The organism is Acinetobacter sp. BD54, assembly GCF_044778325.1.
Classification (GTDB): domain Bacteria; phylum Pseudomonadota; class Gammaproteobacteria; order Pseudomonadales; family Moraxellaceae; genus Acinetobacter; species Acinetobacter baumannii.
On sequence record NZ_JANJEP010000001.1, the window covers coordinates 403,485 to 518,827 of the forward strand.

Annotated in this window: 115 protein-coding genes, 1 other RNA gene, 2 pseudogenes and 1 riboswitch (2 of these 119 cut by a window edge); of the genes and pseudogenes, 67 read left to right on the forward strand and 51 right to left on the reverse strand. The window is 37.6% G+C overall.

From position 1 onward, the window contains the following. Window positions 1-1,313 carry the 3' portion of a class II fumarate hydratase gene (fumC, locus tag NQ782_RS01965; RefSeq protein WP_001194768.1) on the forward strand. It extends 82 nt beyond the left edge of the window, so the window shows 1,313 of its 1,395 coding nt (coding positions 83-1,395); its start codon lies off the left edge, out of view; the stop codon is at window positions 1,311-1,313. A gap of 133 nt (window positions 1,314-1,446) precedes the next feature. On the opposite strand, the gene NQ782_RS01970 is transcribed toward fumC, so the two are convergent. Further along, window positions 1,447-1,743: a hypothetical protein gene (locus NQ782_RS01970; RefSeq protein WP_000701849.1), complete on the reverse strand. Its 297-nt coding sequence runs from the start codon at window positions 1,741-1,743 to the stop codon at window positions 1,447-1,449. A gap of 181 nt (window positions 1,744-1,924) precedes the next feature. Further along, window positions 1,925-2,386 carry a hypothetical protein gene (locus NQ782_RS01975; protein WP_001081037.1) on the reverse strand — a complete coding sequence of 154 codons (462 nt, stop codon included), beginning with the start codon at window positions 2,384-2,386 and terminating at the stop codon, window positions 1,925-1,927. A 311-nt stretch (window positions 2,387-2,697) separates the two neighbouring features. Here NQ782_RS01975 and NQ782_RS01980 point away from each other — a divergent pair, with 311 nt between their 5' ends. Further along, window positions 2,698-3,189 carry a hypothetical protein gene (locus NQ782_RS01980; RefSeq protein WP_000949167.1) on the forward strand — a complete coding sequence of 164 codons (492 nt, stop codon included), beginning with the start codon at window positions 2,698-2,700 and terminating at the stop codon, window positions 3,187-3,189. A 145-nt stretch (window positions 3,190-3,334) separates the two neighbouring features. Further along, window positions 3,335-3,422, forward strand: a riboswitch (glycine riboswitch). A 177-nt stretch (window positions 3,423-3,599) separates the two neighbouring features. Continuing rightward, window positions 3,600-4,844, forward strand: coding sequence for a D-amino acid dehydrogenase (locus NQ782_RS01985; protein ID WP_001120919.1), 1,245 nt, complete (start codon window positions 3,600-3,602; stop codon window positions 4,842-4,844). Between the two features lie 46 nt (window positions 4,845-4,890). Here NQ782_RS01985 and NQ782_RS01990 read toward each other — a convergent pair whose 3' ends face one another. Further along, the gene (locus tag NQ782_RS01990; RefSeq protein WP_001139838.1) at window positions 4,891-5,535 is read right to left on the reverse strand and encodes a hypothetical protein; all 645 of its coding nucleotides are present in this window, start codon (window positions 5,533-5,535) and stop codon (window positions 4,891-4,893) included. Window positions 5,536-5,638: 103 nt separating this feature from the next. On the opposite strand from NQ782_RS01990, the gene ispF reads away from it, so the two are divergent. Then, window positions 5,639-6,121, forward strand: coding sequence for a 2-C-methyl-D-erythritol 2,4-cyclodiphosphate synthase (ispF, locus tag NQ782_RS01995; protein ID WP_057093047.1), 483 nt, complete (start codon window positions 5,639-5,641; stop codon window positions 6,119-6,121). Here the strand turns inward: ispF and NQ782_RS02000 are convergent. The 5 genes from NQ782_RS02000 to glnL form a co-directional block, all read right to left on the reverse strand. After that, window positions 6,118-6,642: a protein tyrosine phosphatase family protein gene (locus NQ782_RS02000; RefSeq protein ID WP_057093045.1), complete on the reverse strand. Its 525-nt coding sequence runs from the start codon at window positions 6,640-6,642 to the stop codon at window positions 6,118-6,120. The two genes, ispF and NQ782_RS02000, sit on opposite strands and share 4 nt — an antisense overlap. Window positions 6,643-6,834: 192 nt before the next feature. Then, window positions 6,835-7,755: an ornithine carbamoyltransferase gene (argF, locus tag NQ782_RS02005; RefSeq protein ID WP_001207983.1), complete on the reverse strand. Its 921-nt coding sequence runs from the start codon at window positions 7,753-7,755 to the stop codon at window positions 6,835-6,837. A gap of 112 nt (window positions 7,756-7,867) precedes the next feature. Next, window positions 7,868-8,521, reverse strand: coding sequence for a multidrug efflux transcriptional repressor AdeN (gene adeN, locus NQ782_RS02010; RefSeq protein ID WP_000543879.1), 654 nt, complete (start codon window positions 8,519-8,521; stop codon window positions 7,868-7,870). A gap of 275 nt (window positions 8,522-8,796) precedes the next feature. Beyond that, window positions 8,797-10,290, reverse strand: a complete 1,494-nt coding sequence (gene glnG / locus NQ782_RS02015; protein ID WP_000089273.1) for a nitrogen regulation protein NR(I) — start codon at window positions 10,288-10,290, stop codon at window positions 8,797-8,799. Then, window positions 10,277-11,386, reverse strand: a complete 1,110-nt coding sequence (gene glnL / locus NQ782_RS02020; protein WP_000371970.1) for a nitrogen regulation protein NR(II) — start codon at window positions 11,384-11,386, stop codon at window positions 10,277-10,279. The genes glnG and glnL overlap by 14 nt, the downstream gene beginning before the upstream one ends. A 341-nt stretch (window positions 11,387-11,727) precedes the next feature. On the opposite strand from glnL, the gene rimO reads away from it, so the two are divergent. The 12 genes from rimO to lpxA all read left to right on the forward strand — a co-directional run bounded on the left by rimO (window position 11,728) and on the right by lpxA (window position 24,102). Beyond that, window positions 11,728-13,071, forward strand: a complete 1,344-nt coding sequence (gene rimO, locus NQ782_RS02025) for a 30S ribosomal protein S12 methylthiotransferase RimO (protein WP_000856681.1) — start codon at window positions 11,728-11,730, stop codon at window positions 13,069-13,071. 51 nt (window positions 13,072-13,122) lie between these two features. Continuing rightward, window positions 13,123-13,851, forward strand: a complete 729-nt coding sequence (pyrH, locus tag NQ782_RS02030) for a UMP kinase (protein WP_000852257.1) — start codon at window positions 13,123-13,125, stop codon at window positions 13,849-13,851. An 85-nt stretch (window positions 13,852-13,936) separates the two neighbouring features. Next, window positions 13,937-14,491, forward strand: coding sequence for a ribosome recycling factor (gene frr / locus NQ782_RS02035; protein WP_000606428.1), 555 nt, complete (start codon window positions 13,937-13,939; stop codon window positions 14,489-14,491). 5 nt (window positions 14,492-14,496) lie between these two features. Then, window positions 14,497-15,249 (forward strand): polyprenyl diphosphate synthase, encoded by a 753-nt coding sequence (gene uppS, locus NQ782_RS02040; RefSeq protein ID WP_000132222.1) that lies wholly within the window; start codon window positions 14,497-14,499, stop codon window positions 15,247-15,249. After that, the gene (locus tag NQ782_RS02045) at window positions 15,249-16,073 is read left to right on the forward strand and encodes a phosphatidate cytidylyltransferase (protein WP_000893489.1); all 825 of its coding nucleotides are present in this window, start codon (window positions 15,249-15,251) and stop codon (window positions 16,071-16,073) included. The genes uppS and NQ782_RS02045 overlap by 1 nt, the downstream gene beginning before the upstream one ends. After that, window positions 16,074-17,270, forward strand: a complete 1,197-nt coding sequence (gene ispC / locus NQ782_RS02050) for a 1-deoxy-D-xylulose-5-phosphate reductoisomerase (protein ID WP_057093043.1) — start codon at window positions 16,074-16,076, stop codon at window positions 17,268-17,270. 1 nt (window position 17,271) lies between these two features. Beyond that, the gene (rseP, locus tag NQ782_RS02055; RefSeq protein ID WP_000992586.1) at window positions 17,272-18,627 is read left to right on the forward strand and encodes an RIP metalloprotease RseP; all 1,356 of its coding nucleotides are present in this window, start codon (window positions 17,272-17,274) and stop codon (window positions 18,625-18,627) included. 37 nt (window positions 18,628-18,664) lie between these two features. Then, complete coding sequence (gene bamA, locus NQ782_RS02060; protein ID WP_404210406.1) at window positions 18,665-21,205, forward strand: outer membrane protein assembly factor BamA; 2,541 nt, start codon at window positions 18,665-18,667, stop codon at window positions 21,203-21,205. 41 nt (window positions 21,206-21,246) lie between these two features. Continuing rightward, a complete protein-coding gene (locus NQ782_RS02065) occupies window positions 21,247-21,750 on the forward strand; it encodes an OmpH family outer membrane protein (RefSeq protein WP_001037943.1) in 504 nt (167 codons plus the stop codon). A 4-nt stretch (window positions 21,751-21,754) separates the two neighbouring features. Then, a complete protein-coding gene (gene lpxD, locus NQ782_RS02070; RefSeq protein WP_047481017.1) occupies window positions 21,755-22,825 on the forward strand; it encodes a UDP-3-O-(3-hydroxymyristoyl)glucosamine N-acyltransferase in 1,071 nt (356 codons plus the stop codon). 6 nt (window positions 22,826-22,831) lie between these two features. Further along, window positions 22,832-23,317, forward strand: coding sequence for a 3-hydroxyacyl-ACP dehydratase FabZ (gene fabZ, locus NQ782_RS02075; RefSeq protein WP_000140523.1), 486 nt, complete (start codon window positions 22,832-22,834; stop codon window positions 23,315-23,317). After that, a complete protein-coding gene (gene lpxA / locus NQ782_RS02080; RefSeq protein ID WP_000064875.1) occupies window positions 23,314-24,102 on the forward strand; it encodes an acyl-ACP--UDP-N-acetylglucosamine O-acyltransferase in 789 nt (262 codons plus the stop codon). The genes fabZ and lpxA overlap by 4 nt, the downstream gene beginning before the upstream one ends. Window positions 24,103-24,157: 55 nt before the next feature. Here lpxA and NQ782_RS02085 read toward each other — a convergent pair whose 3' ends face one another. After that, entirely contained in the window at window positions 24,158-25,042 is an 885-nt protein-coding gene (locus NQ782_RS02085; protein WP_057093041.1) for a YbgF trimerization domain-containing protein, read from the reverse strand. Between the two features lie 316 nt (window positions 25,043-25,358). Between NQ782_RS02085 and ffs the strand changes: the two genes are divergently transcribed. Beyond that, window positions 25,359-25,455: signal recognition particle sRNA small type (gene ffs, locus NQ782_RS02090), an RNA gene on the forward strand. A gap of 14 nt (window positions 25,456-25,469) precedes the next feature. Here ffs and NQ782_RS02095 read toward each other — a convergent pair. The 4 genes from NQ782_RS02095 to NQ782_RS02110 form a co-directional block, all read right to left on the reverse strand. Next, window positions 25,470-25,952 carry a regulatory protein RecX gene (locus NQ782_RS02095; protein WP_000476756.1) on the reverse strand — a complete coding sequence of 161 codons (483 nt, stop codon included), beginning with the start codon at window positions 25,950-25,952 and terminating at the stop codon, window positions 25,470-25,472. Between the two features lie 53 nt (window positions 25,953-26,005). Next, a complete protein-coding gene (recA, locus tag NQ782_RS02100) occupies window positions 26,006-27,055 on the reverse strand; it encodes a recombinase RecA (protein WP_000344169.1) in 1,050 nt (349 codons plus the stop codon). A 145-nt stretch (window positions 27,056-27,200) separates the two neighbouring features. Then, window positions 27,201-27,641 (reverse strand): RNA-binding S4 domain-containing protein, encoded by a 441-nt coding sequence (locus NQ782_RS02105; protein WP_000040959.1) that lies wholly within the window; start codon window positions 27,639-27,641, stop codon window positions 27,201-27,203. Continuing rightward, window positions 27,625-28,311, reverse strand: coding sequence for an HAD-IA family hydrolase (locus NQ782_RS02110; RefSeq protein WP_057093039.1), 687 nt, complete (start codon window positions 28,309-28,311; stop codon window positions 27,625-27,627). The genes NQ782_RS02105 and NQ782_RS02110 overlap by 17 nt, the downstream gene beginning before the upstream one ends. 171 nt (window positions 28,312-28,482) lie before the next feature. On the opposite strand from NQ782_RS02110, the gene NQ782_RS02115 reads away from it, so the two are divergent. From NQ782_RS02115 to NQ782_RS02125, 3 genes are all read left to right on the forward strand, one after another. Further along, on the forward strand, window positions 28,483-28,842 hold the full coding sequence (locus tag NQ782_RS02115) for a YcgJ family protein (protein WP_000798357.1): 360 nt from the start codon (window positions 28,483-28,485) through the stop codon (window positions 28,840-28,842). Window positions 28,843-28,940: 98 nt separating this feature from the next. After that, window positions 28,941-29,177: a hypothetical protein gene (locus tag NQ782_RS02120; RefSeq protein WP_000525044.1), complete on the forward strand. Its 237-nt coding sequence runs from the start codon at window positions 28,941-28,943 to the stop codon at window positions 29,175-29,177. A gap of 114 nt (window positions 29,178-29,291) precedes the next feature. After that, window positions 29,292-29,585, forward strand: a complete 294-nt coding sequence (locus tag NQ782_RS02125; protein ID WP_000689660.1) for a hypothetical protein — start codon at window positions 29,292-29,294, stop codon at window positions 29,583-29,585. A gap of 49 nt (window positions 29,586-29,634) precedes the next feature. Here the strand turns inward: NQ782_RS02125 and NQ782_RS02130 are convergent, their stop codons facing one another. Continuing rightward, window positions 29,635-30,171, reverse strand: a complete 537-nt coding sequence (locus NQ782_RS02130) for a GNAT family N-acetyltransferase (RefSeq protein WP_086231107.1) — start codon at window positions 30,169-30,171, stop codon at window positions 29,635-29,637. 45 nt (window positions 30,172-30,216) lie between these two features. Next, window positions 30,217-30,666, reverse strand: a complete 450-nt coding sequence (gigD, locus tag NQ782_RS02135; RefSeq protein WP_032000106.1) for an Lrp/AsnC family transcriptional regulator GigD — start codon at window positions 30,664-30,666, stop codon at window positions 30,217-30,219. A 146-nt stretch (window positions 30,667-30,812) separates the two neighbouring features. On the opposite strand from gigD, the gene kynU reads away from it, so the two are divergent. The 5 genes from kynU (at window position 30,813) to NQ782_RS02160 (ending at window position 36,658) form a co-directional block, all read left to right on the forward strand. Further along, complete coding sequence (gene kynU / locus NQ782_RS02140) at window positions 30,813-32,063, forward strand: kynureninase (RefSeq protein ID WP_057093736.1); 1,251 nt, start codon at window positions 30,813-30,815, stop codon at window positions 32,061-32,063. 40 nt (window positions 32,064-32,103) lie between these two features. Continuing rightward, window positions 32,104-33,510, forward strand: coding sequence for an amino acid permease (locus NQ782_RS02145; RefSeq protein WP_057093739.1), 1,407 nt, complete (start codon window positions 32,104-32,106; stop codon window positions 33,508-33,510). A gap of 7 nt (window positions 33,511-33,517) precedes the next feature. Continuing rightward, window positions 33,518-34,264, forward strand: a complete 747-nt coding sequence (locus NQ782_RS02150; protein ID WP_001255467.1) for an alpha/beta hydrolase — start codon at window positions 33,518-33,520, stop codon at window positions 34,262-34,264. Window positions 34,265-35,134: 870 nt separating this feature from the next. After that, entirely contained in the window at window positions 35,135-35,248 is a 114-nt protein-coding gene (locus NQ782_RS02155) for a hypothetical protein (protein ID WP_085916944.1), read from the forward strand. A gap of 231 nt (window positions 35,249-35,479) precedes the next feature. Continuing rightward, window positions 35,480-36,658 (forward strand): S8 family peptidase, encoded by a 1,179-nt coding sequence (locus NQ782_RS02160; RefSeq protein WP_057093478.1) that lies wholly within the window; start codon window positions 35,480-35,482, stop codon window positions 36,656-36,658. Between the two features lie 47 nt (window positions 36,659-36,705). Here the strand turns inward: NQ782_RS02160 and NQ782_RS02165 are convergent, their stop codons facing one another. Then, window positions 36,706-38,160 carry a SulP family inorganic anion transporter gene (locus NQ782_RS02165; RefSeq protein WP_057093476.1) on the reverse strand — a complete coding sequence of 485 codons (1,455 nt, stop codon included), beginning with the start codon at window positions 38,158-38,160 and terminating at the stop codon, window positions 36,706-36,708. A 246-nt stretch (window positions 38,161-38,406) separates the two neighbouring features. Further along, entirely contained in the window at window positions 38,407-39,036 is a 630-nt protein-coding gene (locus NQ782_RS02170) for an SOS response-associated peptidase family protein (protein ID WP_057093474.1), read from the reverse strand. A gap of 355 nt (window positions 39,037-39,391) precedes the next feature. Here NQ782_RS02170 and NQ782_RS02175 point away from each other — a divergent pair, with 355 nt between their 5' ends. Then, window positions 39,392-40,834 carry a glucose/sorbosone family PQQ-dependent dehydrogenase gene (locus NQ782_RS02175; protein ID WP_057093441.1) on the forward strand — a complete coding sequence of 481 codons (1,443 nt, stop codon included), beginning with the start codon at window positions 39,392-39,394 and terminating at the stop codon, window positions 40,832-40,834. Window positions 40,835-40,888: 54 nt separating this feature from the next. Here the strand turns inward: NQ782_RS02175 and NQ782_RS02180 are convergent, their stop codons facing one another. From NQ782_RS02180 to NQ782_RS02195, 4 genes are all read right to left on the reverse strand, one after another. Beyond that, entirely contained in the window at window positions 40,889-41,332 is a 444-nt protein-coding gene (locus NQ782_RS02180) for a universal stress protein (RefSeq protein WP_000120225.1), read from the reverse strand. A gap of 125 nt (window positions 41,333-41,457) precedes the next feature. Continuing rightward, window positions 41,458-43,551: a GGDEF domain-containing protein gene (locus NQ782_RS02185; RefSeq protein ID WP_031993043.1), complete on the reverse strand. Its 2,094-nt coding sequence runs from the start codon at window positions 43,549-43,551 to the stop codon at window positions 41,458-41,460. A gap of 607 nt (window positions 43,552-44,158) precedes the next feature. Then, window positions 44,159-44,374, reverse strand: coding sequence for a hypothetical protein (locus tag NQ782_RS02190; RefSeq protein ID WP_001129188.1), 216 nt, complete (start codon window positions 44,372-44,374; stop codon window positions 44,159-44,161). 190 nt (window positions 44,375-44,564) lie between these two features. Further along, window positions 44,565-45,029, reverse strand: coding sequence for a MarR family winged helix-turn-helix transcriptional regulator (locus NQ782_RS02195; protein ID WP_000163427.1), 465 nt, complete (start codon window positions 45,027-45,029; stop codon window positions 44,565-44,567). A gap of 631 nt (window positions 45,030-45,660) precedes the next feature. Between NQ782_RS02195 and NQ782_RS02200 the strand changes: the two genes are divergently transcribed. Continuing rightward, complete coding sequence (locus NQ782_RS02200; protein ID WP_000734807.1) at window positions 45,661-46,167, forward strand: PEGA domain-containing protein; 507 nt, start codon at window positions 45,661-45,663, stop codon at window positions 46,165-46,167. A 45-nt stretch (window positions 46,168-46,212) separates the two neighbouring features. Here the strand turns inward: NQ782_RS02200 and NQ782_RS02205 are convergent, their stop codons facing one another. The 5 genes and pseudogenes from NQ782_RS02205 to NQ782_RS02225 form a co-directional block, all read right to left on the reverse strand. Next, on the reverse strand, window positions 46,213-47,931 hold the full coding sequence (locus tag NQ782_RS02205; protein ID WP_057093011.1) for a fructose-specific PTS transporter subunit EIIC: 1,719 nt from the start codon (window positions 47,929-47,931) through the stop codon (window positions 46,213-46,215). After that, a complete protein-coding gene (pfkB, locus tag NQ782_RS02210; protein WP_001062803.1) occupies window positions 47,918-48,865 on the reverse strand; it encodes a 1-phosphofructokinase in 948 nt (315 codons plus the stop codon). The genes NQ782_RS02205 and pfkB overlap by 14 nt, the downstream gene beginning before the upstream one ends. A 14-nt stretch (window positions 48,866-48,879) precedes the next feature. Then, window positions 48,880-50,553, reverse strand: a pseudogene (gene ptsP, locus NQ782_RS02215) (phosphoenolpyruvate--protein phosphotransferase); the annotation flags it as partial. A 62-nt stretch (window positions 50,554-50,615) separates the two neighbouring features. Next, a pseudogene (fruB, locus tag NQ782_RS02220) lies at window positions 50,616-51,738 on the reverse strand (fused PTS fructose transporter subunit IIA/HPr protein); the annotation flags it as partial. 224 nt (window positions 51,739-51,962) lie between these two features. Further along, complete coding sequence (locus NQ782_RS02225) at window positions 51,963-52,823, reverse strand: alpha/beta fold hydrolase (protein ID WP_057093013.1); 861 nt, start codon at window positions 52,821-52,823, stop codon at window positions 51,963-51,965. 137 nt (window positions 52,824-52,960) lie between these two features. Here NQ782_RS02225 and NQ782_RS02230 point away from each other — a divergent pair, with 137 nt between their 5' ends. Next, window positions 52,961-53,416, forward strand: coding sequence for a hypothetical protein (locus tag NQ782_RS02230; protein WP_000365978.1), 456 nt, complete (start codon window positions 52,961-52,963; stop codon window positions 53,414-53,416). 33 nt (window positions 53,417-53,449) lie between these two features. On the opposite strand, the gene NQ782_RS02235 is transcribed toward NQ782_RS02230, so the two are convergent. From NQ782_RS02235 to brnQ, 3 genes are all read right to left on the reverse strand, one after another. After that, entirely contained in the window at window positions 53,450-53,695 is a 246-nt protein-coding gene (locus tag NQ782_RS02235) for a hypothetical protein (protein WP_000949688.1), read from the reverse strand. A gap of 259 nt (window positions 53,696-53,954) precedes the next feature. Further along, complete coding sequence (locus NQ782_RS02240; RefSeq protein ID WP_000838063.1) at window positions 53,955-54,374, reverse strand: heme-binding protein; 420 nt, start codon at window positions 54,372-54,374, stop codon at window positions 53,955-53,957. A 191-nt stretch (window positions 54,375-54,565) separates the two neighbouring features. Beyond that, window positions 54,566-55,867 (reverse strand): branched-chain amino acid transport system II carrier protein, encoded by a 1,302-nt coding sequence (brnQ, locus tag NQ782_RS02245; RefSeq protein WP_001186685.1) that lies wholly within the window; start codon window positions 55,865-55,867, stop codon window positions 54,566-54,568. A 352-nt stretch (window positions 55,868-56,219) separates the two neighbouring features. On the opposite strand from brnQ, the gene map reads away from it, so the two are divergent. Beyond that, on the forward strand, window positions 56,220-57,014 hold the full coding sequence (gene map / locus NQ782_RS02250) for a type I methionyl aminopeptidase (protein ID WP_001202776.1): 795 nt from the start codon (window positions 56,220-56,222) through the stop codon (window positions 57,012-57,014). A 50-nt stretch (window positions 57,015-57,064) separates the two neighbouring features. On the opposite strand, the gene NQ782_RS02255 is transcribed toward map, so the two are convergent. Next, on the reverse strand, window positions 57,065-57,967 hold the full coding sequence (locus NQ782_RS02255; protein WP_000954523.1) for a LysR family transcriptional regulator: 903 nt from the start codon (window positions 57,965-57,967) through the stop codon (window positions 57,065-57,067). A gap of 243 nt (window positions 57,968-58,210) precedes the next feature. On the opposite strand from NQ782_RS02255, the gene NQ782_RS02260 reads away from it, so the two are divergent. Next, window positions 58,211-58,534: a hypothetical protein gene (locus NQ782_RS02260; protein WP_000121850.1), complete on the forward strand. Its 324-nt coding sequence runs from the start codon at window positions 58,211-58,213 to the stop codon at window positions 58,532-58,534. 46 nt (window positions 58,535-58,580) lie between these two features. On the opposite strand, the gene grxD is transcribed toward NQ782_RS02260, so the two are convergent. Continuing rightward, entirely contained in the window at window positions 58,581-58,922 is a 342-nt protein-coding gene (gene grxD / locus NQ782_RS02265; protein ID WP_000138830.1) for a Grx4 family monothiol glutaredoxin, read from the reverse strand. Between the two features lie 227 nt (window positions 58,923-59,149). Between grxD and NQ782_RS02270 the strand changes: the two genes are divergently transcribed. Further along, on the forward strand, window positions 59,150-60,358 hold the full coding sequence (locus NQ782_RS02270) for an aspartate aminotransferase family protein (RefSeq protein WP_057094337.1): 1,209 nt from the start codon (window positions 59,150-59,152) through the stop codon (window positions 60,356-60,358). A gap of 50 nt (window positions 60,359-60,408) precedes the next feature. Here NQ782_RS02270 and NQ782_RS02275 read toward each other — a convergent pair whose 3' ends face one another. From NQ782_RS02275 to NQ782_RS02285, 3 genes are all read right to left on the reverse strand, one after another. Beyond that, complete coding sequence (locus NQ782_RS02275) at window positions 60,409-60,840, reverse strand: CBS domain-containing protein (protein WP_000156920.1); 432 nt, start codon at window positions 60,838-60,840, stop codon at window positions 60,409-60,411. 140 nt (window positions 60,841-60,980) lie between these two features. Beyond that, entirely contained in the window at window positions 60,981-61,355 is a 375-nt protein-coding gene (locus NQ782_RS02280; protein WP_001087274.1) for a DUF2750 domain-containing protein, read from the reverse strand. Window positions 61,356-61,890: 535 nt separating this feature from the next. Then, window positions 61,891-62,124, reverse strand: a complete 234-nt coding sequence (locus NQ782_RS02285) for a hypothetical protein (protein ID WP_000616034.1) — start codon at window positions 62,122-62,124, stop codon at window positions 61,891-61,893. 215 nt (window positions 62,125-62,339) lie between these two features. On the opposite strand from NQ782_RS02285, the gene NQ782_RS02290 reads away from it, so the two are divergent. The 6 genes from NQ782_RS02290 (at window position 62,340) to NQ782_RS02315 (ending at window position 66,621) form a co-directional block, all read left to right on the forward strand. Then, entirely contained in the window at window positions 62,340-62,699 is a 360-nt protein-coding gene (locus NQ782_RS02290; RefSeq protein WP_000185571.1) for a hypothetical protein, read from the forward strand. Between the two features lie 100 nt (window positions 62,700-62,799). After that, on the forward strand, window positions 62,800-63,126 hold the full coding sequence (locus tag NQ782_RS02295; protein ID WP_000955082.1) for a hypothetical protein: 327 nt from the start codon (window positions 62,800-62,802) through the stop codon (window positions 63,124-63,126). 107 nt (window positions 63,127-63,233) lie between these two features. Beyond that, window positions 63,234-64,340 carry a signal recognition particle-docking protein FtsY gene (gene ftsY, locus NQ782_RS02300; protein ID WP_001187342.1) on the forward strand — a complete coding sequence of 369 codons (1,107 nt, stop codon included), beginning with the start codon at window positions 63,234-63,236 and terminating at the stop codon, window positions 64,338-64,340. A gap of 190 nt (window positions 64,341-64,530) precedes the next feature. Continuing rightward, the gene (locus NQ782_RS02305) at window positions 64,531-65,127 is read left to right on the forward strand and encodes a nitroreductase family protein (RefSeq protein ID WP_000102943.1); all 597 of its coding nucleotides are present in this window, start codon (window positions 64,531-64,533) and stop codon (window positions 65,125-65,127) included. 225 nt (window positions 65,128-65,352) lie between these two features. After that, window positions 65,353-66,024 (forward strand): DUF2057 family protein, encoded by a 672-nt coding sequence (locus tag NQ782_RS02310; protein WP_057092884.1) that lies wholly within the window; start codon window positions 65,353-65,355, stop codon window positions 66,022-66,024. A gap of 72 nt (window positions 66,025-66,096) precedes the next feature. Next, window positions 66,097-66,621, forward strand: a complete 525-nt coding sequence (locus NQ782_RS02315; RefSeq protein WP_267581173.1) for a GNAT family N-acetyltransferase — start codon at window positions 66,097-66,099, stop codon at window positions 66,619-66,621. Between the two features lie 12 nt (window positions 66,622-66,633). Here the strand turns inward: NQ782_RS02315 and NQ782_RS02320 are convergent, their stop codons facing one another. From NQ782_RS02320 to NQ782_RS02355, 8 genes are all read right to left on the reverse strand, one after another. Further along, window positions 66,634-66,933, reverse strand: coding sequence for a cyd operon YbgE family protein (locus tag NQ782_RS02320; protein ID WP_085916945.1), 300 nt, complete (start codon window positions 66,931-66,933; stop codon window positions 66,634-66,636). Then, window positions 66,934-67,035 carry a cytochrome bd-I oxidase subunit CydX gene (gene cydX / locus NQ782_RS02325; protein WP_000270276.1) on the reverse strand — a complete coding sequence of 34 codons (102 nt, stop codon included), beginning with the start codon at window positions 67,033-67,035 and terminating at the stop codon, window positions 66,934-66,936. A gap of 13 nt (window positions 67,036-67,048) precedes the next feature. Beyond that, a complete protein-coding gene (gene cydB / locus NQ782_RS02330; protein WP_057092879.1) occupies window positions 67,049-68,194 on the reverse strand; it encodes a cytochrome d ubiquinol oxidase subunit II in 1,146 nt (381 codons plus the stop codon). After that, the gene (locus NQ782_RS02335; RefSeq protein WP_004746958.1) at window positions 68,191-69,777 is read right to left on the reverse strand and encodes a cytochrome ubiquinol oxidase subunit I; all 1,587 of its coding nucleotides are present in this window, start codon (window positions 69,775-69,777) and stop codon (window positions 68,191-68,193) included. Before NQ782_RS02335 ends, cydB begins: the two co-directional genes overlap by 4 nt. Next, a complete protein-coding gene (cydP, locus tag NQ782_RS02340; RefSeq protein ID WP_000053889.1) occupies window positions 69,777-69,971 on the reverse strand; it encodes a cytochrome oxidase putative small subunit CydP in 195 nt (64 codons plus the stop codon). Before cydP ends, NQ782_RS02335 begins: the two co-directional genes overlap by 1 nt. 384 nt (window positions 69,972-70,355) lie before the next feature. Further along, entirely contained in the window at window positions 70,356-70,964 is a 609-nt protein-coding gene (locus NQ782_RS02345; protein WP_000753036.1) for an OB-fold-containig protein, read from the reverse strand. A gap of 25 nt (window positions 70,965-70,989) precedes the next feature. Continuing rightward, window positions 70,990-71,298 (reverse strand): Rieske (2Fe-2S) protein, encoded by a 309-nt coding sequence (locus NQ782_RS02350; RefSeq protein ID WP_000134203.1) that lies wholly within the window; start codon window positions 71,296-71,298, stop codon window positions 70,990-70,992. Window positions 71,299-71,314: 16 nt separating this feature from the next. Beyond that, complete coding sequence (locus NQ782_RS02355; RefSeq protein ID WP_000246666.1) at window positions 71,315-72,319, reverse strand: adenosine kinase; 1,005 nt, start codon at window positions 72,317-72,319, stop codon at window positions 71,315-71,317. A 237-nt stretch (window positions 72,320-72,556) separates the two neighbouring features. On the opposite strand from NQ782_RS02355, the gene NQ782_RS02360 reads away from it, so the two are divergent. From NQ782_RS02360 to NQ782_RS02370, 3 genes are all read left to right on the forward strand, one after another. Then, on the forward strand, window positions 72,557-74,653 hold the full coding sequence (locus NQ782_RS02360) for a TonB-dependent siderophore receptor (RefSeq protein WP_057094424.1): 2,097 nt from the start codon (window positions 72,557-72,559) through the stop codon (window positions 74,651-74,653). A 252-nt stretch (window positions 74,654-74,905) separates the two neighbouring features. Beyond that, window positions 74,906-77,845: an insulinase family protein gene (locus NQ782_RS02365; protein ID WP_024438764.1), complete on the forward strand. Its 2,940-nt coding sequence runs from the start codon at window positions 74,906-74,908 to the stop codon at window positions 77,843-77,845. Window positions 77,846-77,865: 20 nt separating this feature from the next. Then, entirely contained in the window at window positions 77,866-79,017 is a 1,152-nt protein-coding gene (locus NQ782_RS02370; RefSeq protein WP_000885655.1) for a phospholipase A, read from the forward strand. 41 nt (window positions 79,018-79,058) lie between these two features. On the opposite strand, the gene NQ782_RS02375 is transcribed toward NQ782_RS02370, so the two are convergent. The 3 genes from NQ782_RS02375 to ilvA form a co-directional block, all read right to left on the reverse strand. Beyond that, a complete protein-coding gene (locus NQ782_RS02375; RefSeq protein ID WP_000053917.1) occupies window positions 79,059-80,396 on the reverse strand; it encodes a TrkH family potassium uptake protein in 1,338 nt (445 codons plus the stop codon). An 18-nt stretch (window positions 80,397-80,414) separates the two neighbouring features. Next, window positions 80,415-81,065 carry a TrkA family potassium uptake protein gene (locus NQ782_RS02380; protein WP_001983728.1) on the reverse strand — a complete coding sequence of 217 codons (651 nt, stop codon included), beginning with the start codon at window positions 81,063-81,065 and terminating at the stop codon, window positions 80,415-80,417. Between the two features lie 144 nt (window positions 81,066-81,209). Further along, a complete protein-coding gene (gene ilvA, locus NQ782_RS02385) occupies window positions 81,210-82,757 on the reverse strand; it encodes a threonine ammonia-lyase, biosynthetic (RefSeq protein ID WP_001983729.1) in 1,548 nt (515 codons plus the stop codon). A gap of 101 nt (window positions 82,758-82,858) precedes the next feature. On the opposite strand from ilvA, the gene rpiA reads away from it, so the two are divergent. Continuing rightward, window positions 82,859-83,530 (forward strand): ribose-5-phosphate isomerase RpiA, encoded by a 672-nt coding sequence (gene rpiA / locus NQ782_RS02390; protein WP_000061059.1) that lies wholly within the window; start codon window positions 82,859-82,861, stop codon window positions 83,528-83,530. Further along, the gene (locus NQ782_RS02395) at window positions 83,530-84,210 is read left to right on the forward strand and encodes a SprT family zinc-dependent metalloprotease (RefSeq protein ID WP_057094422.1); all 681 of its coding nucleotides are present in this window, start codon (window positions 83,530-83,532) and stop codon (window positions 84,208-84,210) included. The genes rpiA and NQ782_RS02395 overlap by 1 nt, the downstream gene beginning before the upstream one ends. Here NQ782_RS02395 and NQ782_RS02400 read toward each other — a convergent pair. Beyond that, window positions 84,207-85,727, reverse strand: a complete 1,521-nt coding sequence (locus NQ782_RS02400; RefSeq protein ID WP_057094420.1) for a hypothetical protein — start codon at window positions 85,725-85,727, stop codon at window positions 84,207-84,209. The two genes, NQ782_RS02395 and NQ782_RS02400, sit on opposite strands and share 4 nt — an antisense overlap. A gap of 182 nt (window positions 85,728-85,909) precedes the next feature. Between NQ782_RS02400 and argC the strand changes: the two genes are divergently transcribed. The 6 genes from argC (at window position 85,910) to NQ782_RS02430 (ending at window position 92,356) form a co-directional block, all read left to right on the forward strand. Continuing rightward, window positions 85,910-86,965, forward strand: coding sequence for an N-acetyl-gamma-glutamyl-phosphate reductase (argC, locus tag NQ782_RS02405; protein WP_086231104.1), 1,056 nt, complete (start codon window positions 85,910-85,912; stop codon window positions 86,963-86,965). Window positions 86,966-87,040: 75 nt separating this feature from the next. Beyond that, entirely contained in the window at window positions 87,041-87,799 is a 759-nt protein-coding gene (locus tag NQ782_RS02410; RefSeq protein ID WP_085940527.1) for a DUF6776 family protein, read from the forward strand. A 9-nt stretch (window positions 87,800-87,808) separates the two neighbouring features. Next, window positions 87,809-88,222 carry an ATP-dependent Clp protease adapter ClpS gene (gene clpS / locus NQ782_RS02415; protein ID WP_001260033.1) on the forward strand — a complete coding sequence of 138 codons (414 nt, stop codon included), beginning with the start codon at window positions 87,809-87,811 and terminating at the stop codon, window positions 88,220-88,222. A gap of 9 nt (window positions 88,223-88,231) precedes the next feature. After that, the gene (gene clpA, locus NQ782_RS02420) at window positions 88,232-90,508 is read left to right on the forward strand and encodes an ATP-dependent Clp protease ATP-binding subunit ClpA (protein WP_000952702.1); all 2,277 of its coding nucleotides are present in this window, start codon (window positions 88,232-88,234) and stop codon (window positions 90,506-90,508) included. A gap of 3 nt (window positions 90,509-90,511) precedes the next feature. After that, window positions 90,512-90,874 carry a YnfA family protein gene (locus NQ782_RS02425; protein ID WP_001983733.1) on the forward strand — a complete coding sequence of 121 codons (363 nt, stop codon included), beginning with the start codon at window positions 90,512-90,514 and terminating at the stop codon, window positions 90,872-90,874. 426 nt (window positions 90,875-91,300) lie between these two features. Next, window positions 91,301-92,356, forward strand: coding sequence for a 3-deoxy-7-phosphoheptulonate synthase (locus NQ782_RS02430; protein ID WP_000993014.1), 1,056 nt, complete (start codon window positions 91,301-91,303; stop codon window positions 92,354-92,356). Window positions 92,357-92,403: 47 nt separating this feature from the next. On the opposite strand, the gene NQ782_RS02435 is transcribed toward NQ782_RS02430, so the two are convergent. Together NQ782_RS02435 and NQ782_RS02440 are read right to left on the reverse strand one after the other, a co-directional pair. After that, on the reverse strand, window positions 92,404-93,321 hold the full coding sequence (locus tag NQ782_RS02435; RefSeq protein WP_057094417.1) for an alpha/beta fold hydrolase: 918 nt from the start codon (window positions 93,319-93,321) through the stop codon (window positions 92,404-92,406). Window positions 93,322-93,323: 2 nt separating this feature from the next. Beyond that, window positions 93,324-93,884 (reverse strand): PadR family transcriptional regulator, encoded by a 561-nt coding sequence (locus tag NQ782_RS02440; protein ID WP_000056571.1) that lies wholly within the window; start codon window positions 93,882-93,884, stop codon window positions 93,324-93,326. 135 nt (window positions 93,885-94,019) lie between these two features. Here NQ782_RS02440 and NQ782_RS02445 point away from each other — a divergent pair, with 135 nt between their 5' ends. The 4 genes from NQ782_RS02445 to NQ782_RS02460 all read left to right on the forward strand — a co-directional run bounded on the left by NQ782_RS02445 (window position 94,020) and on the right by NQ782_RS02460 (window position 98,391). After that, window positions 94,020-96,044 (forward strand): NADPH-dependent 2,4-dienoyl-CoA reductase, encoded by a 2,025-nt coding sequence (locus NQ782_RS02445; protein WP_032051643.1) that lies wholly within the window; start codon window positions 94,020-94,022, stop codon window positions 96,042-96,044. A 70-nt stretch (window positions 96,045-96,114) separates the two neighbouring features. Then, a complete protein-coding gene (locus NQ782_RS02450; RefSeq protein WP_057094415.1) occupies window positions 96,115-96,522 on the forward strand; it encodes a nuclear transport factor 2 family protein in 408 nt (135 codons plus the stop codon). A gap of 38 nt (window positions 96,523-96,560) precedes the next feature. Next, window positions 96,561-97,277, forward strand: coding sequence for an SGNH/GDSL hydrolase family protein (locus NQ782_RS02455; protein ID WP_000266298.1), 717 nt, complete (start codon window positions 96,561-96,563; stop codon window positions 97,275-97,277). Window positions 97,278-97,296: 19 nt separating this feature from the next. Further along, a complete protein-coding gene (locus tag NQ782_RS02460) occupies window positions 97,297-98,391 on the forward strand; it encodes a YheT family hydrolase (RefSeq protein WP_000513050.1) in 1,095 nt (364 codons plus the stop codon). A gap of 53 nt (window positions 98,392-98,444) precedes the next feature. On the opposite strand, the gene NQ782_RS02465 is transcribed toward NQ782_RS02460, so the two are convergent. Together NQ782_RS02465 and NQ782_RS02470 are read right to left on the reverse strand one after the other, a co-directional pair. Further along, on the reverse strand, window positions 98,445-99,290 hold the full coding sequence (locus NQ782_RS02465; RefSeq protein ID WP_000844951.1) for a metal-dependent hydrolase: 846 nt from the start codon (window positions 99,288-99,290) through the stop codon (window positions 98,445-98,447). Between the two features lie 235 nt (window positions 99,291-99,525). Then, window positions 99,526-100,014: a hypothetical protein gene (locus NQ782_RS02470; RefSeq protein ID WP_057093054.1), complete on the reverse strand. Its 489-nt coding sequence runs from the start codon at window positions 100,012-100,014 to the stop codon at window positions 99,526-99,528. 223 nt (window positions 100,015-100,237) lie between these two features. On the opposite strand from NQ782_RS02470, the gene NQ782_RS02475 reads away from it, so the two are divergent. The 3 genes from NQ782_RS02475 to eno are packed head-to-tail and all read left to right on the forward strand — an operon-like array spanning window position 100,238 to window position 104,099. Further along, window positions 100,238-101,875, forward strand: coding sequence for a CTP synthase (locus NQ782_RS02475; RefSeq protein WP_000148658.1), 1,638 nt, complete (start codon window positions 100,238-100,240; stop codon window positions 101,873-101,875). Window positions 101,876-101,906: 31 nt separating this feature from the next. Beyond that, window positions 101,907-102,764, forward strand: a complete 858-nt coding sequence (gene kdsA, locus NQ782_RS02480; protein WP_000080538.1) for a 3-deoxy-8-phosphooctulonate synthase — start codon at window positions 101,907-101,909, stop codon at window positions 102,762-102,764. Between the two features lie 45 nt (window positions 102,765-102,809). After that, the gene (gene eno / locus NQ782_RS02485; protein ID WP_057093052.1) at window positions 102,810-104,099 is read left to right on the forward strand and encodes a phosphopyruvate hydratase; all 1,290 of its coding nucleotides are present in this window, start codon (window positions 102,810-102,812) and stop codon (window positions 104,097-104,099) included. Between the two features lie 96 nt (window positions 104,100-104,195). Here eno and NQ782_RS02490 read toward each other — a convergent pair whose 3' ends face one another. Further along, on the reverse strand, window positions 104,196-104,873 hold the full coding sequence (locus NQ782_RS02490) for a DUF421 domain-containing protein (protein ID WP_000366082.1): 678 nt from the start codon (window positions 104,871-104,873) through the stop codon (window positions 104,196-104,198). Between the two features lie 627 nt (window positions 104,874-105,500). Here NQ782_RS02490 and ftsB point away from each other — a divergent pair. From ftsB to aroD, 12 genes are all read left to right on the forward strand, one after another. Continuing rightward, window positions 105,501-105,890, forward strand: coding sequence for a cell division protein FtsB (gene ftsB / locus NQ782_RS02495; RefSeq protein WP_000895054.1), 390 nt, complete (start codon window positions 105,501-105,503; stop codon window positions 105,888-105,890). Beyond that, complete coding sequence (gene ispD, locus NQ782_RS02500; protein WP_001216217.1) at window positions 105,856-106,572, forward strand: 2-C-methyl-D-erythritol 4-phosphate cytidylyltransferase; 717 nt, start codon at window positions 105,856-105,858, stop codon at window positions 106,570-106,572. Before ftsB ends, ispD begins: the two co-directional genes overlap by 35 nt. A 348-nt stretch (window positions 106,573-106,920) precedes the next feature. Beyond that, entirely contained in the window at window positions 106,921-107,592 is a 672-nt protein-coding gene (locus NQ782_RS02505; protein ID WP_000566012.1) for a 3-oxoacid CoA-transferase subunit A, read from the forward strand. 18 nt (window positions 107,593-107,610) lie between these two features. Beyond that, a complete protein-coding gene (locus tag NQ782_RS02510) occupies window positions 107,611-108,264 on the forward strand; it encodes a 3-oxoacid CoA-transferase subunit B (RefSeq protein WP_000121752.1) in 654 nt (217 codons plus the stop codon). A 12-nt stretch (window positions 108,265-108,276) separates the two neighbouring features. Then, window positions 108,277-109,488 (forward strand): 3-oxoadipyl-CoA thiolase, encoded by a 1,212-nt coding sequence (pcaF, locus tag NQ782_RS02515; RefSeq protein WP_086231017.1) that lies wholly within the window; start codon window positions 108,277-108,279, stop codon window positions 109,486-109,488. A gap of 2 nt (window positions 109,489-109,490) precedes the next feature. Further along, complete coding sequence (locus tag NQ782_RS02520; protein WP_057093799.1) at window positions 109,491-110,846, forward strand: 3-carboxy-cis,cis-muconate cycloisomerase; 1,356 nt, start codon at window positions 109,491-109,493, stop codon at window positions 110,844-110,846. Beyond that, complete coding sequence (gene pcaD, locus NQ782_RS02525) at window positions 110,843-111,628, forward strand: 3-oxoadipate enol-lactonase (RefSeq protein ID WP_057093797.1); 786 nt, start codon at window positions 110,843-110,845, stop codon at window positions 111,626-111,628. Before NQ782_RS02520 ends, pcaD begins: the two co-directional genes overlap by 4 nt. Window positions 111,629-111,670: 42 nt before the next feature. After that, complete coding sequence (locus NQ782_RS02530) at window positions 111,671-113,026, forward strand: MFS transporter (protein WP_000168125.1); 1,356 nt, start codon at window positions 111,671-111,673, stop codon at window positions 113,024-113,026. 15 nt (window positions 113,027-113,041) lie between these two features. Further along, complete coding sequence (gene pcaC / locus NQ782_RS02535; RefSeq protein ID WP_000997505.1) at window positions 113,042-113,455, forward strand: 4-carboxymuconolactone decarboxylase; 414 nt, start codon at window positions 113,042-113,044, stop codon at window positions 113,453-113,455. Window positions 113,456-113,465: 10 nt separating this feature from the next. After that, on the forward strand, window positions 113,466-114,191 hold the full coding sequence (gene pcaH / locus NQ782_RS02540) for a protocatechuate 3,4-dioxygenase subunit beta (protein WP_000077912.1): 726 nt from the start codon (window positions 113,466-113,468) through the stop codon (window positions 114,189-114,191). A 14-nt stretch (window positions 114,192-114,205) separates the two neighbouring features. After that, window positions 114,206-114,835, forward strand: coding sequence for a protocatechuate 3,4-dioxygenase subunit alpha (gene pcaG, locus NQ782_RS02545; protein WP_001067206.1), 630 nt, complete (start codon window positions 114,206-114,208; stop codon window positions 114,833-114,835). A gap of 69 nt (window positions 114,836-114,904) precedes the next feature. Next, window positions 114,905-115,343, forward strand: partial view of a type I 3-dehydroquinate dehydratase gene (gene aroD, locus NQ782_RS02550; RefSeq protein ID WP_086231023.1) — the 5' portion only. Its footprint extends 389 nt past the window's final position; the window shows 439 of its 828 coding nt (coding positions 1-439); it begins with the start codon at window positions 114,905-114,907; the stop codon falls past the right edge of the window.

Below are 115,343 nucleotides of genomic sequence, written 5' to 3' on the forward strand. Positions count from 1 at the left end.
GCTTACAGAACTTTAAAATCGGGCAGGAGCGTTTACCCCGTGCCATGATTCGAGCGATGGGCTTGGTAAAAAAAGCAGCGGCAATAACCAATGCAGAGTTAGGCCAGTTACCACAAGATTTGAGCCAATATATTGTGGGGGCAGCTGAGGAAGTGATTGCAGGGAAATGGGACTCTCAGTTTCCACTTGTGGTTTGGCAAACAGGTTCTGGTACGCAAAGTAATATGAACTGTAATGAGGTGATTGCAAATATTGCAAATCAAAAGCTAGGCCAAGCGCTCGGAGCACAAAAGCCGGTACATCCAAACGACCATGTTAACCGCGCACAATCTACTAATGACTCATTCCCAACGGCTATTCATGTTGCGGCAAGTTTGCAAATTAATGAATTACTGATCCCTGCTGTAGAACAGCTTAAAGCGACTTTGCAAAAAAAGTCGGACGAATTTCAAGATATTGTTAAAATTGGCCGTACCCATTTACAAGACGCGACGCCACTGACACTTGGCCAAGAGTTTAGCGGTTATGTTTCTCAGCTCGAGCATGGTTTAGTACGTTTACAGCAAGCTTTAAGTGGTCTGTATGAGTTACCATTAGGTGGCACAGCGGTAGGAACTGGGTTAAATGCTCATCCTGACTATGCTGTTAAGGCAGCAGCTCAGCTTGCAGCTTTAACGGGTTTGCCATTTGTTACCGCTCCTAATAAATTTGAAGCACTTGCAGGACGTGATGCTGCTGTTTTTGCATCAGGCGCATTAAAAACTCTAGCGGTAAGCTTGAACAAGATTGCCAATGATATTCGTTGGTTAGCAAGTGGCCCACGTTGTGGCTTCGGCGAAATCCGTATTCCTGAAAATGAACCTGGTTCAAGTATCATGCCAGGTAAAGTGAACCCGACTCAAAGTGAAGCCATGACTATGGTTGTTGCCCAAGTGCTTGGCAACGATACCACTATTAATGTCGCTGGTGCTTCTGGTAACTTCGAGCTCAATGTATTTATGCCAGTAATTGCTTATAACTTACTGCAATCTATTCAGTTGCTTGGTGATGCATGTAATAGTTTTAATGATCACTGTGCAGTAGGGATTGAGCCAAATCGTGAGAAAATTGATCACTTCTTGCATAATTCTCTTATGTTAGTTACGGCATTAAATCCGGTTATTGGTTATGAAAACTCTGCAAAAGTGGCTAAAACTGCTTATAAAGAGAATAAAACTTTAAAACAAGTTGCTGTAGAGCTAGGACTTGTTACAGCAGAGCAATTTGATGAAGTAGTTAAACCTGAAAAAATGGTTTCGCCAAATAGTAAATAAGCGATTTAACAATAGCCATCAGCAGTATATTTTGTAGCAATTTTACAAACCCTTAACTACTGATGGCTATTATGCTTAAGATGTTAAAGTTAGGGCCATTCATTTACCCTAAGTTATTTATTAAAAATAAAAGCTATACCAATAGATCTTCTATATATTCCCAGCCATTAGCTTTCATCTCTTCAAACTTTCTTTTTAATTCTTCTTTTGTATATTCATGTGAGTCTTTAGCTAAAAGAATATGATAAGAATTAGATGCTGGATCTATAGTGACCTCATTAATTTCTACTGGCTGAATCACACCATTTTCGGTCAAACCAAGATCAGTAAAGCACATTCCTTTTACCGGAATAACACTGCATTCATACTCTTTAGAAATAAAATAATTATTTGAATAAGTTGAATAGGTACGTGAAGCGCGAATCTTCATTGCTATCTCCTTTATTCGTAGAGAAGATTTGAGTAGTGTGGCGCGTTTTAAAAGCTAAAACTGTTTACTTTTTATTGTTTGTTTACTATGAATCTTTGTTATTTAAAATATTTTTAACAATCTATATCAAAATTAACTGTAGAAGCCTCCTTTTTAAAAGAAGGCTTCAATATAGATAAGCTTATCTTGAGATTTTGTAAACTTTATTTTTATATTCATCACGAGAAATGACACCTTTATCATATTGTTGTTTTAATGATCTATATTGTTGATAACGAACATCTCTTTGAATGCCCATATTGTCATGATTTCTAATGTAATAGAGACTTCGTTCATGATCACTCATATTTACAGTATGGTCGGGAGAGTGAGAATAAGTGTTTTGTGGTTGCTCTTCTTGGTAGTGTTTTGCAATCTCAAAAAAATCTACGTTTTGTTTGTTTGAATCAGAGCGGAAAGGATTGTGTTGTGATTCGTTAATTTTATGATCTGAACTATTATTTACCTCAAGCATACTCTTATGGCGTTTTGACTCTTGTCCATAAAATTCATATTTGGTTGGGGAGATAGTTGTTTCAGAAAATACAAAAGGAGAAAAAGTAGCAGTACTTAAAACTAATAAAATTAATTGTAATCTATTCATTTCTATGGAAGCCCAGATGAAAGTGAGTAAATCACTGTATTATAACACTAAATTTAACATTGGACTAAAAAATAATATATTTAAAATATACATATTTTTAATTTTCAAAGTTGTATAAGATTTATTTGCAAGTTTCTAGGTTGTAATTATTCCCTATTAAGCTTTATCAAACCAACTTGGTGTTGAATAAGCTGCCATAATTGTTAAAATGCCCACCTTATCCTGTTTTTATATTATTTTTTAATTGCTTTCGTTCTTGCAATTTTTAAATTAATTATGAAAAACAGTCGTTTAGTTAAGGATTTTTTTGAATGCTCTCTATTTATTTAACAGATACTCAACAACATGTGCAATTTAATGATTACCCAAGTGATCAGCCTGTTAAATTTCTGTTAAATCTTAAAAAGATTTTTCCAAGTACTGGTGATTTATTATTACCTGTTTTACCTGAAGATAATGATCTGGAAAATGTAACTTGGGAATCAACCTCAAAAGACTTTGAAATCTTCAAAAAGTTATTGGCAGGTTGGGGTGTGATTGAGCTTCGTTTAAATGCCATTACCGCTTATAAAGATAAAAATTTTGCAAACGAGTTGATCAAACAAGCTCAAGCGAAACGTAAAAAAGTAGCACAAAAAAATCATCAACTTTCTCTAGTTGCATTGGATTATATTTTTATGCACGAAATTCATGCACTCATTGATGCTGAACTGTTCACAATAGGCGAGAAATTTTATTTGCCAACCTTGCGGGAGCAATGGAAAGGTACCGTTTCGGACCAAGTGCTTAATGGAAAGCTCTAATGAATATCAAAAGGTGAATTCTTATAATTCACCTTTTTTATAATTAAATCAAAAGTTTGTATTTTTTGTTGGTGGGTTATACAAAAGTTTACAAGAAAAGAATGCGTTTTTTTAAAAGTGGCAGATACATTGCTTATATAAATACAAAATTATTGCGGGAGAGAGGTTCTTAAGAACCCGCCGAAGGAGCAACAGGCCCGGAAACTCTCAGGCAAAAGGACTGTAATAATTAAAAAATCTGGAGAGCAGCTTAAGATTTATAAGCATGGAGAATAAAAACTTATAAGTCATAAACTCACCGAAGGGGAAGATCGAAATACTAAAAGGTAGTATTTAGGTCGAAACTCTCAGGTACAAATGACAGATGGGCTGTACTGATGAAATGTTCTTGCATTTCAGAGGAGTCTGTTATGCCACATGTTATTGTGATTGGTGCAGGAATCACAGGGGTTACTTCAGCCTATGAATTATCTCAATTAGGTTACCAAGTCACAGTGATTGATCGCCATCTTTATCCAGCCATGGAAACATCATTTGCAAATGGAGGGCAATTATCTGCTTGTAATGCAGAAGTCTGGAACCAGAAAGCGACCGTTATAAAAGGTTTTAAATGGATGAGGCAAAAAGATGCTCCTTTATTATTGAATCCTTCCTTTAGCCTACATAAATATAGTTGGTTGGTTGAGTTTTTGTCTCATATTAAAAATTATGAAGCCAATACAATAGAAACCGTTCGCTTGGCATTGCTTGCGCGTAAGCGCTTGTTTGATGTAGCTGAAAAAGAGCAGCTTCAATTTGATTTGGAGAAACGCGGTATTCTTCATATGTATCATACTAAGGATGATTATGACATCGCCAAGCGAGTTAATGATGTTTTAAATAAAGGGACTTTAGAACGTTACTCGGTTTCACCTGAGGAAATGAAATCAATCGAACCTTCTTTAACGGGTGAGTACTTTGGTGGCTATTACACACCAAGCGATGCAACCGGTGATATCCATAAATATTCAACCTCTTTAGCTGAAAAGACTAAACAATATGGCGTTCAGTACAAATTCGGTTTGGAAGTTACTGATATTAAGTGTCATGCAGATAAAGTGGTACTGAATTGTCAGCCAAGTGCTGAGCATCCGCATCTTTCCCAAACAGACAGCTTTCAATTAGAAGGTGATGTTTTGGTGGTGTGTGGTGGTGTAGGAAGTTATCAGCTGGCTGATATGATTGGTGAACGTGTAAATGTTTATCCGGTCAAAGGTTATTCAATTACCGTCCAATTAAAAGATGAAAAAAGTATAAAAAATGCACCGTGGGTGAGTTTGTTGGATGAGAGCGCTAAAATTGTAACGTCTCGTTTAGGACCAGATCGTTTACGTGTAGCAGGTACGGCCGAGTTTAATGGTTATAATCGAGATATTCGAGCCGACCGTATTCAACCTTTGGTAAATTGGGTAAACCGCAATTTTGACATTTCAACTGAGCATGTTGTGCCTTGGGCGGGTTTAAGACCAATGATGCCTAATATGTTGCCAGTTGTGAAACAGTCTAAACAGTCTAGAGTTTTCTATAATACGGGACATGGTCATCTAGGCTGGACTTTGTCAGCAGCTACAGCTGTTTTGGTGAGTCAGGATATTCAACAAAAGTATCCCGCATAAAAAGAAAAGCCAGTGTCTATGCACTGGCTTTTTTATTTTATATTCACTAGTCGTACAGGCGATAAATTCCTGTGAAGCGCTCACAACCTTTTTGCTGGGTTTTTACGATGAGCAGTGCTTTCTGAAAGTCAAATTTATATTTACAGTTATGTTCATTATCTAAAATTTCACTTTTCTGTTCAGGAGAGCTGTAAGCCATAAGTGAAACCGTTTGGGTTTCTTTTCGGTTATTCGGATTACGGTAAGCTAAACCTTCAATTTTGATTTTATCTTTAGCAAGTTGATGTATTTGTAAATGAACGGGCTGAGATGCAATATGTCCATTTTCAAATTTAAGATAATGCTGAGTTAGGGTTTGTTTAAGTGAAGCATAAAAATTTAAATCATCACCACGTACATCAAACTGTTGTTGAATACATGAATTAGTTTTGCATTGTTGTGTTTGTCTAAGCCACAATGTTTGAGTATCTTGTAGAAGCTGCAGTGGGGCATCTGTGACCAAGTATGCAGAAAGATATTTATTGTTGAGCTGCTTTCGTGCTTCGCTAAAGGTTTTTGAACAGATTTTTAGCTCTGCTTTTGAGTTGGAGCAGTCGATAGATTCTGCAAAAACAAGCGATGAGCATAAACAACTCAATGTCACGACAAAACTTAATCTTTTCAATTGATTCATATCAGTATTCGACGGCATGATCGCTTATACTTTCAGTCTACTTTGCTAAGTGTACTATAGCGAAACACGACGGTTGAATACAAGATTTCTTAAGCTTTTATAATAGAAGGGAAGAGTTTATATGGTTGCTCAAATTCGTATTGGACAAGGAATGGATGTGCATGCCTTTGAAGAGGGTAAATTCGTAACCTTAGCTGGCGTTCAAATTCCGCATACGCATGGCTTGAAAGCACATTCTGATGGCGATGTCGTGCTACATGCATTATGTGATGCCTTACTAGGTGCTCTAGCACTTGGTGATATTGGTCAGCATTTTCCGGATACAGATCCAGAATTTAAAGGAGCGGATAGCCGTGTTCTAATTAAACATGTTTATCAATTAATATTAGACCGAGGTTATCATTTAAATAATGCTGATATTACGGTAGCTTGTGAGCGTCCTAAATTAGCCAAATACAATTTGGAAATGCGTCAAAGCATTGCAGATGTTTTAAATGTAGATTTAAATCAAATTAGTATCAAAGCGACCACAACCGAAAAACTTGGATTTACTGGTCGCCAAGAAGGAATTTTAGCAACAGCGACGGTGTTAATATCTCATTAAACTAAATCATTGGTTTGTTGCAAAGACTGTTGAAGTTCTAAGGTAGCCTTACGGCCTTGAAGCTGTAAGGTAATACTATGAATGAGTCCTGTCCATGTTTCATTTGGCTCCCAAACTTCATGAAGCAAATCCTGACAGGTTGCCATATCCATATTCATATAAAATTGTCTGTAGACATACATAAGACAACTTACGCGTTTATTTTTGGCACAATGTATCCAAACAATTTCATTCTGCACTAAATGATCAATCAAATCTAAAACTAATAAGCATTGGTCAGAAGAGGGTGTTTCCCAGTCAATTGGAATATGAATATAATTTAAACCATATTCAAGACAGACCTGATCTTCATTTTTAATACTATCTGGTGAATTCGATAAAGCTAAATTTATAACAGTGCTACAACCATACTCTTTAATGAGCTTAAGTTGTTCGATAGAAGGTTGCGCTGAACTAAATAAATGTTCATGAATGATCGAAAATGCAGGGATTTCAGATAATGATTGTTCAAGGGTTGTCATAATCGCACTCTACACGAGTAGGCTTGGCTTATTGTGTAGAATGTTATACACGATTATGTATGACAGTTGAAATATAGACTGTTTATATATTGGGCAACATCATAAAAATTTTTAAAATAATAAATGAGGATAATAGGGATCTTATAAAAATAAAAAACAGCACCTTAATGATGCTGTTTTTTGAATTAGAAATTAAGCTTTTTTCAAATTTTCGTTGAGTAAAAATTCCATTAAAGCTTTTTGTGCATGCAGACGGTTTTCTGCTTCGTCCCATACTACGGCATTTTTATGGTCGAGCATGGTTTCAGAAATTTCTTCACCACGATGAGCAGGTAAGCAGTGCATGAATAAACAGTCCGGGTGTGCAAGTCCCATTAATTTCTCGTTAACCTGAAAATCAGCAAAGGCTTTTTCACGAAGCTTCTGTTCTTCTTCTTGTCCCATGCTTGCCCATACATCTGTAACGATAAGATCAGCATTTACAGCCGCATCTTCCGCATTATCAAAAAGTTCAACACAATGCCCAAACTCTGCTAAAAACTCAGGTTTAGGTTCATAACCTTTTGGTGATGCAATCTTGAGTTTGAAACCCATCATGTGTGCAGCTTCAATGTATGAATTACACATATTATTGCCATCACCAATCCAGGCTACGGTTTTGCCTTCAATACTGCCGCGATGTTCAATATAAGTTTGTAAATCTGCAAGTAACTGACAAGGATGATGATCATCAGTTAAGCCATTGATAACAGGAACTTTTGAATAAGATGCAAAACGTTCAACAATATCGTGACCAAAAGTACGAATCATTACGATATCAAGCATGCTTGAAATAACACGTGCTGAATCTTCAATCGGTTCACCACGGCCTAATTGCGTATCACGAGGTGATAAGAAAATGGCACTGCCACCGAATTGATTAATACCGGCTTCAAAAGAAATACGAGTGCGTGTGCTCGATTTTTCAAAAATCATTCCCAATACTTTACCAACAAAAGGTTGATATACCTTATTGCTTTGCTGCATTTTCTTAAGTTCGCTTGCGCGTTCTAAAATGCGATTAAGTTCTAGAGTGGATAGATCACGTAAAGTCAGGAAATGTCTTAGAGCCATGTAGCTACTCCATAATAATTGTTTTGAATTACAACAATTATCTGTTGTTGGCTGGGTGGAAGTGGGAAAAAAGAAGTCTACTATACTATAAGCATTTCAAAATGCAAAAGAATTAGACTTTATGATGGCCCTTTAAGAAAATATCAACACAATAGTTAATATAATCAATAACTTCTGTCTCATTGGGTGGAAGAGGCATTCCCATAATCATTCGCCATTCAATATCACGTAAAATTCCAAAATACATAAGAGAGGAATGATCAGGAGATGTACAGGTAATTTCACCTGATTGATGAGATATGAGTAAGGCTTGAGCAATTGTATTTTGGACATCCAGAGCACATTTTTCATATAAGTATTGGCTCAAAGTTGCATTACATTGAGTTTGTTCAATAACCAAACGTAAAAAGGCAATGTGTTCAGGTTGAATAATGTGCTTATAAAAACGGATGAGAGTTTGGATTAAATAATCTTTTAAAGAAGTTTGCTCTGGTTGAAATGCAATACAGATATCTTTAAAAAACATTTCACGGCGATAATCGCAGATTGCAGTAAATAAGCCATCTTTATTACCAAAGTATTTATAAATAGAGGTTTTTGAACCACCAGCATGATTAACGATGTCGTCAAGAGAGACAGCATCATATCCTTTTTCCAAAAACAGCTCGGTTGCGCTTAGCAATAGAGCTAAACGACGTTCTATACCGCGGCGTGTTTGGGGTTTTTCACATACGAGATGATGTGACTCAAGGACTGGATCATGCATAAAATTTAATAACGACGGCTAACACTGCTTATCTAGTATAGCAAATCTATCTTTAACGATGGTCATTGGTATGTTTTTAGGTCATCTGGTAAACAATAAGTAGAGTGTAGGTTTGTGGAAAATTTATAAAATATAATAAGTTATATGGGTTTTTAGAATTTTTTGATCATGTAACTGTATGTTCACATTTTAGTTTGGCAGTTAATTCCGATTTAAATAGTCATAAAGAAAAGCGGCTAAATTAAATTAGCCGCTTTTTGATTTTTGCTTCGGTTTTAAGCTTCTGACAAAGTTGCTTTATGTTCGTCCTCATCATCGTCATCAGCAGAATCCATGCCTAGCTCTTTTAACTTTCTGGTTAGGGTGTTACGACCCCAACCTAACAGTTCGGCTGCATGACGTTTGCGCCCACGAGTTTGCTGTAGTGCTGCATTAATTAAGGTGCGCTCAAACATTGGAGTAGCAATGTCTAAAATCTTCATTTCACCATTTTTAAGTTTTTGAATTGCCCATTGGCTTAGTAGTTCATCCCAATGGTGCAAAGAAATACGTTCAAAAGATGGCGCTGGCTGACTAGTCTCACTACTTTTTTGGAGTGGAACCTGTTTAAGCTCAGAAGGTAAATCTTCCGGATAAACCTCACGACCAGTAATCATGACGGTTAACCAACGGCAGGTATTCTCAAGCTGACGAACATTACCAGGCCATGGTAATTGTTGCATATAGTCCGTTGTTTCAGTGCGTAAAATTTTTGGACTTACGCCTAGCTCTTTACCCGCGCGAGCCAAGAAATGTTGAGCCAGCATCGGGATGTCTTCACTGCGATGTGCAAGCTTAGGAATATGAATGCGAATTACATTTAAGCGATGATATAAGTCTTCACGAAAACGACCTTCATTCACCAGTTTTTCTAGGTCTTGATGGGTTGCCGCGACAATTCTGACATCAACTTTAACTGGAATGTGTCCACCTACACGATAGAACTCACCATCAGCGAGTACGCGCAGTAGTCGAGTTTGCGTTTCAAAGGGCATGTCACCAATTTCATCCAGGAATAGTGTTCCGCCATTTGCTTGTTCAAAGCGGCCTTGATGTTGGGTGTTTGCACCCGTGAAAGCACCTTTTTCATGACCAAATAATTCCGTTTCGATTAAATCTTTAGGAATTGCTGCCATGTTTAAAGCAATAAAAGGCTTAGCGCGTCGTGGAGAATGTTTATGTAAAGCATGCGCAACCAGTTCTTTGCCTGTGCCTGATTCACCATTAATTAAAACGGTAATATGCGACTGAGATAAACGACCAATCGCTCGGAAAACCTCTTGCATAGCAGGAGATTCGCCAATAATTTCTGTTGATTGTAGTGGTGAAGCTGTTTTTGTCGCTTCTTGCTGCTGCAATTTATTGATATGCAAAATCGCTCGATTGACTAGAGCTAAAGCTTCATCAATATCGAATGGTTTTGGTAAATACTCAAATGCACCAGTCTGATAGCTTGATACAGCAGACTCTAAGTCCGAATGCGCTGTCATAATGATAACAGGCAAGTCGGGGTGAGAGTTTTTCACTTTAGATAAGAAAGTTAACCCATCAATACCTGGCATACGAATGTCAGTTAAGATGACATCGGGCGCATCATGATGTAAACGTTCAAGTGCTGTTTGAGCTTCTTCAAAATTGGTGACGTCAAATCCTTCTTCTTTAAAGGTCTTTTCAAGTACCCATCGCATGGCGCGATCGTCATCAATAACCCATATTTTATTTCGCGACACGGTCTGACTCCCAAGGTAAATATAAGCTAAACATTGTTTTTCCAGGAACTGATTGGCATTCAATCATTCCGTTATGTTGATGCATGATGTTCTGTGCAATACTCAGGCCAAGCCCTGTGCCTTTTGCTCGTCCTGTAACCAAAGGGTAAAACACAGACTCTAAAATGCTTTCGGGAATACCCGGTCCATTGTCTTCAATATCGACTCGTACAGCAGAGCGGTTGAGTACTCCATTAATGGTGACTAGACGTTGAATACGGGTACGTAAAATTAATTCAGGCTCTTGATCTGTAAAAAATGATTTATTTTCTGTAATAGCTTGAATCGCATTAACGCTAATATTGAGCATGACTTGAATGAGTTGGTCGCGATCGGCTTTTACATCGGGTAAAGACAAATCATAATCACGCGTAATTTTGATTTTTTTCTTGGTCTGATTTGCGATTAAAGAGCGTACCCGTTCTAGAGGTTCATGCACATTTACATTTTCATAACTTGGCAGTTGTCTTGAGCCCAACATGGTGTCGGCCAAATTGGTGAGACGATCTACTTCATTAATAATGATATCTGTAAATTCAGCATAGCTCTCGTCATTTAAACTACGAGCAAGTAACTGAGTTGCCCCCCGAATACCAGCCAGAGGGTTTTTAATTTCGTGAGCAACGCCTCGAACCAGTTGTCTAGCCACTTGATGTTGTTGAATTAGGTTTTCTTCCTTAGAAATTTTCAACATACGATCAATAGGATTTAACTCAATAAGTAACAGCGGGTGGTAGCTTTTACCTGCATTTAATTGCGAGACCGTATAATCCACATGTAAATCTTTAAAATTGACATTAATAATGGCTTCACGACGTGTATAAGGTTGTCCCGTTTTTAATGTGTTCAATAAGGCTTCATGTGTATTAAAGGTATCATCAGGTGCATGAAGTAAATTTAAAACCGGTTGTCCAGAAGCGCGAAGCAAACTAATGTCAAAAAGTGCTTCACAAGCGGAATTTAAATAAAAAATATTAAAGTTACTATCGATTAATAAAATCGCAGTAGTTAAATTGTCTACCAATAGGCGATAGTCGATAGGTGTGTGTTGATCCATTAGCGAATCGTTCCTGTCTTAAAATGGCGCAATGGCATCTTCATTGGTTATCGGTTTTCACCGTTATAGAACATGATTGATGCAAAATATACGCCAACTTTGTTTATGGTTTATTTTAAGGTTTTAAGCGTATTTAAAGCGCTCTAAAATCGTTCTTAATATCTTTTGGTCAAAAATATGGATGTATACACCAATAATATCATGATCCAACTTGGTGCAATATTGAGTTTTGGTGCAAATATTGGTTGTATTTTGGTGCATTACACAAAGAGTGGGGTTTCCACCTATGCTTGAGACGAGAAAAGACATACAATACGCGCATTCAAGTGGAGCGCAGATTCATGAAGACCCCCAAAGTCGGTTTTGTTTCTTTAGGTTGTCCTAAGGCATTGGTAGATTCTGAACGAATTTTAACTCAGTTAAAGACTGAAGGTTATCAAGTTGCATCAGATTATGATGGTGCTGATTTAGTTGTTGTTAATACCTGTGGTTTTATTGAATCTGCAGTACAAGAATCTTTAGATGCAATTGGCGAAGCCATGAGTGAAAATGGCCGAGTTATTGTGACAGGCTGTTTAGGTAAAGACGAAGATAAAATTCGTCAAATGCACCCTAATGTTCTAAAAGTTACTGGTGCAGCAGCTTATCAAGACGTTATGGAAGCTGTACATGAATATGTCCCAGCACCGCCTAAACATAATCCGTTTATTGACCTTGTTCCTGAGCAAGGTATCCGTTTAACACCGAAACATTATGCTTATTTAAAAATATCTGAAGGCTGTAACCACCGTTGTACCTTCTGTATTATCCCGAGCATGCGCGGTGATTTAGTATCACGTCCGGTTGGAAGCGTATTAGAAGAAGCTGCTGCGTTAAAACGTGCAGGTGTAAAAGAAATCTTGGTCATTTCCCAAGATACCTCAGCTTATGGCGTAGACACCAAATATAAGCTCGATTTCTGGAATGGACAGCCCGTAAAAACCAAATTCTTTGACATGTGTGAAGCACTTGGTCAGCTTGGAATTTGGGTTCGCTTACATTATGTATATCCATATCCACATGTTGATGCAGTAATCGATTTAATGGCTCAAGGTAAAATCTTGCCATACCTCGATATTCCATTCCAGCATGCAAGCCCACGCGTTCTTAAATTAATGAAACGTCCGGCGCATAGTGAGAATACATTAGAAAAAATTAAATTATGGCGCGAAAAATGCCCGAATCTTGTGATCCGTTCTACTTTCGTGGTTGGCTTTCCAGGCGAAACTGAAGAAGACTTCCAGATTTTGCTCGATTGGTTGGTTGAAGCTCAACTTGATCGTGTAGGCTGCTTTACCTATTCACCAGTAGAAGGCGCTACGGCAAATGATTTACCAGATCATGTGCCAGAAGAAATTAAGCAAGAGCGTTACGAGCGCTTTATGCAAGTGCAGCAACAAATCTCTGCTGCCAAATTACAAAAACGTATTGGTCAAACGATGACTGTATTGGTCGATAGTTTGGAAGATGAATATCCTGTTGCTGTTGCACGTTCTTATGCCGATGCTCCGGAAATTGACGGTAATGTCTTTGTAGAAGATATCGATAAGAGCACTATTCAACCAGGCGATATGTTGGAAGTCGAAATTACCGATGCGGATGAATACGACTTATTTGCAAAGTTAATTAAAATTAAATCGGTCTAATCGAATCACGATTCAAAAAGCATTCAGTTTAAGAGGTCTTGGAGCAAAATCATGGCGGAAACAATCAGCCCCCGTTATTCACGAATTTTATTAAAATTATCTGGTGAAGCTTTATCAGGTAATAAAGATATGGGTATTGATGCTCAAGTTTTAGATCAGATGTCACTTTCTATTGCACATTTGGTTGGCTTGGGTGTGCAAGTAGGTATCGTTGTGGGTGGCGGTAACTTATATCGTGGTAGCCAGTTACAAAAAGACGGTTTGGTTGGCCGTGTAACAGGTGATCAGATGGGGATGCTTGCAACTGTTATGAATGGTTTGGCAATGCGTGATGCATTGGTGCGCCGTAATATCAGAACTCGTCTTATGTCAGCGCTACCAATCGGTACTGTTGTAGAGTCTTACTCAAGTCGTGATGCGATTCGTCATTTAAGCCAAGGCGAAGTGTGTGTTTTTGTAGCAGGGACAGGAAATCCATTCTTTACAACTGATACAGCAGCATGTTTACGTGGTATTGAAATTGAAGCAAATTTAATTTTGAAAGCGACCAAAGTAGACGGTGTTTATAATAAAGATCCGAGCAAATACGAAGATGCAGTGAAATATGACCATTTAACATTTGACCAAGTGTTAGATGAAAAACTGGGTGTTATGGATTTAACGGCAATTTGCTTATGCCGTGACCATAATGTTCCATTGCAAGTATTTGATATGAATAAATCTGGTGCGCTATTGTCAGTGGTAATGGGTGAAAAAGAGGGTACACGCGTTACTAAATAATGTACGTGTGCCGTAAAGCTCTTTATACTAGCGCTAAATTAAATTTGTTATATACATCCTTGAATAAATAAGTAAGGAAGATCATATGATTAACGATCTGAAAAAAGACAGCGAACAGCGTATGTTAAAAACTCTTGAGTCTTTGGAACAAGGGTTTGCTAAAGTTCGTACCGGCCGTGCACACCCATCAATTTTAAATGGGGTAATGGTTCCTTACTATGGTTCTGATGTGCCTTTAAACCAAGTAGCGAACGTTGGTGTTGAAGATTCTCGTACGCTTATCGTTCAACCATTTGAACGTACGATGGTTGCTGCAATTGATAAAGCAATTCGTGAAAGTGATTTAGGTTTAAATCCTATTACTGCTGATTCAATCCGTGTACCTTTACCAGCTTTAACTGAAGAAACACGTCGTGATATGCAGAAAATCGCTCGCAGTGAAGCTGAAAATGCGAAAGTTGCTATCCGTAATATTCGTCGTGATGTATTAGGTGATATCAAGGCATTGTTAAAAGAGAAAGAAATTTCTGAAGATGATGAGCGTCGTGCAGGCGATGATATCCAAAAAATCACTGATAAATATGTTGCAGAAGTAGACAAACGTCTAGCAGCGAAAGAAGCAGAATTGATGAAGGTCTAATTTTTATGACCGATTCAGAAGAGTATCATCTTCCTCAGCATGTTGCCATCATCATGGATGGCAACAATCGCTTTGCAAAGAAAAATCAAATGCAAAAAGGCGATGGGCACAGAGAGGGTAAAAATGTTCTTGACCCTATTGTTGAACATTGTGTTAAAACTGGCGTTCGTGCTTTAACTGTTTTTGCATTTTCGAGTGAAAATTGGAATCGACCACAATATGAAGTCGATCTGCTTATGAAACTTCTTGAAGAAACGATTCATGAGCAAATACCTCGCATGAAGAAATTCAATATTGCTTTGCGCTTTATAGGGGATCGTTCCCGATTACCTTCACATTTAGTTGCCTTAATGGAAGATGCAGAGCAACAAACAGCACATCATGAGGCCATGACATTAACTATTGCAGTAAGCTATGGTGGTATGTGGGATATTGCAAATGCAGCTAAGCAGGTTGCTCAAGCAGTTTCCCGTGGCGAAATTGACGCTGATCAAATAAATGTTGATTTGTTCGCAAAATATGTCAGTCTAAACGATCTGCCAGCTGTGGACTTGTTGATCCGTACAGGTGGCGATTTCCGTATATCTAACTTCTTGTTATGGCAAGCGGCTTATGCGGAGCTGTATTTTACGGATACTTTGTGGCCGGAATTTACAGTGGAAGAATTCGACCATGCATTGAATGTTTTTTCAGGGCGTGAACGTCGTTTCGGTAAAACATCTGAACAAATTCAGCAAGAGAAAATCGAGAAATTATAATGTTAGAGCGGATTGTTACCGCATTGGTACTTGTTGCAGTTGTTTTGGGCTGTATGTTTGCTACGCAATCACATTATCCAATGTTGGTACTTATGATTGTAGCAGCAGGAGTTGCGGGGTATGAATGGTATAAGTTAATGCCTAGGGAAGTTGGTGCAGTAGTAAAACCTAAAGCTTGGGGTTATGGTCTACTTGTTGCCTTTGTTTCTGGCGTTGCCTTGTTCTTTCATGACATTGCTTTACTGTTATGGTCTGCTTCAATTTTAACTTGGCTCGTTAGTGTTTATTGGGTTAAGTCTTTTCCTGAATTCGATGGGTGGTATAACGCGACCCTATATGTCATTGGTTTGATTCTTATCTGTGCAGCAGTGACTGCAATCTTTGTAGTATGGCAAAGCTCACCATGGTGGTTGATGTATTTGTTCTTGCTTGTGTGGGGTGCAGATAGTGGAGCTTACTTTGTAGGCCGTAAATTCGGTAAAAGAAAATTGGCGCCTACAGTAAGTCCTAATAAATCAGTAGAAGGTTTATATGGCGGTATTCTCACTACAATTATTGTAATGCTTGTGGTGCAATATCAATATTTAAACCTAACTTGGGTTCAACAACTTCTATTCTTGATTTTGTCTTTAATTACAGTGTTCGGTTCAGTATTAGGTGATTTATTTGAATCAATGATCAAACGCCGTGCTGGTATTAAAGACTCTGGCCGTGTTTTGCCAGGTCATGGTGGTGTATTGGACCGTATTGATTCTTTACTCGCAGCAGCCCCGATTTTTGCAACGGGAATGTATATATTAAAGCTTATTGGTGTAGATTTATAGATGACACAATCTGTTTGCATATTGGGTGTAACCGGTTCTATTGGACGAAGTACCTTAAAAATTTTAGGTCAACATCCAGATAAGTATTCAGTCTTTGCAGTTTCGGCGCATAGTCGAATTTCTGAACTTGTTGAAATCTGCAAACAGTTTCAACCTAAAGTTGTTGTTGTTCCTGAACAGAAAATAGCTGAATTAAAAACACTATTTGCTCAGCAAAATATATCGGATATTGATGTTTTAGCTGGGCAAGAGGGTTTAGTCGATATCGCATCTCATACAGATGTGGATATTGTTATGGCTGCAATTGTAGGGGCAGCTGGGCTGTTGCCAACTTTAGCGGCTGTTAAGGCAGGTAAACGAGTACTACTTGCCAATAAAGAAGCATTAGTTATGTCTGGTGAAATCATGATGCAAGCTGCTCGTGATCATCAGGCATTGTTATTGCCAGTTGATTCTGAACATAATGCAATTTTCCAATCATTACCTCATAATTATTTACAAGCAGATAGAACAGGGCAACCACAGCTAGGTGTATCTAAAATATTGCTTACAGCATCTGGTGGTCCCTTTTTAAATCACTCCTTAGAACAATTGACTCATGTAACGCCGCAACAAGCATGTAAACATCCAAACTGGTCAATGGGACAAAAAATTTCGGTTGACTCAGCTACTCTTATGAATAAAGGGTTAGAGTTAATAGAGGCTTGTCATTTATTTTCAATATCTGAACATTTTGTTACAGTTGTTGTTCATCCACAAAGTATCATTCACTCTATGGTGCAGTATGTTGATGGTTCAACATTAGCACAAATGGGTAACCCGGATATGTGTACTCCGATTGCACATGCATTGGCATGGCCTGAGCGTTTACAAACTAATGTTCCTGCTTTAGATTTATTTGAGTATTCTCAACTTAATTTTCAGGCACCGGATACCCAAAAATTTCCTGCATTAAATTTGGCTAGACAAGCAATGCGTGCGGGAGGTTTGGCACCAACCATTTTGAATGCAGCTAATGAAATTGCAGTTGAAGCATTCTTAATGGAAAGGATTGGATTTACAAGTATTCCGCAAGTGGTAGAGCATACTTTGGAAAAATTAGAGAATGCAGCGGCTGAAAGCATCGAGTGCATTTTAGATAAAGATAAAGTGGCCCGATCTGTAGCTCAGCAATATATATCAAGTATTGGAGGCTGAAATGAATGCACTGTTTATGATTGCAGCGGCAGCTCTTTTACTTGGGCCTCTAATTGCAATCCATGAGTTTGGCCATTATTGGGTTGCGCGAAAACTTGGTGTTAAAGTTTTAGTTTACTCAATTGGGTTTGGACCAACTTTACTGAAATGGACGTCTAAGAAGTCTGGTATTAAATATCAGCTTTCTGCCTTACCTTTAGGCGGCTATGTCAAAATGTTGGACGAGCGAGAAGGTAATGTGGCAGAACAAGATCTACCATATGCTTTTAACCGGCAAAAACCGTGGAAACGTATAGCGATTGTTGCTGCTGGACCATTAATTAACTTGATTTTTGCCGTACTCCTCTTTTGGATTTTGTTTTTACCAGCCCAAGAACAATTAAATACTAAAATTGGCAAAATTATTCCAAACTCTCCAGCTGCAGCAGCCCAGTTACATGTAGGTGACAAAATTATTGCTGTTGATGGGAAAGAGACAACAACATGGGAAAAGCTAAACTTTGCTTTGATTGATCGAGTTGGGGAAACAGGTACTGTAAATATTGATGTGGACCGTGCTGGTTCCGAAAAAAATTTTGTATTACCAATTAAAGATTTTTTAAAAAATCAAAATGAATCTGCACTGGACGTATTAGGTTTCTTACCTTATCGACCTGTGATTCCTGCTGTTGTAACAGAGTTAACGGAAGATGGTGCGGCGATTCGTCAAGGGATGAAAGTGGGCGATCGTATTGTTGCGATTGATGGCCAGCCTATGAAAGATTGGTTCGACGTGGTAGAAGTTGTCCAGCGTTCCCCAGAAAAGTTACTTAAGATTGATGTCTTACGTCATGAACAACTAGTACATTTACAAGTTATGCCACAAGGTAAGCGTGATAGCATGGGGCAGGTAAATGGAGTACTTGGTGTAAAAAGTGATGCTGGAAAAATTACAATTCCTGACGAATATAAGCAAACAATTCAATATACTCCAATACAAGCTTTTGAAATGGCACTTGATAAAACTGGCCAAATCTCTAGCATGATTTTGAATTCAATAGTAAAAATGGTTAAGGGACTAATTGGATTAGAAAATCTTTCTGGGCCAATTACCATTGCAAAAGTAGCTGGCCAAAGTGCAGAAATGGGTTGGGAAACCTTTATCTCTTTTATGGCTTTAATGAGTGTAAGTCTTGGAATTTTAAACTTATTACCAATTCCAATGTTAGATGGTGGTCATCTAGTGTATTACATTATTGAAGCTATTCGTGGGAAGCCTGTTTCTGAACAAATACAAATGTTTGGTCTAAAAATTGGTATGGTACTGCTCGGTAGTATGATGCTTTTAGCTTTATTTAATGACTTTATGCGTTTGTAAACGTATATGGATTTATAACTTACTGGAAAAAACTGGCATGCGGCACACACATTTTTTAATGCCTTTGGCACTTGTTAGCGCTATGGCAGCGGTACAACAAGCATATGCAGCTGATGATTTCGTTGTTAGAGCTATTCGTGTAAACGGGTTGGTCCGTCTTACCCCTGCAAATGTTTATACCATGTTGCCAATCAACAGTGGCGATCGCGTTAATGAACCGATGATCGCCGAAGCAATTCGAACATTGTATGCCACTGGACTTTTTGATGATATTAAAGCATCAAAAGAAAATGATACTTTGGTTTTTAATGTTATTGAGCGCCCAATTATTTCAAAGCTTGAATTTAAGGGTAATAAACTTATTCCTAAAGAGGCTTTAGAACAAGGCCTTAAAAAAATGGGTATTGCTGAGGGTGAGGTTTTTAAGAAATCTGCTTTGCAAACCATTGAGACAGAATTAGAGCAACAATATACTCAACAAGGCCGTTACGATGCTGATGTTACAGTTGATACAGTTGCTCGTCCAAATAACCGCGTTGAATTAAAAATTAATTTTAATGAAGGAACGCCGGCAAAAGTCTTTGATATTAATGTAATTGGTAATACTGTTTTTAAAGACAGTGAAATTAAACAAGCATTTGCAGTTAAAGAAAGTGGTTGGGCTTCTGTAGTCACACGTAATGACCGTTATGCACGTGAAAAAATGGCTGCAAGCCTTGAAGCTTTACGTGCCATGTACCTTAACAAAGGCTATATTAATTTTAATATTAATAATTCCCAACTCAATATTAGTGAAGATAAAAAGCATATCTTTATTGAGGTTGCTGTTGATGAAGGTAGCCAATTTAAATTTGGTCAAACTAAATTCTTAGGTGATGCACTTTATAAGCCTGAAGAATTACAAGCATTAAAAATTTATAAAGATGGTGATACCTATTCACAAGAAAAAGTAAATGCAGTTAAGCAATTACTTTTACGTAAGTATGGTAATGCAGGTTATTACTTTGCAGATGTAAATATTGTGCCGCAGATTAATAATGAAACTGGCGTTGTTGACTTAAATTATTATGTGAATCCAGGTCAACAAGTTACCGTACGTCGTATTAATTTTACTGGTAATAGCAAAACTTCTGATGAAGTATTACGTCGTGAAATGCGTCAGATGGAAGGTGCATTAGCGAGCAATGAAAAAATTGACTTATCTAAAGTTCGTTTAGAGCGTACAGGTTTCTTTAAAACCGTTGATATTAAACCTGCTCGTATTCCAAACTCTCCAGACCAAGTTGATTTAAACGTAAATGTTGAAGAACAACATTCAGGTACTACTACATTAGCGGTTGGTTATTCGCAAAGTGGTGGTATTACGTTCCAAGCAGGACTTAGTCAAACTAACTTTATGGGTACAGGTAACCGAGTTGCAATTGACTTATCTCGTTCTGAAACTCAAGACTATTACAACTTAAGTGTTACTGACCCTTACTTTACCATTGATGGGGTAAGCCGCGGTTATAACGTCTATTATCGTAAAACGAAGCTGAATGATGACTATAACGTTAACAACTATGTAACGGATAGTTTCGGTGGAAGTTTAAGTTTTGGTTACCCAATTGACGAAAATCAAAGTTTAAGTGCTTCGGTGGGCGTTGATAACACTAAAGTAACCACAGGTCCTTATGTTTCTACATATGTACGTGATTATTTATTGGCAAATGGTGGTAAGGCAACTGGTCAGGATACTTACTGCCCAGAAGATCAGTTAGAAAAAAATGTTGATCCAACTACAGGAGTAGTTACATATACAGGTAAGTGCCTTGTTGATCCAATCCCATATAATAATGCTTTTGAAGGTGAGTTCTTCACTTATAGTCTGAACTTAGGTTGGTCATATAACACTTTGAATAGACCAATTTTCCCAACATCAGGTATGTCTCATCGTGTAGGTCTTGAAATTGGTCTACCGGGTAGCGATGTTGATTATCAGAAAGTAACTTATGATACTCAAGCATTCTTCCCTATTGGTAGTACAGGCTTTGTGCTACGTGGTTATGGTAAGTTAGGTTATGGTAATGATTTACCATTCTATAAAAACTTCTATGCAGGCGGTTACGGTTCTGTACGTGGCTATGACAACAGTACCCTAGGACCTAAATATGCGAGTGTAAATCTACAAGAAACTCAGAAGAATGATGGTTCTCCTGAAGAAGTAGGTGGTAATGCTCTTCTCCAATTTGGTACAGAGTTGGTTCTACCAATGCCATTTAAAGGTGACTGGACTCGCCAAGTACGTCCTGTTCTTTTTGCTGAAGGTGGTCAGGTTTTTGATACAAAATGTGATATCAATAATTCAGCTTATGGTAATAAAGGCATGATCATTAATGGCCAAACTATTACGGATGTCAGAAAATACTGTGAAGATAATTACGGGTTTGACTTAAGTAACTTACGTTATAGTGTGGGTGTTGGTGTAACCTGGATTACGATGATTGGTCCATTGTCACTTAGCTATGCATTCCCGTTAAATGATAAACCGGGTGATGAAACGAAAGAAATTCAGTTTGAAATTGGTCGTACTTTCTAAGTACGATCTTTTTGTATAACGAAATAAGGAAAGAGATTTACATGAATAAATTAAATAAATTAATGTTAGGGTTAGGCCTGACAGTGGCTTCTGTAGCAGCTAATGCAGCTGGTTATGGGGTAATTGATCTAGCTAAAGTTGTTGAAAGTAGTACTTATTTGAAACAGCAAAATGCAAGCTTAAACCAGTCAGTGAAACCAACTACAACTAAGCTTGAGCAATTAGGTAAAGAGTTAGAAGGGCTTCAACGTCAAGCGCAGACTCAAGGCCAAAAAATGAAAGAAGATGAGATTAAAAAATTACAATCTCAGTATCAATCGAAATTAAATGAGTTTAATTCAACACAGCAAGGCTTACAGTCAAGAGTTCAAACGAGCTTACAAAGTATGAATACAACTTTTGAGACTAGAGTTAAGCAAGCTGCTGAGCAATTACGAAAAGAAAATAATCTTGACTTTATTTTGAATAAAAATTCGACTGTTGCCTATGACGCTAAGTATGATTTAACTGATAAAATGATACAAAAGGTTAATTCAATGAAATAAATTAATGAAAGTGCAACAATATCGTTTAGATGAATTAGCTCACCTTGTTAAAGGTGAGCTAATTGGTGAAGGTAGTCTTCAATTTTCAAACTTGGCGAGTTTGGAAAATGCAGAGGTTAACCATCTTACTTTTGTGAATGGTGAGAAACATCTCGATCAAGCTAAAGTAAGTTGTGCGGGCGCTTACATTGTTACCGCAGCTTTAAAAGAACATCTTCCTGAAAAAGATAATTTTATTATTGTTGATAATCCCTATCTTGCGTTTGCAATCCTTACCCATGTATTTGATAAAAAGATTAGCTCAACAGGCATAGAAAGCACTGCCCAAATTCATCCATCTGCTGTTATCTCCGAAACTGCTTATATTGGTCACTATGTGGTTATTGGTGAGAATTGTGTAGTTGGCGATAATACCGTCATTCAGTCACATACCAAACTTGATGATAATGTAGAAGTTGGAAAAGACTGTTTTATTGATTCTCATGTCACTATTACAGGTGGTTCTAAATTACGAGATCGGGTGCGTATTCATTCAAGTACTGTCATTGGTGGAGAAGGTTTTGGTTTTGCTCCATATCAAGGAAAGTGGCATCGTATTGCTCAATTAGGTTCAGTTTTAATTGGAAATGATGTCCGAATTGGATCAAATTGTAGTATTGATAGAGGCGCACTTGATAATACAATTTTGGAAGATGGGGTTATTATTGATAACCTTGTGCAAATTGCACATAACGTCCATATTGGTTCAAATACTGCTATTGCAGCGAAGTGCGGTATTGCCGGAAGTACAAAAATTGGCAAAAACTGTATTCTAGCTGGGGCGTGTGGAGTGGCAGGACACCTTTCAATTGCTGATAATGTGACTTTGACTGGAATGTCAATGGTCACAAAAAATATTTCTGAAGCTGGAACTTACTCTTCGGGAACCGGATTATTTGAAAATAATCATTGGAAAAAGACGATTGTACGCTTGCGACAATTAGCAGATGTGCCATTGACCCAAATCACTAAACGACTTGATCATATACAAGCTCAAATAGAGTCTCTTGAATCAACTTTTAATTTGCGTAAATAGAATATTATGACCGAGTCTACTACACCTAAATTTGCCATCCCTGAATTACCAATGCAGATTCAAACGATTCGTCAATATTTGCCGCATCGTTACCCATTCTTATTGGTTGATCGTGTGACTGAAGTTACTGACAATAGTATTGTTGGTTATAAAAATGTTTCTATCAATGAAGAGTTCCTACAAGGGCATTTCCCAGAATATCCAATTATGCCTGGTGTTCTCATTGTTGAAGCATTAGCTCAAGTTTCAGGCGTTCTTGGTTTTATTATGAACAATGAAACGCCAAAACCAGGTTCATTATTCCTGTTTGCTGGTGCAGAAAGAGTTAGATTTAAAAAACAAGTAGTTGCAGGTGATCAACTTGTATTAAAATCTGAGTTGGTAATGCAGAAGCGCGGTATCTACAAATACAATTGTACAGCTAGCGTTGACGGCATTGTAGCAGCAACCGCTGAGATTATGATTTCACACCAAAAAACAGAGCAGGCATGAGCAATCACGATTTAATCCATTCTACCGCCATTATTGATCCATCTGCAGTGATTGCTTCAGATGTTCAAATAGGACCTTATTGTATTATTGGTCCTCAAGTGACTATTGGTGCTGGTACTAAATTACATTCTCATGTGGTTGTAGGTGGTTTTACCAGAATTGGCCAAAATAACGAAATCTTTCAATTTGCAAGTGTTGGCGAAGTTTGCCAAGACCTCAAATATAAAGGTGAAGAAACGTGGCTTGAAATTGGTAACAATAATCTAATTCGCGAACATTGCAGCTTACATAGAGGTACGGTGCAAGATAATGCATTAACCAAGATAGGTAGTCATAACCTATTAATGGTAAATACACATATTGCACATGATTGTATCGTAGGTGACCATAATATCTTTGCTAATAATGTAGGTGTCGCTGGACATGTACATATTGGTGATCACGTTATTGTGGGTGGTAATTCTGGAATTCATCAATTCTGTAAGATCGATTCTTATAGCATGATTGGTGGGGCTTCTTTGATCCTTAAAGATGTTCCAGCCTATGTGATGGCGTCTGGTAACCCTGCACATGCGTTTGGTATAAATATTGAAGGTATGCGAAGAAAAGGTTGGTCTAAAAATACAATTCAAGGCTTAAGAGAAGCTTATAAATTGATATTTAAATCTGGATTAACTTCTGTTCAAGCTATTGACCAAATTAAAAGTGAAATTTTACCTTCAGTTCCAGAAGCTCAACTCTTGATTGATTCTCTTGAACAATCAGAGCGTGGAATTGTGCGCTAATCAAGAAGACATAAAAAAAGACACTGTTTTAACAGTGTCTTTTTTTATAACTAAATTATTTGTTAAAGAATTTTGCTTCTTCAGACTTTGGATATTGGCTAAGTAACTTGTTCTTGTATTGATTTGCTGACACAGTATTCTTATCAACATCTTTAGCGATACTATAAAGTTGGTACAATGCTCGAGGTGCCTTACTTGAATTTGGGTATTGGTTAGCTACGACATTATAGTTTTTCTTTGCTTCATTATAATTTACTGGATCTGTCGCTAAATGAAACTCGGCTAACCAAAAATAAGCATTACCTGTATAGATACTATTAGGATGGTTTTTTATAAAGTTTTGCATTGGAGCAATTGCTTTTTTAGCACCGCCTTGTTTATACGCATCTAAAGCTACAGTATAAGCAGCTTTTTCTAATTCGAGGGAATTTGACTGGTTTTGCGCAGCAGCTGGTGCTGGTTGAGTAGTGGTTGTTGGTGCGCTAGGCTGCTGCTCAGAAGTTTGTGTGGCTGGTACTGCAGCTACTTTATTACTCTCTGTGGTTTGAGGGGCTGGTGCACTAGCAGGAGTAGTGTTATCGGATGTTGCATTCGAACTATCATCTTGTGTAGCACTGTCAGAGTCAACTTTTTGGTGTAATAATTCTAAACGTTGATCTAAGTCGGTATATCGGTTTGCTAGATCTTTCTTTAATTGCTCAATATCATTAGCTTGTTCTTCAAGCTGACCTCTTAATGTACGAATATCATTTTCTAATTGTTGGTTTTTTTGCATGAGTTCCCAGTTTAAATTTGTAGGAACTGAAATATTGCTTGAAGAAGTATTGGATGCACTACCATCATTTTGACTTAAACCACGAGACTCGATAGGGATATTTGCGTATAGAGAAGTGGTGCTCATTAAGGCAATAAATAATAAAGAATGCTTCTTCATTTGCATATGTATAAATCCATAATTTTATATAAAAGCCACCTTGACACAGGAATATAAAAAACAATTCTCTAAATATCTAAGGTTTTTCATTGATCAATGCAATTAAAGCAGTTAACAGTTTAAATGCAAGGATAGTTTACAATCTTCAAGCATATTTTATGCAAAATAAGAAAAGAGCATAAGCTCAAGAAATTACATTTTTGGGGTTTAAAGCTATTTTTGCTGAGGAATTAATCAATCGAAACAAAAACTTGCCGAAAAAGGCAGAGAAGGGTTGCAACTCTTTTAAAAATCTCTATACTTTGTTTTGCAATGGTAGCCCCGCTGGTGGCTTCGCAATTGTACTCTGTGAACCCCGCCAGGACCGGAAGGTAGCAACGGTAGCAGATCTATGATGTGCCGAAGTTTTGCTAGTGGGGTTGCCACCATTCTTTTAATCCAATTTTCTTTGGATTGCTTTTAAAATTACATCTAAATCAAATCCTCTATATTGTAAGAATCTGATCTGTTTTGCTTTAAGTTTTGGATCTTTCTCTACAGCTTCTCCAAATTTTTTAACTTTAAGTTGATAAGCCTGTTCTACCCAATCAATTTCTTGAATTTCATCTGCAATTAAATCATTTTCAATTTGTTTAGTTTTTAAAGCTTGTTGAATTCGTTTCGGTCCTTTACCTTTACGAATTTGGCTTGCTAGCATTTGCTCAGCAACACGTTGATCACTCTGGTAATTTTGTTCAGATAACTCCTCAACCAGTTGTTTTACTTCTTCTATATTTTGTGCATAACGAGCTAATTTCTCGATAAGCTCTGCTTTAGAGTAATCTCGGCGAGTGAGTAAAGCAAAAGCATATGAGCGTAAACGTTGGCCAGTAAGAGGAGGGCGCTGCTGAGATTGCTCATCGTTTCTTTTGAACATATAAAATTCCTTGTAAAAAACGCCCCGAAGGGCGTTTTATGACTCATGTATAATTACGATTCTAATAAAAGATCTGGCTCTTCTTCATCTTCAATTTGAACTGCACCATTTGTGCCTGTAGTCAGCAATTGTTCACGGATATTACGTTCAATTTCTTCAGCTATTTGAGTATTTTCTTCAAAATAGCGAATTACATTGTTTTTACCTTGGCCAATTTTATTGCCTTGATATGAATACCATGCACCAGCTTTTTGTACGATATCCTGTTGTACAGCTAAATCTACAAGTTCACCTAGTTGGTTAGTACCTTTACCGTATAGAATTTGGAAAATAGCTTCTTTAAACGGAGGAGCCATTTTGTTCTTAACGACTTTAACTTTAGTTTCTGAACCAACAATTTCATCGCCTTCTTTTACTTGACCGATACGACGAATATCTAAACGAACTGAAGCGTAGAATTTAAGAGCGTTACCACCAGTGGTAGTTTCTGGGCTACCAAACATAACACCAATTTTCATACGAATCTGGTTAATGAAGATAACCATACAGTTTGAACGTTTAGCATTACCCGTAATTTTACGAAGTGCCTGGCTCATAAGACGTGCTTGTAGACCCATATGAGAGTCACCCATCTCACCTTCGATTTCTGCTTTAGGGGTAAGTGCAGCTACCGAGTCCACAACGATTAAATCAATTGCGCCTGAACGGACAAGCATGTCAGCAATTTCAAGTGCTTGCTCACCATTGTCGGGTTGTGAAACAAGTAGGTTATCAATATCTACACCAAGCTTGCGTGCATATTGAGGGTCTAGGGCGTGCTCAGCATCAATGAAGGCACATGTACCACCAGATTTTTGACATTGAGCAATTGCTTGCAATGTCATTGTGGTTTTACCAGAAGATTCAGGACCATAAATTTCGATAATACGGCCTTTTGGTAAACCACCAATCCCCAATGCGATGTCTAAAGTTAAAGAACCTGTAGATACGGCTTCAACTGCTTGAACAGTGTTATCACCAAGACGCATAACCGTATTTTTACCAAATTGCTTCTCAATTTGGCTCAAAGCGGCTTGTAATGCTTTGCTTTTATTCTCATCCATCTCAAAAACCTCAATACTCTATGTTCATCACGTTTAACCCAAGTGGATGCATTGAATCTCAACTTGTTTCACAGGGCTAATAGTGACAGATTTTTTCTCTAGCTTCTATATATTGTATATGTGAGTGCGACACAACTCGACGTTTTTATTCATCATTATAAGACCAGTGATCTTCATAATGTTGATCATTATCCTGTTTAAACCGATTGATTTGTCGCCGATCTTTCTTGCTTGGTCTATGGTCAGGTCGTGCTAGATTATGCAATTTTCGTTGGGAAGCAATCAACTCCCGTCTTGCAATACTTACTTCTGTTTCTTCATAAAGTTGTTGTGCAACAGGGGCCGGTCCTCGGGTATTGGAGAGCGCTTTAACAACAACTGTTTTTTTATCGAAACCTTGTTGAACAACGAGCTCCATACCGACACGAATTTCTTTAGAAACTTTTACACGTTCATTATTGTGATGTACTTTACCCCCTTCAATTGCAGCTTTAGCAATAGAACGGGTTTTAAAAAAACGTGCTGCCCACAACCATTTGTCGACACGCATGGTTTCTACAGCATCGTCTTCACGCAATTTTGACATCATTATCCTTTCTATCAATTTGATTCAAAATAGACAGTAGCTCTGTAAGCTGACCTAGAGCTTTATACTCTAAATCTTGTGGCTGTCTTATACTCTTAAGACTTGAGGGCTGTAAGATAGTAAACAAGTGTCTTATACCAAATTTTTCTGCAGTTTTTAAAACAGGAAGAGTGTCATCTAAAAAAATAGTGCTTTCTGGCGCAAAATAATGCAAGCGTTGCAACTCTTGCCAGAATCGGATGTTTTCTTTTGCGTAACCAATTTGTTCGCTAGATACGATGACTTCAAAAAAATCTTGGATAGGAACGTTATCAAGTTTTAATTTTAGGCTTGCACAGTCAGCATTGGTGACTAGCCAACATTGATAATCCTGTGCTTTTAAAGCGCTGAGCAGCTCCATGCATCCTGGTCTCGCTTTAATTTTATGCTGAAATTCTTGCTGGAGCTTTAAAACATCCACGCCAGTTGTTTGTGTCCAGTAATTTGATGAGTACCAAGCAAGCGTATGTTTATGGCTGCGATAAAACTGGTTTAATATTTCTTGACTCTCAGTTAAAGATAGATGATGTGTTTCAGAATGTCTTTTAGGTAAGCATTCGTTCCAGATAAAGTCATCAAAAGCCAAATCTAGTAAAGTTCCATCCATGTCAAACAGGACTACCTTATTCATGTTGCGAACGCTCCAGCTTTAAATATACATGGAAGAAATTAGCTTAAGATTATAAACATTAAAGCCTCAAAAACAGATTGATTTGTTGTTATCTCATCATTTTAAAGTTCTAAAGATATTTTACTTTTGATATATTATTTCAATAATTAATGATAACGAGTGAATTAAAAAATGAAAAATTCTAATTTTTTTGTTGTTTTTATCGGTTCTATTTGTTTTGCGTTTAGTGCAAATACATTGGCACAAAATACAGCTGCAGTTTTTTCACCTAAAAGAGGTGTAGTCTGTGATAAATATATTTGTGCAGATAAAAAGGGCGTTTCCAAATCCTTAACTAATCAATATTTAGGTGCAAAAAAAGCAAAACAAGCTTTTTCACAAGGTGACTTTGATACATCTGCTTTTACTTTTTCTAATGGTGTATTTTGTGATACCACTACTAAATTGTGCCATGTGAATAAATTTTTTGAAAATGGTCATAGAAGTAGAGTAGATAAAAAAATGACTGATAAAATTTTTAAAAATAGGTAGTTATATGAATTGTAAATTAGTTTTTTGATACTTTTTTGCGTTTCTATACTTTATATGAAATTATCATTATTTAAATATTATTAAAAGTTGGAATAAAAGTGGGATTATATACAATTAGATATGGTTATCGTAACAACAGTTTTTTTATTGCTTCAAACACGGCTGGGCAGTTTATTGTGATTGATGCATTAGGAGCAGATTTCCAGATTGGTCATCAAATTTCTTATGAAGGGAGCAAAATAATAAACGAAACATTAAATGATGAAACGGAAGCAAAAGTTCATCTTGAGAGCAACGAAAAAGAAGCTTATGAGTATTTACGGACAATGAAATAATCATCTCGTTATTTTGATTTACATAGGATACGTATTGGCAAACATTTTATAAATTGAACTCTACTTATTTAAAGTTATATTAAAAATCATTTGAATAACAATTTAGAGTAGGCGATGAAAATTGGATTTATTGGAGGAGCCAATGATGGCATTGTAATCAATGCTGCCAATGGTATTGATACTTATAAACTTGAATGGCATTACAAGGCTGAGAAGCATTGTGAAGAACAGCCATCATTAGGGCTAAATGGCCCTGAATATGACTATTACAATTTATTAATTTTGAGAAAAAATAAAGAGGCAAAACTCTTCTACGTTTTAACTACCATGGACAAAGAAGATATTGCGGATAAGATTAATGAGTATTGGGAGTATTCCACCTCTGTAGGTTATGACTTTGATGAGTAGTAACCGTTTAAATTTATTGAAATATTTTTTATATTAGTATTTAACTGAATCATAACTCAAGCTTAGGATGATATATTTCATAAAGAACATGCTTTTGTAAGGCATGTTCATCTGGAAGCTTGTGATGATTAAAGTATTTAACTTTGCGCATTCCTAGTCTTTCCATCACGGCTTGAGATGGCCTATTTACTGTTGCTGTGAAAGAAACCACTTTATCTTTATTGAGAATATTAAAGGCATAGTCCAATGCTGCTTTTGCTCCTTCAGTGGCATAACCTTTTTTCCAGTGTTCTGTAGCAATTCTCCATCCAATTTCAATGCAGGGAGAAAAATCAAATTGTTCTGGTTGGTTGTGTAAGCCAATAAAGCCTATAAATTCTTGAGTTTCTTTTAATTCTACCGCCCAAAATCCCCAGCCATTTTCATCAATAAGAGCTGATATTCTTTGAATTAAACTTATACTTTCAGTAGTAGATAAAAGCTTTGGGAAAAAACGCATAACATCTTCGTCTAAACCCATTTTGATAAATGGCTCTGAATCAGACTCTTTCCATTGTCTTAAGATTAAACGTTCAGTTTCGATCATAGTAAAAATTCTTTAACGAGAGTTTTTTAATTTTAGCTAAATATTCTACAGCGGCTTTTGTATAATTTTCTGTAAGATAATTTTTGAGTTAATGCTTACCACACCTTTAATTTTATTGAGTGTATTAATAACAAAATGAGAAAAAGAGTTTAGATCTTTAGTGGCAACGTGCAGTACATAATTAGATTCACCTGTAATGATATAGGCATTGATGACTTCATCAAAATTCTTGATTTGGCTTAAAAAAAAGTTGTGGTCATTTTCGGTGATTTGAGCAAGTTTTATTTCAACTATCGCCTCAATTTTTATACCTAATTTTTCATAATTAACTTTTGCTTGATATTTTTCAATGATTCCGTTGGTTTCTAAAATTTTGACGCGTCTGTGACAAGCAGATGCTGAAAGATTAATAAGATCAGCAAGTTCTTGGTTACTTAAACGGGCATTGTCTTGTAAATATTTCAAAATTTTTAGATCGATTGCATCTACATTCATTTTCGAATTTCATCCATATTTTTTAATTTTAATTAGAATTTTATACGAAAATAGCTATTTTTGATCAAATATTATCGAATAAATCGTACAAATTGACGTGATAAAATTCAAATACAAAGGAAATGTAGAAATAGGTGCAATACCAAATGATTACTCGTGAACAGTGTTTGTATTGGGATCAGGAAGATGAACTCAAAAAATTTAAAGATGAATTTGCATTGCCAGAAGGCGTTATTTATTTAGATGGTAACTCTTTAGGTGCTAGACCAAAGAAATCTTTGGCTGTCGCTCAGCATATTATTTCCCAAGAATGGGGAGAAGATCTGATCAATAGCTGGAATAAGGCAGATTGGTGGGGGCTACCAACGCGGCTGGGTGACAAAGTCGCTAAACTGATTGGTGCGGAACAAGGTGAAGTTGTTATTTCAGATTCAACTACACTGAACTTATTTAAAGTTTTATCTGCAGCGGTAAAAATTCAGGCTGATAAATTCCCTGAACACAAAATTATTGTGGCAGAAAAAGATGCTTTTCCAACAGATATTTACATTATTGAAGGTTTCATTGACTTAATTCAAAAGGGCTATCAGGTTGAATTAATTGATGGCGTAGAAGACTTATCTCGTGCTTTAGAGAAAGATGTTGCTGTAGTAGTACTTTCCCATGTGAATTACCGCACTGGTTATTTTTATGATATGGCATCTATTAATGAACAAATTCACTCTAAAGATGCTTTGGTGATTTGGGATTTATGCCACTCAGTCGGTGCGGTTCCTATGCACCTTAATCAAACTGATAGTGATTTTGCGATTGGTTGTACCTATAAATATTTAAATGGTGGCCCTGGTTCTCCTGCATTGCTCTGGGTCAATGAAAAGCATCGTGATCAGTTCTGGCAGCCTTTATCTGGTTGGTGGAGTCATAAAAAACCATTTGATATGGCACAGCATTATGAGCCAGCGAATAGTATCCGCCGATATTTATGTGGGACTCAGCCGGTTATTTCTATGAGTCTGATTGAATGCGGAGTAGATATTTTCCTGCATGCTGATATGCAAAAAATCCGTGAGAAATCGTTGAAATTAACAGATTTATTTATTCAATTGGTACATCAAGAATGTTCTGAATTTGGATTTGAGTTAATTACCCCTTTAGATCATAAGCATCGTGGTAGTCATGTTAGTTATCGTCATGAATTCGGTTATGAAATTATTCAGGCACTTATTGCACGCGGTGTAATTGGTGATTATCGGGAACCTGCAGTCTTGAGATTTGGTATTACACCTTTGTATCTGGGCTTTGAAGATATTTGGAATGCAGTACAGCACTTAAAAGAAACCATGCTGAATAGTGAATGGAAAAACAAGCAGTATTTAGTTCGCGGTGAAGTGACCTGATTTTAAGGAATCAAAATAAAACAAATGGCTAGGAGGGCCTATGAGTAGTTTTGATGAAATACAAAATAGAGAAGCTGGGCTGCATAAAAAGTTATCTGCAAAACAGATGGGGATGATTGCCATTGGTGGAGCAATTGGAACCGGATTGTTTATGGGAAGTAAATTTGCAATTAGTTTTGCAGGTCCCGCAGTCATCGTCAGCTATGCGATTGGTGGTTTAATTGCTTTTGCGCTTATGGCTTGTTTGGCTGAAATGACAGTTCAGCATCCTACTTCGGGCTCATTTGGTGCATATGCAGAACATTATATAAGTCCACTTGCTGGCTTCTTAGTTCGCTACTGTTACTGGGCTTGTATTGTACTGGCAGTAGGTACAGAGATTACCGCCGTTGCTGATTATATGAAGCTCTGGTTCCCGAATGTAGGCTCTTGGATCTGGATTGGATTTTTTTCACTGACCTTACTTGTTGTAAATGCCTATAGTGTTAAAGCTTTTGGACTAGTGGAATACTGGTTTTCCACAATTAAAGTTTTTGCCATTATCGTGTTTATTCTTTTGTCTATTGGTATCTTGACACAAAGCAATCAGGGAATGATGCAAGTTGTAACTCATTTATCAGGACATGGGGGCTTTTTTCCAAATGGTTTTAGTGGGGTATGGATTGGTGTCATTATTTCAATATTTAGTTATTTAAGTATAGAAATGATTGCTGTCGCGGCTGGCGAAGCTAAAGACCCAGAAAAGGCAGTTAAAAAAGCATTCAAAAGCACAGCACTTCGACTCATTTTGTTTTATTTATTGTCCTTATTCCTAATCGTTACTTTGGTGCCGTGGACTGTTTTGATCGGAGCAGATGCAACAAGTCCGTTTGTTATGGTCATGAAGATTGTCGGTATCCCGTATGCGGATAGCATTTTAAACTTTATTGTAATTGTAGCTGCCTTATCAGCCATGAATAGCATGCTTTATATTTCAACTCGTATGCTGTTTAGCTTGTCACGTGCAGGTGATGCCCCAAAAGTCTTTGGTCGAATTAGTAGTAATGGGGTACCGGTAAATGCGCTGTTGTTATCTGCGGTAGGGATTGGTATTGCTAGTATTGTTTATACGGTTAATCCAGCTTCCGCATTTCCAATTATGATTGCACTATCCATGTTTGGTGCGTTGTTCACGTGGGGAAGTATATTTTTGACTCATATGTTTTTTAGAAGACATATGGTTCACCAAAATATACAACTAAAATTTAAAATTCCTGCTAGTCGATTTATCTCTTTGTTTGGGTTTATTGCGATTTTAAGCATTACATTGACTACCTGGTTTACCAGTGAATTTAAGTCTACTTTACAATTTGGCGTACCTTTAGTTCTGGTTCTTATATTTTTCTATTATTTGAAACGTTCTACCGTAAAGTTAAATCTCAACTCTAGTGAAGAAACATTGAAGTGATTGGTATATGAGAAGGTATGACAATGCTACAACGGTAGAGAATGAAGGTGAAATACTAGCAGGCTTCCAATACAGAAGCTTGCTGAGTTATCAGGCCTATTATCATATAAAAGATATAAAGTATGGTTCGAAGAACCGATCAACGCTGGATTTTTTTCCTTTAGAACATGCCAATAAAACCGTAATTTTTATACATGGGGGATATTGGCAGTGGTGTGATAAATCGGACTTTGCCTTTATAGCGCAGTATATATTAGCAAAAGGAGCACAGTGTGTACTTTTAGAATATGACTTGGCTCCTCAAAGTCATATTTCACAAATCGTTGCTCAAACTCAACAAGCGCTCGATTTTATCGCTGAACAAAATTGGAAAACAGACGAAGTAGTATTGGTCGGCCATTCAGCAGGTGCTCATCTTGGTGCTTTATGTTTAAACCATCCGTTATTATCCAAGGCAAATTTATTAAGTGGGATTTATGATTTATTACCTATACAAGAGACACATTTAAATCACGCTTTAAACTTATCGCAAGAGGATATTTTGAAATATAGTCCTATTCATCAGCAGGAACAGATCAATATTCCTTGTACGATTTTGTGTGGTGGGTTAGAACTTAGTGAATTAAAATGGCAAAGTCAAAATTATTTTGAGTACCGACTTAGTCAAGGTGAGGATATGATTTCTTTTGAAATTATTCCTGAGATTAACCATTACTCTATTTTAGAGCACTATTTTAAATTTATATTTAAGTGAGAAATTAAGTTTGAGTTAGCCTTGGTAAATATAGGGTAAGTTGATTTAAATATTATAGAAACAATAGGTGGTGGGAAAATCATGAAAAGTTATCTTATTTATAATATTAAGTTCAGCTAATAAAATATTTCAGTACAAGAGCAATCAGTATGATAAATAACCAATTTGAACAATATGTAAATTGATATATTGTTTTATTAAAATTAAATAAATATATTGATTTTTGCTTAATTAACAAGAAAATGTAGAGCGCGTCACACTTCTTTGAGTTTTTTGCTGCTGTATACTATTTTAAGTTGACCTAAACTAATATCTCGATTAGATTAAAAAGATAGTGTTTTCTCTCTAATCGACAAACTGTTTAGCTGTTGCTTAGATGAGTTTATAGTCCGTAGCTTCCCAAGATGCGGACTTTTTTATTTTTGTACAATTCGTTAATGGTACAAAGATTCGCGCATTAAAAAGACAGTTAATAGTAAATTCGGTTCAATTCAAGTGAAAAACTTAAAGAAGTATTGTAAATATATCTTTAAAGGTATATATTTATATATGCATATACTGCGTCTGTAAAGTTGTTTGTTTTTTAATACCCACATATTTTTAAGATATGTGGGTATTTTTTATTAAAAATATTTTTAAACTGGCTAAGTTTTATATAAAGGGTTTATTTTAGTTAAATAAGAAAATTCAAATAATTTGTTTTGTCTAATTTATTACTAATAAGCTTGATTAATAAAAAAATAGGGAATATATATTTATACATTTATTATACATATTAATCACAGTTAAAGAAATTGTTAATTTTTTATAGTTGTATGGACTTTTATATTTTGAAATAATTGTCTATAACCTGTTAATTATCATATTGTTATGGATATTTTGAAGTTTTTAAGAAGTTTTAATACTGTTGGTACTTACTTAGCAATGGCTACTATAGTTCTTATCATAATGGTTATATTCTTTTATATTATTGAACCCAAATAGAGTGATATTTTAATTATAAAAAAATAAAATATTTAAATTATAAGTAGATGGATGTCACATTTTTCTATAAAAAAGTGGATTGATATTGTTTAACCTAAAAAATTATGAAAATATGGTTGGGGTTTAAAAGCAGATAAAACTCCTCAAAGTTCTCATCTAAAATTTTAATCCTGAAGTAAAAAGTTATTAATTATCATAAAAATACCTGAAATATAATATATGGAGATAGTCATGAATATTCGCCAAGTGTCTGCTATTTGTCTTTCAATAGCAGCTACTCATTTTGTGTATGCCGCTTCAAATGTTACAAATCCTGTAAATGATTCTTCCCAAGCAAAAGGAATTATTAAAAATCAATATATTGTTATATTAAATAAGGATGCAGGTCCTTCTAAAGATTTCGCACAAAATATTGCTAAACAACATGCTGGTAAAGTTTTACAAAGCTACGATACTGTTCTTAAAGGTTTTGCAATTTATTTACCGGATACAGCAGGGGCAGCCTTTATTGAAGCGATGAAAAAGAACCCTCATGTTCTTTCAGTAGAAAGCGATACAATAGTAAATATTGATGCAACTACTCAAAGTAATCCAGATTGGGGACTAGATCGTATAGACCAGAAAGCTTTACCATTAAATTCGACTTATTCTTATTTACAGACCGGTTCAGGTACTACGGCTTATATCGTGGATACTGGTATATTATCTAGCCACCAAGAGTTTTCAGGACGTGTGTTAAGCGGTTATACCGCAATATCTGATGGCAATGGTACAACCGACTGTAATGGGCATGGGACCCATGTTGCTGGAACAGTAGGTGGTACGACCTATGGTGTTGCCAAAAATGTCAATTTAGTTCCAATCCGGATTTTGGGATGTGATGGGTCAGGGGCCTCAAGTAATGTTATTGCTGGTTTAGACTGGATATTGAAAAATGGTAAAAAACCTGCAGTTGTAAATATGTCTTTAGGTGGGGCAACAAGTTCTTCTTTAGATAGTGCAGTGGAAAATTTATATAATAATGGTTATGTCATGGTCGTAGCCGCTGGCAATTCAAATACAGATGCATGTACATCTTCTCCAGCAAGAGTAAGTAAGGCCATTACAGTGGCTGCGACAGATAATACCGATACTCGGGCAAGCTATTCTAATTATGGAAGCTGTGTTGATATTTTTGCACCGGGTAGCCAAATTAATTCTTCTTGGATTGGAAATAATACAGCTACCAAGATATTAAATGGTACTTCAATGGCAACCCCGCATGTTGCTGGTGTAGTTGCTGAAATGCTTCAAAGTACACCTACGGCTTCACCTCAAACGATCTCTACCAATCTTTTAAATCAAGCGAGCAGTAACGTAGTAAAAAACCCTTCAGGTAGCCCAAACCGCTTGTTATATAAATCTCCTTAATAAAAATATAATTCTCTATGATTGAAAAGGTCCCGAAGGACCTTTTTTTAAATTTTTGCATGTGTACCATACTTGTCAATCATGATTGAACTGGCTTCATTTAAACCACGTACAGTAACTTGTATGCCATTCTTTTGGAACTTTTCTACTGCTGAATCAAGCATTGCAACCGAAGTGACATCCCATATATGTGAATGAGACAGATCAATAATGACTTCTTTTACGTCTTCTTTAAAGTTAAAGCCTTGCATGAATCTATCTGAAGAACTAAAAAAGATTTGTCCTCTTAAATCATATAAACGAGCGTTGCCTTCTAATGAACTTATTACCTGTATATCATTTTCAAGTTTATTGGCTAAGAAAAGCGCGGAAAGTAGTACACCCGTCAATACGCCTAATGCTAGATTGTGAGTAGCTACAACTACAACAACCGTTGCAATCATAACGGTATTGCTACTTTTAGGATTAGTTTTAAATTGGGTAAGCGAACGCCACTCAAAAGTACTTATTGATACCATAATCATGACAGCAACAAGCGCAGCCATAGGAATAACTTTCAACCAATCACTTAAAAATACTACTAAAATCAGCAAGAATATGCCTGCGCATAAAGTAGATAAGCGTGTGCGACCACCTGATTTAACATTAATCATTGATTGCCCAATCATGGCACATCCAGCCATCCCACCCATAAAACCAGAGGCAATATTAGCAATACCTTGACCTTTACATTCCTTAAATTTATTACTCGGGCTATCCGTCATTTCATCAACAATTGTGGCTGTCATCATCGACTCAAGTAAGCCAACTGCAGCTAACGCCAATGAATAAGGAAGAATGATAAGAAGTGTATCTAAATTAAGAGGAATATCCGGAATTAAAAAAATAGGTAAAGTATTTGGTAGTGCCCCCATATCGCCAACTGTTCGCAGATCAAGGCCTAAAAAGAGGGCGAGTAATGTGACTATAACAATACATATAAGGGGAGATGGAAAAATTTTTCCAAGCTTCGGTACATAAGGGAATAGATAAATAATTGCTAAACCAATAGCGACTAATAGATAGACGTACCAAGTTACATTGACTAGTTCTGGAAGCTGGGCCATAAAAATGAGTATGGCGAGAGCATTTACAAAACCAATTACAACCGATTTAGAGACAAAGCGCATGAGCTTAGCAAGCTTAAGATATCCTACTATAATTTGTATGACGCCCGTCAAAATAGTAGCTGCGAATAAATACTGAAGACCATGTTCTTTCACTAGGGTCGTCATGACTAAGGCCATAGCACCCGTTGCTGCCGAAATCATGGCAGGACGGCCACCTACAAAAGAAATAATAACCGCAATACAAAAAGACGCATATAAACCGATTTGGGGATCTACACCTGCAATAATTGAAAAGGCAATCGCCTCTGGAATTAAAGCCAGACCAACAACAAGCCCAGAAAGAATATCTGCACGGACATTAGAGAACCATTGTTCTCGAAGATTCGTTAACATGGAAATAGCCTAGAATTTTAAATTTTAGAAAGGCTAGTGATGTGATATACCAACACACAAGCGACTACACCACATCACTAGACAGTGATGAGTTATTTACAAAGGAGAAGGGTAAATAAACTTAAGGTGGCGTAAGTGTCATGGATAATGAAAATTTGAAGTTTTAAAGAAGTGCGAAGGATAACATAAGTTTTTAGGGGGAGCCATTTAAGCTTGCTACTTTCACTTATTAGGCATCTAACTATTTTATGATTTGTTCATTTCTGCTTTAGGCAGAGACGTAAATTCATTTAATGGCATATCTAAGAAAAAGTCAGGAGCGTCAGTGTGTTTGCAGTTTAACCAATCGTTTCTAAGATGGTCAGGTATTATAATAATTGAACGTTTTTCATCGTCAGGTTTATGAAACTGCTTCATAAAAGAATGTCGATCTGCATTGATTGTTAACAGCGACATTGTTCTAACTTTCTGCTCATCAATTATGGTTTCTTCATAAATTGCTGCAAGCGTAAATGGCTTCCCATCTTGACGAAAGATGCCATACCAATGTGCTTTACCATTGATATATTTCGGTTCATAAATAGCTTCAACAGGAACTAGGCCAAATTGATCATTTGACCAGGCATGTTTAAATGAACGTTTGTGATCAACCGTTTCAGTTCTTGCATTATAAGTTGCATATTTAAATGAAATTTCTTTCGCATATGGTGGCAACATTCCAAATTTAACTTTTCGCCATTCCCATTCATTTTGATGAGATAAGATTATTGGGCAATCATCACTTGGATAGACATCTGATTTGTAATCAAAGGTGGGTTCAAGTAAGTCTAATTGATAAGAATGCTCTCTCTTAAGGGGTTTAAAATTTGCACACATAACGAAATTCGATTTGTAAGGATCCTTAACCTTTAGCTTGGATCTTTTAACTATGTGATATGTATATTTTTATAGATTGAATTGTCTATTTGAGTATTAAATTTTACTTTTCAATTACTTTGTTAAAGCTTTCTTTCAAATTATTTATCATTAAAAATGAGATCAATGATTTATAAGGCAACTTATAAGATATTCATTTGTTTTGAATAGCTACTTTTATGCAACAGAGCCTTGCAGAAATTTAGATTTTAATAAATGAGCTAATCATCATAATACAAAAGATATAGAGAACGTATACAAACCAATGTTTTCAGCGGTTTAAGTAACTCTTTAGAAAACTTTATAAGGTGGAACTATGAATAAACATTTATTAGCAAAAATCACTCTTTTAGGTGCTGCACAACTATTTACGTTTCATACGGCATTTGCAGATATACCTCTGACACCTGCTCAATTCGCAAAAGCGAAAACAGAAAATTTTGATAAAAAAGTGATTCTGTCCAACTTAAATAAACCACATGCTTTGTTATGGGGGCCAGATAATCAAATTTGGTTAACCGAACGTGCAACTGGCAAAATTTTAAGAGTAAATCCTGAATCTGGTAGCGCAAAAACAGTATTTCAGGTTCCTGAAATTGTGAGTGATGCTGATGGGCAAAATGGTTTGTTAGGCTTTGCTTTTCATCCTGACTTTAAACATAACCCTTATATCTATATTTCAGGCACTTTTAAAAATCCAAAATCTACAGATAAAGAGTTACCTAATCAGACGATTATTCGTAGATATACCTATAACAAAACTACAGATACATTTGAAAAGCCTATTGATTTGATTGCAGGTTTACCGTCATCGAAAGACCATCAGTCTGGTCGTCTCGTCATTGGTTCAGACCAAAAAATCTACTATACGATTGGTGACCAAGGTCGTAATCAGTTAGCTTATCTGTTCTTACCAAATAAGGCACAGCATACTCCGACTCAGCAAGAGCTCAATAGTAAAGACTACCATACATATATGGGTAAAGTATTACGCTTAAATCTGGACGGCAGTATTCCTAAAGACAACCCAAGCTTTAACGGCGTAGTGAGTCATATCTACACTTTAGGGCACCGTAATCCACAAGGTTTAGTATTTGCCCCAAATGGAAAGCTTTTACAATCTGAGCAAGGACCAAATTCTGATGATGAAATTAACCTTGTATTAAAAGGTGGTAACTATGGCTGGCCAAATGTAGCTGGTTATAAAGATGACAGTGGTTATGCCTATGCAAACTATTCGGCAGCAACCAATAAATCACAAATTAAAGATTTAGCTCAAAACGGGATAAAAGTAGCAACAGGTGTTCCTGTGACTAAAGAGTCTGAATGGACTGGTAAAAACTTTGTGCCACCTTTGAAAACTTTATATACGGTACAAGATACCTATAACTATAATGACCCTACTTGTGGTGAGATGGCATATATTTGCTGGCCAACGGTTGCACCGTCATCGGCATATGTATATACGGGAGGCAAAAAAGCGATTCCAGGGTGGGAAAATACATTATTGGTCCCATCTTTAAAACGTGGGGTGATTTTCCGTATTAAATTGGACCCAACATATAGCACGACTTTGGATGATGCTATCCCAATGTTTAAAAGCAATAACCGTTATCGTGATGTCATCGCTAGTCCAGAAGGTAATGCCTTATATGTGCTGACTGATACAGCGGGGAATGTACAAAAAGATGATGGTTCAGTCACTCATACTTTAGAGAATCCCGGTTCTCTCATTAAATTTACATATAACGGTAAGTAACTTATTTCAAAAAACCCAGCTATATAGCTGGGTTTTTTATATAAAGGTTTAGATTTATTCAGTTACGACCAATACTGGCACATGAATTTCTCCTAAGAGTGCTTGAGTTACACTTCCTAAGAAGAACTTTTTAAAACCTTTTCGCCCATGAGAACCAATCACTAATAAATCAGCTTTTAGCTCAGTTGCTGCTTTGATGATTTCTGTATGAATTGTTTGACCTTCAACAATTTTGGTTTCAACAGAAATTCCATGTTGGCTAAATTGTTCTTTAGCTTGATCTAAAATGCTCTGAATCGAAGCTCTCGCTTTATTAAAATAATCTTGCGCAATTTCTGTACTATCAATAATTTCAACTGAAATAAATGGATCAATAGTGAGCGCATATACCAAAGTAACTTTACTACTAAAGGCTTTAGCAAGACTTGCAGCATGATTAACAGCAATAAGTGAAGTAGGAGAACCATCGACCGGAACTAAAATATGGTGATAACTCATATATTGCTCCTTATTGTCTTGTGACAATATTTATTGTTGAAGAACCTAAACTTGTTATCGTTATGGTTATATTATCGCCAATTTTATAATTTTTATTGTTTGTTTTTAGTGTGTAAGGTAAATGACTAATTCATAGAATAGTGACTTTCTAGATAAGCCTGACCCTGTTTAAGAATAGAGATCACCTGATTAGCGTCAATAGCTGATTCAAATAAAAAACCTTGCCCTATGTTGTATCCAAATTGAAGAAGCAACTCTTCTTGTTCTGGTGTTTCAATACCTTCTGCAATTAATCCGAGTGAGAGATTTGGAGCAAGTAAGCCAATTGCCTGAACAATTGCATAAATGGATGGATCATGTTGCATCTTTTGTATAAAGCTACAATCAACTTTTAAGCAATCAATAGGATAGTCTCTTATATGTGTTAAAGAAGAGAAACCTGTTCCGAAGTCATCTAAAGCAATGCGTACTCCATGCTGTTTTAGTTTATTGAGTGCGCGAATCACATATTCAGAACCACGGTCACCCAGCATATGTTCAGTAACTTCTATCTCAATTAAATGGGTAGGAATTTCAAGTTGATTAATCTTTTTTAATAAACGTTCAGCATAATTATCTCTTAAGAACTCAACTGGTGCGGCATTTAGAGAAACAGGAAGCGGCACAAAACCTAATTTTATCCATTTAGCAATATCATGCAAAACTTGTTGTTGCATGATTTCACCAATTTTACTGGCTAAATCGTAGTCTTTAAAAGCTTCAGCAATCTGAGAAGGCAAACCTCTTTGGGCCGAAGTCGTATGCCAGCGGAGTAATGCTTCAAAGCCCACTACAGCATGAGTTTTTAGATCGACTTTGGGTTGATAGTAGGGCTGAATGGTATGATGACGAATAAGTTGGCGAGCAATGTTGAGTTGAGAGGCGATTGCCTCGGTTAACTGCATCATACTTGGGTTATACATACGTATGCCGCCACGACCACGGGCTTTTAAGTCATGTAATGCCATATCGGCACAACTTAATAAGCTCGATTGATCAACTGCATCTTGAGGGTAAATGGCGCAGCCGATGCTCATGCCGCCGTTGAGCACATTCCCAGCATATGTAATGGGTTGATTGAGTTGTTGAAGCAATACTTCTGCAAGTTCACGAACATCATTCTCATTTTCTAAATGGCTAACAATAACTGCAAACTCATCACCACCTAATCTGGCAACTGAACATCTTTCAGGATCTACGCACTGATTAAAACGTTTAGAAAGTATTTTTAATAAGTGGTCACCAGCACTATGACCTATAGTGTCATTAATATGCTTGAAATGATCTAGATCAATTAAAAGTAGCCCTACACTGGTTTGGGTTTCTCTTGAGTAGGCTAGGGTGCGTTTTAGTTGTAGCTTAAATGAACGTCTATTAAATAATCCTGTAAGTTCATCTCTCTCGCTAATATCTCTTAGACGGTTTTCGGTAAGATACTGTTGAGTGACATTTCGCGAAACACACAATATCTGAATAATTTCGCCGTTTGTATGTTGAATTGGGGTGAGCATATTATCCCAATACTCAGGCTCTTGATTTGGTAAACAACTCATGCCGGCGAATCGGGCTACTTTACCTTGCAGGGCTTTTTTTAAAGCAACTCTTCCACGTTTACGAATATGAGGAGGTAAAAGATCTAACCATCTCATGCCAAATTTTTTTTCATCTACAGGTATACCTAATGCAAGGCATCCTGATTTATTCATATGAGATACAGTGCCATCTGTATTTAAAACCTTAATACAATCGACACTGATATCGAGCATTTGATTTTGTATATCGATATCTTTTCGTAAGCTTTGCTGCTCTTGTATATCTTGGTCAATATCTAGAAAACTAATAAACCATTCATTTTCTTGAGAAGATTCATGGTATTTCGACAATTGAATAGAAATTTTGCACCATCGATAATAATGGGTTTTATGCAAAAGACGGCATTTAAATTCAATTCTTGATCGGAGTCGTATCGCATCTAACCATTTGTTTTTAACTTCTTCTAAATCGGCAGGGTACACGAAATCTAGCCATTGTTGAAACAATGGAGGAGAAGTATCGCGCCAGTACTTTGTACACTCCGTATTGCAGTATAAAATTAAGCCTTTTTCATCACTGACCCAAGTCGGTAAAGGAAACTGCTCAACAATAAAATGCTTTTGGGTAGTGTTCGACATTGAAGTCATAACATGCCTAAAACTGCTGAAGAGTTAAACTATTTATAAACTGTATTGTAATAGTTGTGTCGTCACCACAAAAGCTATAAAAAATTAATATTTGATGTTTTTTTCGTCTCGAATAAAGGTTTTTTTAAAATAAAAATTTTATTAATCATCTATGCATATGTTATTTATTAACTTTTAATCTCCTAAAGATTATGAAATGTAGAATTTTAACTTGAAAAAAATTATGCGTATTTTTGTAAAAAACTTGTTAAAACAGTTGTTTATAAAATTCAAATAGCGTTTTTTATAAAAAACTCAAACATCAAAAATATTTTAACTCGTGAAGAGTTAATTAATTTAAATATTTATGAGAAAAAATTTATAAAGAAAAAGCATTTAAGTTATTAGAGGTTAATACAATAAATACTATTAACTTTACAAAAGTAATATAAAATAAGGTCTTATATTATCGTAGAATTCTTTTCATCAAAAAGGATATATAATTCCTTTTTGTGCATTTTATAGCCTACATTTTCCCCAAGATGTAGGTTTTTTTTATGTCAAAATTTTATTATTTTAATTTTATTTAACTTATTAAATTATAAATAAAAAAAGCCATGGAGGCTTTTTATACGGTTTCCGGTTTTTTCAACTGTTGTTGAATGTAGAGGTTCATATAATACTGCTCTATATAATCGTCAGCATAATTGTTAGCTAATGTCTTAGTAGCTACCTGTTCATGCTTGCTGTAACAGTTAGTTTCTAAATCTTTTTCAAGTACCCACCATTGACGGTTAATACGACGTACTTGAAACTTATCACTCTTATATTTTCTTTTAGCCATTTTTTCCTAAAATTACGTTAGAGATATTAAGAGAGAGTTTCTACTGGAGTTGAAGGAACAAGTCAACAAGCATAGTGTTTAATTGATTACTTTATGAAGTCTATATTCCTGTAAACATAAGAGAAAATAATAAAAAAGCTCTCATGAGAGAGCTTGAGAATTAATCGTTTTAAAATGTTGAAAACAACAATTATCGAGAAAGATTTTTTAAAAGCAATTTTAAGCTTTCCATCATTTTTTCTAGTTGAAGAGGGGTGATACCTTCGAATGATTGTTCAAGTACTACACTCGTTAGATCATTAATTTTATTAATCATTTCTGTACCACGTTCGGTAAGATATACACGTGTAATACGACCATCTGATTGACAAGAATAGGTTTCAACTAAGCCTTCATCTTTTAAGCGATAAACAATTTTAGTGGTAGTCGACATTTTTGAAATAATCATATCAGATAGCTCTGATACGCTAGCGTGAGGTTTACTACTTAGCGCAAGCATAATACGACGACGTGAATTATCTAGGCCATATTTTTTGAGGGCATTATCAATATTTTGTACATATTGAGCATGGACCTGAGTAATCCAATAATATGGAAAATCTTCAAGAGTGAAAGATTCTGTTGTAGGTAAAAAACGCGCATACTTCTTTGTCATTGACTTTTCCCCATACCTTGGTGGATCGCATTTTATGAAACTTATTTTAATAGTGGAAAAATATAGTTTCACTAAGCAAGTTATATCAGGACTTTAAGTCATGAGCAAAATTTATATTGTTTGATTAACAAGGACAAACTATAAATTTTCCTCTTCTAATAAAACTTATTCCTTACCGTTTATTTGAACTTGGCTACTCGCTTGGTCGTAAAATGAACGATATTTGTTAGCATGAGAATCGTAGAAAAAAAAACTCGTTTTGAACGTGACATTTCTATCAAAATTTTTTGTCTACAAAGTCATAACTTAAAAAAATAAATCCATTCAATAAGTAAATGTTTAAATTAATCATATGTTTAATTGATTTTTTGAAGATGAAAATTTACCATACATTTAACATGATTGATCAAATATTAAAGAAAATTAACTAATAAATGGATTTATGTTATTGAATTTACTAAATTTTTAAATATTAATTTTACTGTTCAAAAGAATCATGATTTACGAATGTATTTTAATTAAGGAATTGTTTAATTGTTAATCTTTTGAATTGTATGTTAATTGTTATTTTTTGTTTATTTTAATATAGTGCATTTTCAAATAACGATAGATAAATTCTTCTGGATTAATGATGAAAAAATTACTAATTACTTCTATGGTAGCTTTAACGATAGGGTTAAATGGCTGTGCAAGCATCATTACAGGTTCTTCACAAACACTTACTTTTACAAGTGTGCCTGAGTCAGCAACTATTGAGATTAAAAATCGTAATGGGGTAAAAGTCCATACGGGGCAAACACCTGCTACCGTTAGCTTAAAAAAAGGTGCCGGTTATTTTAAACCAGAAAGTTATCAAGTATCTTTCAGTAAACCTGGTTATCAAACTAAAACGGTAGAAGTTACAGGTACTCTTAGTGGCTGGTATTTAGGTAATATTATTTTTGGTGGTTTAATTGGGCTTTTAATTGTGGATCCAGCTACTGGAGCAATGTATAAGTTGGCACCAAAAGATATAAATACAGTATTAGAAGCTCAAAATTTAGTAGGAGAAGCTAAGCAAAAGCCCACGCTAACAGTGATGCTGGCTCAAGATATTCCTGAGCAAATGATGGCCCGTGCAGTACAAATTAATAAATAAAAAATAGTAATAAAAAAGGGAGAATTTATATTCTCCCTTTTTAAATTATGAGTTTGTTAATAATTTTTCTTCTTGATTCTTTTTAATGATGGCATAACTTACTCCCGTTACGATACTTCCAGCCGCAATTGCTGCAAGATACAACCACGCATGATTGATTGCATTTGGAATCAGTAGTACAAATACACCGCCGTGTGGAGTCACAAGCTCACAGTGAAATAAAGCAACTAATGCACCAGTTACTGCGCCACCTAGAATACAGGTTGGAATAACGCGCATTGGATCTTTTGCTGCAAATGGAATTGCACCTTCTGAAATAAAGCATAAACCAAGCACAAACGCAGCTTTACCTGCATCTTTTTCACCAGTACTAAATTTATTTCTAGCGAGGAAGGTTGCAATTGCCATCCCAATTGCAGGAACCATACCGCCTGCCATCGTGGCTGCCATTGGCATATAGGTATTGGTGGTAAGTAGTCCAACTGTAAAAGCATAAGCAGCTTTATTAATTGGTCCGCCCAAATCAATACACATCATACTTGCCAGAATAATTCCCATTAATACAGCATTTGTTGTGCCCATATTGTTGAGGAAATCTTTCATTAACTCAAAAATATGCGCTACAGGTTGACCTACCACATAGAACATAATTAACCCAACAGATAATGTTCCTAATAATGGAATAATCAAAATGGGCTTAAGAGACTCTAAGCTAGTTGGGAGCTTAACTTTTTTAGCAATAAATAACGCGATATAACCTGCCAGGAAGCCAGAAACAATACCGCCTAAAAATCCTGCTTGTAACTGTGCTGCCAATAAACCCCCGATTAAACCGGGTGCAAGACCAGGGCGATCTGCAATGGAATATGCAATATAACCCGACAGCATGGGTACCATGAGAGTAAATGCTGCTGCGCCAATCTGTTTTAATATGGCTGGCAGACTACCAGCTTGTTCTGCTGCATTTAGGCCAAAACATAAAGAAAGTGCAATTAGCAAGCCACCCGCAACCACCATAGGCAGCATATAAGAAACACCAGTTAATAAGTGTTTATATACACCAACTTTTTCAGTTTTATCCTTATTTTCCGTTGTTGCTTGCTGTTTACCTTGTTCTAAAACCTGAGCATTAGCAATTGCCTCAGTAAAAGCCTTGTCGGTTTGTTTTAAAGCAAAACCAGTGCTACATCTATAGACACGTTTACCTACAAAGCGGTCAGTGTTGACTTCAATGTCAGTAGCAAGAATAACAATATCGGCATCAGCAATCGCTTGAGGTGATAAAATATTCTTCGCACCTACAGAACCCTGAGTTTCTACATCGATTTGATACCCAAGTCTTTCTGCACCTTGTTGTAACGCTTCAGCTGCCATAAATGTATGGGCAACTCCAGTTGGGCAAGCAGTAATGGCAACAAAATGAGTTGCGGTATTTGAAGCTTGCTTAGGTTTTTGTTCCCACTCATTTGCTGGTTTTGAGTGTTCAAGTGCCGTTAAAAGTGCTTTGTCTGCATCATCTTTAATATCTTCAATAGAAACTAAAGATAAAGCGTTTTGACCAAAAATATTTAGATTTTTAGGTTGCTGTCCAATAATAATGACATGATCAAAATGATCGCTTGATTCAAATTCATCGAGTGAAATGACACTATGTTTATAGCCATGTTGGGTTGCGACTAAAGCAAGTTTACGAGCCAAGATTAAAGCATTGACTTGCTGTTGCGGATCATTAGTGACAAATAATAAATGTTTAGCAGTTTGCATCAGATTCACTCAATGAATTGATAATAGTTTGTGCTTTTAATTGGTTTAGAACCTCAGAAGTAGGGATTCGAAAACCAATTTGTGTTACAGCATGGCTTGCAATGGCTGTCGCAGTTTTTAAGGTCTCTTCAGGAGGCAGTTGGTTAACAAGCCCATGGATCATGCCGGCTAAGAGTGAATCACCAGCGCCTACTGTACTTTTTACGATAACTTTTGGTGCTTGAGCATGTAAGGGGTGAGTGGCGTGTAACCAATTTACGCCATCTTCACCCATTGAGATAACCACATGCTCAATATTGGTTAAGCTATCAAAAAGTTCTCTTTGTTCAGCATAGCTTGTTGCTGGACGTTGATAACTTTCAACCAACTCATCGGTATTCGGTTTGATCATCCAAGGTTGACATTCAATTGCAGCAACCAATGCTTTACCACTGGTATCTAGGGCAACTTTCTTATTATTTTTTTTGATCAGTTGAATAAGTTGTTGTAACTCATCAATACTAAAACCTTGCGGGAGGCTACCAGCTATTGCAACAACCTCGACTTGTGGTAACAGAGCTTCAATCTTATTAAATAGGCTTTGTTTGTCTGTTTCAGAAACAAAGAAACCTTTGCCATTTAAATCTGTCATCCGCCCAGAATGCTCAGCAATTTTTATATTTTGACGTGTTTCACCATCAATATAAATAAACTCAGGTTGAAATTGAGCCTGTGCAAAATGTGTATCGAAAATTTGTCGATTATGCTCACCTAAAAAGCCGGTTACGATTACATCATGACCTAAGTCTTTTAATACTTGAGCAACATTAAGGCCTTTGCCAGCCGCATGTATTTCTACCGACTCTTGTCGGTTCACTTCTCCTACTAATAACTCATTCAGTTGAATGGTTACATCAATTGCAGGGTTTAAAGTAATTGTTAAAATTTTAGCCATTACTATTCCCAATCTTATAAGTCTTGTTCAGATAGCTGGCGCACAGCAGGGGCGCTATCGCATAGTAAAGCTTGTTGCGCAAGCTTTTGAGCATGGCTATAGCTTAGTGTGCGGATTTGAGCTTTTACTAAAGGAATGCTATTTGGGGACATACTCAGTTCATCTACACCTAATCCCATGAGAATAGGTACAGCTTTAGGGTCTGCTGCAAGCTCACCACAGATTCCTACCCATTTGCCATGTTTGTGGGCAGCTTTCACTGTTTGATCAATCAAATTAAGAATACTTGGATGTAATCCGTCTGCTTCCGCTGAGAGTATTGGGTGGCCTCGGTCAATCGCTAAAGTATATTGGGTCAGGTCATTTGTGCCGATACTGAAAAAGTCGACTTCTTGTGCAAGAACCGGTGCAAGCAAAGCAGCAGACGGAACCTCAATCATAATACCAACTTGTAAATTGTCACATGGATGTTGGGCTCTTACTTCGTCAAGAATTGCTTTGGCTGCACGCCATTCTTCAACGCGTCCAATCATAGGAAACATAATTCGTAACGGACGATTATCAGATGCTTTTAGTAGAGCGGTTAATTGCTGTTTTAAAAGCTCAGGCCGTCTTAAAGTTAAACGGATTCCTCTTAAACCTAAGAATGGATTTTCTTCTTCAGCAATTGGTAAGTAAGGTAAAGGCTTATCACCGCCTACATCTAATGTACGTACCACAAGCGGCCGACCTGCAAGTGCATCTAATACAACTCGGTAATCAGCTTCTTGAACAGCCTCGTTAGGTGCACTGCTATGAGACATAAAAACAAGCTCGGTTCTAAGGAGGCCAATTGCTTCAGCACCACATTCTACTGCTTGTGCTGTCGCTTGAACTTTACCCAAATTGGCTGCAATTTCGATTTGGTGTTGATCTAAGGTAATTGCTGGCTCGTGGCTATGACGTTCAGCTTCTTCACGAATTTGACGCTGTTGCTCACGCTCTTGCTTAGCCTGTTCGATTTGTGCCGCATCTGGATCTAAAACAAAAGTTCCCGTATCACCATTAATAAGTAAAGTGCTTTTCGGATCAATTTCTAGGACTTGTTCACCAGCACCAACAATAGCTGGAATGCCTAAAGCACGTGCGACAATTGCACTATGCGCACTTGCACCGCCTATAGCAGTTAAAATACCTGCGACACGGTCTTTGTTGAGACGAGCGACATCACTTGGCCCAACGTCATGCATGATTAGAATATAAGGCTCTTTAGGCTCTTCAATAACCACTTCACCACATAATTGGGTTAAAACTCTGTCGCCAATGTCGCGTAGGTCTGTTGCGCGTTCAGCGAGTAAACGATCTGGTAGAGCTTCCTGTGCTTTAGCTGCAGCTTCAATATGTTCATGCCATGCAGCTGGTGCTGATAAATTTTGATAAATTTTTTGATATACACCATTAATTAAATCAGGATCATCAAGCATTTCTAGGTGAGCTCGAAAGATTTGTTTAATTTCAGAAGCATCGGCTTTGGCTATGACTTGGTGAATATTGTTTTTTACTGCATGTAGGGCAATATCTAAATTTTCTTTCTCGACTTTTACGCCTGAACCCATACGTTCATATTGATAAACCTTTGGTTTAATCACATGGACAGGTCCAAAAGCTAAGCCACTTGATGCTGCAATTCCCGTATTGTTACCCAATGTCGTAGCATTTGATATTGCCGTTTGGGCAGGGAGCTGGTCAGGTATTTCACTGGTTACAGGTAGCGCTTCAACTTCTTCACCTAAGCCTTGCTGCACTGCCAAAATAACTTGATCTAAAGCCTCTACGGCATCGGTTTCTGGCTCAGCGATAAAACGTAGAGTTTGGCCACGCTTACAACCTAATGCTAAAAGACGAGTTAAACTTTTGGCAGAAACAAAGCTACCATCGTCTACTGCAACTTGGATATCGCCTTGAAAGGTTTTTGTAAGATTGACAAGGTGTGTAGCTGGTCGGGCATGTAAACCGTGTGCATTTGCCAGTACTACTGAACGTTGAGGCCAGTCAGGAACAACGTCAGCTCCAATAATTTTTGCAATTTCGTTTGGAGTTTGAGTTTTATCTAGCTCGGCAACTTGCTCAGGGTTAAATAAAATATCAATTAAACGATTAAATCTTTCATTATCGAGTTGGTCATTGGCTGCTATACAAACGAGGGTGTTCAGCTTTTTACCATTTAGCTCTAAAGCCTGTGATGGTTTAGTAATGCTAATAGCTGGTTGCTGAACAAAGTGATTGCTAGAAATGGACCAGATTTGATCTTGCAGTTGAATGGCTTGTTCTGGATCAAGTGAACTTAGAAAACCACATTTTACAAAATTATGTTTTTTGAGTGTTTGAGAAGCTGCCCAAAATAAATCTTCGATATCTTGTGCGTCGATTTCGGTTTGAATAAGATTTTCATGAAGCGCTAAAGATAATGGCTGAGCTTGTAGTAATTCGATAATCTGCTCAGGTTTAGAAGCATTCTTTACTTGTTCACTGACGTCATGCATTAATGCACGAGTAAGAATTTGCAAAACTTGCAAATGTTCATCAGATTTTGCTGCAATCACTACAGCTAAATAAATTTTATTTTCTCCATCCCAGATCACACCTTCGGGGAAATGGGCTAAGCGAATCCCTGTTTTTAAAATATATTCACGTGATTGAGGAGTACCGTGAGGAATGGCAATGCCTTGGCCTAAATAAGTCGCGCTTTGTTGTTCACGATTGATGAGTCCCGTTATATATTCAGGCGTAACTAACCCATCTTTTTCTAATATATCTACTAGACACTTTAATGCATGTGTTTTATCAACAGCATGTTGATTCATATGAATATGTTGAGGCTCTAGTGCTAGCATAATTATCCTTGAACAATTTCTTTGGCTTTAGCTAAAACAGAAAAAAAGAAGCTGTTTGCATTAAACAAGTAAATATACCTGTTTTTTGACAACAGCTTCAGATGAATTACCTTAGCAGAACTTTAACGGTATATCGACGCATTTAAGTAAAAAGCTGCTCGTTTTTAATACAAAAAAACCTCTAAGCCGGATTACTGACTTAGAGGCGAAAATAAAAGCAGTGATTAATATTTAATTTCTTGTTCTAAAATAGACCAGAGTTTTTGATGTGATTTTTTAAATAACAGCATATGGCCAATTGATTTATAGCCTAAATCTTTTGGGCTAAGCTCAATCATTTTTTTATTTGCATTTGGATATAAACTTAATAATTCTTGTACGTTACGTTTGGTTGCAATCTCATCATCATCAGCCCAAATAGCAGTAATTGGACATTGAATATCTGAATGAAAATCATGAAAAATTGTCTTGCCTATGGCATTTTTTACATATCCGGGACGGCTACAAAACTCTCGCCATTGTTGAGCAACTTTTTTAGGTAGGTTTTCTCCCATACCAATGAATTGAGTTGCTCCATAACCTTTAACAAAACTAGAAATAGGGAAGATAAGATTAAACATAACTGGCGCTAAAACCTTGGTTTTTCCTTTAAGGCCTTTAATATGTCCAGTTGAACCTGCAACCGTTATCACTTTTGCGACTTTATTATAGTTAGGTACGACTCCTAGTAGTTGTCCGCCAGCACTATGTCCAATAAGAATAACTTGATTTGCTTTTGTTTTTATTAATAAAGCATCAATTGCAGCAGGAATATCTAGTGTTCCCCAGTCGGTAATACTTGCGGTACTTTGTTTTAAAGCTCCATGTAGGGACTCGCCAATACCACGGAAGTCAAAACTCAATACATTATAGCCTTGTTGGCTTAACCATGTTGCGAAAGAGTGATAAAAGTTTTTAGTTATACCTGTTGCTGGACAAATCAAGATAGGGTATTCAGCTTTCTTTTCTTGAGCAGGATAAAATTGAGCTGCAAGCTGATAACCATCTTTACAGGTAATCCAAAAAGATTCAAAAGTCTTATCCATAGATTTAAAGTTAATTGGCTAATTGTTTATCTTAATATACATGAGTTCTGAAAAGGAACTTGATTAAATTGTGACTATAAAGTCAAGATTTATGTTATATAGCTCATCAAATTTTAATAAAACGAATAATGGAAATTATGGATTTATCAAAAGCTGTACAGCTGGCTATTGTCTTTAGTGGCGTCTTTTTATGGATAGGAATGTTAACTGGAGTATGGAAATATTGGCAAATTCGCCGTTCCAAATTAAGCCGCGCACATTATTATGTAGATATTGCACATAGAAGCAGTTTGCTTTATGCAGCAGCCACACTTATTCTGGCTGTATTGAGCTATTTCACGATTTTAAATGAAGATATTGCTTTATGGTGTGTATTGGCAAATATACTGTTTTTTAGTTTCTCAATTTTAGTTTATATCATCCACGGATTTTTGCAGGATACGACCAATCAGTTTAAACAACCTCATAGGTTAGGGCATTTCAGTTTACCTACATGGTTGATGACGTTTATGATGTTCGCTTTAATTATTACTGAGCTATTAGCAACTGCTATTTTAGTGATGGGGACAATTTTATTGTTTTTAAGCAAATAAAAATGGATGATCGCTCATCCATTTTTAGAATTCTTATTTCTGTTGACTAAGTCGTCTTTTAGCTAATTTTCGCATTTTGTGGTCGACAAAGGCCCATACACAAAATACAAAAGAAACAACCATGGCATACATAAAGTATTCGGGTTTCAGATTCCCTTTAATCATACCTTGAAACAGTAAAGTCAGCATAAGAGCAAGCGTCGTTACTCCATAAACAACTGAATCTTTGCTGTTCAGAGTGTTAATGAAGACTTGTTTGTTGAAATGTAATGATAACATCTCCATCCCTCCTTGTGGTTGCGCTAAAACCGAATGTTTTAGTCAAGAATAAGTTTAATGTTGTACTTGTATTTTTAGCTTAATTCAATAGTCAATAGAAAATTTTTTGAACAGTTTTATAAAAACTTCTATGTTTATAAATGGTTAAGGTATTAAAAAAGTAAATATTAAACATTTTTGTATAAAATAATTACTTTTTTAGAAAAGAGAAATTATTTAAATGAAAAGTGTAATAATTTCTCTGTTCTTTAAATTTGCTTTAGCTACTTTGTTTTTTTAAAAAAACATCAATAGCGTGTTGAGCAATTTCAGCATCTTCAAAAGATTGAACACCTGAAACACCAATCGCGCCTAAAATCTGGCCTTCATAAATAATCGCTTTTCCGCCTTCTAGCATACCTTTAGCACTTGGCATACTTAAGAAACCAAGACGACCATTTTGAAGAAGCTCTTCGTAAAATTTTGAAGGACGACCGCTCATTGATGAGCATTTAGCTTTTTCTAAGCAAAGATGTGTGGTGAGAGGAGAAGCGCCATCTAGACGTTTCATAAGTAATAAAGAGCTTGTTTCATCAACAATGGCTATACTAACTTTAAAGTTGTGTTCAATTGCATATTTCTGAGCTTCTTCCATTAAAAACTCAGCATCTGCTAATGTTAAATAATATTTACTTTTCATTTATGCTCTTCTTTCCTGAGTAAGCTAAAAATTATTTTAGTGTAATATTACAGTAAAAATTAATTATATCTATAGTTGAATTGTCACTAAATGCTGATGTTAGAAATAAAATGCTGGTTGGGTAAACGCAGCATTTTATTCGATATATAAAATCATGTTTGGGTAAAACTCGATTTCAAAAAAACATCAGATTAAATGCTTTTATGTTTAACTTTGTCGATAAGAGTAGTCACTACAAGAACAACTAAAGATGGGATCAACCATGCCAAGTTTTGTTCATTTAACGGTAAGTGTTGAAGGAAATTAGGAAGGTAATCACCAAAGCCCGCAACCTTAAGCCCGTCAATAATTCCGAAAATTAAAGCAATGCTTGTTACTGAACCGACAATAAAAGATGGTTTATGCCAAAATTTCCAGAAGAAACTGAGCATAATAACTACAATTGCAGGTGGATAAATTGCACTTAAAACTGGTACTGATACGGCAATTAGCTTAGTCAATCCAAGGTTGGAAATAATGAAAGAAAAACCAACTAAGATGAAAACTAAAAGCTTATATGGCAACTTAGTAAGTTGAGCGAAATATTCAGCACATGCACAAGTTAAACCAATTGCAGTAACCATACATGCTAAGAAAATGAGACCTGTTAAGAAGAGTGAACCCATATTCCCAAAAGCATGTTGAACATATGCATGTAGGATTACAGCACCATTTGCTGCATTAGGAGCGACTTCATGGCTACCCAAACCTAATTTAAACAAGCTTAAGTAAACTAAAGTGAGTCCTACACCAGAAATAAGGCTGGCAATAATTGCATACTTGGTCACTAGTTTGTTATCAGTAACACCACGCGAATAGATCGCTTGAATAATGACGATACCAAATACTAGGGCACCTAAAGTATCCATGGTGAGATAACCATTTACGAAACCTTCTGAAACAGGAGAGTTAACGTAATGATTAATTGGAGCAGGAACATAACCCGCAGGAATCATAACCGCTGCAATACCTAAAATTGCTAAAGCGATAATTTTCAGAGGAGCTAGAACATGTCCAACTGTGTCTAAAAGCTTGTTCGGATATAAAGAAACGACAGTTACAAATGCGAAGTAAATTGCACTGTAAATTAAAAGGCTACTGCTAGACGTTCCAAAATAAGATGAGAAACCAATTTCATAAGAAACTGTTGCGGTGCGTGGTGTAGCAAATAAAGGGCCAACTGATAGATAACAAACTACAGTTAAGATCAGACTTGCGATACGACCTAGCGGTGAACTAATAATTTCGATGGAACCCTGCATACGAGAGAGGGCCATAATGGTAATTACAGGTAAGCCAACGGCAGTAATCAAAAAACCTATGGCAGCTAGCCATACATGATCACCAGCTTGTTGAGCGACAATGGGAGGAAAGATAATATTACCAGCCCCAATAAAGAGGGCAAAGGTCATAAAACCTAAGGCAATAATATCTCCGGTACGAAGCTGTTGCATAAATTAAATTTAACAAAAAAGAAAGAATTTTAGAGCAAAAGAGATCATGATCAAGCGCTATTTTATGTGAAAAAGCTTTTTTTTAGGCCGTATCAATCATCCAGAGATATTAAAAATATCAACTGGTTAAGTTATCTACTTGAAAACTCATTGAAAGAAATAAAGAAAACATTTTTTAGGTCTGACTTTTTAAAGAAATTGTGTAAAAATGAAAATATAAATTTCTATTATGAATGTTGAATATTTGGACATTAAAAGCTTTCCGCCTATCCTATATCCATTCTAAAATATTCTAAATTAACTAACATTTTTGTAGGCGTGGTAAAAGCAGTGCCTACGAGGATAAAATTGAATGAGAGCTTCTACTGTTACAATTAAAACTGAACAAGATCTAGAAAAATTAAGAGTTTCTGGGCGTTTGGCTGCACAAGTTTTAGAAATGATAGGGGAGTATGTCAAGCCAGGTGTAACAACTGAATATTTAGACAATATTTGTAATGATTACATCGTAAATACTTTAAAAGTTATACCGGCTAATGTGGGTTATCATGGATTCACAAAAACAATATGTACTTCAGTCAATGAAGTGGTATGTCACGGTATCCCTTCTCAAAATAAAATTTTAAAAGATGGCGATATTATTAATATTGATGTAGCAATTATTAAAGACGGCTATTTTGGTGATACGAGCCGTATGTATTATGTCGGTAACGTAAATCCACATGCTAAAAAATTAGTTGAAACTACTTATGAAGCAATGGTCGCAGGTATACATGCAGTTAAACCAGGGGCGACTTTAGGGGATATTGGTTACGCTATTCAATCGGTCGCTCATCGCGAAGGATATAGCATTGTTCGTGAATATTGCGGGCATGGCATTGGTAAAGTTTATCATGAACAACCTAATATTCTGCATTATGGACAACGCGGCCAAGGTCTTGTTTTGAAAAAAGGGATGGTCTTTACAATTGAACCTATGGTTAATGCAGGCAAACCTCAGGTAAAAGAGTTAAATGACGGCTGGACCGTAATTACCCAAGATCATTCGTTATCTGCTCAATGGGAACATATGGTTGCTGTTACAGATACAGGGTTTGAATTATTAACGCCGTGGCCCGAAGGTGTGGGAAATTATCCAGAAATTTAATATGCATAAAAAGTTCGATAATCTATCGAACTTTTTTATGCGGCTTTGATTTATGGATGTTCTGAAAGATGTTCCACTAAATAATCAATAAATACACGTACAGCTGGCAGTAAGCCTCTTCGTGACGGATAAACAGCATGGAATATACCGTGGGCTGCTTTCCAATCTGGCAAGATTTGCACAAGCTGACCTGATTTTACAAAATCCTCAGCTGCTGTGTCAGGTAACAAGGCAATACCACAATTTTGACTTGCAAGTTGGGCAAGCATATAAATATTTGTTCCCATGATGGTTGGACTAACTTTCACTTTCTTCAGTTGGTTGTCTGGGCCATGCAATATAAATTGTTGATCTAAATGCTCTTCAGACAAGCTTAAAATACGATGATCACTTAATTCATCAGGTGACTTAATATTACCAAACTCATTTAAATAAGCTTGGCTTGCAAAGAGACTTTGTTCTATTAGCGCAAACTGTCTTAATACCAAACTAGGGTCATCATCTAGTTTAGATCTGACCCGTAGAGCAATATCAATCCCTTCATTAATTACATCAACGCGTCGATTACTTACAATAAGTTGTAAACGAATTTCAGGATATTTTTTTAAAAATGCTGGCAAAATTTTGGGTAGCTGGTTTTGTGCTATATCTACAGGAACGCTTACTTTGACTACACCTCTTGGTTGAATACTTAAGTGATCAACCAAATCATGAGCTGCTTGTGCGGCATTCATCATGACTTGGGCGTGTCTATAAATATCCATACCAATATCGGTAACTGCAAAATGACGAGAACTGCGCTGAATTAAGCGAACCCCTAAATTTTCCTCTAAGTTATAAACACGACGACTTAATTTTGATTTTGGAATATCCGTAACACGTTCGGCGGCACTAAATCCACCATGCTCAACAACAAGGGCAAAACAATAAAAATCATCAAGATCTGTGAGCATTAAAATATCCTATTTATGCAACACTAAAGATTTTACATTATTACTTTTGCAACGATAAAGTTTGATTTTAATTTTTTGTAAAAAGCTTATAAATAAACCTTAAAAGAGAGTATTAAATAATTTGAAATTTTATTGTAATTACATTGAAATTATTTTGTAATTTATTTTCTTAAATTAATAAGCAAATATGGCGCTTATAGGCTAATTCTCCTAAAATATATTTTTCTCGATTTTTTAAATAATATGTCTTACCAGTTAGTTGAATTAGAGAACGCAACCGCTAATATTATTTGCCCGATTTGTAAGCTTGCTGTTATTGATTGGACACAAGAGCAATATGTTCAACCTTGTGAACATACAGTATTTATTGCAATGGACTTAGGATTTGAATTTGTTGCTGACCGTTTTGAACAAGTTATGAATCAAAACGTAGATGAGTTACATGAAGATCCGAACATGAATATTTTTGATGCGATAACGACTACACCATATAAAAATTTAACTATTTTAAAAGCAGATCTTGGTGTAGATGGACTATTTCGTTATGTCGGTATAAGTGATTGTTAAATTTATAAGTATAAAAAAGCCAATCTTTCGATTGGCTTTTTTATACTTAAGCTTCTGGAGCTGCGCTGTATTGTTCGATTAATGGTTTTAATTCGCCATTTTGGAACATTTCAAGCATGATATCGCTACCACCAATAAGCTCGCCGTTTACCCATAATTGTGGGAAAGTAGGCCAGTTTGCAATTTTTGGTAAAGTTGCACGAATATCAGGGTTTTCTAAGATGTTCACATATGCAAATGGACGACCAATTTGACTGAGCGCCTCTACTGCACGTGCAGAGAAACCACATTGTGGAAACTGTGGAGTGCCTTTCATGTAAAGTAAAACGGGATGCTTCGCAATTTGATCGCGAATTAACGCTTCAGTATCACGTGCTTGTTCAGTCATAAATAGATCCTCAACTAATCTTGCAGCATTATAGGGGGTGTTCACATCGCTTTGCAAACCGCCTTGTTGCTTAAAGTTGCACAGAATATTCAATATTTTATTGTATAAACCGAAGCGATAGCAAAAAGCAGACGAAATTTTAGATAAATGAATGATGAGACTTTTCATCAGTGCAAGTTTTTGTTTATATAAACCCTTCTTAAAACCTCATACAGACAGAGTTCGTGATGACTGATATTACCCTAGCTCCAGTACAACCTGATCAACCAACACATTTAATGGCTACTTATGGTCGCCAAGCGATCAGTTTTGTTCGAGGCCGAGGGGCGTATCTTTATACAAAAGATGGTACAGAATATTTAGATGCACTCACTGGTATTGCTGTATGTGGTTTAGGGCACGCTCATCCAGCTATTGCAGAAGCCATTGCAGAGCAAGCTGCTACACTTGTGCATACGAGTAATTTATTTGAAATTCCTTGGCAAACTGCGGCTGCTCAAAAGCTTGCTGAAGTTTCAGGTATGGAGGAAATTTTCTTTTCAAACAGCGGTGCCGAGTCAAATGAAGGAGCAATTAAAATTGCTCGTAAATTTGGTACTCAACAAGGTATAAGCTTGCCAAAGATTATTGTTGCTGAGCAGTCATTTCATGGTCGTACTTTGGCGACACTGTCAGCAACTGGTAACAAGAAAGTACAAGACGGTTTTGCACCTTTAGTGGAAGGTTTTATTCGAGTGCCATTTGGTGATATTGAAGCCATCCAAGAGGCTGCCTTACAGCATCCAGATATCGTTGCTATTTTAATTGAACCAATTCAAGGTGAAGGTGGTATTAATACTGCACCACAAGGATTTAGCTATTTAGAAGAAGTTCGCCAAATTTGTAACCAGCATAACTGGTTAATGATGCTAGATGAAATTCAAACTGGTAATGGTCGTACTGGTAAATACTTTGCGTATCAACATACGAATATTATTCCGGATGTTTTGACCACAGCAAAAGGTTTGGGTAATGGTTTTCCGGTGGGTGCTGTAATGACTCAAGGTAAAGCAGTAGGCTTGTTAGGGCCTGGCAGTCATGGTTCTACTTATGGTGGTACAGTATTGGGTTCTCGTGTGGTTTACACGGTAATTGATACGATCCAGAAGGAAAATGCAGTAGAGAATGCAGCAGTAGTGGGTAATTATATTGTTGACCAATTACGTGCCCAATTGTCGGATAAGAATGTGCAAGTACGTGGTTTCGGTATGATGATTGGTATCCAATTACCTAAAGATTGTGCTGAGCTCGTTGCGATTGCTCGTGATGAATACAAACTTATTATTAACGTTACGGCAGGTTCGGTGGTGCGTTTATTACCGCCAATTAACATGACACAAGCTCAAGCTGATATTTTGCTAGAGCGTTTAGTCGCATTAATTACGAATTATCTTTAAGTTTAAAAACAATAAAAATGGGCGTTAATCGCCCATTTTTATTTTTGTATTTAGCCTGAAATATATTGCTTTAATTGTTCAATCAAAACTTTCTGGTCTTCCATTGCGGCTTTAACCAAGTCACCAATTGAAATGAAACCAACCAATTTTCCATTATCTAATACAGGTAAGTGACGTAAATGACGATCGGTCATGAGCTGTAAACATTCTTCAACCGTATTATTTAAACCTACCGTAATCACTTTTGCTGTCATAATTTCAGCAACTGTAGTGCTATAAGATGAGCGCTCCATAAGCGTTACTTTTCGTGTGTAATCGCGTTCAGATAATATTCCAACAACTTGTTCACCTTCTGCTACGACTAAAGCACCAATACCTTTTTCAGCCATAATCGTAATTGCTTCGAGGACAGTTGCTTCGGGTGAAATTGTAAAAATGGCTTGTTCAGATTTGTTCTTAATTACTTGTGCAACGATAGTCATTTCTTCTGTCCTGTTGTTTTATCATTTTGATTTAAATTAGCTCGATTTTTGAAAAATGCAAAGACTTGCTAGTCATTCAAATATAAGTTTTATACTTAAGCGTTCAAAAAGCACGCTATCTTGGGTAGCTCAAAGAAACTTTAAGCTACCTGCCATTTGGGATGATTAAAAAAGAAATGATGCATTTGCTGTGTAGATAACTTCAACTTGCGATGAGATGAGTTAAATAAAGCAGGAGTGACTTTTAACCGTGTTAAAGTAGGTAATAAAGATTCATGGAAGTCTTTTGGGGTAATTTTTCTTGGCTTGTAATTGGGCCAGTGAGTTTTGGCGTATCGATGTGCTTGTACTCCATTTAGCCAGAACGGAAAAATAAAATCTTCCTGATCTGATTTAATGGCCCAGCCTTCATCAAATAGTCCCCACAGAACCCCGCAGTACATCATGGTTCTTAAAATATAAATCTTGATCATCAAGTCTTTAGAAACCGGTTGTAGATTACTTAAACTGTTCATTTTAAATTTAAAGGTTTTCAACTTGTCCTGCTTATTATAAGAGAACCACATGACATTTCAGTTTAAACAGGTGTCAAATCGTAAACAAATATTGATGAGTAGAAATATCTATACAAATAAATGCTGGATAAGGGGTACTTTCTAAGTCACGACTGAAGTGGCGAAGTAAAGCTTTAGGCAAATAGGTAATTTTGGTTTTGTATAGGTATAAAAAAACGCCACCTGAGCAAGACAAAGCGGCTAAAGCTTTGGCAAAGCGCAAGATGAACGAAGTTATGGTTAATTTGTATTGAACTTTTTACAGGTATAAAAAAACGCCACCTGAGCAAGACAAAGCGGCTAAAGCTTTGGCGAAGCGCAAGATGAACATAGTTATGGTTAATTTATATTGAATTTTTTACAGACATAAAAAAACGCCACCTGAGCAAGACAAAGCGGCTAAAGCTTTGGCGAAGCGCAAGATAAATATAGTTATGGTTAATTTATATTGAACTTTTTATAGGTATAAAAAAAACGCCACCTAAGTGACGTTTCTTTATGCTTGCATCGTGGCTAGTTTCTGCCAGTATTGTGCTTTCATGGAATCACGTTCAACACGGAAACCTTGGTAATATAGTTCTGCTAAGAACAAAGCAGCTTTACCGTGACCAGCACGAGCAACTTCTTCTAACTGTGCAACTGCATCTTGGAAATTCATTTGAGATTGAATTGTGTTAACCGCAGTTGCGTATACATGTTCTAAATCATGATGAGAGATACGTTGAATCATATAAAACTCCTTATTGTAATTATGATTACTTTTTCTAAAGGCCACTGCCTTTGAACTAATTTAACTTAGAATTGTTAAACTAATATTACAAATTAATGGATTTGTCAACTATTGAGAAGCATCAATTAGTTCACTATTAGGATACATGATTAAACATTATTCACAAATAATTTTGAGTAAAATCAATATGAGAATAAAAGACAAGGAGAATAACTATGACAAATACTATTGATGGCTTTGTTTTTGATAATCCTCCTAAAGAGGAGCAAATCATAGAACTTGCCCATTACCATCGTAAATTATTAGACGAAGCAATTTTCCATCAAGAAATACATTTAGGGGATTATTGTTTAGCACAAAGGAAACGGGTTTTCGACTATGCTCGTCAATTAGACCCTAATCAAAAAGCTTGGTTCTATCAAGTTTATGATGGTGAACTTAGAAAAATTGCAGATGAAGATGAATTGCACCCAGCAGATGCAGAAGAAGGTTTAAGTATTTTTGCTATGCTATTAGTATTAGTTATTATTGCTGCAATTTTATACTTCTCTGTAATTCGTTCCTTAATGGGCTAGCAATTGTCATCCAGTAAGGTTAAAGAATAATAGCCTTACTGGATTTTGACCTTGTGCTGAAGTGCATTGAACCCTACACTACATTCATTAGAGGTAGGTCATGCTCACATTCAAAGAAAATTTTCTTAAATTAAAGTCTGAGTTAAAGGCAGATCAATGTTTTAATCTGGTTGTGATTATTATCATTGGCTGTATTTTTATGCTGTCTTATTTGGCATTACTACGTCCTGTGAATTCAGAACAGTATCAACGAATTGTGCAACTTTCTCGACAGGCTACTTATCCAAGAACTCAAGATATGGCCGAGTTGATTATGGCTCAATCAGAAATTCATAGAGCAGAGTATTTAAAGTTAATGCATGCTTATCAGTTTGAACATGATCACATCAAGCAATATCCTGCATTAGCGCAAGAAGATACTCAATAAGTATTGTCTTTATTTCAAAAAGGTTTTGCACGCTATTGAAGCAGGCAAAAATTTGAATTTATGCTAAACTTTCCGTTTTTTAACACGCTGCTTTTCAAGGAATCGGCATGCAACAACAATCGAATATGCAAAATAAATTCTTGATAGATGCTGAGATCGGGGATGACGATGTCACATTGCCTAATTTACCTGCTATCGATGTTCCTATCGTTGAGTCACCTGTTAAGCAAGAAGTAAAAGCTGAAGAAGTTGTCGAGGCTGCACCGTCTACAGAACCTGAGCAACCAAAATCTGGTTTCTTTGGACGAATGAAAGAAGGCTTGAGCAAAACTCGTCGTAATTTCACCGATGGTATGGTTAATATCTTAATTGGTGGGAAAGAAATTGATGATGAGTTGCTTGAAGAAGTCGAAGAGCAATTATTAGTTGCAGATATTGGTGTTGATGCAACAAAAACGATTATTACCAACTTAACTGAACGTACTGCTCGTGGTGATTTGATCTATTCACATTCACTTTATAAAGCCTTGCAAGAAGAGTTGGTTGCTTTGCTTGCTCCACGTGTGAAGCCTTTGCATATTGACCCTAATAAATCACCTTATGTGATTTTAATGGTTGGGGTAAATGGTGTTGGAAAAACGACAACAATTGGTAAATTAGCGAAGCGTTTACAAGGTGAAGGCAAAAAAGTGATGTTGGCGGCAGGTGATACATTCCGTGCTGCTGCTACTGAACAATTGCAAATCTGGGGTGAGCGTAACGATATTGCTGTAGTTGCTCAAGGTCATGGTGCCGATAGTGCGTCAGTTATTTTTGATGCTTTTGAAAGTGCGCGAGCTAAAGGTATTGATGTGCTGATTGCAGATACTGCGGGCCGTTTGCATAACAAAAGTAATTTGATGGAAGAGCTTAAGAAAGTTAAGCGTGTTATGCAAAAAATTGATGCAACAGCGCCTCATGAAATTATGTTGGTTGTAGATGCGGGTACTGGACAAAATGCAATCAACCAAGTACAAGAATTTGACCAGGCTGTTGGTTTAACAGGTATTACTATTACTAAGTTGGATGGTACAGCAAAAGGCGGAGTATTATTTAATATTGCTAGTCGTACTCATGTGCCAATTCGTTTCATTGGTGTGGGTGAAAAGATTGATGATTTAAGACCATTCTCGGCGAAATCGTTTGTTGCAGCACTATTTGAAACTGAAAAATAATTTTTAGCCAAGACTTAAGAAAAACCTCACAAAATAGTGAGGTTTTTTTATATCCATATCTTTTTTTTATTGTTGCGAAAATAAAACGAACTGTCATATTTTTAATGCTGATTATAAGAAATGAGTTCCATAGACTATATTCATTCCCAAACAACGGCCCATGGTCAATTAAATAGGTAGGAAATAAAAAATGTCTACTTTCTTAGATAAAATTAAAAACCGTCGTACTATTTATGCAATTGGTAAAAATGTTGCATTAGATCGCACAAAAATTGAAGAAACTATTCGTGAAGCGGTTAAACATAGCCCATCAGCGTTCAACTCTCAATCTTCACGTGTTGTTACTCTTTATGGTGAATCACATGCTAAATTTTGGAATTTAGTTCGTGAAGCATTACGTAAAATTGTTCCTGCAGATGCCTTTGCCGGTACAAATGCAAAGATTGATAGCTTCGTTGCTGGTGTTGGTACAGTACTATTTTATGAAGATCAAGCTGTTGTTAAAAGCTTGCAAGAGCAATTTGAATTATATGCAGATAACTTCCCAGTTTGGTCTGAACATTCAAGTGCAATTGCTCAGTTTGCGACTTGGACTGCGCTTTCAGAACTTGGTTTAGGTGCATCATTACAGCATTATAACCCGATTGTTGATGCTGATGCTGCTGAAGCATTTGATGTTCCAGCAACTTGGAAATTACGTGCTCAACTTGTATTTGGTTCTGTTGAAGCACCAGCTGGTGAAAAAGCATTTATTAGCGATGAAGATCGTTTTAAAACATTCAACTAAATTGAGTGGATGAAAAGAGTACCTAGAGGGTACTCTTTTTTTATACTTTTAAAATTAGTTAGAAATTAATGATCAATAAAATAGGTGTTTATTAGAATTCAAAAAAATATTTTAAAAGCTTGAGCGGCGGCTTTGTAAACAGGAGGTTGTCATAAAATCGTCATAATCATATTGCATATTGCTCATGTTTTTACAAACTATTAAATATTACAGAGACGTGAACAGATGACTTTAAGATTAAGTGTCGCTGCGATGGGTTTATTACTCAGCGGTTCAGTATTTTCAGCAGTTACAATTACAGCGCCAGAGGAAATCGTAATCCTTGCGGTGAATGGTCAGGAAGTCAACTCTGGATTATTCCGTTCTTCTAAAAATAATTATAAAGTCGATGCTGGTGAGGCAAGCCTAAGTGTACGTTATCAAGAATATTTTGAGCATTTAAGTGGCGAACACGATATTGTTAAGTCAGGAGTAGTTACTATTCAAACTCCAGCGCTCAAAGATGGTCAAACTTATAAGCTTGCAATGGTAGATGCTCCAAAACAATTTGAACAAGCCAAAAAATATGCTGAGCAACCTACAGTGGCTTTATATAATTCAAACAATGAGTTAATTGTTCAACAAACTGGTGCCAATAATGAGGCAAGACCGTGGTTTGCATCGGGATTGCTAGGTAAGGTTACTGATTTCACGACTAAATCATCTAAACAGCAACCTGACGCTGTGTATGCTGCTGCAAAACCTACCACGACTCAAGCTATTGCGCCTGTTGCAACAACCATGCCTGCTACTGGTGTAGCACAAACTAATGATCAGCGTTTGGCAGAAATTTGGAAAAAATCTTCTAAAGCAGAGCGCCAAAAGTTTATGGCTTGGTTAGCTGAGCAGTCGAATTAATTGCTATTCAAAATAAAGCCGATTTAATATCGGCTTTATTTTTAGAATATTTTAAATAGCCTAAGTATATTTATGATCAAATTAAATTTCCGTTTAGCAGAATTTAATGGCATCCCAACACTAGTAGAGTTGATTAATCAGTCGTATAGAGAACAACAAGGTAGAAGCTGGACTACTGAAGTTGAATATGTAAAAGGGCAACGTATTAATAAAGAGCAATTGAAACATCAATTAGAATTACCTAATTCAGTATTATTAATTGGAGAAATAGATTCTTCAAAAGTTGTTACATGTATTGGTCTTACATTTCAAAGCAATACAGTTGAGATAGGAACATTTTATACAGATCCGCATGTTCAGAATATGAAAATAGGGCGTTCTGTTTTGGAGTACGCTGAACAATTTGCTTTACACAAAGTACCTGAATTGGACAGTGCAATCATGTATGTTTTAAATGTGCGTTCAGAGTTAATTGCTTATTATGAAAGACGCGGATATATAAAAACAGGTAACCATGAACCATATCCGCTTGACGCAAATGTTGGATTACCACTTATACCAATTAAACTAATCGAAATGAAAAAGGACCTCAAATGAGGTCCTTTTTGTTTAGGTTAGAAACCAGATGTAATAGCCTAAAAGCATGAGAGGCCAAGCTATCCATGGACTAAATAACCATTTCCATAACCAAAAGTGCGGCACAAAACCCACCCCATAAATGAAGCCTCCGGAAATACCCACCATCACCAGCATAAGCTGGCTATGATTGTAGTGTCCGTTTGCATCTAACATGAGGGAAGGATGCACCAGTAAAATTACAGCAAGCGGCAATGCCAACAGAAATGAAATGGCCATTGCAAATGCCTGAGCTTTTCGTTGATTTGATGCTGTCATTGCGGTTGCCATGATTTATTCCTCATCTAAATTTTGATGATGTTCGATATAAAGAGCGCTCAATACACCCGCGAAACATGCCATCAAAATCCCAAGAATCCATGCGAAATACCACATTTGCTTCTCCTTATTAGTACAGGCTATGCGAGTTTGACTCGATATGTTTGTTAGTAATAACGCCCCACATTTTGTAATACGACCAACTGGTGTAGATCAAAATGATCGGAACGAATATGCATACAGCAACAGTCATAACCCCTAAAGTACGATGACTTGATACGGCATCCCACATTGTTAAGCTAGAGTTTGGATTAACACTTGATGGCAATAAAAATGGGAAGAGTGCAAAACCCGCAGTTAAAATCGCACCTACAATCATTAAGCTTGTGCCAGCAAAACTTAAACCTGCTTTGACTTTTGATGCTGTAAAGAAGGCAATAATTGCCCCTAAAATTGCCAGTACAGGAGCTACTTTTGTAATCGGATAGCTGCTGTAGTTATTCATCCAGCCTGGGTTATTGTTTGTGACTACTTCTTTGGCTAAAGGGTTAAGTGCTGCGTTTGGATCAACTGCAGCAGCATAGCTATAACCAGGGACTTGACCGAAGTACAACCATGCCCCAATTACAAGGAAACAAACTAAAAATATGGCTGCCATAATTTGAGTTGCTTTAGCAGAGCGTTGTTTCAAGGCACCGTCTGTGCGTAGCATAAGCCAAGCGCCGCCATGAGCACACAACATAGAAAGGCTGACAATACCGCAAATTAAAGCAAATGGGTTAAGAAGAGCAAAGAAGCTACCTGAATATTCCGAGCGTAATGTACTGTCTAAACTAAAAGGAATACCTAAGAATAAATTACCAAAGGCAACACCAAAAACAAGCGCTGGTACGGCACCACCAATACAAAGTCCCCAGTCCCAAGAGTTGCGCCATTGGGTATTTTCAAGTTTAGAACGATAGTCAAAACCTACAGGACGTAAGAACAGGGCAAATAGCACAAGTAATAAGGCCCAATACATTCCGGAAAATGCGACCGAGTATACCATTGGCCAAGCTGCAAATAGTGCACCACCAGCAGTGATAAACCAGACCTGATTACCATCCCAGTGGGGTGCGATTGTATTAATAGCAGCACGGCGTTCGTTATCAGTTTTACCAACAAAAGGCATGAGTGCCATTGAGCCCATATCGAAACCATCGGTTAGGGCAAATCCAATGAGTAGGACTCCAACTAACACCCACCATATGATTTTTAGGAGTTCATATTCAATCATGATAAAGCCTCCCCATTAACAGCTGCTTTTGGCTCTTGTTTTTCAAAATGGTATTTACCAGTGTGAAGTGAGCTTGGGCCTAAGCGAGCAAACTTAATCATTAAGTACATTTCAATAATCAAAAGTACGGTATAGAACGCTGCTAGAGCGAGAATTGAGCCCCACACATCGCCCGTACTTAAACTTGAAGCTGATAAGTGCGTAGGTAAAATTTCACCAATAGACCACGGCTGACGGCCGCCCTCTGCTACATACCAACCGGTTTGTGCAGCAATCCACGGAAGTGGTAAGGCAAATAATGCATATTTAAGTAGCCAAGGTTTATTCTCAGCATTTCTTTTCGCTACTGCCCAAGTTGCTAAAATGAAAAGAAGCAGCATTAAGAAGCCAGAGGCAACCATTGCACGGAAAGAGAAAAACAGAGCTGTAACATTCGGAATAGTATCTTTTACCGCTGCTTGAATGTGCTGCTCGCTTGCATCGACTACATTAGGAGCATATTTCTTAAGAAGTAGACCATAGCCTAAGTCTTTTTGATTTTTCTCAAATGAAGCTAATAACTCTGGTGAGCGATCACCAGCACGTAATTTTTCAAGCTCAGCATAAGCAAGCATACCGTTACGAATACGAACTTCGTGCTGTTGCATTAAGTCTTTCAAACCAGTGACTTCTTTGGTAGTTGAACGAGTGGCGATGAGACCTAATGCGTATGGAATTTTAACTGCATAATCTGTTCGCATTTCTTCATGGTTTGGTACACCAAACAAAGTAAATGGAGCAGGAGCAGGATGAGTATCCCATTCGGCTTCAATTGCAGCGAGTTTAGTTTTTTGAACATCACCTAACTCATAACCCGACTCGTCACCGAGTAAAATTACTGAAAGTGTAGAAGCAAGCCCAAAAATGGCAGCAATTGCAAATGAACGACGTGCGAAAGGAAGGTCACGTTTTTTGAGTAGATAGTAGCTTGAAATGGCGAGTACGAAAATCGCACCTGTTACATATCCGGCAGAAACAGTGTGTACAAATTTAACCTGTGCAACCGGGTTGAAAATAAGTGCACCGAAATCAATAAGCTCCATACGCATGGTTTCAAAGTTAAATGCTGCACCTACAGGGTTTTGCATCCAGCCATTCGCAACTAAAATCCAGAGCGCTGACATGTTAGAACCTAGGGCAACTAACCAAGTTACTCCTAGATGTTGAACTTTACTTAAGCGGTCCCATCCAAAAAAGAATAGACCGATAAATGTAGACTCAAGGAAGAATGCCATTAAGCCTTCAATTGCTAATGGTGCACCGAATATATCACCTACATAATGAGAGTAATATGCCCAGTTTGTTCCGAACTGGAACTCCATGGTTAAGCCTGTAGTTACGCCTAAGGCAAAGTTAATACCAAATAGTTTTCCCCAAAACTTAGTCATATCCTTGTAAATCTCTTTACCAGATATAACGTAAGTGGTTTCCATAATAGCCAGAATAAATGCAAGGCCTAGGGTCAAAGGTACGAAAAGAAAGTGATACATTGCGGTCATGGCAAATTGGAACCGCGAAAGATCAACCACGCTTTCAGAAATCATCAACGTGTCTCCTTAATGTGGGAAGAGTTATCGCCTGCAATATGCTCGGCGACCTGATTGTCAAAATTTTTGGGGATAGTGGGAGCGTCAAACCAAATATGTTTGATTGTTAAGAGAAGCGCGACTTTAATTATTAGAATAATTGCGATTTCTCTAATTAATCGGGAGTTAATATCTAGATTTTTAAGGCTCATAAAATAAACCTCGATACATATTAATTTCATTATTAATCAAAATATATTAAAAATAAACAATAAATATATTTTAAATAAAAACTTAATTATTTTTTTAATAAAAATCATGTGGTTAATAATTTAAATAATTATTGATAAAATATCTGACTAAAATAGTTTGAATTAATTATTAAATCCAACTAAAACACTTGTAAATAAAAATATTAAGTTGATTAAAATAGTTTGATTTATATTTAATTCTGATTAAAAAGGTTGGATATAATAAAGTATTTTTTAATTTCTAACTAAAATGGTTGGTTTAATATTCAATTAAAATAATAGTAAAATAAAGGCAATAATTAAACCTTTTAAAAAGCAATTAAAGACGAGAAGAATTATTAATAATTAATCAGGCGCGAAAAGGTCATTCGAAACAGAAATTTTCTTGGCAACATAATGGCTTTTATGCACTTTGATAAGAATGACTTGTGAATATAGTTCTAACTCACCATATTCAGGTTCAACCTGGACATAGTGCAGTTGTCCAAACTCATCACGTACGCGAGCTTGTGCTGAAAAACCAGGTCTTGCACTACCACTGGAAATAGTTGCTAGACGCCCTAAAAGGTTATAGTTGGTATGTGTAAGCTTGGGCTTAATAACTTGATCAAGGCAGTGAATCATAAATACGGTAAAGAAAATTGCGATGACCAGTGCAGGGATGATTAAGTAAAACGGCGTGATAAAGTAATGCTGTATAGCAAAGAAAGAAAGCTGTAAAAAATAACCGGCAAAACTGAAATTGATGAGTAAAAAAACAAAAATTAGAGCTTTAGAAAATTTAACATTGAGCAAAGGGGAATTGGTAAGCCAAACTGGCGCAATTTTTTTTAATAGTTGGCTTGGTCGTAAACCAACATACATACCAATAGTTTCTACCACGCTGAGCAATATCAAAGCCACAACACTTAAATGAAATGGCATAAGATAATAATTAAAAAAGAAATCAGCCATGGTAGAAACTCTAATGTTGATGATCTCAGTCTACGATATAAATACCGCCATCTGAATGCACCTTAATCTCAACTTTATTTAGAAACTCACCTAAACAAGGACCTGAAATACATTCACCAGTCTCCACGTTAAATAAAGCACCGTGGGTTGAGCATTGGATATATTCTTGGTCTTGATCTAGAAATTGGTTTTCTAGATATTCAAGTTCTGTTTGCAAATGTGGGCATAAATTCTGATAGGCGTAGAAAGAGCCATCACGCTGTGTAATGAAAATAGTAGTTCCTTGTAAAGTGTCAAAAGCTCTAGCTTCACGCTCAGGAACTTCTTCCGTCATACAGATCCTTTCCATTTCAAGCACATTCCTTCTGAAAATTTTCGAGAAGTTTAGCATAGTCATTAATGGCTAAACGAGGACCAAATTGAGACACGACTTCACTTGAAATTAAGATGGCTAACTGTGCAGCAGCAGTTAAATCTTCATGATGGTTTAATGCATAGAGGAAGGCACCTGCAAAAGCATCACCCGCACCATTTGTATCTACAGCTTCAACATGACGGCCTGCGACGTGAAAATGGTGAGTTGGATTTGCAACTAAAGCACCTTTTGCACTTTGTGTAATCACAACGGTATGGTTTTTAAAACGTAATTGAGTAAGTGCATCTTCAACAGTAGTGGTATTGGTATACATTAAGGCTTCTTGTTCATTACAGAACAATAAGTCCACACCATCATCCATAAGCTCTTCTAGGCCTTCACGAGCGTATTGAACCATTGCAGGATCTGATAAAGATAGGGCAATTTTAACGCCGTGAGCTTTTGCAATTTCTCTAGCTTGTTTTACCGCTTTACGTGCTGTTTCACTTGTAGAAAGATAGCCTTCAATATAAAGCCATTTTGCTGTTTTTAATGGTTCAAAATCGATTTGGTCTTGAGAGAGCTCAGCGGTAATACCTAAATAGGTATGCATAGTACGCTCAGAATCTGGGCTAATCAGGACCATACAGGTACCGGTCACACCTTCACTGATGGACTTTGGTGTAGTCTGGATGCCTGCATCATTTAGCCCTTGCAGGTAAATTCCACCTAATTCATCATGACCAACGCGGCAACCATAAAATGCGCTACCACCTAATGCACTAAATGCCACAGTTGTATTTGCAGCAGAACCGCCACTTGCTTGACCTTTGTAATCTTGAGTTTGTTTTAATTTTTCATAAAGGGCAGATTGTGTTTCACCGTCAGACAACTGCATGGTGCCTTTTTGTAAGCCTTGCTGACTAAGAAAATCATCAGACACTTTAAATTCTTGGTCGATTAATGCATTACCAATTGCAAAAAGATCTACAGTTGCCATATGTGTTGTCACAGAATAAAAAATCAGATCGATAAGTTTACACCATTGCTCACATTTGCTGTAGTTCGTTGAATAAAATTCAGGTTATTCAGCGGCTAGCAGAGTTTTATTGTTTGCCTAAGCAATTGAAATAATCTTTTTAATAAATATTATCAATTAATAATGATTCTTGCTAATATTTACAAATCTATACTGTTTCATTGAAACTTCGCCTGAAATTTTTCGTAGCGAACTTATATGAAGCGTTCAGTTTTATTTATTTCATCAGTTGGGGTTATGACAAGCCATGTATATGCTCTGGAAGCAGATCAACAGGCAGTAACCAACCTTCCAACAATTTCAGTTAAAGCTGATAAGGAAATCAGTTTAAAACAAGAAGTGGGGCAAGCATCAAGTGCAACTAAAGGACTTATGCAATTAAAAGATGTCCCTCAAATTGTAAACGTTGTACCCAAACAAGTTTTAAGAGAACAGACAGTTACCTCTATGCAAGGTGCCTTGCAAAACGTTGCAGGTTTAAGCTTTAGTGTAGGAGATGGACAACGTGATCAGGTCATGATTCGCGGTTTCTCTGCAATCACCGATAACTATGTAGATGGTATTCGCGATGACGCATTGTATTTTCGCGATATGTCAAATGTAGAGCGGATCGAAGTTTTAAAAGGACCTGCTTCGGTATTATATGGACGTGGTTCGGCAGGTGGTTTAGTTAACAAGATTAATAAAAAACCAATCGATCAATCTTTGCGTGAAGTGAGCCTGATTGGTAGTACAACAGGGCAACGCCGTGCAGAAGTCGATGTAAATGAAAAAGTCGCAGAGAATGTTAAGGTTCGCCTAACTGGTGCAGTTGAAGACTCAGATGGTTACCGTGATCAGGCCTTTTTAAAACGTCAAGCGGTTGCTCCCTCTGTACAGTGGGATATTAGCGATAAAACTAAACTTTTACTTCAGGCTGACTATTTGCATGATAACCGTTTGGCAGATCAAGGTTTCCCAACAGACCCGATTACAGGTAAACCTGTTAAAACAAATCCTAAAACTTTTTATGGCGCTTTAAATGGTAAAGAGGTTGGGGATGTTGACACTGAAATCTCAAGCCAAACTATCAGCTTAGACCATGAGTTTAATGATAATTTTAAGTATCATGGTGCAGTTCGCCACTATAACTACTCACTTGATCGTCAATATAGTGTAGATTCACATCCAGCTGCTGATAAGTCAAAAATTACTTTAACCCAGAATAAACGCTTACGTAATGAAGATGGTGTGTATGTTCAACAAGAGTTGAGCACTTTATTTAATACAGGTTTTTTAAAGCACAATACCTTAATTGGTGCTGAATATAGCAAGCAGCATAAAGATGAGATACTTTGGCAAGGTGCTAAAACAACCACTGATTTATATAATCCTAAATTAGAGTATTGGGCGCCTATTAATACAGGAACTACAACTGCACGTAATAACAATAGTAATACTTTTGAAAACTATGGTGTATACATCCAAGATTTAATGACTGTTACAGACCAGCTTAAAGTTTTAGTGGGTTTACGTTATGACAATCTATCGCAAGATCGTGATGATAAAACGAGCACGAATTTAGATTTAAACCGTACTGACAATACTTATTCTCCACGAATTGGAGTGGTCTACCAGCCAGTAAACAACCTTTCACTCTATACTTCTTATAACCGCTCTTTCCAACCTTTGGCTGATTCATTTGTTTTTTATCAAAACAGTGATGACTTAAGGCCAACAAAAACTGAAAACTATGAAATCGGTGCAAAGTGGGATGTAAATGATCAGTTGAATGTAACCTTGGCTTTGTTTGAGATGAGTCAAACTAATATTCAAAACCAAGATCCAGCAAACCCAAATCAAGCATTGTTAGTAGGTGAGCAAAAAACCAAAGGTGTCGAGCTTTCATTAACAGGTCAGTTGACCGATCAATTGTCAGTATTGGCCGGTTATTCGTATATGGATGGTAAGATTGAAAAATCGGCTATTGGTTTTACAGGCAATCATTCTGCGCTCACGCCAAACAATACTGCTAACTTATGGTTAAAATATCAAATTAATGATCATTGGTATGCAGCTGTGGGTGGTCGTGGTGAATCATCACGTTTTAGTGCGCCAGACAACAAAAACGTTTTACCGGGATATGCAGTTGTAAATGCGGCGTTAGGTTATCAAAGTGAACGTTATGATGTGAACTTGAACCTAAATAACTTGTTTGATCGCGATTATTTTGTGTCAGGTCATAGTGGAGCAAATGATTCGAACATGATGGGCGATCCTTTAAATGCTCAAGTTGCACTTCGCTATCGTTTTTAATTAAAAAAAACTCTAAAAAGCTCATCATTTCGATGAGCTTTTTTATTTGTCGTGTAGGATATAGATAGTATTAAAAGGTTTTGTTCTGATAGGATACAACGATGCGGGCTATGTGCTTGATATTAAAGCTATGGCTATGAAAACTAATACTTAACAAAAACATAGTGTTTTGCTTGGCTTTTATTCGCCATTCTCAAGCCGACTCAGGCTATAATGAGACTTATTCACTTATCCGATATGTTAGGAGATCACATGACTGTAGATGTCACTGAAACCATTTCTCAAACTGTTCACCCTGCGTTTCAGTTGCTACGTCAGCACCATGTTGAAGCATTAGATATTTTAGTGTCTGAATATAAGCATAAAGTCACAGGTGCGGTGCATTATCACTTGGCAACTGATTATGATGAAAATGTATTTCTTGTTGCGTTCAGAACACAACCTATGGACTCTAAAGGAACTGCACATATTTTAGAGCATACCGCTTTATGTGGCTCTGAAAAGTTTCCTGTTCGTGATCCATTCTTCTTAATGATTCGCCGTTCATTAAATACTTTTATGAACGCGTTTACAGCAGCAGATTGGACTGCATATCCATTTGCAACTCAAAATAAGAAAGATTTCCAAAACTTATTATCTGTTTATCTTGATGCTGCTTTCTCGGCAAATTTGAATCCTCTGGATTTTGCTCAGGAAGGTATCCGTATTGAACTTGAAAATGGTCAGCCTGTATATAAAGGCGTAGTCTTCAATGAAATGAAAGGTGCAATGAGTGCGCCTTCTGATCAGCTTTATCACCAGTTGGCTCATCATCTATTCCCTGAAACCACTTATCACTACAACTCAGGCGGCGATCCAAAAGACATTCCTGACTTAACGTATGAACAGTTAGTTGAATTTTATAAAACCCATTATCATCCGAGTAATGCGGTATTTATGACTTTTGGTAACCAAACCGCCTATGAATTACAAGAGCAATTTGAAAAACTGGCTCTACATAAGTTCACTGCTGGTACAACTTTATATTCGAAACCAGAAAAACGCTTAACGGCACCTGTTGAAGTTACTGAAACTTATGCTGTTGATGGCGATGAGTTAAAAGACAAAACTTACCATGTATTGTCGTGGTTATTACCTCAGGCGAGTGACATTAAACTTCGTCTGGGTATGCGATTAGTAGAAGGCGTTTTACTCGAAAACTCAGCTTCACCACTTCGTCATTATTTAGAAACTTGTGGCTATGCTCAGTCGACTGGTCCTTTAATGGGGGTAGACGATAGTAACTTTGAAATGACGTTCTATTGTGGTGTTCAAGGTTCAAATCCAGAGCATGCACAGAGCTTTAGAGATGGTGTTTTAAACGTTTTACGTGAAGTAGCTGCAAAACCAATTGACTCATCGTTAGTTGATGCAATTTTGCATCAAATCGAGTTACACCAACGTGAAATTAATGGTGATGGTACACCATATGGCTTAAGCCTAATTTTAAATGGTTTAAGTGGTGCGATTCACCATAACGATCCGATTCAAATTTGGGATGTTGATAGTGCCATTGCTCAGGTTAAAGAAGAACTCCAAGACCCAATGTGGTTATCTAACCTGATTCAAACGCATTTATTAGATAATCCGCACCGCGTGCAAATGACTTTAGTACCGGATGCAACCAAGTCAGCGAAAGAACAAGAAGCTGAAAAAGCACGTTTAGCTGCGATTGGTGAAAAGCTAACTGAAGAAGATAAAGCAGAGATCATCGCTAAAACCAAGGCATTGCAAGAACGTCAAGATACACCAGATAATCTTGAACTGTTGCCAAAAGTAGGTCTAGAAGACGTACCGGCCGACTTGCATATTGTACAAGGTCAATTGCGTGAAATTATCTGTAATCGAATGGATACGCCGTTGAATTTGTATCATGCCGGAACCAATGGTATTTACTATCAACAAGTACTTATTCAAATTCCAGATGATGTGGTTAAATCACCATACTTCAATTTGCTCTCTATTTTAATGGGTGAAGTTGGTGCAGGTGAGTATGACTACCTTGAACTCCAGAACTTACAAACAGCTGTAAGTGGTGGTTTGGGAATGGGTGCTTCGTTACGCAGTAAGGTTGATGATAAAGACAAAATTAGTGCTTGGTTAACTTTAACAACTAAATCTTTAACTCAGAAGTTCGATGCGATTCATTTATTAAAATTAGCATTTGAACAACTTCGTTTTGATGAAAAAGAGCGAATCATTGAGTTATTGCAGCAACGTAAGACACGCTGGCAGTCTCGTTTATCTGGTGCTGGTCATAGTTATGCAATGCAGATTGCTTCTCGTAATATGAGTGCGTTAGCTCAACGCGACTATCAAAACACTGGCTTAGGTGCGTTGAACTGGTTAGGCGAGCTTGTTACTAAAATTACCCAAGATGATGCTGCTTATGATGCGCTTATTGCTGAATTGAAGCATATTCATACAAAATTATTGCAAGCACCTAAACAGTTCCTGCTCGTATGTGAAGAGCATCAGTCAGAGCGTTTAGTTGAAGAAATACAAAATGTTTGGGATAAATTAAACGTTGATACAGCAGCGGCTGAGTTAACCCAAGTTGAGCAAGAAAATGATAATGAACATGAAGCTTGGTTAATTCAAACCAATGTTCAGTTCTGTGCCTCTGCATATCAAGCTGTGGAAGTATCTCATCCAGATGCGGCACCTCTAATGGTATTGGCAGCTTACTTGCGTAATGGTTTCTTGCACAGTGCTATCCGTGAAAAAGGTGGTGCTTATGGTGGTGGTGCTAGTTATGATGGAAATGCATGTTCATTCCGTTTCTTTAGTTACCGTGACCCACGCTTAGCTGAGACTTTTAAAGATTTTGAAGCGAGCGTGCAATGGTTGTTAAACACAGAGCAACAACCTCATCAGCTTGAAGAAGCAATTCTTGGTCTGGTGGCAAGTATGGACAAACCTGGTTCACCAGCAGGTGAAGCAATAACAGCGTGTTATGCATTGTTGCATGCAAGAACTCCGACTTTCCGTCGTACATTACGTGAAAGATTATTGCATGTAACTTTAGAAGATTTACAACGTGTTGCGCGTCAATATTTAATTGAACAAACACCTGTAAAAGCTGTCGTTGCACCTTTTGCAAAACGTGATGAATTGCAACAACTGGGCTTTACGATCAAACAAGTTAATTAAAATAAAAATTGGAGATGAACATGGCGTTCAGACAATTTGAACGCACATCTTTACAGCTAAGTATGGGAACCCTGCTTAGCTGTTTATGTGCGTCGGTGGCATATGCCGACACCTTAGCCCCTGTAAAACCTGCGAGTGTAGATGCATGTGTTGCCCTTGCTTCGAATGCTGATCGCCTAGCTTGTTATGATGCTGTGTTTAAACCATCGGCCTTACCAGTAGTTCAAGCCGCAGTAGTACCAGAGCCTGTTAAAAAAATTGATAAACCTGTTGTTCAACCTGAAACATTTAAAGAAAAGGTTGTAGATAAGGTAAGTAATATCAAAGTAATTGGTAAGGCACCTACACTTGAACCTACTACGTCTTTACTAGATCAACGTTGGGAGTTGTCTGAAAAAAGTAAACTGGGTGTTTGGAATATTCGTGCTTATCAACCTGTTTACTTGCTACCAGTTTTCTGGACGAGCGATAAAAATGAGTTTCCAAGCAGTCCAAACCCAAATAATACGGTGACAGAGGCCCAAAACCTTAAATCAACTGAAAGTAAATTTCAGATTTCTTTGAAAACGAAAGCTTGGGAAAATATTTTTGGTAACAATGGTGACTTGTGGGTAGGTTATACCCAATCTTCACGTTGGCAGACCTTTAATGCTGAAGAGTCTCGTCCATTCCGTGAAACGAACTATGAGCCAGAAGCAAGTTTAATGTTTAGAACAAACTATGAGTTGCTTGGCTTAGATGGTCGTTTGCTTGGGGTAACTTTAAATCACCAGTCAAATGGACGTTCAGATCCTTTATCTCGTAGTTGGAACCGTGTCATCTTTAATGTGGGTTTAGAACGCGGTAACTTTGCTTTAATGCTTCGTCCATGGATACGCCTTGAAGAAGACAGCAAAGATGATAACAATCCAGATATGGAAGATTACATCGGTCGTGGTGATTTAACTGCTTTTTATAAGTGGAAGCAAAATGACTTCTCATTAATGCTACGTCACTCTTTAAAAGGTGGTGATGATTCTCATGGTGCTGTTCAGTTTGACTGGGCTTTCCCGATTAGTGGCAAGCTGCGCGGACACTTCCAATTATTTAATGGTTATGGTGAAAGCTTAATTGACTATAACCATCGTGCAACTTATGCCGGCTTGGGTGTTTCACTCATGAACTGGTACTAAGTTTGACCTATAAAAATGCCGCTTTTACAGCGGCTTTTTTATTAACCAATTTGAATATTGGCTTGAGGATGTTTGAGACGGCTTTTTTTAGGAGTAGCAATTAAATAGGCGAGTGTTAAGGGGCCTAAACGACCTGCAAACATAAGTAAGCTTAAAATAAATAAACTACCATTGTGTAAATCTGGCGTGATACCGCGCGAAAGCCCTACCGTACAGGCTGCTGAAACGACTTCAAATAATAAGTTCATAAAGTCTGCTTTAGGTTCTAAAAGTAAAAGTATAAAGAACCCGATAAATATGAGAATACTGGTAATTGCGGTGACAGCTAAGGCTTTATAAGTAGTTTCGTGAGAGACAGAGTGATTGAAAACCCTGATTTCATCGGTACGTCTTAAAAAGGAAAGTACACTTAAAACTAATATGACAAAGGTGCCGACTTTTATACCTCCAGCAGTACTGAGTGAACCTCCACCGATGAACATGAGTAGCATCATTAGTAAAGAACTACTGTTGGTCATTGCTCCGGTATCAATAGTATTGAACCCTGAAGAACGTGGAACAGTCGCTTGAAACCATGCATTTAAAGCTTGATCACCTACATTGAGCAGACCTAAGGTATGAGGATTTTGTGCTTCCAAAACCCAAATTAATACAAACGCAACCAAATTAATAATCGCAATAGTTGTTAGGATGAGTTTGCTATTTGGGCTGAGTTTTTTCCATTTTTTATTTTGTTTGATATCCATGAGGACTAAAAAACCCAGTCCACCTAATGTATAGAGCAAACTAATCGTAATACATATAAGGTAGTTGCTTTGGAAGTTAACTAAACTGTTGCTAAATAGTGAAAAACCCGCATTGTTAAATGATGAGATACTATAGAAAACTGCATAATATAGTCCTCGAGCAAAGCCATAAATCGGTGTAAATGCGGTAGTTAAGATCACTGTTCCAATCAGTTCAAAAAGAAGTGTGTAAGTAACAACACCTTTTGCCACAAAAGTAACCTTTGAAAGACTAGTCTGCCCAAGGCTATCTTGAGCCATCATTTGCTGTTTAAGGCCAACTTTAGGAGATAAGCTTAATGCTGCCAAAATGGCAAAAGTCATGAAGCCTAAACCACCTGACTGAATCAATAATAAAATAATGACCTGTCCGAAAAGTGTAAAAGATTCATGAATATTTAAAACGGATAGACCTGTAATAGTGACTGCCGAGGTCGCCGTAAATAGAGCATCCATCCAACTAACATGTCCGTTATTGGCAATAGGAAGTTTAAGCAATAATGTGCCAAAGACAATAAAGCCCAGAAAGCCCAGTGCTAACAGAGAAGGTGGGCTTAAATTTAGTGTTTTATGCGGTTTAGGCTTAAGAGACATATTTTCTGGTTCGTTTTCTTATATGAAACAATTTGAGAGTTTTTTTAGCTGCTGTAAATGACCTTCTAAAATAAGAATATCATGCGTTTGTAAAGTAAAAGTCTCTTCGGTTTCAAATAAAATCTGCTGTTGTCTTTTTACAAGAAGCGTTTTTACTTGAGGGGCTTGCTGCATAATTCCGTACAAATTAATGCCGTTTAACTTCTCTGGAATATCAATTTTTACAATATAGTGCTCATCATCTAAAGACATGTAACGGCTCACCATTGGGTAGTTTAGTGCTTGAGCAACACGTACCCCCATGTCTTCTTCAGGATGAATGATTTTATTGATATTTAGATGAGATAAGATCGTATGATGTGCTTTGGTTTTTGCTTTTACCCAAATTTTATCAATGCCCAGATTTTTTAAATTCAGCACACATAAAATACTGGCTTCAATATCTTCACCAATTGCTACAACTACTGCATCACAATTTTGAATGTTTAATTCATCCAATACATGTTCATCTGTAGCATCAGCAATGACAGCATGAGTTAAAACATCGGCAAGATTCTCAACATTCTTTTTGACTGTATCAATACCAATAACATCATGGTTTAATCTCGTAAGTTCCTGAGCAACAGTTGCCCCAAAACTTCCCAAGCCGATGACCGCGAACTGTGCCATAGTTGTCCTTTTATACTTAGTTAGGGCTTTATTTTTAATGATATTTTCTTTGAGATAAAGAGAAGCAATGTAAATATAAAAAATAATAAGCTTAAATGATAAAAAAGCCGACATATTTGCCGGCTTTTTTACCAAAATGAAAGGTTACTTCAAGAAACGTTTATAGCCCACATTGTCTGTAATTTCTGCATATGGATAGCTAATTTGCTCCAGAGTTTCAATTAAACCATCTGGGTTTTGTTTAGCATCTGTTGCTTGTAAGCCAACTAGTACACGACCTTCGGCAGCGCCGTGGTTACGATAATGGAATAGCGTAATATTGTGGGTTGGACCTAAACGAGTTAAGAAGGTGAGTAAGGCACCCGGACGTTCCGGAAACTCAACACGGAACAATCTTTCGTCATCCAGATTGGCATGACCACCAATCAAGTAACGAATATGCAATTTGGCAACTTCATCATCAGATAAATCATCTACAACATAATTTTGCTGTTTAAGTTGTTCTAAAATTTCATGACGTTCAGTGTCACCACCTTTTAAGCTAATACCCACAAATACTTGTGCTTCTTCTGTGTTATTTGCACGGTAGTTAAACTCAGTAATGTTACGGCCCTGTAGAGCACGGCAGAAGCCTAAGAATGCGCCTTTTTCTTCAGAAAGAGTAACTGCATAAATTGCTTCACGTTGTTCACCCAATTCGGTGCGCTCTGCAATGTAACGTAAGCGGTCAAAGTTCATGTTGGCGCCGCAAACAATCGATACCATGTTTTTGCCGCTAATTTTATGCTCGGCAACATATTTTTTGATACCTGCTAGGGCCATTGCACCTGACGGTTCAACGATGCTGCGGTTTTCATCAAAAGTATCTTTAATTGCAGCACAGATCTCATCTGTATTTACAGTAACAATGTCTGGTTCAACAATTGGTCCAGAGTTATCTGACTTGCGTAGACGAACGATATCAAAAGGTAAGGCACCAATTTGAGCAACTGCTGTACCATCAGCAAATAAGCCTACGTGGGGTAGGACTACACGTTCATTTGCTTCTAGCGCTGCTTTTAAACAAGCTGACTCTTCATATTCAACACCGATGACTTTGACATGCGGTGCAACATCACCTAAGTAAGCTGCTACACCAGCAATTAAGCCACCACCACCAACAGCAACAAAAACATATTCTACATCACGCCATTGGCGTAAAATTTCATTCGCAATTGTGCCTTGGCCCGCAATAACCAACTCGTCGTCATAAGGTGGAATAAAAACTAATCCTTCAGCTTCGGCACGTTGCTGAGCGTATTTGTTTGCAATATCAAAACTATCGCCATGTAATACAACTTGGCCACCCAAACGCTTCACTGCCTGAACTTTAATGTCAGGGGTAGTACTTGGCATAACAATAATTGCAGGAATACCTAAACGTTGACCAGACAACGCTACACCTTGCGCATGGTTGCCGGCAGATGCGCAAATGACGCCACGTTCAAGTTGTTCTTTCGGTAATTGGCTAATACGGTTATAGGCACCGCGTAATTTAAAAGAAAAAACCGGTTGTAAATCTTCACGCTTAAAACGAATTGTGTTGTTTAATTTTTGACTAATTCGTGGAGCTGCTTCGAGAGGTGTTTCAATTGCAACATCATAAACCGTTGCTTGTAAAATTTGTCGTACCACACGAGACAGCATGTTCATCTTCCCTATAACAGTTTAAAATAGGAAATTATTGTAGCAAACCCTTGTGCATTTGCGCCGTTTATTGGCGCATAAATGTCAAAAAATAGTTGAGTGATGTAATGAGCCTATATGCAACCCAAGATGAAAAGAAACAAGCTGCTGCGAAAGCTGCTTTAAAACACTTACCCAAAGGTGGCATTTTGGGGGTAGGAACTGGAAGTACTGTAAACTTCCTGATTGATTTATTGCCTGAACTACAATTAGAAGCAGCAGTGGCAAGTTCTCAAGCAACCGCAGACCGTCTTAAAAAATTAGGCATAGAAGTGGTTGATATGAACCATGTGGGTAGCCTTGATGCTTATGTTGATGGTGCAGATGAGATTGATCGTCATATGCATATGATTAAAGGCGGCGGCGCAGCATTAACTCGTGAAAAAATTGTAGCCTCAATTGCTAAAAAGTTTGTATGTATCGTTGATGATTCGAAATGGGTTGATCAACTTGGTCGTGATTTCCCATTACCAGTAGAAGTTATTCCAATGGCGCGTTCTGCTGTAGCTCGTAAATTGGTAAGCTTAGGGGGTGATCCGGTTTATCGTGAAGGTGTGGTAACAGATAACGGAAACGTTATTTTAGATGTATTTAATTTGAACATCTTAAATGCAATTGATTTGGAAAAGACAATTAATAATATTCCGGGCGTTGTGACTAACGGTATTTTTGCGTTAAATCCAGCAACGATTGCAATTGTTGCAACAAATGATGGTATTGAAGAGCGTACTGCACAGTAATGTCTGTGGAAATGCCAGAAATTAAAATTGTTCGTCACGTAAGGGCAAGAAAATTGCGCTTACGTGTTGAGCCTGCGTCTATACGACTTACTGTGCCGTTATTTTGTAGTAAGAAACAAATTCAGCAGTTTTTAGCTCAGTCTGAACAATGGTTAATCGAGACGTGGAATAAACAGCACCACGTTCAATCCACTTCGTTTGAAATTCCTTCAGAAATTTCTTTTTTTAATAGAGAACAGCCTTTTCAAATTGTTGTGCAGAAGCAACATCGCATTTTTCAATTTGATTGGGAAAATAGTTATTTATTTATTAAAGATCAACAACCCTATCAAGCTTTACAAAACGCTGTTATTGCTTATGCAAAACAAGAGTTGCCAGTACTTTTGTCAGAGCTTAGCCAAAAAACTCGACTGAGTTATGCAGAGTGTGCAATCCGGCGTCCTAAAACTCGTTGGGGAAGTTGCAGTAGTCAACATAATATTATGCTGCATGCAGGTCTGGTTCTTATGCCTGCTCAAATTACCCGTTATGTTTGCATTCATGAACTAGCACACACCAAACACTTCGACCATAGTCCTGCTTTTTGGGCCGAAGTTGCGAAGTTCGACCCTAACTATATGCAACATCGCAGACAATTAAAAGGTAATCCATTGCCTGCATGGTGGTATGTTACAGCTTAACTAAAACTACACTCTAATTGTGTTGTTTGTAAGACATCTGGTGCTTTGCGGCTATCAAGGCCTGCTTGAGCACTAACAATCTTGTTCGCTTTAATATGTAGCTGTATAAAATTATATTGCTGTGTTGAATTGTTAGGTTCGGATGAACTTGAGTTAAGTAAATAACTATAACTTGCAGCGTCGGTTTGCAGTAAGTTATCTGTACTATCTGCGCTTAAGGCAGAGCGATAGCTTTGAGAGCCTTTAATTAATTCAATTTGACCATTAGCACGGAAGTTAAGTTGGCAGCCTGTTGCATTGTCTTCATAATGGCCGACTAAATAGTCTATAGCTGGTAGTTTTGGGTCAGAAATATTGATGCTAGTTAAACCTTGTTTACACGGGTAAGCTGAGCCATTGCAGGTCGCTGTAATACCACTAAAGCCAACAGCACGTCGGTAATCTCCCGCACCATCTATACGGAAAAATTCAGACGTATTACCAGCAGGTATAATCCCCGAATATTGTTTCTTGTTCAGTAGATCATAACCTATTGGGTCTAGATGGGATTGATCTTGCAAATCTGCTAGTTTAAAGGTGGCTGCTCTTAGATTGGTGGCAAAATAATCACGTATTACCTTTTGATTAGCTGCGATATCTAAAAGTGTATTTTTTGCTGGATCAATATTATCAGGGGCTGAGGTGAAGATAGGGGTAAAAGATGTTTTGTCCCCAATAAGTTTTTTGCCGTCTAAATATCCATCTTTTAAATCTGTAGCGAGACTTTGGGTAAGATCTTGATAAGGTGAATTCGTATTATGGATGCTTGACCAATATTGAAGATAACCAAAGCTTAGATAACTATCCACATAAGTACTTGGCTTTGTGGTTGAGTATTTCAATAAATTTAAAATTGTAAGCGTACTTGCCGGACTTAAACTTGGAATATTGGTATCTTTAAACGCATTAAGAAGAGATCTGTAGACATCTTGAGAGGCTAAGTCAACATGTAATTGTTCAATACGGGTTGGGATAATTGTCTCATTAGGCAACTGACCTGAACGAATCACAGCGCGTTGATAAATTGCTTCTGAACTTGGGCTGATCAATTGTGTTTTATTGCTTATCGAGCTTGGGGTAATAAAAGCGTGATAAACACCAGAAATATTTTGATATTCAGATTTGGTTGGATCAAATACTTGAGATGAGCCTTGGGTCGTGACTTCAACACGATAAAGACGATTTAGTTTTGTGCTTGGAAGTTTAATGTCGTAACTCGTTAAACTGGCAACTTGGGTATCAATCAAAATACTATTGTCGGTATTATCATATAACTTGAGTTGAACATTGCGCATTTCGACAGGGGTTTTAAGCGTAATATCTGTCATGACTTCAGGAGTGGGTTCAGACGGTTTAGGCGTGTTAGATGAACCTCCGCTACTGCTACCACCACCACACCCAACAAGGGCTACACTTAAAATTAAAGTCGTGAGGCCGAGATAAGTGCACACTTTTATTTCTTTTGATTGATCAAGCATCCTAGCTCTCCAAAAATAAATTTGGTATTTATTTACTGATATTTGTTTGGTACTGACAGGCCGGCAAGTGCTATGTAATTATCGTTTAAAATAAAAAAATTAAAATTACCAAGCATGAAATGGTTTTGTAAGCCTAGACATCCTGTCATACTACCGCAAGTATAGATTCAAAATTTGAGGTAATGCACGTGATTTCTGTCGGAATTGTTGGTGGAACTGGTTATACAGGCGTTGAACTATTACGTATTTTATTACGACATCCAAAAGCGCAGGTTCGAGTTCTGACTTCACGTACAGAAGCGGGCAAACCAGTTGCTGATATGTTCCCAAACTTACGTGGGCATACAGATCTTCAATTTTCAGATTTAAACATTGATGCATTAAAAGAATGTGATGTTGTATTTTTTGCAACTCCTCATGGTGTTGCGATGCAACATGCGAAAGATTTGATTGCGGCAGGCACCAAAGTTATTGATTTAGCTGCTGACTTTCGTTTACAGAATCTTGAGCAATTTGAAAAGTGGTATGGTATGGAGCATGCTTGCCCAGATGTACTAAAAGATTCTGTTTATGGTTTAACCGAGTTAAATCGTGAAAAAATTAAGCAAGCTCAAGTCATTGGTAATCCGGGTTGTTACCCAACGACTGTTCAACTGGGCTTGGCTCCACTTTTAAAATCGGCACAAGCATTGATTGAAACAAAGAATATTATTATTGATGCAAAATCCGGTGTTTCTGGTGCTGGTCGTAAAGCAAGTTTGGGCATGATTTACAGTGAAAATGCGGATAACTTTAAAGCTTATGGTGTTGCAGGCCATCGCCACCATCCAGAGATTGTAGAGGCTTTGGAAAATATTGCAGGTAAGAAAGATGTTTTTGAGGGTCTTTTATTTGTTCCGCACCTAGTACCGATGATTCGCGGTATGTTAAGTACAATTTATGTAGACTTGACAGAAGCGGGTAAACAAACAGACTTACAAGCTTTGTATGAAGACTTCTATGCAAATGAAAAATTTGTAGATGTCATGCCTGCAAATAGTTCACCTGAAACTCGCAGCGTGCGTGGAGCAAATGAATTACGTATTGCTTTGTATAAACCACAACCAAATAAACTCATTATTTTGGCGGCTCAAGATAACCTTGTAAAAGGTGCATCTGGTCAGGCTGTACAAAATATGAACCTTATGTTTGGCTTTAGTGAAGATGAAGGCTTACAAGGGATTGGTTTATTACCATAAAAAACTCTTTTTTGCTTCACACACATTTAAATTTCGATTTAAATGTGTGTCTTGACTCTGATCTTAAACACTGAGATGACGATGCAAAACTCGGAACAGACGACTTCTGTAGAAAGTTCGTTGCAAAAGAAAAAATTTTTAAACACCAATAAACCATTATTTATTGGTGCCGCTATTTTAATGAGTGGTTGTTTTGCGCTCGGCTATACAATTGGGCACCGTCAAGGTTTAACTGTTGTTGGTTACGATGCAGATGCAGAGCAATTGGTTGAGGTAGTGCAAAAACAAAAAACAGCATTAGATGCAGTTAACAAAAGTTTGAATGCGGCTGTACAAGAGCGTGATGTTGCTGTTACAAATGCCAATGATTTGTTTGAAGCACTTAATCAAGCCAATGCTGATAAAACGCAGCAAGAAGGTATGAGTAACATCTACCGTGAAATTTTAAGACAACGTGGTGGTTTAAGCTTAACAATTCAAAATTTGGCGATTAAACCGTTACCGGAAAATGCTTATGAATATCAGCTTGATCTGGTACAAGTTAGCCCGAGTAAACGCCGTGCTGCTGGTTCAGTTGAAATAAGACTGATTAAAGATACAGAAGTTTTAGTGGTACCACTTGAAGATAAGAACTTTAACTTCACTGATTTTGAGCGTTTGACTGGGCGTTGGACGATGCCTAAGGGCTTCACACCTCAATTTATTGAAGTGCGTCTAACAGGCGGTTCTGATACACCGGTTATTAAACGTTTTAGTTGGCAGCGTGGTAAACCTGTCGAAACACCTTCTGCTTTTGTTGCAGAAATTCCTCAAGCTGAAGCAAATTCACAATAGTAACATCATATGCGAACAAATAAGCGTCAAACAAATTTAAAAGATATTAAGGCTTCTTTTCAGCAGTCTGGCTATGTCGATTGGCACTTCAATCCACGCTTAAGTGATTCGCAAAACGAAGATCATGACGGAGAGGTTGTTGTACAAACAGCACCTCCCGAACTCAAGCGTCCTCCCTTATATGCAGTGGTATTATTGAATGACGATTACACGCCAATGGACTTTGTAATTGAAATTTTACAACAATACTTTGCAATGAATCTTGACCAAGCAACTCAAGTAATGCTAACAGTACACTATGAAGGTAAAGGTACTGCCGGGGTATATCCAAGAGACATCGCGGAAACCAAGGCAAACCTTGTTAATAATTACGCTCGATCGCAAGGTCATCCATTACTTTGCCAGATTGAGCCTAAAGCATAAGGGGGTCACATGCTCAGTCGTCAATTAGAAGTATCATTACGTTTGGCTGTTAGCATGGCTCGTCAAAAGAGACATGAGTTTCTTACAGTTGAACATTTACTATTAGCCTTACTCGATAACGATTCGGCTGTGAATGCATTAAAAGCATGCGGAGCTGATATTGTTTCTTTACGTAAAGAATTAGAAGAATATGTAGAACAACATACTCCTAAGCTTGGCGAAAATAGCGAGCAAGCTCCACATCCAACAGAAAGTTTCGACCGCATTTTGCAACGTGCAATTTTCCACGTTCAATCAAGTGGTGGTGACCGTACTGTTGAAGGTGCGGATGTTTTAGTCGCAATGTATTCAGAGCGTGATTCTTTTGCTGTTTATCTGCTTAAACGTCATCAAATTAATCGATTGACTTTAACTCAATACTTGTCTCATGGGACACGTAAAGACGAAGTTCAGGTTGAAGAAGAAGTTGAAGACATTGAGGGTGAAAGCAATTCAGGCAATGCCGGACCATTAGAACTTTATACGCTCAATTTAAATGTTGAAGCGCAAAAAGGTAAAACTGATCCACTCATTGGTCGTGAGAAAGAAATTGAGCGTACAGCACAAATTCTTTGCCGTCGTCGTAAAAACAATCCATTGTTGGTAGGCGACCCGGGTGTAGGTAAAACTTCAATTGCAGAAGGCCTTGCATGGCTTATTGTAAATGGTAAAGCACCAAAACCGCTAAGCCATGCAGAAATTTACAGCCTTGATATTGGTGCATTGGTTGCGGGTACAAAATATCGTGGTGACTTTGAAAAACGTTTAAAACAATTGTTAAACGCTTTGAAGAAAAATCCGAATGCGATTTTATTCATTGATGAAATTCATATGATCATTGGTGCAGGCTCAAGTATGGGCAGTACGATGGATGCTTCGAATCTCATTAAACCAGCTTTAGCAAATGGTACTTTACGCTGCATTGGATCAACCACGTTCCAAGAATATCGTCAGGTATTTGAAAAGGATCATGCGTTATCTCGTCGTTTCCAAAAAATTGACGTAAATGAACCGAGCATTTCTGAAACTATTGATATTTTACGTGGCTTGAAAACGAAGTTTGAAGATTTCCACCATGTACAGTATGACGACAAAGCTTTGGTTTCTGCGGTTGAGCTTTCTGCGAAATTTATTAATGATCGTTTCTTGCCAGATAAAGCGATTGATGTCATTGATGAAGCAGGTGCACAGCGCCGTTTAAAAGCAGAAAGTGAAGACAGCTTAATTACTGTAGAAAACATCGAAGATATCGTTTCTAAGATTGCGCGTATTCCGCCTAAAACTGTATCTAAAGATGATAAATCTGTACTTGAAAATCTTGAGCGTGACCTAAAACGTGTTGTATTTGGTCAAGATGAAGCAATTACTGCACTAGCTTCTGCAATCAAGTTGTCACGTGCTGGTTTGAAATCACCGGATAAACCTGTTGGTAGCTTTGTGTTTGCTGGTCCTACCGGTGTAGGTAAAACTGAGGTTACGAAGCAATTAGCAAAACTTTTAGGTGTAGAGCTTGTTCGTTTCGATATGTCTGAGTATATGGAGCGTCATGCTGTTTCTCGCTTAATTGGTGCTCCTCCAGGTTATGTAGGTTATGATCAAGGTGGCTTACTCACAGATGCGATTCATAAAAATCCACACTGTGTATTGTTACTAGATGAAATTGAGAAAGCACATCCTGATGTGTTTAACCTGTTATTACAAATCATGGATCATGGTGCATTAACAGACAATAATGGTCGTAAGTCAGACTTTAGAAATGTCATTATTGTGTTGACGACGAACATTGGTGCAGAAAGTATTTCTCGTGCAAGCATTGGATTTACAGAGCAAGACCATAGTTCGGACAACCAAGAAGCCATGAAACGTGCATTCTCACCTGAATTCCGTAACCGTCTAGATGGTGTTATTCAATTCAAAGCTTTACCAACCACAGTGATTGAATCTGTAGTTGATAAGTTCTTGACAGAATTGCAAGCGCAGCTAGATGAAAAACGCGTAGTTTTAGATGTCGATCAAAGTGCACGCGACTGGTTAGCGACAAATGGTTATGATCGTTTAATGGGCGCTCGACCAATGCAACGACTCATTCAAGAACACTTGAAGAAACCATTAGCTGAAATGATTTTGTTTGGTGAACTTGCAGATCATGGCGGTAATGTGGCGGTATCAGTGAAGAAAGAAGATGGTAAAGCAGTGGGTCTAAAACTTGAAGTGTTTGAAGATCACCATACGGCAGAACCAGCTTAATTTATGTTAATTGATAGTCTTTCTATAACCCGAATATTTAGTGTGTTCGGGTTATTTATTATTACTGCAATCGCTGAGATTTTGGGTTGTTACTTTCCTTATCTTATTTTAAAAGAAGGGAAGTCTGCGTGGCTATGGTTACCTGCAGCACTGAGTTTGGCCGTGTTTGTCTGGTTGCTGACATTGCATCCGGCAGCTTCTGGACGGATTTATGCAGCTTATGGCGGTATTTATATTTTTACTGCACTTATGTGGCTTCGTTTTGTAGATCAAGTCGTTTTAACCAGATGGGATATCTTAGGTGGTTTAATCGTGCTTTGCGGAGCAGGTTTAATTATTTTACAGCCCCAAGGATTAATCCGTTAATTCTGAAAGTGTTCAATTAAATTTTAAGTGAAAAAATAAGCAATTTTTTCGCAAAAAATACTTGTCAAAGTCATCAACAATGCGTATTTTAGATTTAAGGAACATTTTTTAATATTTGAGATAAAGATGTTAAATCAATCTGTGAATTCTAACGCTTACTTTTATTTCTGGCAATTTAGATAGTTGCCTGAGCGTATTCGGGCACGAGAGTTGCCCATCACAGTTAATACCTGATCGGCAACCCCGATCAGGTTTTTTTATGCTTTATCTTTTTCAAATCGAGGACTTCAAAATGAACAACATGACTTATTCATACTTTAGCAACTTTTATTGGTTTTACTTTTGCCTACCTTTGCCAACGAATAGATCCAAAACGCTCAAATAAATGATCGGACTGATTAGGTTTCAGTCCAAAGGAAAAGACCAATGAATGCCTTAAATACTTTACTAACTCAAAGCAATACAAAAGAAACACCAGTTAGTTTACCTGTTCAGTTAAAAGCTAAATACCCGCTTGTGCAGACCTTCGCACGACAAATTGCAGAACATCGTCAAATTATTCAAAATATTCTTGCTGGCAAAGATCAGCGCTTAATGGTTATTACAGGACCATGTTCAATTCATGACCCAGTTGCTGTACTTGAATACGCAGATAGATTGCAAAAATTACAAGAAAAAGTAAAAGATCAAATCTTCATTGTGATGCGTGCTTATATTGAAAAGCCGCGTACAACAGTAGGTTGGAAAGGGTTTATGTATGACCCAAACCTTGATGGTTCATCTAATCTACAATTAGGTTTAGAAAAATCGCGTGAGCTATATTTACAAATTATTGAAAAAGGCTTGCCGATTGCGAGCGAAATTTTAAGCCCAATGGCAACAGGCTATTTTGATGATTTATTGGCTTGGGGTGCAATTGGAGCTCGTACTAGTGAGTCCCAGATTCACCGTGAAATCTCAAGTCATATGCCATACAGTATTGGCTTCAAGAATGGTACGGATGGCTCAATTCAAATTGCTTTAGATGCTATTCAGTCTGCACAAAATGAGCATCAATTTTTAGGTATGAATCAGCAAGGTTTGCCTTCAGTGATTCAGAGTGCTGGAAATCCATTGCCACACTTGATTTTACGTGGAGCTAATCATGGTCCTAATTATGATTTGGCTTCAATTCAGGCAATTAGAGAAAAGCACAAACAAAACCTACCTGCCTTAGTTATTGACTGTAGTCATGGTAACAGTGGTAAAGATCCTTTACGTCAGCCTGAAGTTTTGCAGCAAATCGTTGCTGAACGTCTAAAAACTCAGGTAAAGGGTGTCATGATTGAAAGCCATTTAGTTGATGGTAACCAGAAGATTTCATGTGAAATGACTTATGGTCAGTCGGTAACGGATGGTTGTTTAGGGTGGGATAAAACTGAACAGCTTTTGTTAAATGTTGCTAAACAATTAAAAGCAAGTGAATTAGCTCATTCGGCTTAATGATGTAAAAATTTAAAAAGGGATATGTTTTAGCAGATCCCTTTTTTTTAAGAAGCATGTTTAAGTTCGGATAAAAAAGTAGTGATTTCATGCCCGAATTTTTTTGGCTCGGTTAATAACGGCGTATGGCCTGAACGTTCAAAATAAATTGTTTTTGCATGTTCGACACTATGTGCAATCAGGGTTTGGCCCGTTTCTGGATAAAGTGTCGAATTGCGTCCAATAAAGAAAGTTGTTGGGCATTGTAATTGCTGAAGCGCTTCACGATAATCTTCATTGTGGAAAAGATAATTTTCGACATACCAAAATAAGTAGTCTAAACGTTGAATCGGAAGAAGATATTTTTGTAAAAATGGTTGTTTTAACGCAGTTTTAAAAACAAAAGGGCTAAATGGATTACTACTTTGCAATTCAATAAAATCTACCCACAAACGCACCAACTTTTGACGGTCCGGAAGTGATAATTCATAAAGATATTTAGCATTTTTATGGATTGATAATAACTGATAAATATCATTGAGTAATTGTTTAAATTGGGCATGTAATGGCCCAAATAACCCATATTGCCATGTAGCATCTACTGAAATTTTAGGCGTTTGATCGATATGTAAATAGGCCTTTAACTGCTGAGCGAGATGAGCATGTTTCATGCCATGCATTGCAGTGGTGGCTCCCATTGAGTAGCCCATTAAAATAAATTTATCTAATTTTAATTGCTCAATTAAGTGAGCAACATCTTGCCAGTGGCTTGATATAGCATCTTGCTCGGGAATTGCACAATTTTTTGAACCGCCAAAGCCCCGCCAGTCGGGAATAATAAACTCGTATTCTTTACGATTTACATAGATAAAAGGTAGCCATTGCCAACTTTGCATACCTAAGCCAGATAAAACCAAAACCGGTTCACCACGACCAACACGGCGTACAAATAAACTTTCCTGATCGGGCATGGTGTAATAAGGCATGATTATTCTCCAGATACATTATCTTGAGCAAAGAGTTTTAATTGCGGGATGACTTGTTCCAACCATTTGATCCACTCAGTTTCCATAGTAATGCCGAGTTCTAAGATCATTTTATGAATATATAACACTCGATTATTCAAATCATCGCTATCTTTAAAATCTTTATCGTAAATAGTTTGGTAAAGCTTAAGCTTTTCTTGATGTAGACCAAGATGTCGTAATAGTTCGGGTAATATTTGATTATTGCCCAATTGCGCCTCAGCGCGCAATCTTACCATTAAGTCATCTCTAAGCTGTGCCGGTTCGCTTTGCTGTGTCATCCATGAAGCGAGTTCAATACGGCCAAGTTGTTCGACCTGATAAGTTTTTTTTCGGCCACTATCCATCTCATTTTCTAAAGTGGAAACCCAGCCTTTTTTAAGCATGTTATTGAGTTCACGATAAATTTGCTGATGTGTGGCATTCCAGAAAAAGCCCATAGATCGGTCAAAACGGCGGGCGAGTTCAAAGCCCGTGCTTGGCCGTTCTAGTAAACTGGTCAATAAAACATGAGGAAGTGACATGGCAATCCGTTTGTAAGCAAAAGTAAAGTGTGACTCATTAGATTATGCAACATGTTGCATAAAAGTCAAAATTTGATTATAAATTTGTGCAACAAGTTGCATTAAGCAAGCAGATTAGCAAGCCAAGGAGTTGTTATGTCGTTATATCCACATTTATTAAAACCATTAGATCTAGGTTTTACGACATTAAAAAATCGCGTATTGATGGGGTCTATGCATGTTGGTCTAGAAGAAGCGCCTGGTGGTTATGAGCGTATGGCAGCTTTTTATGCAGAACGTGCTAAAGGTGATGTTGGACTCATTGTTACTGGCGGTATTGCACCCAATCAGGCAGGTTTAACCTTTGCTCATGCTTCTAAGTTAGATAGCACAGAAGAAGCCGAAAAACATAAAGTCATTACCGAAGCTGTACATGCTGCTGGCGGGAAGATTGCATTACAAATATTACATACGGGCCGATATTCTTATCAGCCAGAGATTGTTGCGCCTTCGGCAATTCAGGCACCTATTAATCCTATTAAGCCTAAAGCAATGACTTCTGCTGAGGTTCAACAAACGATTGATGATTTTGCAAACTGTGCGAAGCTTGCTCAATACGCTGGATATGACGGCGTTGAGATTATGGGTTCAGAAGGTTATTTAATTAACGAGTTTATTGCAGCCAGAACAAACCATCGTGATGATGAATGGGGTGGTAGCTATGAAAACCGTATTCGTTTTCCTGTTGAGATTGTAAAACGTACACGTGAAATAGTGGGTGAAAACTTTATTATTATTTACCGATTATCAATGCTTGATCTGGTTGAAGGTGGTTCTACTTTAGAAGAAGTTATTCAACTTGCTAAAGCGATTGAAAAAGCTGGGGCTACGATCATTAATACGGGTATTGGCTGGCATGAAGCTCGTATTCCAACAATTGCTACCAAAGTTCCAAGAGCTGCATTTACTTGGGTCACTGAAAAATTAAAAGGTGAAGTTTCAGTTCCATTAATTACATCGAACCGTATTAATACACCAGAAATGGCTGAACATGTATTAGCGTCGGGTCATGCGGATATGGTTTCAATGGCACGTCCAATGCTTGCAGATCCTGAGTTTGTTTTAAAAGCAAGTGAAGGCCGTAGCGATGAAATTAATACGTGTATTGGCTGTAACCAAGCTTGTCTCGATCACATTTTCTCTATGAAAATTGCAACATGTTTGGTTAATCCTCGAGCATGTTATGAAACAGAACTAATCTTTAAAGAAGCACATAATCAGAAAAATATTGCTGTCATAGGTGCAGGACCAGCAGGTTTAAGTTTTGCTGTATATGCGGCAGATCGTGGACACCAAGTTAAAATCTTTGAAGCAAGTCATCAAATTGGTGGTCAGTTTAATATCGCTAAAACTGTGCCAGGTAAAGAAGAGTTCTACGAAACATTGCGTTATTTCAATCGTCAAATTGAATTACGCCCGAACATTGAACTTGTATTAAACCATCCAGCAACTTATGAAGAGCTAAGCCAATCAGATTTTGATGAAATCGTAGTAGCAACTGGTGTAACACCTCGTCAATTACAATTTGAAGGTATTGATCATCCAAAAGTGTTGAGCTACTTACAGGTGCTTAAAGAGCGTGCACCAGTAGGTCAGCGTGTTGCCATTATTGGTGCGGGTGGTATTGGTTTTGATACGGCTGAGTACCTAACCCATGAAGGTGAAAGTGGCAGTTTAAATCCAGAAAAATTTTATGAAGAGTGGGGTATTGATACTCACTATGAACATGTCGGAGGTTTAAAGCAACCAAAAGTTGAAGCTTCTGAACGAGAAATCTATTTGTTGCAGCGTAAAGCTTCCTCAGTAGGCGCGGGGCTGGGTAAAACGACTGGTTGGATTCACCGTACCGGGCTTAAGAACAGAAACGTGAAAATGTTAGCAGGTGTGCAATACGACAAAGTAGATGATCAAGGGCTTCATATTACTGTTGATGGCAAACCAACAGTGCTTGAGGTTGATAATGTTGTGATTTGCGCGGGCCAAGAATCATTTACTGCGATGTATGACCAATTAAAAGCAGATGGTAAGAATGTTCATTTGATTGGTGGTGCTAAAGAAGCAGGTGAGTTGGATGCTAAACGTGCTATTCGACAAGGTGCTGAACTAGCAGCGGTTCTTTAATGGCTTAAATGAGCATTGTCTTGGGTAAGAGAATGCTCATCACTAAAACCTATTTGAAGGAAAAATAAAAATGACACTCGAAATAACTAAACAGTCATTAGAAAAATGGCATCACATGATTCAATCAAATGACTTATCGAACTTAAATGATTTGCTGGTAGATGAAGTGGTTTTCCGTTCACCGGTTGCTTATAAACCTTATGAGGGAAGACAAGTTGTTTTCTTTATTCTCACCAATGTAGTTCAGGTATTTCAGAATTTTACCTATCATCGAGAATTTTACACGGAAGATGGTGAAAATGTAGTGCTAGAGTTTAGTGCGGATGTAGGAGATAAATCATTAAAAGGTATTGATATGATTCGTTTTAATGAGCAGGGTAAAATTGTTGATTTTGAAGTAATGATTCGTCCAATGAGCGGTTTAGCTGCATTAGCTGAGCAAATGGGTATACGAATAGCTCAATTTAAACCTCAATAATTTTGTTAAATAGCCTAAGAGTATTGAGGTATATAAAAATGTGGTTAAAACTTTCAACATTGTTTTTATTACCCGTATTGTTCATACAAGGTCATAAAGTTCGAAAGAACACACCACGTTTAGCAGAAGCCAAAGGTGAACGAGAAGGTAGAGCTGGTCAAGGTAAATCTTTATCTCTGCTTATTTTGGGGGATTCTGCCGCAGCAGGTGTTGGTGTAGAAAATCAGAAAGATGCCTTGTCTGGTGCTATTATTCAAGAACTGCAAAATGAATTTTCCCTACAGTGGAAACTTCATGCCAAAACTGGCGATACAACTCGACAAGTTTTTAATGCTTTGCAGCATTTAGAAGAGCAGAAGTATGATGTGATTGTGACATCTATTGGTGTAAATGATGTCACAAAGTTGATCTCTGCTAAATCATGGATTAAACAACAGAAGCAATTATTTGAGCATATACAGAAACGTTTTCAGCCAAAGTTGATTATCGTTTCCGGTGTGCCTCCAATGCAACATTTCCCGGCTTTACCGAATCCATTAGCTTGGTTGTTTGGGCAATATGCAGAGCAAATGAATCAAAAATTACAACAATGGTTAGCACCACAAAGCCATTTTAAGTTTCTTGAATATGATGTTGAAACTTTTCAAGCCATGAACTTGCCTATGGCAAGTGACGGTTTTCATCCAAGTAAAGAAGTTTACGCAGTTTGGGGACGGCAGGTTGCAGCCATAGTGCGGCAATCATTTAACTCATAGTCATAGGTAGTTATTGGATATGGGCATATCTGTTTTTAATAAAATTAAAGATTTCGGTTCGGAGCTGTTCGATTTAGTGTTGGGCGCTGAGCATCCAAAAGTCTATTATCATCCTCAAGGAAAAATAAAAGATATTTTGGATAAGTTGCCACAACTTAAACAGAAATATCGTCCTACGCCTTGGCTCACAAATAGTCATGTTCACTTACTTTATTTTGATCTTATTAGAAAACAAACAATAAAGTTGGCATATGATCGAATTGATCAACTCACTATGAGTGATGGTGGTATTACCGCAATTGCTTGGTATGGCTATAACTTACCGCCAGATACACCAACAGTTGTAATTATGCATACCATTACAGGTACACCTGAGAGTATGCGTGAATTGGTACGCGATTTAAATCAATACACAGGCTGGCGAATTGCATTATGCCTGCGTCGTGGTCACGCAGGTTTGCCAATGCCTGTGCCGCAAATTTCTCTTTTTGGCTCTACGAGTGATTTAAAAGAACAACTTAACCATATTCAAAGTTTATTTCCGGCATCGGATTTATATGCGGTAGGTTCTTCGGCGGGTACGGGGTTGCTAGTTCGTTATCTGGGTGAACAAGGCGAAGATACACCTTTTAAAGCTGCTTTTGCGATGTGTCCGGGCTATAACACGGAAATTGGTTTTAAAAATGTCCACCCTTTTTACAGCAAAATGATGACTAAAAAACTCTTCAAGTATTTTATTTATCCGTATCAAAATACATGGAGTCAGATTGCATCTTTAGAGAGGGTTTTATCAGCAACCAATTTGGAAGAATTTGAAAAAGAATACTTCGAAATGGCGGGTTTTGAAGATTATGAAACTTACTGTAAATCTATTAACCCGATTTATGTGTTCGAAAATATTAAAATTCCTTTGATGATTTTGAATGCTGAAGATGACCCTGTATGTTCTATTAAAAATTTAGAGCCATATAAAGAGCCAATTCAGCAGATGAGCAATGTTGCTGTGGTGACAACGAAAAAAGGAAGTCATTGTGCATTTTATGAGGGATGGCGCAGTACATCGTGGGCAGCACGTCTCATGGCTGATTATTTTTTAATTGAACATAATAAATAGATAATCTTTGAATATAAATAAAGCCCAGATCTTGGGCTTTATTTTTTTATACCTTAAGATAAAAGGAGTGATCTATCATTTATTCCAAGTTTTACTTTTGTAGCGGCAACTAAAGCTTTTTCATCTGTCTGGTTGGGGTGAAAATCAAAACGGTAGTATTCAAGAAATTTAGGAATCAACACTTTATATTGTTTGCTCGCAAAGTTAAAAAAGTTGCGCCAAGTTTTGAAATTGGTCAGTTGCTTATCTCGTTTCATTAGAACAATATGGTAAATAGTTGAAAAGGCTGTAATCAAAACTAAACTGAATGTAAAAATGCCAACACGTGGAATATATGCATCTAATCCGTTGCCATATAGATGTTGATATAAATCGAATGCAACAGCTTTATGCTCGGTTTCTTCTACACTGTGCCATAACCATAGGTTGCGAATAGTGTTGTCGGTCATAAGCTCATTTACGGATTGCATCATGCTGACTACCAGAACAGCTGTATAGTGTTCTAATCCAACAGTTACCAATAAATTCCATTTTTTACTAAAAACTTTCTCAATAGCTTTAAGAACAATACCTGTAGCTTTCTCTAGTGATTCTGGGTTTAAACCATATTGTTGTGCACTGACATGGAAAGCATGATGTTCTTTAGAATGCATTGCTTCTTGACCAATAAATGCGCCTATTTCTCTGTCTAGAATTTCATTCTCTTTAGCTTTAGCTCGTAAAGCACGGACAGATCTAACAAAGTATGATTCACCTTCAGGAAATAAAGTCGAAAGACCCGTGAAATAGTGGGTGAGAGAAGGCTCATGATTGCACCAATAGCGCGGAGTATCTTCAAAATTGTAGTCCATGCGGCGGACAGGAAAAGAGGCTGGTGTACGGTTTAAAGCTGTTTTCATTTTCTTGCTCCAATCTTCTTTTAGATTAGGTTCCAAAAAGGAACTTGCTAATAAAAATTATAAGCAGACTAGATTGGAGTCAATAAATTTCGAATGATTGAAAATAGATTGTCCTAAAATGATAGACAGGAGAGCTTTAAAGACAAAAAGTAATAAAATTAAATTTATTTGTATTATGACTATTTATATAAATACCCAAATTAAAAAAATAATTTGGGCATTCTTGAACAGAAGCTTAGTTCTTAAGTGCTGGTGTTGCAGCAGCAATAGCAGCAGCAACGGCATCATCTTCTGTGTTCGCAGGTTCAGTTGCCTTAGCAGCTGGTTTTGACTGAGCTTTTTCCGGTTTAGGTTCAGCTTTAGGCTCAGGTTTTTTTTCTGGTTTAGGTTCTACTTTTGGTGTCTCAGATTTAGGTTGTTCAGCAACTTGTGTCTGTGAAGATTCATCAGAACGCGCAGGACGAGTTTCACGGCGAATTTCAGTTGTCGTGTTAGCAGTTTCTTCACGATGAACTTCAACTTGTGATTGCTCTTGAACTTGAGCTTCTTGAGTATCTACACTCTCTAAAGATTCAAATTTTGCAGGCTTCTGTGGTTGAGGTTCTGAAACAGCAGTTTCAACCTTGTCTTGCTCTTCTTCTTTCGGTGTCTCTTTTTTAACGCATGCGGTTAACAATAGTCCAGCCGCAATTGCAGCACAGATTAAAAGTTTTTTATTTGCCATTGCCCTAAACAACATTTAATTGAGGAATTGGCATTATAACAGTAAATAGCTATGAAAAAATCATGTCAGATTGAGCTAATTTTTTATTAAAAATGCTGATAGAATAACCAGTTGTTTATTGTTCTTTGAATTGATGCGGTTTGACTTTGCTTTATAGGGGCAGAGTACAGTAAAATTGCCAAACATTGTAGGCCGATTTCGGCTTGATTGTACGAGAAACTTAATGACCCATTTTATTTTTGTCACTGGTGGTGTGGTTTCATCGCTAGGTAAAGGTATTTCTGCTGCTTCTGTTGCTGCACTTTTGGAAGCTCGTGGCTTAAAAGTCACAATGGTTAAAATGGATCCTTATATTAATGTCGATCCAGGGACAATGAGCCCATTCCAGCATGGTGAAGTTTTTGTTACCGAAGATGGTGCAGAAACAGATCTGGATCTGGGTTATTACGAACGTTTCTTACGTCGCGCGAAAATGACCAAACTAAACAACTTCACTAGTGGTCGTGTATATCAAGACGTTTTAAATAAAGAGCGTCGTGGTGATTACTTAGGTGGTACAGTTCAGGTTATTCCTCATATTACCGACAATATTAAAGAACGTGTACTCCGCGCGGGCGAAGGCTATGATGTTGCTATCGTAGAGATCGGTGGTACCGTAGGTGATATCGAATCTTTACCGTTTATGGAGTCGGTTCGTCAGTTAATGGTTGAGCTGGGCCATAAACGTACCATGCTTATGCATTTAACTTTGTTGCCATATATTAAGTCAGCAGCGGAGTTAAAAACAAAACCAACTCAGCACTCTGTAAAAGAGTTACTTTCAATCGGTATTCAGCCAGATATTCTTATCTGTCGTACTGAGTATGATGTTGATGCTGACACTAAACGTAAGATCGCGTTATTCACGAACGTAGAAGCTCGTGCGGTTGTCGTGTGTAAAGATGCGAAAACGATCTATCAAATTCCACGTGGCTTCTATGAGCAAAATGTAGATGACCTGATTTGTGAACGTTTTGGTTTTACTGATTTACCGGAAGCTGACTTAACTGATTGGGATAATGTTGTAGAAGCATTACTTAACCCAGAATATACAGTACGTGTAGCAATGGTCGGTAAGTATGTTGAATTACCGGATGCTTATAAATCTGTAAACGAAGCATTGTTACATGCTGGTATTAAAAATCGCGTAAAAGTACAAATTGATTATGTCAACGCTGAAGAGCTTGAAAGTCAAGATGTTTCTATTTTGAAAACAGCTGATGCGATTTTAGTTCCTGGTGGTTTTGGTGAGCGTGGTACTGAAGGCAAAATGAAAGCTATTCAATACGCACGTGAAAATGGTATTCCTTTCTTGGGAATCTGTTTGGGTATGCAGTTGGCTGTTATTGAATATGCTCGCCATGTTGCAGGTATGCCAGAAGCTTCTTCTACAGAATTTAACCGCTCTACAAAATATCCATTGATTGGTTTAATTACCGAATGGTTAGATGAGCGCGGTGAATTACAACAGCGTAGCCTTGAGTCTGACTTAGGCGGAACAATGCGTTTAGGTGCACAAAAATCAGAATTGGTTGAAGGCACAAAAACTCGTGAAGTCTACGGAAAAGCTGAGATTACCGAACGTCATCGTCACCGTTATGAAATGAATAATCGTTTCATTGAAGCGATTGAACAAGCGGGCATGAAGATTTCTGGTTATTCTTCAGCGCAACATTTAGTTGAAACTGTAGAAATTCCTGAACATCCTTGGTTTATTGCTGTACAATTCCACCCGGAATTTACAAGTTCACCACGTGATGGACATCCATTATTTGCTAGTTTTATTGACGCTGCAAAAACACAGCATCAAAAAAGTAAGTAATGCGATTTTAAAATAAACTGGGAAAGTTTAAATGTCACAATTAAAACCACAAGAAGTTGTACGTTTAGGCGATATACAAATGGCAAATCATTTGCCATTTGTATTATTTGGCGGAATGAACGTACTCGAGTCAAAAGATTTAGCTTTTGAAATTGCTGAAACTTATATTGATATTTGTAAACGCCTGGATATTCCTTATGTATTTAAGGCGAGTTTTGATAAAGCAAACCGTTCTAGTTTGCATTCATTCCGTGGTCCTGGACTTGAAAAAGGTATTGAATGGTTAGGCGACATTAAAAAACATTTTAATGTACCCATTATTACCGACGTTCACGAACCATATCAGGCAGCGCCAGTTGCCGAAGTCGCTGATATTATCCAGCTTCCTGCTTTCTTAAGCCGTCAAACTGATCTTGTTGAAGCAATGGCGAAAACCCAAGCTATTATCAACATTAAAAAAGCACAGTTCTTGGCTCCTCATGAAATGCGCCATATTTTGCATAAATGTTTAGAAGCGGGAAATGACAAACTTATTCTTTGTGAGCGTGGCTCAGCATTTGGCTATAACAATTTAGTTGTAGACATGCTTGGCTTTGACATCATGAAAGAAATGAATGTACCTGTATTCTTTGACGTGACTCATGCTTTACAAACTCCAGGTGGTCGTTCAGATTCAGCTGGTGGACGCCGTGCTCAAATTACAACTTTAGCGCGCGCAGGTATGGCAACAGGTTTAGCGGGATTATTCCTAGAGTCTCATCCAGATCCAGACAAAGCGAAATGTGATGGACCATCTGCATTGCGCTTGTCACAGCTTGAGCCATTCTTGGCACAACTAAAAGAATTGGATACTTTAGTTAAAGGTTTCAAAAAGTTAGATACTCATTGATGCAGGAATTTGCATCGCGTTATTCATTCAACTGAGGAATTGTTCATGAGCCAAATCGTTGACATTCGTGCACGTGAAATTTTGGACTCTCGTGGTAACCCAACCATCGAAGCAGACGTCATCTTAGAATCTGGGGTGGTTGGTCGTGCATGTGCACCATCTGGTGCTTCAACTGGTTCTCGTGAAGCTTTAGAACTTCGTGACGGCGACAAATCTCGTTACTTAGGTAAAGGCGTTCGTACTGCTGTTCAGAATGTAAATAGCTCAATTCATGAATTGCTTGTTGGTCAAAGTGTTTTTGAACAAAAAGCGCTTGATGAAAAAATGATTGCTTTTGATGGCACTGAAAACAAATCTAAATTAGGTGCTAATGCAACTTTGGCGGTATCTTTAGCAGCAGCTCACGCAGCAGCTGCTGAACAAAAACTTCCATTGTTCCAATACATTGCTAACTTACGTGGTCAAACTACTTTGACTATGCCTGTACCAATGATGAACATTTTGAACGGTGGTGCTCACGCAGATAACACTGTTGATATTCAAGAGTTCATGATTGAGCCAGTTGGTTTCACTTCCTTCGCTGAAGCATTACGTGCTGGTGCAGAAGTATTCCATTCTTTGAAATCAGTTCTTAAGAAACAGGGTTTGAACACAGCTGTAGGTGATGAAGGTGGTTTTGCGCCTAACCTTCGTTCAAATGAAGAAGCGATTACAGTAATTCTTCAAGCAATTGAGCAAACTGGTTATAAAGCTGGTTCAGATATTATGCTTGCACTTGACTGTGCATCTTCAGAATTCTACAAGAATGGTCAATATATTCTTGAAGGTGAAGGCAACAAGTCTTTTACAAGCAATCAATTTGCTGATTACTTAGCTGGTCTTGTTAAGCAGTATCCAATTATCTCTATTGAAGATGGTTTGGATGAGTCTGACTGGGAAGGCTGGAGTTACTTAACTTCAATTCTTGGTGATAAAATCCAATTAGTTGGTGACGATTTATTCGTAACTAATCCTAAGATTTTACAACGTGGTATTGATGAAAAAGTTGGTAACTCAATTTTGATCAAATATAACCAGATTGGTACATTGACTGAAACTTTAGATGCAATCTACCTTGCTAAAGCAAATGGTTACACCACTGTTATTTCTCACCGTTCTGGTGAAACAGAAGATTCAACTATTGCTGATTTAGCAGTAGGTACAGCAGCAGGTCAAATTAAGACTGGTTCACTTTGCCGTTCTGACCGTGTTTCTAAATATAACCAATTGCTTCGTATTGAAGAGTTAACTAAAGCTGTTTACCGCGGTAAAGATGAATTCAAAGGTTTAAACTAATCTTTTGAATAAAGCTTTATATATTTAAATATTGATGAAAAATTAATATCTAAATATAAGTGCTATTTCTAAGTGTTAGAAATAGCACTTTTTTATTTACCCTAAGCGCCGGGTTTTTAAAGATTCAGCCCAACTGTGGTGATGACAACGAGAGCATTCTTGATCTAGCTTATTTAAAATTTTAGTTTCGCCACATTTCATACAGGAATAAAAAGTATTAATTTTAAGAACTTCTGCTTTACGATAAGCATCAGGGAATAAGGGAAGTCCCCATTTGACATCTTCATCTTCATAATAAAGCAAGCTCAGAATACCATCCGATTCAAGCAGGGCTGTTCTGACTTGGCCTAAATGTTCAACGTTTTGTTGGCGCATTTCCGAAAAAAACTCATCATGAGAATAGGTCTGTTTTTGGAAATCTTTGTAGACTAAAAGGCCTTCTTTAACGACACAGAGCGCTTTTCCTTCTAATAAGTCTTCAATTTTTTTATGTTTTACCATACCCCAAGTGACAAGACGATATAGAGAAAGAATAGCGATAAAAGCTATCAATGCATGGGCAATCGGTAAATCCTTAGTAAACATAGGATCGCCAGCAGCAGAACCTAAACATAAAATAATGGCAAGTTCAAATAAGGAGAGTTGCCGAATACCACGTTTACCAGATAGCCTTAGAAAACTAATGATAATGATAAACATGATGGTACAACGGACCAAAATTTCTAAAACAAAGGACCACGTTGTGTCACCTATAAGAATATTAGAAAGATCCATCTTTTTCTCACTTGTTTAAATATGTATAAAAAATACATTTAAAATTCATATCAGAATAAAATTAAAAAAAATATACTTTTTAAGTGGTTATTGGTTAAAAAATTGATATATGTGTATTGTTATATGAAATTAAAAGATATAAAACTCATGTATAGAATAGAAGGGCCGAGCTTGAAAAAAATGACGATACAACTATTAAATTTTAAAAAAATTCTGTTTTATTAATTTATCATCTTGAATAAAATTCCGACCGGAATCAAGCATTGTAAGTAATACAATATTTAAACTTTGGTCATTGGTGGTAAGAAGATAGTCTTCATGTTCAGAGAATCTATTTCTTTATATCTTTCAGGAGAGCTTTTTTATATTTATTGAGACACTTTTTTTGTTAATTAGAAGTATTTTTATATGCATAGATTGATTTATAAGCAGTTGTGTTGATAAACATTATTTTCCTTTCCAATTGAGTTGAATTTTGACAAAATGAAACATGTCACAATGGTCAATTTAAAGTAATATGACCATTCATCGTTTTGCAGGAACCTTGCAGGAATTTTGCATGCTGCTTGTAAATTGTCATACAATACAAAAACTTAATCAAAGTTTTTAATTAAAGCTCTTAATGCTATGTTAGAAGTATTTCGTTCCACTTCAAGCAAACTTATATTGCTACTGGTTATTGTTTTAGTGGCTATATTGCAATATCAGTTTTGGTTAGGTGAGGGTGGTTATTTTCCTCATCAAGCGCTTATGCAGCAGATTCAACAACAAGCCGAAGTAAATGACGAGCTTAAAGAGCGAAACCGTATTTTGGCAGCTGAAGTTTTCGACCTAAAGAATGGTACGGAGGCGATAGAAGAGCATGCTCGCCTAGATCTAGGTTTGGTTAAGCCACATGAGACATTTGTTCAAATGAGTACAATTAGTACTCATTACAAACCTATTTATATTGACCCGAACGCTAAAGTAGATTTGGAAACTAATGAGACACCTCCATCACCAGACATCCCAGACTAAATTATGGGCAGTTATCCCTGCGGCTGGTTCAGGTAGTCGGTTTTCCAAAACTGAATTAAAGCAATACCAATATATTCAAGATGCTACTGTTATAGAACATACTGTTAAGCGTTTAAGTCAGCTTCCGCTGACGGGTTATGTTTTGGCAATTGGAAAACAAGATACTTTTGCCTCAACTTTATCTTTTCAAGATAAGCATAAAGCGCATTTTTGTAATGGAGGCGTTGAACGTGTGCACTCGGTATTAAATGCTCTGAATTATCTATCACAGATTGCGGATGAGGATGATTGGGTATTAGTACATGATGCAGCAAGGCCTTGTGTGACTTTTGAATGCTTGAATACTCTTGTTAAAAATGCAATTGAGACTAATCAGAGTGCTATTTTGGCAATTCCTGTACGCGATACGCTAAAACAAGTGAATCAGGAACAGCAAATTGACAAAACTGTAAGTCGAGAGCTGTTGTGGCAAGCTCAAACTCCTCAAATTGCTAAAATCGGAATTCTTAAAAAAGCGATAGAAACAGCGCTAAAAAATAATTTGACTATTACTGATGAGGCGAGTGCACTTGAATCTATAGGAGAGAGTGTACTGGTGGTCATGGGGCGTTCTGATAATATAAAAATTACTTACCCCGATGATTTAGAACTTGCTCGCTTGATTCTACAATCACAAAATTAAGATTTTATTACAGGATAGATGGTAATTTTTAGTTATAAAATAGCCTAAGTAAATATGGTGTTTCTACATATCTATTCAAAATAATTAGTATTTTTTTACAACTTGTATTTGTAAGATTGAATAAGTAATTTACTTAGATAATGTTCGATAGTCGAACAAAAAAATCCTAAATCGAACAAAACTATATATAGCTGACTAGATCAAAATCTGAAAATTATCAAAAATGTTTAAAAGGGAAATCTAAGGGAAACACTCGGGATTGAGTGAAATATTTATCTATTCTTCTCGCCTCAGTGTGCCTAAATCTCTTACCTCTCTCTTCTTCAATGAGCACAATGGAGTTGTCTAATGATTGACAAAAGTAAGTCCTCACTAAGCGAGGTTTTATCGCAAATTAAAGATGGTGCAACCATTCTGATTGGTGGTTTTGGTACCGCAGGACAACCCGCTGAACTCATTGACGGTCTGATTGAACTTGGCGTTAAGGACCTGACCATTGTGAGCAACAATGCCGGTAATGGCGATTATGGTCTGGCTAAACTGCTCAAAGCCGGTTCAATTAAAAAAGTGATTTGCTCTTTCCCACGTCAGTCGGACTCTTATGTGTTTGATGAACTGTACCGTGCCGGAAAGGTTGAACTTGAACTGGTACCGCAAGGCAATCTGGCGTGCCGTATTCAGGCAGCAGGTATGGGCCTTGGGGCGGTGTTTACCCCAACTGGCTTTGGAACACTTTTGGCCGAAGGCAAAGAAACCCGTCATATTGATGGTAAAGATTACGTGCTTGAGTATCCGATCAAGGCTGACTTTGCCCTGATTAAAGCCTATAAGGGCGACCGCTGGGGAAATCTGGTTTACCGTAAATCTGCACGTAACTTTGGCCCGATCATGGCCATGGCTGCTGATGTCACCATTGCTCAGGTTTCTGAAGTGGTTGAATTGGGTGGATTAGACCCGGAACACATCATCACCCCAGGTATCTTTGTACAGCATGTTGTACAAGTACAGCCCGCACAGTAAGCAATAAGGAGAAATAACATGAGCTACCAGAAACTCAGCCGTGACCAGATTGCAAAGCGTGTGGCACAAGATATTCCCGATGGTGCCTATGTCAACTTGGGTATTGGTTTACCGACCAAGATTGCCAGCTACTTACCTGCTGATAAAGATGTCTTTCTACATTCTGAAAATGGTCTGTTGGCTTTTGGCCCACCACCAGCGGCAGGTGAAGAAGACCCTGAACTGATTAATGCGGGTAAAGAGTTTGTGACCATGCTTGAAGGCGGCAGCTTTTTCCACCATGGCGATTCATTTGCCATGATGCGTGGTGGTCACCTTGATATTGCGGTGCTTGGGGCATTTCAGGTGGCAGCCAATGGTGACTTGGCCAACTGGCACACGGGTGCGCCGGATGCGATTCCTGCTGTTGGTGGTGCAATGGATTTGGCAGTTGGTGCCAAGAAAGTATTTATCACTACAGACCACATCACCAAGCAAGGTGAGCCGAAGATTGTCGCTGAGCTGACTTATCCGGTAACGGGTAAACACTGTGTTGACCGTATTTACACTGACCTGTGCGTGATTGACGTGACTAAAGATGGTTTAAAGGTGATTGAGAAAGTTGAAGGTCTTAGCTTTGATGAGTTACAGGCTTTAACAGGTGCAACTTTGATTGATGCGACTCAAGGGTAAGGAAGTAGGGAAATGACATTAAAAAACGCTTATATCATCGATGCCATCCGTACTCCATTTGGCCGTTACGCCGGTGGCCTTGCACCTGTCCGTGCCGATGACCTTGGCGCTGTGCCGATTAAAGCACTCATGCAGCGTAACCCGAATGTAGATTGGGAACAGGTCGATGATGTGATCTATGGTTGTGCCAACCAAGCTGGTGAAGATAACCGTAACGTGGGCCGTATGTCAGCATTACTTGCAGGGTTACCTTATCAGGTGCCGGCAACCACCATTAACCGTTTGTGTGGTTCTTCACTCGATGCCATTGCCATTGCTGCCCGTGCCATTAAAGCAGGTGAAGCGAACTTGGTGATTGCAGGTGGTGTAGAAAGCATGAGCCGTGCACCTTATGTGATGGGTAAGTCAGATAGTGCTTTTGGCCGTAGCCAGAAGATTGAAGACACCACCATGGGCTGGCGTTTCATTAACCCTAAACTTAAAGAATTGTATGGTGTAGACACCATGCCCCAGACTGCCGAAAACGTCGCTGAACAGTTCAACGTCAATCGTGCAGATCAGGACCAGTTTGCCTTGGTGAGCCAACAACGCACCGCAAGCGCGCAAGCCAAAGGCTTTTTTTCTAAAGAAATCGTGGCAGTTGAAATCCCTCAGCGTAAGGGTGATGCGGTGGTGATTGATACCGATGAGCATCCTCGTGCATCAACCACCCTTGAAGCTTTAAGTAAACTTAAACCTGTTGTGAAAGCAGATGGCACAGTCACTGCGGGAAATGCTTCAGGTATTAATGATGGTGCGGCAGCTCTATTGATTGCTTCTGATGATGCAGTTCAGGCATACAACTTAAAACCACGTGCCAAGATCATTGCTTCAACAGCCGTGGGTGTAGAACCGCGTATTATGGGTTTTGCTCCGGCACCAGCGATTAAAAAATTACTTAAACAAGCCAACCTGACTTTAGATCAGATGGATGTAATTGAACTGAATGAAGCCTTTGCTGCACAGGCTTTAGCAGTGACCCGTGATTTAGGCTTACCAGACAACTCTGACAAGGTAAACCCAAACGGTGGTGCCATTGCTTTAGGTCATCCACTTGGTGCATCAGGTGCACGTCTTGTGACGACAGCTTTAAACCAGCTTGAACAAACAGGTGGCCGTTATGCCTTGTGTTCAATGTGTATTGGGGTAGGTCAAGGTATCGCATTGATTATTGAGAGAGTCTAATCATGAGCCAGTTATATGCCAGCTTGTTTTACCAAAAAGACGTCACTGAAATCTTTAGTGATTCATCTTTAATCACCTACATGATTCAGGTTGAAGTTGCGTTAGCCCAAGCGCAGGCACAAGTTGGCGTGATTCCTCAAAATGCAGCAAATACCATTGCCCAAGTAGCTGAACAGGCGTTAGAAAAGTTTGACTTTTCGGCTTTGGCGGTAGCAACTGGCTTAGCTGGGAATATCGCAATTCCATTTGTAAAACAGCTTACGGCAATTGTTAAAGATACTGATGAAGATGCTTCGCGTTATGTGCATTGGGGAGCAACCAGTCAGGATATTTTAGACACAGCTTGTATTTTGCAATGCCGTGATGCGTTGAATATTGTGGAAGGTCAACTTCAACAGTGCTACACCACAGCATTACAACAAGCTAAACAATATCGCCATCAAGTCATGATTGGGCGTACATGGTTACAGCAAGCTTTACCTATTACTTTAGGGCATAAGCTTGCTCGTTGGGCTTCTGCATTTAAACGTGATTTAGACCGTATACAAGCTATGAAATCACGTGTGCTCACTGCTCAGTTAGGCGGTGCTGTGGGTTCATTAGCTTCTTTGCAAGACCAAGGTTCGCTTGTGGTCAGCGCATTTGCGAAGCAACTGAATCTGACTGTACCAACAAGTACATGGCATGGTGAGCGTGATCGTATTGTAGAAATTGCAAGTGTGCTTGGGATGATTGTCGGGAATACGGGCAAGATGGCACGGGATTGGTCACTCATGATGCAAACTGAAATTGCAGAGTTGTTTGAGCCAACCGCAAAGGGTCGTGGTGGTTCATCGACCATGCCGCATAAGCGTAATCCAGTTGCGGCAGCATCCGTATTGGCCGCGGCGAATCGTGTACCAGCACTGATGTCTAGCATTTATCAAAGCATGGTACAGGAACATGAACGTAGCTTAGGTGCGTGGCATGCAGAATGGTTAGCAGTTCCAGAAATCTTTCAGCTTTGTGCTGGAGCATTAAGCCGTACTGGTGAAGTTCTACAAGGTTTTGAAGTTAATGCTGAGCATATGCAACAGAACCTTGAGTGTACCAACGGGTTGATTATGGCAGAAGCGGTGATGATGGCACTTGCTCCCAAAATTGGTCGTTTAAATGCTCATCATTTAGTTGAAGCTGCATGTAAAACAGCAGTAGCACAAAACCAGCATTTGTTTGATGTTGTTAGCCAACTAGATGAAGTAAAAGGGCAGTTTAGCCAAGAAGAGATAAGGAATATTTTCAAACCAGAAAACTATTTAGGCAATATTCAGCAACAGATTGATGCGGTTTTGAAAGAAGCACAAGGAGAGTCAAAGTGAAACAGACTATTAGCAATCGTCAAGGAAAACAGTTAGCAGTTTATACAGATGGTCTAAAAGATGCTCCTGTGCTTGTGTTTTCTAATTCATTAGGAACAGACCATGGTATGTGGCAACCTCAGCTGAATGAATTAAAAAGTCATTTTAATGTCATTACATACGACACACGTGGTCATGGCGAAAGTGATGTAATTAGTGACACCACATTGCAAAACTTAGCTGAAGATGTTGTTGATATTTTAGATGCCTTGAATATTGAAAAAGCTCATTTTTGCGGCATATCAATGGGCGGAATTACAGGGCTTTGGTTGGGTATTCATCATCCAAATCGTTTTAATAGTATTACGGTTGCAAACTCAGCAGCCAAAATTGGTCAGACTGAGGCTTGGTTAAGTCGTGCTGAATCGGTAGAAAAAAATGGTTTAGCCGAGTTAGTTAAAACTACCCATACCCGCTGGTTCAGTGAAAAATTTGATTATCAGCATAATGTGGTTGCACAGACAACGATTCAAAGTCTCGCAAACACACCAGCACAAGGTTATGCCAATGCATGTCGCGCTTTAGCGTATGCCGATTTGAGAGATGAAATTGCACAAATCCAAATTCCAGCGCTACTGATTGCAGGAACAGAAGATCCGGTAACGACAGTAGCAGATGCCGAATTTATGCAGAAAGCAATTAATAATAGCCAGCTTGCAAAACTCGAAGCATCCCATCTTTCTAATATTGAGCAACCACAAAGATTTACTCAGGAATTGACTAGATTTATTCAGCAAATCTAATCGCTTAGTAATTTAAAAGGAATTGGCCTTAAGGAGGCAAATATGGCGTCTCAGGATTACGCTACACCAAGCAAAAGCATCGATGCTCAAGCACTGATTAATGATGCTCCACTTAGTAAATATCAATGGATGATCGCAATCATCTGTTTCTTAATTATTTTTACTGATGGTATCGATACAGCTGCAATGGGTTTTATCGCTCCAGCATTGGCTCAGGACTGGGGCGTAGATCGCTCTCAGTTAGGACCAGTGATGAGTGCTGCACTTGGTGGAATGATTATTGGAGCTTTAGTTTCTGGCCCGACAGCTGACCGCTTTGGCCGCAAAATTGTTTTAGCCTTTTCGATGCTTGTATTTGGTGGGTTCACCTTGGCATCTGCTTATGCAACCAACTTGGATAGCCTTGTCGTTTTGCGGTTTTTGACAGGTATTGGGCTTGGCGCAGCTATGCCGAATGCGACCACTTTATTTTCTGAGTACTGTCCAACCCGCATTCGCTCATTACTCGTGACATGTATGTTCTGTGGCTACAACTTGGGTATGGCTACAGGTGGTTTTATTAGCAGTTGGCTTATCCCGACCTACGGTTGGCACAGTCTATTTTTACTTGGCGGCTGGTCACCTTTAATTTTAATGATTTTAGTGATTTTGGTGTTACCTGAGTCTTACCGCTTTTTAATTGTGAAAGGCAAGAATCCAGAAAAAGTACGCAAAATCTTAAACCATATTGCACCAGCACAGATTCAAAATGCGACAGCATTTCATGTGCCTGAAGAAAAAACAGAAGTTGTTCAAAAGAAAAATGTCTTTGGAATTATGTTTTCTAAGCCATATGCCAAAGGTACGGTTTTGCTTTGGGTGACTTACTTCATGGGACTCGTGGTTGTTTACTTGCTAACAAGTTGGTTACCAACACTTATGCGTGAAACAGGTGCTTCGATGGAGCGCGCTGCATTTATTGGCGGTTTGTTCCAGTTCGGTGGAGTGGTGAGCGCATTATTTATTGGTTGGGCAATGGACAAATTTAACCCGAACCGAGTCATCGCCATTTTCTACTTTGCCGCAGGTCTATTTGCAATTGCTGTCGGTCAAAGCTTAGGCAACTCAACCTTACTTGCAGTATTGGTACTTTGTGCGGGTATCGCCATTAATGGTGCGCAATCTTCGATGCCGGCGTTAAGTGCACGCTTCTATCCAACTCAGTGCCGCGCAACGGGTGTGTCTTGGATGACGGGTATTGGGCGTTTTGGTGCGGTATTTGGTGCGTGGATTGGAGCTGTGTTACTCGGCAATGATTGGTCGTTTACCGCCATTCTTAGTTTATTACTTATTCCAGCGACCGCTGCTGCTGTTGCGGTATTTATTAAATCAATTGTTGCGCATACCGATGCAACTTAATAGAGGTCTATCACAATGAATGATGAACAACGCTATAAACAAGGCATTGAGGTGCGGACTGAAGTTTTGGGTGAAAAACATGTTGGTCGGTCTTTGCAGAACCTAAATGACTTTAACCAAGATTTCCAAAATTTTATTAGCCGTTATGCATGGGGGGAAGTGTGGTCTCGTCCAGGCTTACCACGTCATACCCGTAGTTTAGTGACTATCGCAATTTTATTGGCGCTGGGCCGCGAAGATGAACTACGCATGCATTTACGTGCTTGTTTCAACAACGGTGTAACTAAAGAAGATTTAAAAGAGCTGATCTTACACAGTTCACTCTATGCGGGTTTACCTGCTGCAAACGCTGCAATGCATATGGCTGAAGAAGTCTTTAAAGAGTTGGGGATAGAAGTAAACCCAATTGCAGCGAAAGAACAGGATTAAGGAGATAAAGATGTCACAACATAGCTGGGGTGCTTACGCCCAACGTAATACAGATGATCATCCACCAGCGTATACGCCAGGTTATAAAACAAGTGTATTACGTTCGCCAAAAAATGCATTGATCTCAATTAATGAGACTTTAACTGAAGTCACTGCGCCGCATTTTTCTTCAAATTTGTTTGGTCCAAAAGATAACGATTTGATTTTGAACTATGCCAAAGATGGTTTGCCAATTGGTGAGCGTGTCATTGTTCATGGCTATGTTCGTGACCAATTTGGTCGTCCTGTAAAAAATGCACTTCTAGAAGTATGGCAGGCCAATGCTTCTGGTCGTTACCGCCATCCAAACGATAAGTTTATTGGTGCAATGGACCCTAACTTTGGTGGTTGTGGTCGTACCTTAACTGATGAAAACGGTTTTTATATTTTCCGTACCATTAAACCGGGTCCGTACCCATGGCGTAACCGTATTAATGAATGGCGTCCTGCACATATTCATTTCTCTTTAATTGCTGATGGTTGGGCTCAGCGCCTGATTTCGCAGTTTTATTTTGAAGGCGATACGCTCATTGATACTTGTCCGATCTTAAAAACGATTCCTTCTGAAGATCAACGTCGTGCCTTGATTGCACTAGAAGATAAAAACAACTTTATCGAAGCAGATAGCCGTTGTTACCGTTTTGACATCACTTTACGTGGACGTCGAGCGACTTACTTCGAAAATGATTTGACTTAATCGGGAGCACGAGCATGAACAACTGGAATTTTCAGGAATTAAAAGAAACTCCATCTCAAACAGGTGGTCCTTACGTTCACATTGGTTTATTGCCACAACAGGCCGGTATTGAAGTTTTTGAAAATAACTTTAATAACCAGTTGGTTCAAGACCAGACAAAAGGTGAGCGTATTCGTCTTGAAGGTCAAGTGTTTGACGGATTAGGTTTACCGCTACGTGATGTACTCATTGAGATTTGGCAGGCTGATGCGAACGGTATTTATCCAAGTCAGGCAGATACGCGTGAGCAAAAAGCGGACCCGGCATTTCAGGGTTGGGGCCGTACAGGTGCCGATTTTGAAACAGGCGTTTGGAGTTTCAATACGATTAAACCGGGCGCGACAGCAGGTCGTAAGGGTTCAACTCAAGCTCCACATATTGCGTTAGTTATTTTCGCTCGCGGTATTAACTTGGGTCTTCATACACGTGTTTATTTTGAAGATGAAGCAGAGGCAAATGCTAACGATCCAATTCTAAATAGCATTGAATGGGCCCCACGTCGCCAAACTCTTATTGCAAAACGTTTTGAAGAAAATGGTGAAGTTGTTTACCGCTTTGATATTCGTATTCAAGGCGATGACGAAACTGTATTTTTTGATATTTAAGAAACACCTAAGGCTACACCTGATTATTCAAGGATGCGTGTAGCCTTTTTAAGGATGAACGATATGAACATGAAAACATTATTAAGCCTCAGTTTGCTTGCACTCCCATTTTTTACTGCACAGGTGAATGCTGAACCTGTTGCTTTAGCCGCTCAAACACAACCTGCCGCTACAGCCGTTAAAACGATTGTTCCGATTACTGCAAAAACCAAAGAACAAGCTTTGGCACAAGCTCAAGTCATTGCAAATACAGCAGATGCTGATTTGGCAGAGTTTCGTATCGATTTACTCAGTTTTGCGAGTGATACAAAACAAGTGATTGCTTTGGGGCATGAGTTAAAAAAGATTTTAGGCAATAAGCCAATGATCGCCACAATTCGTACCAAAAACGAAGGTGGCCAGCTTGAAATTAGTGATGTGGATTATGGTAAGACTTATCAGGCTTATTTAAAGAATCCTTTCATGGACTGGTTAGATGTTGAAATGTTCCGTGATCAAAAAGTAGTTT

Excerpts from the sequence above, each read along its gene's own strand:
- NQ782_RS01970 (WP_000701849.1), bottom strand. The coding sequence starts at position 1,743 with ATGAAGATTCGCGCTTCACGTACCTATTCAACTTATTCAAATAATTAT.
- NQ782_RS01975 (WP_001081037.1), bottom strand. The coding sequence starts at position 2,386 with ATGAATAGATTACAATTAATTTTATTAGTTTTAAGTACTGCTACTTTT.
- NQ782_RS01980 (WP_000949167.1), top strand. The coding sequence starts at position 2,698 with ATGCTCTCTATTTATTTAACAGATACTCAACAACATGTGCAATTTAAT.
- NQ782_RS01985 (WP_001120919.1), top strand. The coding sequence starts at position 3,600 with ATGCCACATGTTATTGTGATTGGTGCAGGAATCACAGGGGTTACTTCA.
- NQ782_RS01990 (WP_001139838.1), bottom strand. The coding sequence starts at position 5,535 with ATGCCGTCGAATACTGATATGAATCAATTGAAAAGATTAAGTTTTGTC.
- ispF (WP_057093047.1), top strand. The coding sequence starts at position 5,639 with ATGGTTGCTCAAATTCGTATTGGACAAGGAATGGATGTGCATGCCTTT.
- NQ782_RS02000 (WP_057093045.1), bottom strand. The coding sequence starts at position 6,642 with ATGACAACCCTTGAACAATCATTATCTGAAATCCCTGCATTTTCGATC.
- argF (WP_001207983.1), bottom strand. The coding sequence starts at position 7,755 with ATGGCTCTAAGACATTTCCTGACTTTACGTGATCTATCCACTCTAGAA.
- adeN (WP_000543879.1), bottom strand. The coding sequence starts at position 8,521 with ATGCATGATCCAGTCCTTGAGTCACATCATCTCGTATGTGAAAAACCC.
- glnL (WP_000371970.1), bottom strand. The coding sequence starts at position 11,386 with ATGGATCAACACACACCTATCGACTATCGCCTATTGGTAGACAATTTA.
- rimO (WP_000856681.1), top strand. The coding sequence starts at position 11,728 with ATGAAGACCCCCAAAGTCGGTTTTGTTTCTTTAGGTTGTCCTAAGGCA.
- pyrH (WP_000852257.1), top strand. The coding sequence starts at position 13,123 with ATGGCGGAAACAATCAGCCCCCGTTATTCACGAATTTTATTAAAATTA.
- frr (WP_000606428.1), top strand. The coding sequence starts at position 13,937 with ATGATTAACGATCTGAAAAAAGACAGCGAACAGCGTATGTTAAAAACT.
- uppS (WP_000132222.1), top strand. The coding sequence starts at position 14,497 with ATGACCGATTCAGAAGAGTATCATCTTCCTCAGCATGTTGCCATCATC.
- NQ782_RS02045 (WP_000893489.1), top strand. The coding sequence starts at position 15,249 with ATGTTAGAGCGGATTGTTACCGCATTGGTACTTGTTGCAGTTGTTTTG.
- ispC (WP_057093043.1), top strand. The coding sequence starts at position 16,074 with ATGACACAATCTGTTTGCATATTGGGTGTAACCGGTTCTATTGGACGA.
- rseP (WP_000992586.1), top strand. The coding sequence starts at position 17,272 with ATGAATGCACTGTTTATGATTGCAGCGGCAGCTCTTTTACTTGGGCCT.
- bamA (WP_404210406.1), top strand. The coding sequence starts at position 18,665 with ATGCGGCACACACATTTTTTAATGCCTTTGGCACTTGTTAGCGCTATG.
- NQ782_RS02065 (WP_001037943.1), top strand. The coding sequence starts at position 21,247 with ATGAATAAATTAAATAAATTAATGTTAGGGTTAGGCCTGACAGTGGCT.
- lpxD (WP_047481017.1), top strand. The coding sequence starts at position 21,755 with ATGAAAGTGCAACAATATCGTTTAGATGAATTAGCTCACCTTGTTAAA.
- fabZ (WP_000140523.1), top strand. The coding sequence starts at position 22,832 with ATGACCGAGTCTACTACACCTAAATTTGCCATCCCTGAATTACCAATG.
- lpxA (WP_000064875.1), top strand. The coding sequence starts at position 23,314 with ATGAGCAATCACGATTTAATCCATTCTACCGCCATTATTGATCCATCT.
- NQ782_RS02085 (WP_057093041.1), bottom strand. The coding sequence starts at position 25,042 with ATGCAAATGAAGAAGCATTCTTTATTATTTATTGCCTTAATGAGCACC.
- NQ782_RS02095 (WP_000476756.1), bottom strand. The coding sequence starts at position 25,952 with ATGTTCAAAAGAAACGATGAGCAATCTCAGCAGCGCCCTCCTCTTACT.
- recA (WP_000344169.1), bottom strand. The coding sequence starts at position 27,055 with ATGGATGAGAATAAAAGCAAAGCATTACAAGCCGCTTTGAGCCAAATT.
- NQ782_RS02105 (WP_000040959.1), bottom strand. The coding sequence starts at position 27,641 with ATGTCAAAATTGCGTGAAGACGATGCTGTAGAAACCATGCGTGTCGAC.
- NQ782_RS02110 (WP_057093039.1), bottom strand. The coding sequence starts at position 28,311 with ATGAATAAGGTAGTCCTGTTTGACATGGATGGAACTTTACTAGATTTG.
- NQ782_RS02115 (WP_000798357.1), top strand. The coding sequence starts at position 28,483 with ATGAAAAATTCTAATTTTTTTGTTGTTTTTATCGGTTCTATTTGTTTT.
- NQ782_RS02125 (WP_000689660.1), top strand. The coding sequence starts at position 29,292 with ATGAAAATTGGATTTATTGGAGGAGCCAATGATGGCATTGTAATCAAT.
- NQ782_RS02130 (WP_086231107.1), bottom strand. The coding sequence starts at position 30,171 with ATGATCGAAACTGAACGTTTAATCTTAAGACAATGGAAAGAGTCTGAT.
- gigD (WP_032000106.1), bottom strand. The coding sequence starts at position 30,666 with ATGAATGTAGATGCAATCGATCTAAAAATTTTGAAATATTTACAAGAC.
- kynU (WP_057093736.1), top strand. The coding sequence starts at position 30,813 with ATGATTACTCGTGAACAGTGTTTGTATTGGGATCAGGAAGATGAACTC.
- NQ782_RS02145 (WP_057093739.1), top strand. The coding sequence starts at position 32,104 with ATGAGTAGTTTTGATGAAATACAAAATAGAGAAGCTGGGCTGCATAAA.
- NQ782_RS02150 (WP_001255467.1), top strand. The coding sequence starts at position 33,518 with ATGAGAAGGTATGACAATGCTACAACGGTAGAGAATGAAGGTGAAATA.
- NQ782_RS02155 (WP_085916944.1), top strand. The coding sequence starts at position 35,135 with ATGGATATTTTGAAGTTTTTAAGAAGTTTTAATACTGTTGGTACTTAC.
- NQ782_RS02160 (WP_057093478.1), top strand. The coding sequence starts at position 35,480 with ATGAATATTCGCCAAGTGTCTGCTATTTGTCTTTCAATAGCAGCTACT.
- NQ782_RS02165 (WP_057093476.1), bottom strand. The coding sequence starts at position 38,160 with ATGTTAACGAATCTTCGAGAACAATGGTTCTCTAATGTCCGTGCAGAT.
- NQ782_RS02170 (WP_057093474.1), bottom strand. The coding sequence starts at position 39,036 with ATGTGTGCAAATTTTAAACCCCTTAAGAGAGAGCATTCTTATCAATTA.
- NQ782_RS02175 (WP_057093441.1), top strand. The coding sequence starts at position 39,392 with ATGAATAAACATTTATTAGCAAAAATCACTCTTTTAGGTGCTGCACAA.
- NQ782_RS02180 (WP_000120225.1), bottom strand. The coding sequence starts at position 41,332 with ATGAGTTATCACCATATTTTAGTTCCGGTCGATGGTTCTCCTACTTCA.
- NQ782_RS02185 (WP_031993043.1), bottom strand. The coding sequence starts at position 43,551 with ATGACTTCAATGTCGAACACTACCCAAAAGCATTTTATTGTTGAGCAG.
- NQ782_RS02190 (WP_001129188.1), bottom strand. The coding sequence starts at position 44,374 with ATGGCTAAAAGAAAATATAAGAGTGATAAGTTTCAAGTACGTCGTATT.
- NQ782_RS02195 (WP_000163427.1), bottom strand. The coding sequence starts at position 45,029 with ATGACAAAGAAGTATGCGCGTTTTTTACCTACAACAGAATCTTTCACT.
- NQ782_RS02200 (WP_000734807.1), top strand. The coding sequence starts at position 45,661 with ATGAAAAAATTACTAATTACTTCTATGGTAGCTTTAACGATAGGGTTA.
- NQ782_RS02205 (WP_057093011.1), bottom strand. The coding sequence starts at position 47,931 with ATGCAAACTGCTAAACATTTATTATTTGTCACTAATGATCCGCAACAG.
- pfkB (WP_001062803.1), bottom strand. The coding sequence starts at position 48,865 with ATGGCTAAAATTTTAACAATTACTTTAAACCCTGCAATTGATGTAACC.
- NQ782_RS02225 (WP_057093013.1), bottom strand. The coding sequence starts at position 52,823 with ATGGATAAGACTTTTGAATCTTTTTGGATTACCTGTAAAGATGGTTAT.
- NQ782_RS02230 (WP_000365978.1), top strand. The coding sequence starts at position 52,961 with ATGGATTTATCAAAAGCTGTACAGCTGGCTATTGTCTTTAGTGGCGTC.
- NQ782_RS02235 (WP_000949688.1), bottom strand. The coding sequence starts at position 53,695 with ATGTTATCATTACATTTCAACAAACAAGTCTTCATTAACACTCTGAAC.
- NQ782_RS02240 (WP_000838063.1), bottom strand. The coding sequence starts at position 54,374 with ATGAAAAGTAAATATTATTTAACATTAGCAGATGCTGAGTTTTTAATG.
- brnQ (WP_001186685.1), bottom strand. The coding sequence starts at position 55,867 with ATGCAACAGCTTCGTACCGGAGATATTATTGCCTTAGGTTTTATGACC.
- map (WP_001202776.1), top strand. The coding sequence starts at position 56,220 with ATGAGAGCTTCTACTGTTACAATTAAAACTGAACAAGATCTAGAAAAA.
- NQ782_RS02255 (WP_000954523.1), bottom strand. The coding sequence starts at position 57,967 with ATGCTCACAGATCTTGATGATTTTTATTGTTTTGCCCTTGTTGTTGAG.
- NQ782_RS02260 (WP_000121850.1), top strand. The coding sequence starts at position 58,211 with ATGTCTTACCAGTTAGTTGAATTAGAGAACGCAACCGCTAATATTATT.
- grxD (WP_000138830.1), bottom strand. The coding sequence starts at position 58,922 with ATGACTGAACAAGCACGTGATACTGAAGCGTTAATTCGCGATCAAATT.
- NQ782_RS02270 (WP_057094337.1), top strand. The coding sequence starts at position 59,150 with ATGACTGATATTACCCTAGCTCCAGTACAACCTGATCAACCAACACAT.
- NQ782_RS02275 (WP_000156920.1), bottom strand. The coding sequence starts at position 60,840 with ATGACTATCGTTGCACAAGTAATTAAGAACAAATCTGAACAAGCCATT.
- NQ782_RS02280 (WP_001087274.1), bottom strand. The coding sequence starts at position 61,355 with ATGAACAGTTTAAGTAATCTACAACCGGTTTCTAAAGACTTGATGATC.
- NQ782_RS02285 (WP_000616034.1), bottom strand. The coding sequence starts at position 62,124 with ATGATTCAACGTATCTCTCATCATGATTTAGAACATGTATACGCAACT.
- NQ782_RS02290 (WP_000185571.1), top strand. The coding sequence starts at position 62,340 with ATGACAAATACTATTGATGGCTTTGTTTTTGATAATCCTCCTAAAGAG.
- NQ782_RS02295 (WP_000955082.1), top strand. The coding sequence starts at position 62,800 with ATGCTCACATTCAAAGAAAATTTTCTTAAATTAAAGTCTGAGTTAAAG.
- ftsY (WP_001187342.1), top strand. The coding sequence starts at position 63,234 with ATGCAACAACAATCGAATATGCAAAATAAATTCTTGATAGATGCTGAG.
- NQ782_RS02305 (WP_000102943.1), top strand. The coding sequence starts at position 64,531 with ATGTCTACTTTCTTAGATAAAATTAAAAACCGTCGTACTATTTATGCA.
- NQ782_RS02310 (WP_057092884.1), top strand. The coding sequence starts at position 65,353 with ATGACTTTAAGATTAAGTGTCGCTGCGATGGGTTTATTACTCAGCGGT.
- NQ782_RS02315 (WP_267581173.1), top strand. The coding sequence starts at position 66,097 with ATGATCAAATTAAATTTCCGTTTAGCAGAATTTAATGGCATCCCAACA.
- cydX (WP_000270276.1), bottom strand. The coding sequence starts at position 67,035 with ATGTGGTATTTCGCATGGATTCTTGGGATTTTGATGGCATGTTTCGCG.
- cydB (WP_057092879.1), bottom strand. The coding sequence starts at position 68,194 with ATGATTGAATATGAACTCCTAAAAATCATATGGTGGGTGTTAGTTGGA.
- NQ782_RS02335 (WP_004746958.1), bottom strand. The coding sequence starts at position 69,777 with ATGATTTCTGAAAGCGTGGTTGATCTTTCGCGGTTCCAATTTGCCATG.
- cydP (WP_000053889.1), bottom strand. The coding sequence starts at position 69,971 with ATGAGCCTTAAAAATCTAGATATTAACTCCCGATTAATTAGAGAAATC.
- NQ782_RS02345 (WP_000753036.1), bottom strand. The coding sequence starts at position 70,964 with ATGGCTGATTTCTTTTTTAATTATTATCTTATGCCATTTCATTTAAGT.
- NQ782_RS02350 (WP_000134203.1), bottom strand. The coding sequence starts at position 71,298 with ATGACGGAAGAAGTTCCTGAGCGTGAAGCTAGAGCTTTTGACACTTTA.
- NQ782_RS02355 (WP_000246666.1), bottom strand. The coding sequence starts at position 72,319 with ATGGCAACTGTAGATCTTTTTGCAATTGGTAATGCATTAATCGACCAA.
- NQ782_RS02360 (WP_057094424.1), top strand. The coding sequence starts at position 72,557 with ATGAAGCGTTCAGTTTTATTTATTTCATCAGTTGGGGTTATGACAAGC.
- NQ782_RS02365 (WP_024438764.1), top strand. The coding sequence starts at position 74,906 with ATGACTGTAGATGTCACTGAAACCATTTCTCAAACTGTTCACCCTGCG.
- NQ782_RS02370 (WP_000885655.1), top strand. The coding sequence starts at position 77,866 with ATGGCGTTCAGACAATTTGAACGCACATCTTTACAGCTAAGTATGGGA.
- NQ782_RS02375 (WP_000053917.1), bottom strand. The coding sequence starts at position 80,396 with ATGTCTCTTAAGCCTAAACCGCATAAAACACTAAATTTAAGCCCACCT.
- NQ782_RS02380 (WP_001983728.1), bottom strand. The coding sequence starts at position 81,065 with ATGGCACAGTTCGCGGTCATCGGCTTGGGAAGTTTTGGGGCAACTGTT.
- ilvA (WP_001983729.1), bottom strand. The coding sequence starts at position 82,757 with ATGAACATGCTGTCTCGTGTGGTACGACAAATTTTACAAGCAACGGTT.
- rpiA (WP_000061059.1), top strand. The coding sequence starts at position 82,859 with ATGAGCCTATATGCAACCCAAGATGAAAAGAAACAAGCTGCTGCGAAA.
- NQ782_RS02395 (WP_057094422.1), top strand. The coding sequence starts at position 83,530 with ATGTCTGTGGAAATGCCAGAAATTAAAATTGTTCGTCACGTAAGGGCA.
- NQ782_RS02400 (WP_057094420.1), bottom strand. The coding sequence starts at position 85,727 with ATGCTTGATCAATCAAAAGAAATAAAAGTGTGCACTTATCTCGGCCTC.
- argC (WP_086231104.1), top strand. The coding sequence starts at position 85,910 with ATGCACGTGATTTCTGTCGGAATTGTTGGTGGAACTGGTTATACAGGC.
- NQ782_RS02410 (WP_085940527.1), top strand. The coding sequence starts at position 87,041 with ATGACGATGCAAAACTCGGAACAGACGACTTCTGTAGAAAGTTCGTTG.
- clpS (WP_001260033.1), top strand. The coding sequence starts at position 87,809 with ATGCGAACAAATAAGCGTCAAACAAATTTAAAAGATATTAAGGCTTCT.
- clpA (WP_000952702.1), top strand. The coding sequence starts at position 88,232 with ATGCTCAGTCGTCAATTAGAAGTATCATTACGTTTGGCTGTTAGCATG.
- NQ782_RS02425 (WP_001983733.1), top strand. The coding sequence starts at position 90,512 with ATGTTAATTGATAGTCTTTCTATAACCCGAATATTTAGTGTGTTCGGG.
- NQ782_RS02430 (WP_000993014.1), top strand. The coding sequence starts at position 91,301 with ATGAATGCCTTAAATACTTTACTAACTCAAAGCAATACAAAAGAAACA.
- NQ782_RS02435 (WP_057094417.1), bottom strand. The coding sequence starts at position 93,321 with ATGCCTTATTACACCATGCCCGATCAGGAAAGTTTATTTGTACGCCGT.
- NQ782_RS02440 (WP_000056571.1), bottom strand. The coding sequence starts at position 93,884 with ATGTCACTTCCTCATGTTTTATTGACCAGTTTACTAGAACGGCCAAGC.
- NQ782_RS02445 (WP_032051643.1), top strand. The coding sequence starts at position 94,020 with ATGTCGTTATATCCACATTTATTAAAACCATTAGATCTAGGTTTTACG.
- NQ782_RS02450 (WP_057094415.1), top strand. The coding sequence starts at position 96,115 with ATGACACTCGAAATAACTAAACAGTCATTAGAAAAATGGCATCACATG.
- NQ782_RS02455 (WP_000266298.1), top strand. The coding sequence starts at position 96,561 with ATGTGGTTAAAACTTTCAACATTGTTTTTATTACCCGTATTGTTCATA.
- NQ782_RS02460 (WP_000513050.1), top strand. The coding sequence starts at position 97,297 with ATGGGCATATCTGTTTTTAATAAAATTAAAGATTTCGGTTCGGAGCTG.
- NQ782_RS02465 (WP_000844951.1), bottom strand. The coding sequence starts at position 99,290 with ATGAAAACAGCTTTAAACCGTACACCAGCCTCTTTTCCTGTCCGCCGC.
- NQ782_RS02470 (WP_057093054.1), bottom strand. The coding sequence starts at position 100,014 with ATGGCAAATAAAAAACTTTTAATCTGTGCTGCAATTGCGGCTGGACTA.
- NQ782_RS02475 (WP_000148658.1), top strand. The coding sequence starts at position 100,238 with ATGACCCATTTTATTTTTGTCACTGGTGGTGTGGTTTCATCGCTAGGT.
- kdsA (WP_000080538.1), top strand. The coding sequence starts at position 101,907 with ATGTCACAATTAAAACCACAAGAAGTTGTACGTTTAGGCGATATACAA.
- eno (WP_057093052.1), top strand. The coding sequence starts at position 102,810 with ATGAGCCAAATCGTTGACATTCGTGCACGTGAAATTTTGGACTCTCGT.
- NQ782_RS02490 (WP_000366082.1), bottom strand. The coding sequence starts at position 104,873 with ATGGATCTTTCTAATATTCTTATAGGTGACACAACGTGGTCCTTTGTT.
- ftsB (WP_000895054.1), top strand. The coding sequence starts at position 105,501 with ATGTTAGAAGTATTTCGTTCCACTTCAAGCAAACTTATATTGCTACTG.
- ispD (WP_001216217.1), top strand. The coding sequence starts at position 105,856 with ATGAGACACCTCCATCACCAGACATCCCAGACTAAATTATGGGCAGTT.
- NQ782_RS02505 (WP_000566012.1), top strand. The coding sequence starts at position 106,921 with ATGATTGACAAAAGTAAGTCCTCACTAAGCGAGGTTTTATCGCAAATT.
- NQ782_RS02510 (WP_000121752.1), top strand. The coding sequence starts at position 107,611 with ATGAGCTACCAGAAACTCAGCCGTGACCAGATTGCAAAGCGTGTGGCA.
- pcaF (WP_086231017.1), top strand. The coding sequence starts at position 108,277 with ATGACATTAAAAAACGCTTATATCATCGATGCCATCCGTACTCCATTT.
- NQ782_RS02520 (WP_057093799.1), top strand. The coding sequence starts at position 109,491 with ATGAGCCAGTTATATGCCAGCTTGTTTTACCAAAAAGACGTCACTGAA.
- NQ782_RS02530 (WP_000168125.1), top strand. The coding sequence starts at position 111,671 with ATGGCGTCTCAGGATTACGCTACACCAAGCAAAAGCATCGATGCTCAA.
- pcaC (WP_000997505.1), top strand. The coding sequence starts at position 113,042 with ATGAATGATGAACAACGCTATAAACAAGGCATTGAGGTGCGGACTGAA.
- pcaH (WP_000077912.1), top strand. The coding sequence starts at position 113,466 with ATGTCACAACATAGCTGGGGTGCTTACGCCCAACGTAATACAGATGAT.
- pcaG (WP_001067206.1), top strand. The coding sequence starts at position 114,206 with ATGAACAACTGGAATTTTCAGGAATTAAAAGAAACTCCATCTCAAACA.